The 115,343-nt window shown below is 35.8% G+C and carries 97 protein-coding genes and 1 tRNA gene (1 of these 98 running past the window's edge); 61 read left to right on the top strand and 37 right to left on the bottom strand.

Annotated features, from left to right (window positions below):
- The 3 genes from addB to trxA form a co-directional block, all read left to right on the top strand.
- Window positions 1-2,558 carry the 3' portion of a double-strand break repair protein AddB gene (addB, locus tag V4P56_RS06040; RefSeq protein WP_455482000.1) on the top strand. The gene continues 544 nt to the left of window position 1, outside the view, so 2,558 of the gene's 3,102 nt are visible here — the last part of the coding sequence; the start codon falls outside the window, past its left edge; the stop codon is at window positions 2,556-2,558.
- Window positions 2,559-2,570: 12 nt separating this feature from the next.
- Complete coding sequence (gene addA, locus V4P56_RS06035) at window positions 2,571-6,053, top strand: double-strand break repair helicase AddA (protein ID WP_455481999.1); 3,483 nt, start codon at window positions 2,571-2,573, stop codon at window positions 6,051-6,053.
- Between the two features lie 106 nt (window positions 6,054-6,159).
- Window positions 6,160-6,483 (top strand): thioredoxin, encoded by a 324-nt coding sequence (trxA, locus tag V4P56_RS06030; RefSeq protein ID WP_455481998.1) that lies wholly within the window; start codon window positions 6,160-6,162, stop codon window positions 6,481-6,483.
- A 91-nt stretch (window positions 6,484-6,574) separates the two neighbouring features.
- Here the strand turns inward: trxA and V4P56_RS06025 are convergent, their stop codons facing one another.
- The 3 genes from V4P56_RS06025 to V4P56_RS06015 form a co-directional block, all read right to left on the bottom strand.
- Window positions 6,575-8,152 (bottom strand): peptide chain release factor 3, encoded by a 1,578-nt coding sequence (locus tag V4P56_RS06025; protein ID WP_455482679.1) that lies wholly within the window; start codon window positions 8,150-8,152, stop codon window positions 6,575-6,577.
- Complete coding sequence (locus V4P56_RS06020) at window positions 8,152-9,819, bottom strand: lysine--tRNA ligase (RefSeq protein WP_455482678.1); 1,668 nt, start codon at window positions 9,817-9,819, stop codon at window positions 8,152-8,154. Before V4P56_RS06020 ends, V4P56_RS06025 begins: the two co-directional genes overlap by 1 nt.
- 359 nt (window positions 9,820-10,178) lie before the next feature.
- The gene (locus V4P56_RS06015) at window positions 10,179-11,402 is read right to left on the bottom strand and encodes an argininosuccinate synthase (protein ID WP_455481997.1); all 1,224 of its coding nucleotides are present in this window, start codon (window positions 11,400-11,402) and stop codon (window positions 10,179-10,181) included.
- A gap of 179 nt (window positions 11,403-11,581) precedes the next feature.
- On the opposite strand from V4P56_RS06015, the gene V4P56_RS06010 reads away from it, so the two are divergent.
- Entirely contained in the window at window positions 11,582-12,220 is a 639-nt protein-coding gene (locus tag V4P56_RS06010; protein WP_455481996.1) for a LysE family translocator, read from the top strand.
- Here V4P56_RS06010 and rlmN read toward each other — a convergent pair whose 3' ends face one another.
- The 6 genes from rlmN to V4P56_RS05980 form a co-directional block, all read right to left on the bottom strand.
- Window positions 12,221-13,450, bottom strand: a complete 1,230-nt coding sequence (gene rlmN, locus V4P56_RS06005) for a 23S rRNA (adenine(2503)-C(2))-methyltransferase RlmN (protein WP_455481995.1) — start codon at window positions 13,448-13,450, stop codon at window positions 12,221-12,223.
- A 40-nt stretch (window positions 13,451-13,490) separates the two neighbouring features.
- Window positions 13,491-14,000 (bottom strand): invasion associated locus B family protein, encoded by a 510-nt coding sequence (locus tag V4P56_RS06000; RefSeq protein ID WP_455481994.1) that lies wholly within the window; start codon window positions 13,998-14,000, stop codon window positions 13,491-13,493.
- Window positions 14,001-15,329: 1,329 nt separating this feature from the next.
- Window positions 15,330-15,794, bottom strand: a complete 465-nt coding sequence (gene ptsN / locus V4P56_RS05995; protein ID WP_455481993.1) for a PTS IIA-like nitrogen regulatory protein PtsN — start codon at window positions 15,792-15,794, stop codon at window positions 15,330-15,332.
- Window positions 15,795-16,722: 928 nt separating this feature from the next.
- Window positions 16,723-17,517 (bottom strand): LPS export ABC transporter ATP-binding protein, encoded by a 795-nt coding sequence (lptB, locus tag V4P56_RS05990; RefSeq protein ID WP_455481992.1) that lies wholly within the window; start codon window positions 17,515-17,517, stop codon window positions 16,723-16,725.
- Window positions 17,518-17,544: 27 nt separating this feature from the next.
- Entirely contained in the window at window positions 17,545-18,132 is a 588-nt protein-coding gene (locus V4P56_RS05985; protein ID WP_455481991.1) for an LptA/OstA family protein, read from the bottom strand.
- An 83-nt stretch (window positions 18,133-18,215) separates the two neighbouring features.
- Entirely contained in the window at window positions 18,216-18,863 is a 648-nt protein-coding gene (locus V4P56_RS05980) for an LPS export ABC transporter periplasmic protein LptC (protein ID WP_455482677.1), read from the bottom strand.
- Window positions 18,864-19,056: 193 nt separating this feature from the next.
- Between V4P56_RS05980 and ihfB the strand changes: the two genes are divergently transcribed.
- The 7 genes from ihfB (at window position 19,057) to V4P56_RS05945 (ending at window position 24,452) form a co-directional block, all read left to right on the top strand.
- Complete coding sequence (ihfB, locus tag V4P56_RS05975; RefSeq protein WP_035009128.1) at window positions 19,057-19,335, top strand: integration host factor subunit beta; 279 nt, start codon at window positions 19,057-19,059, stop codon at window positions 19,333-19,335.
- 8 nt (window positions 19,336-19,343) lie between these two features.
- A complete protein-coding gene (locus V4P56_RS05970; RefSeq protein ID WP_455481990.1) occupies window positions 19,344-19,637 on the top strand; it encodes a LapA family protein in 294 nt (97 codons plus the stop codon).
- Window positions 19,638-19,799: 162 nt separating this feature from the next.
- Complete coding sequence (locus V4P56_RS05965; protein ID WP_455481989.1) at window positions 19,800-20,732, top strand: class I SAM-dependent methyltransferase; 933 nt, start codon at window positions 19,800-19,802, stop codon at window positions 20,730-20,732.
- A gap of 3 nt (window positions 20,733-20,735) precedes the next feature.
- On the top strand, window positions 20,736-21,584 hold the full coding sequence (locus V4P56_RS05960) for a TrmH family RNA methyltransferase (protein ID WP_455481988.1): 849 nt from the start codon (window positions 20,736-20,738) through the stop codon (window positions 21,582-21,584).
- Complete coding sequence (gene lspA, locus V4P56_RS05955) at window positions 21,581-22,081, top strand: signal peptidase II (RefSeq protein WP_455481987.1); 501 nt, start codon at window positions 21,581-21,583, stop codon at window positions 22,079-22,081. The genes V4P56_RS05960 and lspA overlap by 4 nt, the downstream gene beginning before the upstream one ends.
- A gap of 605 nt (window positions 22,082-22,686) precedes the next feature.
- Window positions 22,687-23,460 carry a Bax inhibitor-1/YccA family protein gene (locus V4P56_RS05950; RefSeq protein ID WP_455481986.1) on the top strand — a complete coding sequence of 258 codons (774 nt, stop codon included), beginning with the start codon at window positions 22,687-22,689 and terminating at the stop codon, window positions 23,458-23,460.
- Window positions 23,461-23,573: 113 nt separating this feature from the next.
- Window positions 23,574-24,452: an endonuclease/exonuclease/phosphatase family protein gene (locus tag V4P56_RS05945; protein ID WP_455481985.1), complete on the top strand. Its 879-nt coding sequence runs from the start codon at window positions 23,574-23,576 to the stop codon at window positions 24,450-24,452.
- Here the strand turns inward: V4P56_RS05945 and polA are convergent.
- The 6 genes from polA to V4P56_RS05915 form a co-directional block, all read right to left on the bottom strand.
- Window positions 24,449-27,355: a DNA polymerase I gene (gene polA, locus V4P56_RS05940; protein WP_455481984.1), complete on the bottom strand. Its 2,907-nt coding sequence runs from the start codon at window positions 27,353-27,355 to the stop codon at window positions 24,449-24,451. The two genes, V4P56_RS05945 and polA, sit on opposite strands and share 4 nt — an antisense overlap.
- A 325-nt stretch (window positions 27,356-27,680) precedes the next feature.
- Window positions 27,681-28,388, bottom strand: a complete 708-nt coding sequence (dnaQ, locus tag V4P56_RS05935; RefSeq protein WP_455481983.1) for a DNA polymerase III subunit epsilon — start codon at window positions 28,386-28,388, stop codon at window positions 27,681-27,683.
- Window positions 28,389-28,392: 4 nt separating this feature from the next.
- Entirely contained in the window at window positions 28,393-28,980 is a 588-nt protein-coding gene (coaE, locus tag V4P56_RS05930; RefSeq protein WP_455481982.1) for a dephospho-CoA kinase, read from the bottom strand.
- Window positions 28,977-29,858 carry a shikimate dehydrogenase gene (locus V4P56_RS05925; RefSeq protein ID WP_455481981.1) on the bottom strand — a complete coding sequence of 294 codons (882 nt, stop codon included), beginning with the start codon at window positions 29,856-29,858 and terminating at the stop codon, window positions 28,977-28,979. Before V4P56_RS05925 ends, coaE begins: the two co-directional genes overlap by 4 nt.
- Window positions 29,851-30,447: a Maf family nucleotide pyrophosphatase gene (locus V4P56_RS05920; protein ID WP_455481980.1), complete on the bottom strand. Its 597-nt coding sequence runs from the start codon at window positions 30,445-30,447 to the stop codon at window positions 29,851-29,853. Before V4P56_RS05920 ends, V4P56_RS05925 begins: the two co-directional genes overlap by 8 nt.
- 13 nt (window positions 30,448-30,460) lie before the next feature.
- Window positions 30,461-31,285, bottom strand: coding sequence for a pyruvate, water dikinase regulatory protein (locus V4P56_RS05915; RefSeq protein WP_455481979.1), 825 nt, complete (start codon window positions 31,283-31,285; stop codon window positions 30,461-30,463).
- 592 nt (window positions 31,286-31,877) lie between these two features.
- On the opposite strand from V4P56_RS05915, the gene rho reads away from it, so the two are divergent.
- The 6 genes from rho to V4P56_RS05885 all read left to right on the top strand — a co-directional run bounded on the left by rho (window position 31,878) and on the right by V4P56_RS05885 (window position 38,864).
- Entirely contained in the window at window positions 31,878-33,143 is a 1,266-nt protein-coding gene (rho, locus tag V4P56_RS05910; protein ID WP_455481978.1) for a transcription termination factor Rho, read from the top strand.
- Window positions 33,144-33,175: 32 nt separating this feature from the next.
- Window positions 33,176-34,483: a tRNA uridine-5-carboxymethylaminomethyl(34) synthesis GTPase MnmE gene (gene mnmE / locus V4P56_RS05905; RefSeq protein WP_455481977.1), complete on the top strand. Its 1,308-nt coding sequence runs from the start codon at window positions 33,176-33,178 to the stop codon at window positions 34,481-34,483.
- A gap of 108 nt (window positions 34,484-34,591) precedes the next feature.
- The gene (gene mnmG / locus V4P56_RS05900; protein ID WP_455482676.1) at window positions 34,592-36,460 is read left to right on the top strand and encodes a tRNA uridine-5-carboxymethylaminomethyl(34) synthesis enzyme MnmG; all 1,869 of its coding nucleotides are present in this window, start codon (window positions 34,592-34,594) and stop codon (window positions 36,458-36,460) included.
- Window positions 36,460-37,107 (top strand): 16S rRNA (guanine(527)-N(7))-methyltransferase RsmG, encoded by a 648-nt coding sequence (rsmG, locus tag V4P56_RS05895; RefSeq protein WP_455481976.1) that lies wholly within the window; start codon window positions 36,460-36,462, stop codon window positions 37,105-37,107. The genes mnmG and rsmG overlap by 1 nt, the downstream gene beginning before the upstream one ends.
- Window positions 37,108-37,113: 6 nt before the next feature.
- Complete coding sequence (locus V4P56_RS05890; RefSeq protein ID WP_455481975.1) at window positions 37,114-37,911, top strand: ParA family protein; 798 nt, start codon at window positions 37,114-37,116, stop codon at window positions 37,909-37,911.
- Between the two features lie 47 nt (window positions 37,912-37,958).
- Window positions 37,959-38,864, top strand: coding sequence for a ParB/RepB/Spo0J family partition protein (locus V4P56_RS05885; protein ID WP_455481974.1), 906 nt, complete (start codon window positions 37,959-37,961; stop codon window positions 38,862-38,864).
- On the opposite strand, the gene V4P56_RS05880 is transcribed toward V4P56_RS05885, so the two are convergent.
- From V4P56_RS05880 to dapF, 6 genes are all read right to left on the bottom strand, one after another.
- Window positions 38,865-39,341 (bottom strand): hypothetical protein, encoded by a 477-nt coding sequence (locus tag V4P56_RS05880; RefSeq protein WP_455481973.1) that lies wholly within the window; start codon window positions 39,339-39,341, stop codon window positions 38,865-38,867.
- Between the two features lie 2 nt (window positions 39,342-39,343).
- The gene (gene gloB, locus V4P56_RS05875) at window positions 39,344-40,105 is read right to left on the bottom strand and encodes a hydroxyacylglutathione hydrolase (protein WP_455481972.1); all 762 of its coding nucleotides are present in this window, start codon (window positions 40,103-40,105) and stop codon (window positions 39,344-39,346) included.
- 69 nt (window positions 40,106-40,174) lie between these two features.
- Window positions 40,175-40,864: a septation protein A gene (locus V4P56_RS05870; protein WP_455481971.1), complete on the bottom strand. Its 690-nt coding sequence runs from the start codon at window positions 40,862-40,864 to the stop codon at window positions 40,175-40,177.
- Complete coding sequence (gene ftsY / locus V4P56_RS05865) at window positions 40,861-42,093, bottom strand: signal recognition particle-docking protein FtsY (protein WP_455481970.1); 1,233 nt, start codon at window positions 42,091-42,093, stop codon at window positions 40,861-40,863. The genes V4P56_RS05870 and ftsY overlap by 4 nt, the downstream gene beginning before the upstream one ends.
- A 25-nt stretch (window positions 42,094-42,118) precedes the next feature.
- On the bottom strand, window positions 42,119-43,390 hold the full coding sequence (mtaB, locus tag V4P56_RS05860; RefSeq protein WP_455481969.1) for a tRNA (N(6)-L-threonylcarbamoyladenosine(37)-C(2))-methylthiotransferase MtaB: 1,272 nt from the start codon (window positions 43,388-43,390) through the stop codon (window positions 42,119-42,121).
- Entirely contained in the window at window positions 43,390-44,241 is an 852-nt protein-coding gene (dapF, locus tag V4P56_RS05855; protein WP_455481968.1) for a diaminopimelate epimerase, read from the bottom strand. Before dapF ends, mtaB begins: the two co-directional genes overlap by 1 nt.
- A gap of 231 nt (window positions 44,242-44,472) precedes the next feature.
- Here dapF and V4P56_RS05850 point away from each other — a divergent pair, with 231 nt between their 5' ends.
- The 8 genes from V4P56_RS05850 (at window position 44,473) to lpdA (ending at window position 55,650) form a co-directional block, all read left to right on the top strand.
- The gene (locus V4P56_RS05850; RefSeq protein WP_455481967.1) at window positions 44,473-45,012 is read left to right on the top strand and encodes an AprI/Inh family metalloprotease inhibitor; all 540 of its coding nucleotides are present in this window, start codon (window positions 44,473-44,475) and stop codon (window positions 45,010-45,012) included.
- Window positions 45,013-45,107: 95 nt separating this feature from the next.
- Entirely contained in the window at window positions 45,108-46,274 is a 1,167-nt protein-coding gene (zapE, locus tag V4P56_RS05845) for a cell division protein ZapE (protein ID WP_455481966.1), read from the top strand.
- Between the two features lie 307 nt (window positions 46,275-46,581).
- Window positions 46,582-47,544: a malate dehydrogenase gene (gene mdh, locus V4P56_RS05840; protein WP_455481965.1), complete on the top strand. Its 963-nt coding sequence runs from the start codon at window positions 46,582-46,584 to the stop codon at window positions 47,542-47,544.
- Between the two features lie 91 nt (window positions 47,545-47,635).
- A complete protein-coding gene (sucC, locus tag V4P56_RS05835) occupies window positions 47,636-48,832 on the top strand; it encodes an ADP-forming succinate--CoA ligase subunit beta (RefSeq protein WP_455481964.1) in 1,197 nt (398 codons plus the stop codon).
- A gap of 3 nt (window positions 48,833-48,835) precedes the next feature.
- Window positions 48,836-49,738 (top strand): succinate--CoA ligase subunit alpha, encoded by a 903-nt coding sequence (sucD, locus tag V4P56_RS05830; protein WP_455481963.1) that lies wholly within the window; start codon window positions 48,836-48,838, stop codon window positions 49,736-49,738.
- A 160-nt stretch (window positions 49,739-49,898) separates the two neighbouring features.
- Window positions 49,899-52,898, top strand: coding sequence for a 2-oxoglutarate dehydrogenase E1 component (locus V4P56_RS05825; RefSeq protein ID WP_455481962.1), 3,000 nt, complete (start codon window positions 49,899-49,901; stop codon window positions 52,896-52,898).
- Window positions 52,899-52,930: 32 nt separating this feature from the next.
- Complete coding sequence (gene odhB, locus V4P56_RS05820) at window positions 52,931-54,211, top strand: 2-oxoglutarate dehydrogenase complex dihydrolipoyllysine-residue succinyltransferase (RefSeq protein WP_455481961.1); 1,281 nt, start codon at window positions 52,931-52,933, stop codon at window positions 54,209-54,211.
- Between the two features lie 32 nt (window positions 54,212-54,243).
- Window positions 54,244-55,650: a dihydrolipoyl dehydrogenase gene (gene lpdA, locus V4P56_RS05815; protein WP_455481960.1), complete on the top strand. Its 1,407-nt coding sequence runs from the start codon at window positions 54,244-54,246 to the stop codon at window positions 55,648-55,650.
- 159 nt (window positions 55,651-55,809) lie between these two features.
- Here the strand turns inward: lpdA and V4P56_RS05810 are convergent, their stop codons facing one another.
- Window positions 55,810-57,048, bottom strand: a complete 1,239-nt coding sequence (locus V4P56_RS05810) for a saccharopine dehydrogenase NADP-binding domain-containing protein (RefSeq protein WP_455481959.1) — start codon at window positions 57,046-57,048, stop codon at window positions 55,810-55,812.
- A gap of 60 nt (window positions 57,049-57,108) precedes the next feature.
- Window positions 57,109-58,206, bottom strand: a complete 1,098-nt coding sequence (locus tag V4P56_RS05805; protein ID WP_455481958.1) for a carboxynorspermidine decarboxylase — start codon at window positions 58,204-58,206, stop codon at window positions 57,109-57,111.
- Between the two features lie 168 nt (window positions 58,207-58,374).
- On the opposite strand from V4P56_RS05805, the gene V4P56_RS05800 reads away from it, so the two are divergent.
- The 7 genes from V4P56_RS05800 to mnhG all read left to right on the top strand — a co-directional run bounded on the left by V4P56_RS05800 (window position 58,375) and on the right by mnhG (window position 65,109).
- A complete protein-coding gene (locus V4P56_RS05800) occupies window positions 58,375-58,878 on the top strand; it encodes a BA14K family protein (protein WP_455481957.1) in 504 nt (167 codons plus the stop codon).
- A gap of 197 nt (window positions 58,879-59,075) precedes the next feature.
- Window positions 59,076-61,997 (top strand): monovalent cation/H+ antiporter subunit A, encoded by a 2,922-nt coding sequence (locus V4P56_RS05795; protein WP_455481956.1) that lies wholly within the window; start codon window positions 59,076-59,078, stop codon window positions 61,995-61,997.
- On the top strand, window positions 61,997-62,338 hold the full coding sequence (locus V4P56_RS05790) for a Na+/H+ antiporter subunit C (protein ID WP_455481955.1): 342 nt from the start codon (window positions 61,997-61,999) through the stop codon (window positions 62,336-62,338). Before V4P56_RS05795 ends, V4P56_RS05790 begins: the two co-directional genes overlap by 1 nt.
- Window positions 62,338-63,960: a monovalent cation/H+ antiporter subunit D gene (locus tag V4P56_RS05785; RefSeq protein ID WP_455482675.1), complete on the top strand. Its 1,623-nt coding sequence runs from the start codon at window positions 62,338-62,340 to the stop codon at window positions 63,958-63,960. Before V4P56_RS05790 ends, V4P56_RS05785 begins: the two co-directional genes overlap by 1 nt.
- Complete coding sequence (locus V4P56_RS05780; protein WP_455481954.1) at window positions 63,957-64,439, top strand: Na+/H+ antiporter subunit E; 483 nt, start codon at window positions 63,957-63,959, stop codon at window positions 64,437-64,439. Before V4P56_RS05785 ends, V4P56_RS05780 begins: the two co-directional genes overlap by 4 nt.
- On the top strand, window positions 64,439-64,720 hold the full coding sequence (locus tag V4P56_RS05775) for a K+/H+ antiporter subunit F (RefSeq protein ID WP_455481953.1): 282 nt from the start codon (window positions 64,439-64,441) through the stop codon (window positions 64,718-64,720). The genes V4P56_RS05780 and V4P56_RS05775 overlap by 1 nt, the downstream gene beginning before the upstream one ends.
- Window positions 64,717-65,109: a monovalent cation/H(+) antiporter subunit G gene (gene mnhG, locus V4P56_RS05770; protein WP_455481952.1), complete on the top strand. Its 393-nt coding sequence runs from the start codon at window positions 64,717-64,719 to the stop codon at window positions 65,107-65,109. The genes V4P56_RS05775 and mnhG overlap by 4 nt, the downstream gene beginning before the upstream one ends.
- Window positions 65,110-65,142: 33 nt before the next feature.
- On the opposite strand, the gene V4P56_RS05765 is transcribed toward mnhG, so the two are convergent.
- The 5 genes from V4P56_RS05765 to V4P56_RS05745 all read right to left on the bottom strand — a co-directional run bounded on the left by V4P56_RS05765 (window position 65,143) and on the right by V4P56_RS05745 (window position 68,086).
- Window positions 65,143-65,535, bottom strand: coding sequence for an MliC family protein (locus tag V4P56_RS05765; RefSeq protein WP_455481951.1), 393 nt, complete (start codon window positions 65,533-65,535; stop codon window positions 65,143-65,145).
- 19 nt (window positions 65,536-65,554) lie between these two features.
- Window positions 65,555-65,950 (bottom strand): MliC family protein, encoded by a 396-nt coding sequence (locus V4P56_RS05760; protein ID WP_455481950.1) that lies wholly within the window; start codon window positions 65,948-65,950, stop codon window positions 65,555-65,557.
- Window positions 65,947-66,096: a hypothetical protein gene (locus V4P56_RS05755; protein WP_455481949.1), complete on the bottom strand. Its 150-nt coding sequence runs from the start codon at window positions 66,094-66,096 to the stop codon at window positions 65,947-65,949. The genes V4P56_RS05760 and V4P56_RS05755 overlap by 4 nt, the downstream gene beginning before the upstream one ends.
- Window positions 66,097-66,345: 249 nt before the next feature.
- Complete coding sequence (aroB, locus tag V4P56_RS05750; RefSeq protein WP_455481948.1) at window positions 66,346-67,479, bottom strand: 3-dehydroquinate synthase; 1,134 nt, start codon at window positions 67,477-67,479, stop codon at window positions 66,346-66,348.
- A complete protein-coding gene (locus tag V4P56_RS05745) occupies window positions 67,469-68,086 on the bottom strand; it encodes a shikimate kinase (protein WP_455481947.1) in 618 nt (205 codons plus the stop codon). The genes aroB and V4P56_RS05745 overlap by 11 nt, the downstream gene beginning before the upstream one ends.
- Window positions 68,087-68,342: 256 nt before the next feature.
- On the opposite strand from V4P56_RS05745, the gene V4P56_RS05740 reads away from it, so the two are divergent.
- Genes V4P56_RS05740 through V4P56_RS05730 form a run of 3 tightly spaced genes read left to right on the top strand, consistent with a single transcriptional unit; the run spans window position 68,343 to window position 71,104 of the window.
- Window positions 68,343-69,314 (top strand): site-specific tyrosine recombinase XerD, encoded by a 972-nt coding sequence (locus V4P56_RS05740; RefSeq protein ID WP_455481946.1) that lies wholly within the window; start codon window positions 68,343-68,345, stop codon window positions 69,312-69,314.
- 44 nt (window positions 69,315-69,358) lie between these two features.
- Entirely contained in the window at window positions 69,359-70,315 is a 957-nt protein-coding gene (locus tag V4P56_RS05735) for an acetyl-CoA carboxylase carboxyltransferase subunit alpha (RefSeq protein WP_455481945.1), read from the top strand.
- Between the two features lie 39 nt (window positions 70,316-70,354).
- Window positions 70,355-71,104 carry a L,D-transpeptidase family protein gene (locus V4P56_RS05730; protein ID WP_455481944.1) on the top strand — a complete coding sequence of 250 codons (750 nt, stop codon included), beginning with the start codon at window positions 70,355-70,357 and terminating at the stop codon, window positions 71,102-71,104.
- Window positions 71,105-71,581: 477 nt separating this feature from the next.
- On the opposite strand, the gene V4P56_RS05725 is transcribed toward V4P56_RS05730, so the two are convergent.
- The gene (locus V4P56_RS05725) at window positions 71,582-72,673 is read right to left on the bottom strand and encodes a D-alanyl-D-alanine carboxypeptidase family protein (protein ID WP_455481943.1); all 1,092 of its coding nucleotides are present in this window, start codon (window positions 72,671-72,673) and stop codon (window positions 71,582-71,584) included.
- A gap of 109 nt (window positions 72,674-72,782) precedes the next feature.
- Entirely contained in the window at window positions 72,783-73,583 is an 801-nt protein-coding gene (locus V4P56_RS05720; RefSeq protein WP_455481942.1) for a lysophospholipid acyltransferase family protein, read from the bottom strand.
- A 446-nt stretch (window positions 73,584-74,029) separates the two neighbouring features.
- Here V4P56_RS05720 and V4P56_RS05715 point away from each other — a divergent pair, with 446 nt between their 5' ends.
- Window positions 74,030-74,155, top strand: a complete 126-nt coding sequence (locus tag V4P56_RS05715; protein ID WP_455481941.1) for a hypothetical protein — start codon at window positions 74,030-74,032, stop codon at window positions 74,153-74,155.
- Window positions 74,156-74,770: 615 nt separating this feature from the next.
- Window positions 74,771-75,004 (top strand): hypothetical protein, encoded by a 234-nt coding sequence (locus V4P56_RS05710; protein WP_455481940.1) that lies wholly within the window; start codon window positions 74,771-74,773, stop codon window positions 75,002-75,004.
- Between the two features lie 39 nt (window positions 75,005-75,043).
- On the opposite strand, the gene V4P56_RS05705 is transcribed toward V4P56_RS05710, so the two are convergent.
- Window positions 75,044-75,118, bottom strand: a tRNA-Gly gene (locus tag V4P56_RS05705).
- A 204-nt stretch (window positions 75,119-75,322) separates the two neighbouring features.
- On the opposite strand from V4P56_RS05705, the gene V4P56_RS05700 reads away from it, so the two are divergent.
- The 6 genes from V4P56_RS05700 (at window position 75,323) to V4P56_RS05675 (ending at window position 82,452) form a co-directional block, all read left to right on the top strand.
- Window positions 75,323-76,291, top strand: coding sequence for an ABC transporter substrate-binding protein (locus V4P56_RS05700; RefSeq protein WP_455481939.1), 969 nt, complete (start codon window positions 75,323-75,325; stop codon window positions 76,289-76,291).
- 54 nt (window positions 76,292-76,345) lie between these two features.
- Window positions 76,346-77,242 carry an ABC transporter permease gene (locus V4P56_RS05695; protein ID WP_455481938.1) on the top strand — a complete coding sequence of 299 codons (897 nt, stop codon included), beginning with the start codon at window positions 76,346-76,348 and terminating at the stop codon, window positions 77,240-77,242.
- Window positions 77,235-78,029: an ABC transporter ATP-binding protein gene (locus V4P56_RS05690; RefSeq protein ID WP_455481937.1), complete on the top strand. Its 795-nt coding sequence runs from the start codon at window positions 77,235-77,237 to the stop codon at window positions 78,027-78,029. The genes V4P56_RS05695 and V4P56_RS05690 overlap by 8 nt, the downstream gene beginning before the upstream one ends.
- 4 nt (window positions 78,030-78,033) lie before the next feature.
- Entirely contained in the window at window positions 78,034-79,077 is a 1,044-nt protein-coding gene (gene holA / locus V4P56_RS05685; protein ID WP_455481936.1) for a DNA polymerase III subunit delta, read from the top strand.
- Window positions 79,078-79,651: 574 nt separating this feature from the next.
- The gene (locus V4P56_RS05680; protein ID WP_455481935.1) at window positions 79,652-80,581 is read left to right on the top strand and encodes a prephenate/arogenate dehydrogenase family protein; all 930 of its coding nucleotides are present in this window, start codon (window positions 79,652-79,654) and stop codon (window positions 80,579-80,581) included.
- Window positions 80,582-81,597: 1,016 nt separating this feature from the next.
- On the top strand, window positions 81,598-82,452 hold the full coding sequence (locus tag V4P56_RS05675) for a YihY/virulence factor BrkB family protein (RefSeq protein WP_455481934.1): 855 nt from the start codon (window positions 81,598-81,600) through the stop codon (window positions 82,450-82,452).
- Between the two features lie 433 nt (window positions 82,453-82,885).
- Here the strand turns inward: V4P56_RS05675 and V4P56_RS05670 are convergent, their stop codons facing one another.
- Window positions 82,886-83,584 carry a TlpA family protein disulfide reductase gene (locus tag V4P56_RS05670; RefSeq protein ID WP_455481933.1) on the bottom strand — a complete coding sequence of 233 codons (699 nt, stop codon included), beginning with the start codon at window positions 83,582-83,584 and terminating at the stop codon, window positions 82,886-82,888.
- Between the two features lie 31 nt (window positions 83,585-83,615).
- Here V4P56_RS05670 and argH point away from each other — a divergent pair, with 31 nt between their 5' ends.
- From argH to V4P56_RS05645, 5 genes are all read left to right on the top strand, one after another.
- Complete coding sequence (argH, locus tag V4P56_RS05665; RefSeq protein ID WP_455481932.1) at window positions 83,616-85,016, top strand: argininosuccinate lyase; 1,401 nt, start codon at window positions 83,616-83,618, stop codon at window positions 85,014-85,016.
- A gap of 59 nt (window positions 85,017-85,075) precedes the next feature.
- Window positions 85,076-85,255: a hypothetical protein gene (locus V4P56_RS05660; RefSeq protein ID WP_455481931.1), complete on the top strand. Its 180-nt coding sequence runs from the start codon at window positions 85,076-85,078 to the stop codon at window positions 85,253-85,255.
- A gap of 8 nt (window positions 85,256-85,263) precedes the next feature.
- Window positions 85,264-86,538: a diaminopimelate decarboxylase gene (gene lysA, locus V4P56_RS05655; protein ID WP_455481930.1), complete on the top strand. Its 1,275-nt coding sequence runs from the start codon at window positions 85,264-85,266 to the stop codon at window positions 86,536-86,538.
- A gap of 116 nt (window positions 86,539-86,654) precedes the next feature.
- Complete coding sequence (locus tag V4P56_RS05650; protein ID WP_455482674.1) at window positions 86,655-89,078, top strand: TIGR02302 family protein; 2,424 nt, start codon at window positions 86,655-86,657, stop codon at window positions 89,076-89,078.
- A 257-nt stretch (window positions 89,079-89,335) separates the two neighbouring features.
- A complete protein-coding gene (locus V4P56_RS05645; protein ID WP_455481929.1) occupies window positions 89,336-90,097 on the top strand; it encodes a class I SAM-dependent methyltransferase in 762 nt (253 codons plus the stop codon).
- Between the two features lie 1,291 nt (window positions 90,098-91,388).
- On the opposite strand, the gene V4P56_RS05640 is transcribed toward V4P56_RS05645, so the two are convergent.
- Together V4P56_RS05640 and tsaD are read right to left on the bottom strand one after the other, a co-directional pair.
- Complete coding sequence (locus V4P56_RS05640; protein ID WP_455481928.1) at window positions 91,389-91,823, bottom strand: EVE domain-containing protein; 435 nt, start codon at window positions 91,821-91,823, stop codon at window positions 91,389-91,391.
- Window positions 91,824-92,176: 353 nt separating this feature from the next.
- Window positions 92,177-93,271, bottom strand: a complete 1,095-nt coding sequence (gene tsaD, locus V4P56_RS05635) for a tRNA (adenosine(37)-N6)-threonylcarbamoyltransferase complex transferase subunit TsaD (RefSeq protein WP_455481927.1) — start codon at window positions 93,269-93,271, stop codon at window positions 92,177-92,179.
- A 394-nt stretch (window positions 93,272-93,665) separates the two neighbouring features.
- On the opposite strand from tsaD, the gene V4P56_RS05630 reads away from it, so the two are divergent.
- From V4P56_RS05630 to V4P56_RS05620, 3 genes are all read left to right on the top strand, one after another.
- Window positions 93,666-94,859: a COG4223 family protein gene (locus V4P56_RS05630; protein WP_455481926.1), complete on the top strand. Its 1,194-nt coding sequence runs from the start codon at window positions 93,666-93,668 to the stop codon at window positions 94,857-94,859.
- A gap of 11 nt (window positions 94,860-94,870) precedes the next feature.
- Window positions 94,871-96,427, top strand: coding sequence for a heme biosynthesis HemY N-terminal domain-containing protein (locus tag V4P56_RS05625; RefSeq protein WP_455481925.1), 1,557 nt, complete (start codon window positions 94,871-94,873; stop codon window positions 96,425-96,427).
- A gap of 97 nt (window positions 96,428-96,524) precedes the next feature.
- Entirely contained in the window at window positions 96,525-97,271 is a 747-nt protein-coding gene (locus tag V4P56_RS05620) for a glutamine amidotransferase (protein ID WP_455481924.1), read from the top strand.
- Between the two features lie 1,203 nt (window positions 97,272-98,474).
- Here the strand turns inward: V4P56_RS05620 and V4P56_RS05615 are convergent.
- On the bottom strand, window positions 98,475-103,184 hold the full coding sequence (locus V4P56_RS05615; RefSeq protein WP_455481923.1) for an NAD-glutamate dehydrogenase: 4,710 nt from the start codon (window positions 103,182-103,184) through the stop codon (window positions 98,475-98,477).
- A 238-nt stretch (window positions 103,185-103,422) separates the two neighbouring features.
- On the opposite strand from V4P56_RS05615, the gene V4P56_RS05610 reads away from it, so the two are divergent.
- The 4 genes from V4P56_RS05610 (at window position 103,423) to rpsP (ending at window position 106,623) form a co-directional block, all read left to right on the top strand.
- The gene (locus V4P56_RS05610) at window positions 103,423-104,064 is read left to right on the top strand and encodes a carbonic anhydrase (RefSeq protein WP_455482673.1); all 642 of its coding nucleotides are present in this window, start codon (window positions 103,423-103,425) and stop codon (window positions 104,062-104,064) included.
- Window positions 104,065-104,327: 263 nt separating this feature from the next.
- Window positions 104,328-105,887 carry a signal recognition particle protein gene (gene ffh, locus V4P56_RS05605; RefSeq protein WP_455481922.1) on the top strand — a complete coding sequence of 520 codons (1,560 nt, stop codon included), beginning with the start codon at window positions 104,328-104,330 and terminating at the stop codon, window positions 105,885-105,887.
- 21 nt (window positions 105,888-105,908) lie between these two features.
- Window positions 105,909-106,235 (top strand): chorismate mutase, encoded by a 327-nt coding sequence (locus V4P56_RS05600; protein WP_455481921.1) that lies wholly within the window; start codon window positions 105,909-105,911, stop codon window positions 106,233-106,235.
- Between the two features lie 22 nt (window positions 106,236-106,257).
- Window positions 106,258-106,623 (top strand): 30S ribosomal protein S16, encoded by a 366-nt coding sequence (gene rpsP / locus V4P56_RS05595; protein WP_455481920.1) that lies wholly within the window; start codon window positions 106,258-106,260, stop codon window positions 106,621-106,623.
- Window positions 106,624-106,754: 131 nt separating this feature from the next.
- Here rpsP and V4P56_RS05590 read toward each other — a convergent pair whose 3' ends face one another.
- Window positions 106,755-106,970: a DUF1674 domain-containing protein gene (locus V4P56_RS05590; RefSeq protein ID WP_455481919.1), complete on the bottom strand. Its 216-nt coding sequence runs from the start codon at window positions 106,968-106,970 to the stop codon at window positions 106,755-106,757.
- An 85-nt stretch (window positions 106,971-107,055) separates the two neighbouring features.
- Here V4P56_RS05590 and htpX point away from each other — a divergent pair, with 85 nt between their 5' ends.
- The 5 genes from htpX to V4P56_RS05565 all read left to right on the top strand — a co-directional run bounded on the left by htpX (window position 107,056) and on the right by V4P56_RS05565 (window position 113,391).
- Window positions 107,056-108,099 carry a zinc metalloprotease HtpX gene (htpX, locus tag V4P56_RS05585; protein WP_455481918.1) on the top strand — a complete coding sequence of 348 codons (1,044 nt, stop codon included), beginning with the start codon at window positions 107,056-107,058 and terminating at the stop codon, window positions 108,097-108,099.
- Window positions 108,100-108,140: 41 nt separating this feature from the next.
- The gene (locus tag V4P56_RS05580) at window positions 108,141-109,508 is read left to right on the top strand and encodes an RsmB/NOP family class I SAM-dependent RNA methyltransferase (RefSeq protein WP_455481917.1); all 1,368 of its coding nucleotides are present in this window, start codon (window positions 108,141-108,143) and stop codon (window positions 109,506-109,508) included.
- A gap of 46 nt (window positions 109,509-109,554) precedes the next feature.
- Window positions 109,555-111,282, top strand: a complete 1,728-nt coding sequence (locus tag V4P56_RS05575) for a heparinase II/III family protein (RefSeq protein WP_455481916.1) — start codon at window positions 109,555-109,557, stop codon at window positions 111,280-111,282.
- Window positions 111,283-111,460: 178 nt separating this feature from the next.
- Complete coding sequence (gene purH / locus V4P56_RS05570) at window positions 111,461-113,077, top strand: bifunctional phosphoribosylaminoimidazolecarboxamide formyltransferase/IMP cyclohydrolase (protein ID WP_455481915.1); 1,617 nt, start codon at window positions 111,461-111,463, stop codon at window positions 113,075-113,077.
- Between the two features lie 164 nt (window positions 113,078-113,241).
- Window positions 113,242-113,391, top strand: a complete 150-nt coding sequence (locus tag V4P56_RS05565; protein ID WP_455482672.1) for a DUF1127 domain-containing protein — start codon at window positions 113,242-113,244, stop codon at window positions 113,389-113,391.
- Between the two features lie 275 nt (window positions 113,392-113,666).
- Here the strand turns inward: V4P56_RS05565 and V4P56_RS05560 are convergent, their stop codons facing one another.
- Window positions 113,667-114,431: an SURF1 family protein gene (locus V4P56_RS05560; RefSeq protein ID WP_455481914.1), complete on the bottom strand. Its 765-nt coding sequence runs from the start codon at window positions 114,429-114,431 to the stop codon at window positions 113,667-113,669.
- Window positions 114,432-114,730: 299 nt separating this feature from the next.
- Here V4P56_RS05560 and rpmB point away from each other — a divergent pair, with 299 nt between their 5' ends.
- Complete coding sequence (gene rpmB / locus V4P56_RS05555) at window positions 114,731-115,024, top strand: 50S ribosomal protein L28 (protein ID WP_455481913.1); 294 nt, start codon at window positions 114,731-114,733, stop codon at window positions 115,022-115,024.
- Window positions 115,025-115,343: the final 319 nt, after the last annotated feature.

The raw sequence follows: 115,343 nt of genomic DNA, 5'->3' as shown, positions 1-115,343 counted from the left end.
TAACGCTCAATTTCCTTACCATTGTTACACAAAGCTGGCCACAAATCTTACAAGAAAGACAAAAAAGCAATCCAACTGAATGGCGCAATCAAGTACTCAAAATGCACGCAGATACTTTACACCATATACAACCCACTAAATCTATTATTGCTGCCGGTGCAACAGGTTCCATGCCTGCAATTGCACATCTTTTAAAGGTAATCTCCTGCCTGCCAAAAGGAGCTGTCGTTCTTCCAGGTCTCGATCTTCATATGGACGAAAAACAATGGAAAGCGTTAGGTACGATAAAAGAAGAAAAAACAACTTTTAATTTTTTTGATCATACAGCTAATGCTTTTAGCCATCCTCAATACCATTTTAAAAAACTTTTATCTCTTATGCAATGCCAACGCAGCCATGTTCGTGAAATTGGTCCCAAAAATGTAATAAAAGAAAAACGTGCAGCTCTTTTATCAGAAGCTCTCCGACCAGCTTCAACAACAGATCTATGGACACAAATTGTACGTGATGATTATGAAAACCTTTGTGCAGATTGGTCATTAATTGAAGCCATAAATGAGCGCGAAGAAGCTCTCGCTATTGCCGTTGCATTACGTAATGCCATTGAGGAACCTCAAAAAACTACCGCTCTTATTACAAATGATCGTAATTTAGCACGTCGTGTCGTAGCTGAATTACATCGATTTGGTATTGAGGCTAATGATTCAGGAGAAATACCACTTGCACAAACGTTGCCTGCAACTCTATTACGATTACTTTTAGAAAATATTTTTCATCCTGGTGACCCCATTGCTTTGCTTTCTCTTCTCAAACACCCACTGACAATGTTAGAACAAAATCGTCATCGCTTGCGTGAAATGGCAGAAAATTTTGAATTATTAGTTCTTCGAGGCAGCAGTAAATGTATCAATCTTTGTGAATGTAATCAATTTCTTGAAGAGTGGATCAAAACACAGTCCCATAATGCTAACTATACCCTTAATCCGCAAAAAAACGAAGAAATACGTCTACTTTGTCATCTTTTAGCCAAAGCTGTAGAACCTTTAGCATCTCTCATGAAACAGGAAAAGGAATACACCATTAATGAAGTAGCAATAGCAACTGTTGAAGTTTTTGAGAATTTTGGACGTGATGAAAATCATTTTCTTACACATCTTTATCAAGATGAAGCAGGACAAGCCTTATCAATTTTTTTGCGTGAATTAATAAGTGATCAATCAGAATTAAAATTTCGTCTTTACGAATGGCCTGCCATGTTTGCAGCCCTAATGGCAACCCGTTCTGTGACTCCTTCCCCCGGAGGACATCCACGCTTATTCATCTGGGGGACTTTGGAATCACGTTTACAAACAGTTGATACAGTGGTCATTGGTGGTCTTAATGAAAAATCATGGCCTATAACAGCTCATAATGATGCTTTTTTATCACGACCCATGAAAATGATATTAACTCTTGAGCCACCAGAAAAGCGTATTGGACTTTCAGCACATGATTTTCAATGGGCTATGGGAATGAACAAAGTAGTAATGAGCCGAGCTATAAGGGTTAATCATACTCCTTCTATTCCTTCACGATGGCTACAACGCCTAGAAACAGTTGTAGGAAAACAGATTTGGAAACAAATTCGTGAACGAGGCGAAATATTACTTCATTGGGCAAAAATGCTTGACAATACAAACACAACTACCTGTATAGAGCGTCCTTGCCCTGTACCACCCCTTGATATGCGTCCACGTCATTTTTCAATCACTGAAATAGAAACATTACGATATGATCCTTATGCAATTTATGCAAAAAAAATCTTACGTCTAAAACCACTTAAGGCACTCATCCATAATCCTTGCGCAAATGAACGTGGCATACTTTATCATGCTATTCTTGCTGCTTTTTGTAAACAAATAAATAATCCAAACGCTGCCAATGCATTAGATGTACTCCTAACTATCGGGCGTAAAGAATTTAATAAATTGAATTTACCTCCCGATATTGCAATGATTTGGTGGACTATTTTTGAAAATTTTGCTCCGTTTTTTGTTAAATGGGAACAAAGTCTTGGATCTCGAGAACGGCATGCTGAAGTCATATCTCAAAAAATACCTATCGGTACAACAGGTGTAACGCTTTCAGGACGTGCTGATCGTATTGATGTTTTGCCAGGAAAAATGGTTGAAATTCTTGATTTTAAGACCAGCACACCCCCTTCATCAAAACAAGTTCGCGATTTATTATTTCCACAATTAGCATTGGAAACTGCCTTGTTAATGCAAGGTGCCTTTACAGATTTTCAAGATCTTACTCCTACCAATTTATTTTATATCCCCCTCAATGGAAAAGGTGAAATCATCCCTCAATCAATTTTTGTAAGTAAAAAAACAATAAATCAAGAAAATGCAATTACTCTCGGTAAAAAAGCATGGGAACAACTTATCGTATTAATGAACTATTATCAAAATCCACAACAAGGCTATCTTTCACATGCTATCCCCTCAAAAAAACAATATGAAGGTGACTATGATCATCTGGCACGATTCTTAGAATGGTCAAATAGTCTTTATTAAAGTAGGTCAATCATGACACTCTTCTCTATTCCTGAAGCAGCTCTTGCTGCACAAGCAACAGCAACACACCCTAAAACAAATGTATGGGTTTCTGCAAATGCAGGATCTGGAAAGACCCATGTTTTAAGTGAACGCGTTATTCGTTTACTTTTAAATGGCACCCCTCCAGCACGCATTTTATGTCTCACTTACACAAATGCAGCTGCTGCCGTTATGCAATCTCGTATTTTTCGTACACTTTCTAACTGGAATGAACTCGATGATGCACAGCTCCAAACAATCTTATCACGGCTTGAAAACAAACCTGCCAATGTGCAAAAATTAACCTATGCACGCCAACTCTTTGCTCATGCCCTTGAAACACCCGGAGGATTAAAAATTCAAACTATTCATGCATTTTGCGAGTCTTTATTGCATCAATTTATGTTAGAAGCCAATATTTCTAAAAATTTCGAACTACTTGATGATATCAATCGAAAAAAATTATTACTAGAAGCTCGCCGCCAACTTTTAACACACAGCGATGCACAATTAGCTTTGAAACAGCTACTTAAAGTTATTAGCGAAAGCACTTTTAATCAATTGCTATATGAAGCAACCGAAAAACAACATAAACTGTCTGATTTTTTATCTTCTATGATATCTGAAAACGGAGAAAAACAGTTACGTATGCTCTTTAACTTAGCGCCTGATGAAACAGGCCAATTGCTGTTGGAAAAAATTCAACAGACCGCTTTACTGCCTCCTCATATCTTCAAACATCTACAAACCTACGGCAACAAAAATGCCCAAGATATGATTGCAAAAGTTTCTCAATTAACAGTCACTTCTGATGAACAAGATATTATTAACATTATTTCACAGATTTATTTTACAACGAGAGAGCATACACCCCGCAAGCTTTCACGTTTATCTTCTAAAAAATCAGATAAAATTTGGCCCTTTATTCAAAAAGAGCTTGAAGATAAACAAAATCAGCTTTCTATTCTTTTAGATAAATATCAGTGCACAAGAATTGTCAAACTCAATATGGTTGCCTTTCGGATTTGTGCTATTTATCTAAAAATCTATGAAGATTTAAAAAAGGTCAATGGTTTTTTAGATTTTAATGACCTCATTGAGCGCACTCTCCATTTGTTGCAGCGTCAAGGTGCAAGTCAATGGGTACAATATAAACTTGACCGTGGTCTTGATCACATTTTGCTTGATGAAGCACAAGATACCAATCCTGAACAATGGCAAATTATTCAACTTTTAGCACAAGAATTTTTCACAGGTCATAGTCAACGCACAGATACACGCACTCTTTTTGCAGTTGGAGATGAAAAGCAATCAATTTATTCTTTTCAAGGTGCTGTACCAGAAAATTTTTCCGCAAATGGGCAAATTATTCAAAAAAAAGCAAAACAAGCAAAACAAAAATTTGAAAAAGTACAGCTGAACTATTCTTTTCGCTCTACAGCTGATGTTCTTAAAAGCGTTGATCTTGTCTTTGCAGCACCAGAAAATTACAAAGGACTTTCAGCAGAAAATACTAAAACAGTGCATGAAGCTATTCGTATTAATAGTCCAGGTGATGTTATTTTATGGGATACTATTTCCAGAGAAACGAATGAATTTCCTGATGATTGGCATTTAACTGTTGATCATTTAGACACTCCTGAAATACGTTTAGCAGAACAAATTGCTGAAACAATTGCTAAATGGTTACATCAAGGAGAAATGCTTGCAGCAAAAGGGCGTTTATTGCGTGCCAGTGATATTATCATTTTGGTTCGTAAACGGCATGATCAATTTATTTCTGCACTTTCCCGTAAACTTAAACTACGCAATATTCCTGTCGCTGGTACTGATCGTTTACAATTAACTAATCACATTAGCGTACGTGATTTAATGGCACTTGCGCATTTTGTTCTACAGCCAAAAGATGATCTTTCTCTTGCTTGTATTTTAAAAAGTCCACTTTTTGCACTTACCGAAAATGAACTTTACCAGCTTGCAGCTCAACGAACAGGATCACTTTGGCAAAGCCTTTGTATACAGGCGCTATCTCATACATCTTTTAAAGACGCCTTCGAAAAGCTGAATAAATATCGCTCTTTAGTAGATAAAATACCAGTTTTTGAATTTTACAGCCATATTCTCAACAACGATAAAGGACGGCAAAAAATTCTAGCTCGCTTAGGATCTGAAGCAAACGACGTGCTTGACGCTTTCATGAATTATACACTTACTATCCAAAAAACTGGCTTACCAGGATTACAAGCTTTTTTGGAAATATTAAGCACCAGTCAACCAGAAATTAAACGTGAATTTGACCAAAATCATGAAGAAGTTCGTATAATGACTGTTCATGCAGCTAAAGGACTGGAAGCTGCTGTTGTTTTTTTGGTTGATCCTGGTAGTGCAATTTGGGACTCGCAAAAGCATGCACCTCATTTACTTAAAGTCCCGTACAATACACAATTAAGTGATCAACAAGCTTTTATCTGGTGCCCCAGCAAAGAATTCAACACAAAACTTTCTGAAAAAGCACTATTAAATTTAAAAGAACGTGCAGAAGAGGAATATAAACGTCTTCTTTATGTAGGCATGACGCGCGCTGAAGATCGATTATTTATTTGTGGGTATAGCGGTAAACAAACCTCCCCTCATACATGGCTATCGTTGGTTAAGAAAGCACTAAAACCATACGCAGTTCCTATAAAAGGTCCTGCAAAAGATATTGCGGCTTGGCGCTATTGCATTACACCTTCTTCTTTTTCTTCAATAAACCAAGAAGTATCCTGCACAAATAGCCAAATATTCCCATCTTTACCCAATTTTTTCTACCATAAAGTACCAGCAGAACCGGTCTTACCAAAACCGCTAAAGCCTTCTGTTGCCAGTCTTTCCATTGAGCCTGATACTACATTTTTCTCTAATCTAAAACAGATTAAAATTTCACCCGTTTTAGGAAAAACAAATACCAACAGAGCCCTTGCCATTGAATATGGTCATCTAGTTCACCAGTTATTGCAATATCTATCAAATTACCCTCCTAAAAAACGTCAAAATTACGCCCGACATTATCTAAATACTAAAGCCTCTCACTGGCATGAAAATCAAAGAGAAGATGCAATTAATCATGTTTGGCAAATTTTAGACAATTCATATCTCAAACCGCTTTTCTCTGATCTTTCACGTGCTGAAGTTTCTTTGATGGGTATTGTAAAAATTCATGGAAAAGAACAGGTAGTTTCTGGTCAAATTGACCGCCTATACATTGCAAAAAACAGTATCATATTTGCTGATTTTAAAACTGGAATCATGCCTGAAGACGAAACCGCTATAGCACAACATTATTTGCTGCAAATGGCTCTTTATCGAAAATTACTTCAATCTATTCATCCTGATAAAGATGTACAAGCTCTTCTCATTTATAGTAAAGGAGCAAAAATTTTTAAACTTACCCCTGAAAAACTCGATACACTTATTGATAAAATTGCCTTATAAGCTAAGAAAATCTCTCTTCAAAAGCTTCTTTTAATTTATTTTTGTAATAACTTGATATGAATTACCATCATACTAATGTATAAAAATAAATATAAAGGATAAATCAATGACATGCATAAAAGTTAATAACAGTAATTTTGCAAATGAAGTTCTCTCGTCTTCCACCCCCGTTGTGGTTGATTTTTGGGCAGAATGGTGTGGTCCTTGTAAAATGATTGCACCCATCCTTGATGAAATTGCAACAGAGATGAAAAATTTGATTAAAATTGCTAAAATCAATATTGATGAAAATCCAGAATTGGCTACCCAATATGGAATACGTTCAATTCCCACTTTATTGATGTTTAAAAACGGAAACGTTTCATCCAATATAGTTGGTGCAACTTCTAAAAAACATCTTTCTGAATGGATTAAAAACAATCTTAATTAGAAAACTTTTTGTATCAATAAAGAAGGGGAACTCAAATACCCCTTTTTTGCTTTAATTTTTGAAAAATAGCTTCCTTTACTACAGTAACTATTTATCCAACACAAATCTGATAGTCTTTAAAGGTTACAAATTTTATTTTTGAAGACCGCTCTATTTCATAATTTAACGAGAAATGATCTTCTGCCAAAAAAACCGGATCACCATCTAAATCATAAGCAATAGAAGATCGATGATTTGTTACAAATTTTCGTAACTCATCTTTATCTTCTGCAGAAATCCAACGGCATACACTAAAGCGTGCTGATTCAAAACTTACTGGTAAGGAATATTCTACCTTAAGTCGCTCCATTAAAACATCAATTTGTAAAGCACCAATCACCCCAATAAGAGAAGATGATCCATCATCAGGAATAAATAATTGCACAACACCCTCTTCCGCCATTTGTTGCAGAGCTTCTTTAAGCTTTTTTGCTTTCATCGGATCACTCAAACAAACACGACGAAAAATTTCCGGTGCAAAATTGGGCACTCCCTTAAAAAAAATATCTTCACCTTCAGTCAGTGTATCACCAATACGCAAAGTTCCATGATTGGGAATACCAACTATATCACCAGCATAAGCTTGATTAACAAGTTGGCGTGAACGTGCAAAGAAAAACTGTGGTGCTGACAATGTCATTGTCTTTCCAGTTCGCACTAGCTTTGTTTTCATACCACGCTCAAGCGTCCCTGAACATATCCGCAAAAATGCAATGCGATCACGATGATTAGGATCCATATTAGCTTGAATTTTAAAAATAAATCCTGTCATTTTGGATTCAGTTGCTATGATATTTCGTTGATCTGCAATTTGATCACGAGGACTTGTATCAAAATCGACTAACGCATTGATTAAATCACGAACACCAAAATTTCGTAAAGCTGAACCAAAATAAACTGGTGTCATATGTCCTTCATAAAAAGCCTGCAAATCAAAATTCTTGTAAGCACTACGGGCAAGTTCAACTCCTTCTAAAAAGAGTGCACGCTGATTTTCAGGAAGTGAATGTGTAACCTCATCAAGTTTTGAAACTGTATATGGAGCGGCTTCATCATCTTTTTTACGAAAAGAATTTTGATGAAGATTAAAGGTACCAATAAAATCTTTCCCCATACCAATGGGCCAAGTAATTGGTGAAGTATCAAGTGCAAGTTTTTCTTCAATTTCATCTAAAATTTCTAAAGGATCACGTACCTCACGATCCATTTTATTAACAAAAGTAACAATAGGGATATCACGCATACGACACACTTCAAATAATTTCAGTGTTCTAGGCTCAATCCCACGTGCACCATCCAAAACCATAATGGCGCTATCAACTGCTGTGAGAGTACGATAAGTATCATCTGCAAAATCTTCATGACCTGGAGTATCTAACAAGTTAAAGATATGATCTTTATATTCAAATGTCATAACTGACGTCACAACTGAAATACCGCGATCACGCTCAATATTCATCCAATCGGAACGAGTTTTAATATTATTCTTTTTTGCTTTTACCTCACCAGCAAGTTGAATAGCTCCACCAAATAACAACAGTTTTTCTGTCAGTGTTGTTTTTCCTGCATCAGGATGGGCAATAATTGCAAATGTGCGGCGTCGCTTTACCTCTTGCACTCTCTTTTCCATCATTCCTCCACAGACCTTGCAAGTGCTTCAGCGATCAGTGCACGCATTTCCTCAATCCCATAAAGCGCGATGAATGATCCTAACCGTGGCCCTCGTTCTTGCCCTAAGAGTACTTCATACAACATTTGAAAAAAAACATTTGAAACACCTGGGCCCCCTTCAGGACTCTTTTTGCTATGATCTTGATAACGTTCTACTAAACGTGCAACATCAAGAAGTGTATTTTGAATAGTGTTTCCATCGACATTCTCAGGTAAATTGGCTAATTTTGTATCTATATTAACCAATGTTAAGCGCTCACTCTCATCAGGGATCCGAAATTTTTTATTTGGTTTGACAAAAGTATCAAAATATTTAATGGCAAATTGTACCAACTGATCAAGTGCTGGACAGGTTTGCGCATTTACTCCTTTAGAATAGCGAGAAATAAAACCCCAAAGAACCTCTTTATTTTCTGCATTTGAGGCACTTACTAAATTTAATAGCATAGCAAAGGGTACAGGCAAATCAACTTGTGGAGGGCAACCATTATGGATATGCCATACGGGATTATTAAGCCGCTCTTGCCAATTCTGACGACCATAAGCTGAAAGATATGTATAATATTCATCAACAGTTTTTGGAATAACATCAAAATAAAGCCGTTTTGCTGTTTTGGGCTTTAAAAACATGTAAAGCCCTAAACTTTCTGTTGGAGCATAAGTTAACCACTCATCAATTGTTAAGCCATTTCCCTTGGATTTAGAAATTTTTTGCCCCTGATCATCCAAAAACAGCTCATAATTAAATCCTTCTGGTGGATTTCCACCAAGTACTTTGCAAATTTTAGAAGAGAGATTTGTGGAATCTATAAGATCTTTTCCTGCCATCTCATAATCAACCTCCAGCGCCTTCCAACGCATTGCCCAATCCACTTTCCACTGGCACTTGACTTTTCCCCCCGTAACCTCTGTTTCAATAGTTTCTCCTGTTTCAGGTTCAATGTACGTAATAGTGCCTTTTGCAGCATTATGGGCAACTATTGGTACCTGTAATACTTTTCCAGAAAAAGGAGAAATAGGTAAAAAGAGTGAATAAGTAGCTCGCCGTTCTTCACCTAATGTCGGTAAGATAATTTCCATTACCTTGTCATAACAGGCAAGTATTTTTAAAAGTGTTTCATCAAAATGACCAGATTTATAATAATCAGTTGCACTTGCAAATTCATAATCAAAACCAAAACGATCAAGAAAAATACACAAGCGTGCATTATTCGCTGCTCCAAAAGAAGGATAAACATCTTCAAAAGGATCTGGTATAAAGCTAAGCGGTTGACCAAGATAATTTTCCATTTTTTTACGGTCAGGCACATTGTCAGGAATCTTGCGTAAACCATCCATATCATCAGAAAAACAAAGAAGTTTTGTTTTAACTTTATTCTCAGTTAAAACATGAAATGCATGACGAACCATAGTCGTACGAGCCACTTCACCAAAAGTACCAATATGTGGCAAACCAGAAGGTCCATAACCTGTTTCAAACAAAATGCTTTCTGGATAACCGGTTTTTTCATACCGTTTGATAATCTTGCGTGCTTCTTCAAATGGCCAAGTTTTTGATTGAGTAGCCGCATCTCTTATTTCAGACATAAGGCTAAGGTCATCACACTGATACTGATCACGCATAATTATTTCTATCCTAAAATTAAATTTTTTAATGACACGATGTATGATTATTGAACTTATTCGTCAATAATAGCAGGCTAAAAGCTACTGAAAATATTATTATGACCAATATCTGCTCGATTCTTTTCGTTATAATCTCTCTTATTTTTATATCAATGAAATAAAAATATCATGAACTGTGATTTACTCATTCTGATTATTGTTATTTTAATGGCTGCTATTCTAGGATTTTCCTATTACACACCTATTATCAAGAAAAAAATCTTCTCACATCGAACTAAAAATCAGAAAAATATAATTGTTTATCAACACCAGTAAGCCTAGAAAAAACACAAACTTAAACGTTTTATATGATCGTTCATTTATAATTCTGATAAACGTGCTGCTAACGTACGCAAGCGTAATGCATTTAATTTAATGAATCCAGCAGCATCCTTTTGATCATAAGCGCCTTTATCATCTTCAAAAGTTACCAATTTACTAGAATAAAGTGATTTTTTACTTTGTCGCCCTTCAACAATTACATTCCCTTTATAAAGCTTTAGTGTAACTTCACCTTCAACATTTTCTTGAGATAGATCAATAGCAGCTTGCAACATTTTGCGCTCAGGTGAAAACCAAAAGCCATAATAAATAAGCTCTGCATAACGTGGCATTAATTCATCTTTTAAGTGAGCAGCTCCACGATCTAATGTTAAAGACTCTATTGCTCGATGAGCAGTTAAGAGAATGGTTCCTCCTGGTGTTTCGTAAATACCACGCGATTTCATACCGACAAAACGATTTTCTACCAAATCTAACCGACCAATACCATTATCACATCCATAGCTATTCAATTGAGCGAGTAAAGTAGCAGGAGATAATATTTCTCCATTAATAGAAATGGCATCACCTTTTTTAAAGCCAATAGTGATTATGGTTGCTTGATCTGGAGCAGCTTCTGGTGAAAGAGTCCGCATATGTACATATTCAGGAGCAGGGATAGCAGGATCTTCCAAAATTTTCCCTTCTGATGATGAATGTAACAAATTTGCATCAACCGAAAAAGGTGCTTCACCTTGCTTATCCTTCCCTACTGGAATTTGATGTACATGTGCAAAATTAATCAAATCTGTCCGACTTTTAAAAGACCAATCACGCCATGGAGCAATAATTTTTATATCAGGATTAAGAGCATAAGCAGAAAGCTCAAAACGTACTTGATCATTACCTTTCCCTGTTGCTCCATGGGCAATTGCATCTGCATTGGTTTCTTTAGCAATTTCAATCAAACGCTTTGAAATAAGTGGACGAGCAATTGACGTGCCTAAAAGGTAAGTTCCTTCATAAACTGTATTGGCACGAAACATTGGGAATACAAAATCACGCACAAATTCTTCGCGCAAATCTTCAATATAAATTTCTTTAACACCTAGCATTTCAGCTTTACGACGTGCAGATGTCAATTCTTCTCCCTGACCTAAATCAGCAGTAAAAGTTACAACTTCAGCATCTAGCTCACTTTGTAACCATTTAAGAATAATTGACGTATCCAACCCTCCTGAATAAGCCAAAACAACTTTTTTAACATTTTTCCATTTTTTCATCTTAAAGTTCTATATTATTTACTTTCTTTTCTTTCTACTCAGAAACAAAAACTATGCAAGCAATGAAAATAAATTCTTTTTAAATATTGTTAGAAAGATGTAAAAAAATGTAAAGAAAAAATATTCATATGAGAGGTGTTAGATTGTAAACATCTCTTTTAAAAAATAAGGAGATTTACATGTCATTTTTCCCTGAATGGTCTGTTATTATGCAATTTTCCTTAGCATCATTGGTGCTAACACTCATTCCAGGGCCTGATCTTATGCTATCAGTGGGACGTGCTATTGCACAAAGCAAAAAAGCTGGGATTATATGCACTTTAGGAAGTGCAACGGGCTTTACCATTCAGGTTATTGCTGTAGCTCTTGGCTTATCTGCACTTATTGTTACTTCACCGCGTGCTTTTTTTCTGCTTAAAATTGTTAGTGCTTTTTATCTTTTATGGCTTGCTTTTCAAACATTACGTAAAAATTCTATGTCTTCTCTTCAAGAGGTATCCTTAGAATATCAAAGCCTCAAACGTAATTATTTTACTGCTATTGGGATTAATCTCTTAAATCCCAAGGTCATTCTTTTTAACATGACTTTCTTGCCACAATTTATTAATGTAAATGACTCTATGGTCACACAAAAATTGCTCATTTTAGGTCTTTTGTATATCCCTATTTCTTTGCCCATTAATATTTCTATAGTTTTTATGGCAAATCAATTCTCTAAAGGGCTTAAGCAAAACCCTTCTTATATCCGCTTTCTTGATTGGCTTATCGCAGGCATTTTTACCAGCTTTGCTCTACGTATTCTTATAGATGAAAATTAATTACTCGTTATTAATTGCATTTTCAAATTGCAAACGTTCAGATTTCCGTAAACGCTCTGAGAGAGATTTAAGCTGTCCGCATGCAGCTAAAATATCACGTCCACGAGGTATCCGAATAGGTGAAGCATAACCTGCTTGATTAACTATATCGGCAAAGCGCTCAATCTGCTCCCAATCAGAACACTGATAATTAGTTCCTGGCCATGGATTAAAAGGAATTAAATTTATCTTAGCAGGAATACCTTTAAGTAATTGAATTAACCTTTTAGCATCATCCATGCTATCATTTATGTCTCTTAGCATAACATATTCGAATGTAATTCTTTTAGCATTCGAAAGACCAGGATACTTACGACAAGCATCCATTAACATAGCAATCGGGTATTTTTTATTGATTGGAACAAGAATATCTCGTAGCGTATCGTGTACTGCATGGAGTGAAATTGCCAACATAACTCCAATTTCTTCTCCTGTTCTTATAATTTTTGGAACCACTCCACTGGTTGAAAGGGTAATTCGACGTTTTGACAAAGAAAGTCCATCTCCATCAGAGGCAATTAACAAAGCTTTTTTGACTTCTTCAAAATTATATAACGGTTCCCCCATCCCCATCATAACGATATTGGTAATTTTTCGTCCTTCAACTGGGACAATTGCACCATCAGGAATATTTTTATTTGGAAAATCACCCAAACGATCACGTGCAATCAGTAATTGTGCTAAAATTTCTTCTGCTGTCAAATTGCGAACAAGCACCTGCGTTCCCGTATGGCAAAAAGAACAAGTTAACGTACATCCCACCTGAGATGAAAGACATAAGGTACCACGCCCTTCTTCAGGGATATAAACCGTTTCAATTTCAACAGGTTTTCCAGCCCCACGTGCTGGAAAGCGCAAGAGCCATTTACGTGTACCATCTTTTGATATTTGTTCCTTAACAATTTCTGGACGCGCAATAGAAAAATGACTTTTAAGTATTTCTTGCATTGGCTTAGAAATATTTAGCATCTCATCAAAATTTGAAACACCTCGTATATAAAGCCAATGCCAAAGTTGACGTACACGCATACGTACTTGATTTTCTGGAACACCAACGGCCTTTAAGGCTTCCACCATTTCATCACGAAATAAGCCAATTAAAGGTGACTTAGATTTATTTTTTACTATAACATTATCTGATTGTGATGCTAAACATGCACCAACCGGCTTGAAATTAGATGAAATGACCATTGCTTTCTGATTTATATCACTGCTTGAGAGTACAGGTATTTTAACGGCATTTTTGTACCATATTTAATGCGGCAGTCACCCCTTTTAAAGAATAAGTATAGGTTGTATGGGTTCCTCGTTTTGAAGTGGCTTTTACTATCATATTTTTTCCAGCACGCATAGCAGAAATAAGCTGCTTTTCCAACGCTGATGATGCTAACCATGCTGATGAATCCTTTGTAAAAAAATCAAAATCCCTATTTCCAACGGTTACGGTAACTTTTGATCCTTCTTTAAGTGGATAACCAGCCATGAATTGTGGTTCAAATAAAACAGGTGAATGAGAACGCTTGGTAACTAAAAAGAAATTATCACCATGATTAACCGTTGTTGGAAGTGCCTCTAAAGGTAATGACAAAACGTAGCAAATCGTATTTTCTGACGATTTATAAGAATAAGCTCCCCAATCCTCAAATTGATCCAAACGATTTGGTGCTTGTGCCCACACCGTTCCGGTAATAATTAGAATCATTACAAATACAGCAATAAAAGTCTTTTTAAACATCTTCATTTAGCTCACTTCTTTATTTTTTAACAAGATTTTCTTTACTAAAAAAGCCTAACAAAAGCTCAGTTGATGCTTAGTGCAGTTATCCTGCCCCCTCAACAAGCGAAATATTTTCGTTCCAACCAAAAAAGTCTTCATATCTAATTTTGACCTTGTAGTTGTTACTAAAATATGAATTTTTATCCAATAATAAGATTTTTTTTAAAAAACAATATCTTGACTTTATTATAATAATCTCGTCTCTCACATAAGAATTTTCTTCTTTAAGAAATTGAATTTCAAACTAGAACAAAGTGTAAACAAACCATTAATATATTGAGAAGTAAACCATACTATTATAACACAAGTATCCCACAAACAACTCATTAAAAAATCTTGAAAATATATCCTCTGAAGAATACTTCAAACCTCACAGCTTATTAAATATCATCAGTTAATTTAATGAATTCCATTGTATCAGTAAAAATTATGAAACATCCTATCTTTTTGTTATCCTAGAGTTACTGTAAAAAATTACCAGGTATTATCAGTATGTTAACTTTAAAACATGTAATAGATAACCTCTATTCTAATTACTGCATATAACTTTTTCCAACTTTGATATCATTCATTCTTACTGTATGCTTACCATCTCAAATTATCAATTTTTAAAGCGATACCAGAAATTTAAATTGGCGCATAACCACCACTTGTTTTAATAGAATGGTATTCGTTTTCTCCCATCAAAATCTTTTTCTAAGGAATTTATTTATAAATATGATCGTCATTTACCAAAAAAATATTACACCTTTTTTCTAAAATAGTGCCCACCATTGGATCCGCGCTATTGGCAAACCCATAGCTTTCCAAAGCACTTCTCAATAGATTAAATCATGATTTAAAATAACTTTACATACACAAAAAACCCCTTACTCAATTAAAGTTCATAGTTCTTCTTATTTTTCATCATCCAAATTTGTTTTTTAAGCATTAGCTCTTTACAGAAGCTGATACTTAAAAAGAAATCTATCCTTTAAAAGCTAATCTCTCTCATCATCCTATACAAAAATTATAAATATTTATCTGTGTTGATACTTGAATACCGACATTATCAAAAAATGCTCAAATTACCATAATTGAGAAAAAATCTGAGTTCATGGATAAACAACCAAAATCAATAGCACTAAATTCATAATAATTAACAATTTATATACGAAAAAATGATTAAAAATCAGTTATTTAATCTTATTTTCAGCTGTCTGTTTTTGTAGCTAATATTCTCTCTAAGTGTGTATCATATCATTTTTATTCTGCTCTAAGCTCAGCTACCATAACACACACCTACCCTATTTTTTAGGCTACGTTTGATGTTGAATTCTGAATTAACACAGTGTACAGTGCTCTAGCGTCATGCGTATTGCGTAATTTTTGGACAACATCAGAATGACGCAAGACACGTGCAATCTGTGACAAAGCTTTCAGGTGATCTGCACCGGCGTTTTCAGGTGCTAATAATAGAAAAATAAGATCAATTGGTTCATCATCAAGAGCTTCGAAATCAATAGGACTTTCAAGACGAGCAAATATGCCGATGATTCGATTAATATCGGGCAGTTTTCCATGAGGAATCGCAATACCACCGCCTAGGCCTGTTGATCCTAATTTTTCACGTTGCAAAATTACATCAAAAACTATACGCTCATTAAGACCTGTAAGCTCAGCTGCTTTTTCGGCTAAAATTTGCAAAACTTGTTTCTTTGAATTAGCCCTAAGAGCTGGAATAATTGCTTCCGGTGCTATTAACTCACTCAAATTCATACTTTATATTTTCCTTTTGCATGTTCAAATGCTTGCTCACAAACCAATAAACAATATTGATATTTAAAAGCTTCTATCGCTTGCACCATCGCATGTATATCTACTTTTCAATTTATAATAGGTGATGGCTTAACCCATCTCATATCATTATAAGCTCAATGATAAATAGTATTCAGCTTCTAATTAACAGTATGAGAGAAAAAGAATGGGATTGTTCTCAAAATTAAGATTAATCCCTTTATGACACCTGTAACAGCCACTGTTCACAAATTTATCGACTTTTTAATCACAATAGCTTAGCGTACAATCTTTAGTGATATCGTCCTCTTCCTTTCAAGAAGTGTTGCCCATAAGACAATAATATATCAAAATAAAATGACTATTTATTTTAGCGATGGCTGTACAGCCAAAAATACTCCGGATCACAACAGTTTGAACAGGATTTAATATTTTCATAGATATCCTAAAAACGGTTCACGAGTATAGTATGACATTACAATAGTGCATCAACTTTTAAATGTATAATATGACCAAAGCAATACCACGAATCATCTTTCATAATTGTAACATGGCCTATGGTGCCACCATTAAAATACCTGAAATAGCATATTGATATATTGTTTGATTCTATGAAAAAAATCATTATCAATATCCATATACCCTTCAAAAATACACAAATTTACTCATAGCCTCATTTATCATTCATCATAAAATTAATCTAGTGATATATGATGCAATCAAAAGAAAACTAAATGAAAAAAAACAGTAAAATCATCCTATTTTAATTAAATATTTTTTAAAATCATTTAGAAAAATTCAGTTTTAAATTTTAACTATCAAAGAAGTTTTGGTCTAAATTAGAAGTGGAACCTGCGCTTATAATATCAATCTGTTTAAATTTAAACACAGTCTTATAGAAGCCTCACAATCAGAGAGAAAACTGATTTCCTAAATAAATCCTGCGCACATCTGTGTTATTGATAATATCATTAGGGCAGCCATGAACTAACACTTGTCCTGCATGAATAATATAAGCACAGTCGACAAGACATAATGTTTCACGCACATTATGATCAGTTATTAAAACACCAATACCGCGCTGAGTTAAATAACGAATAAGCTGTTGAATATCAAAAATAGCGATAGGATCAATTCCTGCAAATGGCTCATCAAGTAACATAAAACTAGGTCGAGCAGCTAAAGCACGTGCAATTTCAAGTCGCCGACGTTCACCTCCCGATAAGGAAATAGCGGGCATTTTGCGTAAATGATCAATTTTAAATTCATGCAAAAGCATATCTAATTCTTCACATCGCCTAAGACGATCTTTTTCGACTATCTCTAAAACAGCTTTAATATTATTTTCTACTGAAAGACCACGAAAAATAGATGCTTCCTGTGGAAGATATCCAATACCCAAACGAGCACGCCTATACATTGGCAGATTGGTGATATCAAATCCATCAATTCTAATTGATCCTCCATCAGATTTAATCAGACCTGTCACCATATAAAAACAAGTTGTTTTACCAGCACCATTTGGACCTAAAATACCAACAGCCTCTCCAGTACGAATACTGAAAGAAACATCGTTAACAATCTGTTTTCCTCGGTACACTTTAATCAAATGATTAGCAGTTAAGGTTCCTTTAAAAGGATTTTTTAAAGCTTCACTTGCAAGATCATTATCAGCTGTCAGTTTTTTTTTCTTGATTCTAAACATAAAACTTTAAGAACCATTCTTCTGACTTTATTTTAAGACGATGGAGATACGATTCTTTTTTTTAGATGTCTCACAACCTTCTAGTAAAGCCTTTCCAGTTTTTATATTTGCTGTTAATTTACACCCTGTCACCACATTATCACCATCGGTTAATACAACATTATTCCCCGTCAAGACTACCATATCTGACATTTTATCAAAAACACCTTTATCACCAGTAGCAATTTGTGTAGCTATTTTTATATAAACCTTCCCTAAAACTTCTATTTTCTTAATGCTCATTGAGTCAAATCCTGTAAATGACATTAGTTGCGTATTTATCTGATCTTTATCAATGACTTTATGCCCCTTATCATAATAAATAACTAATTTTGATGTTTTCAAAAGATGTTTACCCTGAACTACAGAAACATTACCATTAAAGAGTGCTATTCCCTCTTTATCACGTATTTCTAGAGAATCTGCATAAAGTTCTACGGGCTCTTTATTGTCTGATAGATTAATCCCAAAATAATCCATTTCAGCATATGCATTAGCTATTCCTAATCCTAATATCCCTATGCTCAAAGCCAAATATATACCTATCCATTTTTTGTATAATTTCCTTGGCTTCATATTTATCGCTCTTAATTCTTTTGTTCACACATAGATATATTTTTCTTTCATAAAGACTACCTAAGATCCATACTGATCCTACCTCATTGCTTGCCAATTACTAAATGCACCCCACCTTGAAAATACAAAATTTGTCTTTTTTCTCGAATTTGCAAAGTATCTGCTGTAAGATTCAGACCTGCACGCTGAATATTGACACATTTGTTTGCATTTAACTGACCCTCAGATAAATCAATATCTGCCGACATAAATCGTGCTACCATTCCATCTTTTGTTGTAATCGTGAACGGCTTATCCAACTGCAAACGATCATTAATATTATTATAAATTCCTTCTTGTGCATTAAGAAAAACATGTTCTTGTTTTCCTATAACTGCTTCAGCTGTAATATTTTTTAGCCTGATCATTCCAGAATTTGTATGATCTTGAAATACCTTATCCGCTTTTATCCAATAAGGTTCATGAGAGTGTGCATAGCCTTCTAATTTTGGATTAAGCATAGCCAACTTCATTATTCCGCCCTCTTCATTGTTCTTAAAAATCACAAGATCAGGAGCGGCAGGAATAAAAAAAAATATAAGCCAGCAAAAAACTAATGCTGTAACCAATGCAGAGAGAGGTAAAAAAAATTTTAATATGCTAATGCGACGTGAATGACGATATGCTTCTTCAAAAACATCATCAAAAGATGTTTTTCTTAAAAAAAAATTATAACGATTATGGATGGCCATACTATCTAAATCTTTCCAAATATTCCATATTTTTTGATCTGTATAGCCTCTTACAAGACGTCTTTCCAAATTTTGCCGGTTGCAATTTGTTTTTTCTCTGTTTTATTTTACTTTCATTTGTTTATATATGTAATGTGTATGTGTAAAATGCACAATTATAAAAAAATCTTTTTTGTATGAAAGAGAGGCTATTTTGGTTAAATCAGAACTTGTGCAGATTATTGCCCGTCAGAACCCACATCTTTTTCAACGTGATGTAGAAAATATTGTGAATGCTATTTTTGAAGAAATTTCAACAGCACTTGCTAATGGTAATCGCGTTGAACTTCGTGGCTTTGGAGCTTTTTCTGTTAAAAGCCGCTCAGCTCGTAATGGTCGTAATCCACGGACAGGTGAAGCCGTTGTGGTTGAAGAAAAATGGATTCCTTTTTTTAAAACTGGTAAAGATTTACGTGATAGACTTAATCAGTGAGTAAATTTATGACAACTAAACGTATCCTTTTAGCAATTATTTTGATACCCCCTACAGTTCTCTTAGTTGCTTTTATTTTAGCAAACCGCCAAATGGTTACATTGACGCTTGATCCTTTTCAAACAAGTTTTGAAAGCTTTACTTATAAAGCTCCTTTATTTATATGGCTCTTTATTTTTTTCGGTCTTGGCGTTTTATTAGGTAGCATAATCAACTGGTTTGCATACCATAGATGTAAAAAGAAACTTAAAGAAAGCAGAGCTGAACTTGAAAAATTAAAAATGTCTATTACCAATATATGACATAAGGTACTTTAGCAAAAGTTTTCTCTTATTGTATTTAATACAGCATAAAAAGTGCTATTTTTTACACGTATTTTAATAAAATTTGGACCTTTGCATTATTACGGAAATTCAATAACTCTTTAATATAAATTTTTTAATATCTATATCGTAAAACAAAACATGCCTGCACAATGCTTTCAATCACATCACAACAATATGCACCCGCAGGAGAAATTGCCTCTTATTTTAGAGACAGGTGTCAGTGCAGATTACGCTTTAATTGACTCTGGTAATGGGAAAAAATTAGAGCGTTATGGAGCTTATCATATTATTCGTCCAGAAGGTCAAGCATTATGGAAACCAGCTTTATCACAAAAATATTGGGCTAATGTTGATGCCATTTTCACAGGTAGCCTAGATGAAGAAGGTGTTGGTCGTTGGTATTTTCCAAAACGTCCACTTGGTGAAACTTGGCCACTTTCTTGGAATGGACTGTCTTTTCTAGGTCGTTTCACTTCTTTTCGTCATGTAGGTATTTTTCCTGAACAAAATGCTCATTGGCAAACGATGGAAGAACAAATTGTTAAAGCTGCGCGCCCAATTAAATTATTAAATCTTTTTGGCTATACAGGTATTGCTTCTTTAATTGGTGCACGCGCAGGTGCAAATGTTACCCATGTTGATGCTTCTAAAAAAGCCATAGCTTGGGCAAAAGCTAATCAAAAAAAAGCAGGATTATCAGATTATCCTATTCGTTGGATCTGTGATGATGCCGTAAAATTTGTCGAACGAGAACTGCGCCGCCAAAAAACCTATGATATGATTCTTCTTGATCCCCCTGCATATGGACGTGGACCTCATGGTGAAATTTGGCAACTGTTCGATCACTTACCAGCAATGGTTGCGAACTGTCGTAAACTTTTATCCGAAAAACCTCTCTCTGTTGTACTCACAGCCTATTCTATTCGTGCTTCCTTCTATGCACTTCATACTCTAATGTGTGATGAATTCAGAAATCTTGGTGGTAGAATCGAATCAGGAGAACTGATTTTGCGTGAAGAAATTGCCGCACGCGCCCTTTCTACTTCTCTTTTTAGCCGTTGGATTGCCTAAATAATGTGTATACCCAAAATCGGTAAGGTTAAAGAAATTACCTCCCTTAATAACCCCATCATTAAAAACCTTAAAGCTCTCAACCAAAAGAAAAATCGTAATCGAGAAGGCTTTTTCATGGCAGAAGGACTTAAATTAGCAATTGATGCTTTAAATCTTAGATGGACAATACACACACTCATTTTTTCCAAGAGTAAAACTAGTAATGCTGCTATCGAAAATATCGCTGCACGCACTGTAGCCAATGGTGGTTTTGTCGTTAAAACCTCACAAAAGGTTATGGAATCTATCACTCACCGTGATAATCCACAAACAGTTATTGGTATTTTTAAACAAAAATGGCATCCAATTGAAATAATAAAAAACCGAACCAAAGATGTTTATATTGCACTTGATCGGGTACGTGATCCAGGAAATCTTGGCACCATTATCCGTACTGCTGATGCAGTAGGAGCTAAAGGAGTTATTTTAATTGGTGAAACAACAGATCCTTTCTCACCTGAAACTGTGCGTGCAACAATGGGATCAATTTTTTCGATACCGCTTTATCGTTGTGATGAAAGTACTTTTCTAAACTGGTCTGTACACTTTAAAGGCACAATTGTTGGTACACATCTTAAGGGATCTACCGATTATCGTACAATTGATTTCAAAAAAGGGCCTATCATACTTTTAATGGGAAATGAAAAACAAGGTTTACCAGATGTTCTTGCAAATCGTTGTGATCAACTCGCGCGTATTCCACAAAGTGGGCGCGCTGACTCACTTAATTTAGCAATAGCAACAGCTATCATGCTTTATGAAATCCGCCGTCCTTATTTAACACTGGAACCACACGAAACTGGAATATGAAACACAAATCTTTCTCTTTTTTTCTTCTTAGTTTGATTTTAATAGGGCTTGATCAAGCTGTTAAATACTGGGTTATGCACAATATGCTCTTAGGAACAGCAATCCCACTTCTTCCTTTTCTTTCCCTCTACCATGTGCGCAATTCTGGTATTGCGTTTTCGTTTTTTTCTTCTTTTCCCCATTGGTGGCTCATTTTCCTCACACTAACCATTATTGTTTTTGTTTTATGGGTATATAAAAACACCGAATATAATAAATCTTTATCACGCTTTGGTCTTATTCTTATCATTGGTGGAGCAATCGGTAATTTTATTGATCGTATTCGTTTTCACTATGTTATTGATTATATACTCTTTCATATTGATGATATCTTTTATTTTGCTGTTTTTAATCTCGCTGATGCTTTTATTACAATGGGTGTTATTGCTATTCTTATTGAAGAATTTTATACCTGGATTAAAGAAAGACGCCATTCAAATCGTACATTTTATAAATAATTATCAAATGATTTGCCTATAGTATTAATATAATTTTCTAGATCTACACATCCTTTTTTAATTTCTGTTTTAAAATTCATTTTGTGTTAAATACTTTAGTTTTTTTATTTTTTCACATGCTATTTTAGAATACCATGCAAAATTTATTTATTTAGCAAACAGTATTTTCTCACTTTTCTATTTTAGATATCGCTTTATCGGTAGCTTAAGTTGTTATGCTAGAATATTTTTTTACTAATCTTTGTCTTCAATCTCATTTTTACCTTATTTTGTGTATTTTTTCACTCACACGTTATAGAGAAAATTATGTATCTTAATTTTCTGCTTAGTACAAAGTATGATTGAAAAGATTTAAACATTTTTAATAATTTAATAAGAATAAGACTTTTTGTTACAAATTTGTAAATCTTCCCTCTTAACAAAAGTCTCTTGTAATTTTTAAATAAATCTCCATAATAAAGATGAGGTATGCTGGAACTTTACCAGCGGCGCCTAGAATCGTTTATATTTGCTAAGTAAGGGGCTATACAGATCTGCTGTCCTCAAGACATAAATTTCTCTTAACCCCAATAGCTGACGGAACATATGCTAAAGGACTTTTTATTATGGCTGATTTCAAAAATTTACGTTCGGCGCCTGTTGTTCACGCCGATGCATCAATTGATCAAGGATTGCGCAGCTATATGCTGGGTGTCTACAATACGATGGCTATTGGTTTGCTTATTACAGCTGCTGCCGCTTATACAATTGCATCATTAGCAACAACAACTGAAATGAGTCAGGCAGCTGCTCAAATCAGCAGTAGTGTTTACTTAACTCCATTTGGAGTAACATTTTACACATCACCATTCTCTTATATTGTTATGTTTGCACCACTCGCAGCAGTATTATTTCTTAGTTTCAAAATTAATACACTAAGTACAAGTGCAGCACGCAGCCTCTTTTTCGGTTATGCTACCCTTGTTGGACTCTCGCTATCCTCAATTACTCTGCGTTACACAACAGAAAGCATCGTACAAACATTTGTTATTACCGCTGGGGCTTTTGGTGCTCTTTCTCTTTATGGTTACACAACGAAGCGTGATCTTACTGCGATGAGCTCATTCTTTTTTATAGGTTTAATCGGTTTAATGCTTGCCATGATTGTTAATATCTTTCTTGGATCAAGCGCTCTACAATTTGCTATCTCCGTGATTGGTGTTTTTATCTTTGCTGGTCTAACAGCTTACGATACACAAAATATCAAATTAATGTATTATGAAGGAGATACAGATGACACTCAAGGTCGTAAAATTATTATGGGCGCATTAAGCCTTTATCTTGATTTCATCAATGTATTTATCTTCTTGCTGCAATTTCTTGGCTCGAAGCGTGATTAATTTTAACAATTATTATTTAATTAAAAAGCCTTGTTTCTTTTAAGAAACAAGGCTTTTTATTTTTTAGTAAAAGTTATTTACCTTTTATCCTTTTAGCGCACTATATTCAAAAAATGACACAGAAACTTTATAAGCAAAAATTTCCATGGTTCACCACATTGATTGAAAAAAAGCTTCGAAGCCCGTTTTTAAATGCTATTCGCAGATATTCTTGTCATCGACCAGATACAGTTAATTGGAGTGATAATTACGATCTCACCATTGCTTCTTACAATGTTCATAAATGCGTAGGTATTGATAAAGTTTTTAATCCCACTCGTATTGTACATGTTATTGCTGAACTGCAAGTTGATATTATTGCTCTTCAAGAAACAGATAAGCGTTTTGGTGAACGTGTTGGCTTGATTGATCTTCAACTATTAAAAGCCAAAACAGGTTTAGTTCCAATACCCTTAAATACCACATCACCTAGTAGTCATGGCTGGCATGGTAATGCTCTTTTTTTACGACAAGGACATATACTTGATATTTTACAAATTACTCTTCCTGGTATTGAACCACGTGGTGCTGTAATTGTAGAATTGGAAATGGAAACAGGTCTTATTCGTATTATTGCCTCTCACTTTAGCTTATTACGCCATTCTCGTAATAAACAAACAAAAATGCTTCTCACGCTTCTACAAAAACGCCCTATTATGCCTACGTTACTCATTGGGGATTTTAATGAATGGCGGATAGGAAAAGGTTCATCCTTAAATAATTTTTCCCCCTATTTTGATAGTACACTTGGAACTGTAGCAAGCTTCCCCTCTCGCTTTCCATTCTTAGCTCTTGATAGAATCCTTGCTTTTCCTCATAAATTAGTGACAAATATTGAGAATCATAACTCACCACTAGCACGTGTTGCATCAGATCATTTACCCATCAAAGCTTATCTTGATCTTGCCAATGCTATGACTATTATAAAAAATAAAATAAATGAAAAAAGCTAATGTGCCTCATCCCAATTTTTAGCTACCATAACTTTTACTTCAAGCGGAACAGATAAAGATAGTACTGGCATTGTGGCATTTTCCATAACTGTTTTTACAAGAGCTATAGTTTTTTCGCTTTCGTCTTCTGGTACTTCAAAAATAAGTTCATCATGCACTTGTAACAGCATTTTTGCTGATAGTTTTTCTTTTTCCAAAGCATTTTCCATTTGAATCATGGCACGGCGAATAATATCTGCTGCTGACCCTTGAATCGATGCATTGATAGCAGCTCGTTCATTAAAAGCACGAATCTGCAGATTTGTTGATTTTATTTCTGGATAATGAATACGACGTCCAAAAATGGTTTCTACATAACCATTTTTGCGTGCAAATATTTTAGTCATTTCTATATAGTCTTTAATTCCTGGAAATCTTTCAAAATAAAGTTGAATATAACGGCTTGCTTCTTGCCGCGAAAGACCTAATTGATTTGCTAGTCCAAAAGCTGAAATACCATAAATAATACCAAAATTGATTGCTTTTGCGCGTCGTCTTATATCAGAATGCATCTCTTCTATTGCAACTCCAAACATTTGTGATGCAGTGATAGCATGAATATCCTGATCTTGTGCAAAAGCTTCTTTTAATGCTGTAATATTAGCAATATGTGCAAGAATGCGCAATTCAATCTGGCTATAATCAGCTGATAACAAAACATATCCTTTTGGAGCAATAAAAGCTGTTCGAATTTTACGCCCTTCAGCAGTCCGCACTGGAATATTTTGTAAATTTGGCTCTGATGATGATAATCGCCCTGTTGATGTTGTTGCTAAAGAATAATTTGTATGAATGCGTCCTGTTTTTGGCAAAATATAAGAAGGCAAAGCGTCTACATAGGTGGATTTTAGTTTTGCAAGTTGACGCCAATCAATAATCTTACGTGGTAAAATATGACCATCAGCAGCTAATTCTTTCAAAGTCTGTGCAGAAGTTGACCACTGTCCACTTTTAGTCTTAGAATCTCCAGGCAACCCCATTTTACTAAAAAGGATATCACCTAATTGCCTTGGTGAAGCAAGATTAAATTTTTCACCAGCTATCTGATAAATTTCTTCTTCCAGAATAAAAGCAGCCTGCGCTAATTCTCCTGAAAGACGTGATAAAATCTGTCGATCAACAAGAACTCCACGTTCCTCCATTTTTGCAAGAACTTTTATCAATGGTCGATCAAGACGCTCATAAATTTTTGCCATTCCCTGAGCTACAAGCTGTGGTTTTAAAACTTGCCATAAACGTAGCGTTATATCTGCATCCTCTGCAGCATAAAGAGTTGCTTGTTGCAAATCTATTTGCGCAAAAGAAGTAATCTTTTTTCCGTTATGTGTTAAATCCTTATAAGCAATCGGCTTATATCCAAGCCAACGTTCGGACAAAACATCCATACCATGACTTAAAGTTCCAGCATCTAAAGCATATGACAAAAGCATTGTATCATCAAAAGAATTTATCATGATGTCGTATTGCTTCATCACCAACAAATCGTATTTTATATTCTGACCAATTTTTAATACTGCTTGATTCTCCAATATTGGTTTTAAAAGTGCTAAAGCCTTTTGTGTTTCAATCTGTTTAGCGATACGTCCACCCCCTAAAAGATCATCTCCTCCCTCAATATGTTCAAGTGGTACATAGGCTGCCTTTTCCGGCTTTAATGCCAACGAAAAACCAACAAGCTTTGCCTGCATAGGATTAAGTGAAGTTGTTTCAGTATCAAAAGCAAAAAAGCCTTGTTCTTGCGCTTCTGATAACCACTCTTTTAAAATTCTTTCATCAAAAATAATTATATAATTATTTCGTGTAATTTTTTGGATCAGAGCTTGATTTTTACGTTTTTGTGCTAAAGCTTGAGGAGAATTTTCAGAAAAATTACGAGAAGATAATACATCAACTTTCTTAAGTTCAGGATTAGACTCAGATACAGGCTTTTCCCACTCAATATTCACATCAAGTGCATCAATAGCTGCTGCATCACATGCTGTTGCTTCTGCTACACGACGTATTAGAGCTGTAAATTCCATAGCTTTAAGAAAAGAAATTAAGCGTGGACCATCTTGTGGCTCTAAAACAAAATCATCTAAATCATTATCAATAGGCACATCTGTCCTAAGCTGAACTAATTCACGAGAAATTTTCACCTGATCACTATAAGCTTGAATATTTTCACGCCGTTTTTCTTGCTTAACTTCTGTTACGCGCTGCAATAAAAGATCAAGAGAGCCAAACTGTTCCAGTAATTGAGCTGCAATTTTAGGGCCAATGCCTGGAATACCTGGTACATTATCTGTTGAATCTCCAGTTAAAGCCTGTAAATCAACCATTTTTTCAGGTGTAACGCCCCATTTTTGTATAACTTCGGCAACACCTATATGCTTGTCTTTCATTCCATCATATAAAGACACATTCTCATTTACCAATTGCATCAAATCCTTATCAGATGAGATAATTGTTGTTTTTGCTCCAACCTGTGTTGCTAATCGTGCATAAGTAGCAATTAAATCATCCGCTTCAAATCCTTCTCTTTCAATACAAGGTAGATTAAAAGCTCTTGTCGCTTGGCGTATCAAAGAAAATTGAGGAATGAGATCTTCAGGAGGAGCCATTCGATTAGCTTTATACTGAGGATAAATTTTCTTACGAAATGTATCAGATGAATAATCAAAAATAACAGCAAAATGCGTTGGTACAACACCAGCAGCTGTATTGCGAGCATCACAAAGCAATTTCCATAGCATATTACAAAAACCAGCTACGGCTCCTACAGGAAGACCATCCTTTTTGCGCTTTAAAGACGGTAAAGCATAGTAAGCACGAAAAACATAACCTGATCCATCAACCAAAAAAAGATGATCTTTTGTTTTCATGACAATTTCATTTCTCCATTTCAGCTAAAAAACTTACTCTTATATATTTGTTACTCTTATTTTAAAATTTATTGAGCTGCCTCTAAAAAGCCATTTTTCTGTTTTTATAAAGCACTATGTCGTTGCGCTTTATAGATAGTACCGAGAGCTTTTCTTTGCTGTTACAGGATATAATAGCTTTCATTTTGCTCCTCCTATGATAGCTGAGGTACAATGTAGCGACAGAGGTCGTTGTGGTGTTCCCCTCCCCACAACGACCATTTTTTTAGAGATTTTACTATTCTTAGATTTTTTAATAGTCTTCTTAAAGAAAAAAATGATACCCTTATTGAAAAATTTTGAATTGCTTCCATAAAGCTTTATCGCCCATTTTTTTGATAAAATCAGCATGCATACTTTTTTCTTGTGCACTTAACCTTGAAGGTAAAATCTTTGGGCGAGTCTTAACCGCATAGAGAGCATTTTTATAATTTTGGGTATCTACATCAATATGACTGTTGTCATTAAAACCCAATACACCCTGCTTCCCACCAATTAACTCAATATAAACATCAGCAAGAATCTCCGCATCAAGTAAAGCACCATGAAGAACACGATGGCTATTATCAATTCCAAAACGTTTGCACAAAACATCAAGAGAATTAGGACCCATGGGAAATTTTCGTCGTGCCATAGCCAATGTATCAAGAATATTATCAACACTAATAAGTGGCTTATTAGCTCGAGCTAATTCTGCATTAAGAAAACCAATATCAAAACTTGCATTATGTGCAATCATCGTTGCACCATTGATAAATTCCAAAAATTCATCAGCAATATCACTAAAGTTTTTTTCATTTTTTAAACGTTCATTGGTTAACCCGTGAATTGCCACAACTTCGTCAGGAATAATAATCTCTTGTGGATTCAAATAGACATGAAATTGACGCCCTGTAAGATAACGATTAACCATTTCTACACAGCCAATTTCAATTATACGATCTCTCTCTTTGTCTAAGCCTGTTGTTTCTGTATCAAAAATAATTTCACGCATTATTTCAATTCTTTAGCAAACTTTTTATTACATAAAAAACTTGTTGACGTGTGTTTTCTAAATCTTTTCCTGTATCAATAATAAAATCAGCACGCCCTCGTTTTTTTTCATCAGATATTTGTTTGGCATTTATAAATGCAAATTTTTTTTCACTCATATTAGGACGAATCATTGCGCGTTCTTTTTGTATTTCTGCTGGAGCAGATACAACAACCACACTATCTACACGATTTTCACTATTTGTTTCAAAAAGAAGCGGAATATCAAGAACAACTAATTTTTTTTTCTGTTGGCGCGCCTTATCAATAAATTCTTTTTCTTTTTCTTGCACTAAAGGATGAATTATTTCCTCTAATGTTTGTAATTTTTCCTTATCATTGATTAAAATCTCAGAAAGCTTTAAACGATCAACTTTACCATTTACAATAACATTAGGAAAAGTACGTTCTATAAGCGATAAAATTGGTTCACTATCATAAAGTTGGTGTACTGCCTCATCAGCACTAAAAACAGAAATACCTGCTTGCTTAAAAAAATCAGAAACAGTTGATTTTCCCATAGCAATTGATCCGGTCAGGCCTATAACTTTCATTCTTTGTCTTCACCCATATCCTTCAAAATTTCTGCTCGTAAAGCTTTTGTTACCTGTGGTCTTATTCCAAACCATCGTTCAAAACCAGGAACAGCTTGATGTAAAAGCATGCCAAGCCCATCAACTATCCTTAAACCGCAAGCTCTTGCTTGTTGTAAAAAAGGAGTTATCAATGGAGTATAAACAATGTCTGTAACTAAAGCTGTTTGCTTTATTTTATGAAAATCTCCAAAAAAAGAAACATTTTTATTCTCATATGAATTTTTCATACCTACAGAAGTTGTATTCACAATTAAATCAGCTTGATAAAATATTTCATGAGCATTATGAAAATCATGAACTTCTATAGGTTTTCCAAAATACTCAGCTAAATTAATTGCACGTTGTTTTGTACGATTAAGTAGAAAAATACGTTCAAATCTACGTTTTTTTAAGGCATATAAGATAGCACGTGCTGCCCCCCCTGCACCAAAAACAAGCGCTGTCCCCCCAGCCCAATTAGGAAAAAAATCATCAAGGTTAGCACTAAAACCATAAGCATCACTATTTGTAGCACAAAGTTTGTCTCCTTCATACCACAGAGTATTGGCAGCACCAATATTTGTTGCTATCTCATCTTTGTAAGTTGCTAAACGAAATGCTTCTTGCTTATAGGGCAAAGTAACATTACCACCACAAAAACCTCTTTTTTTTATAGATGTAAAAAAATTATTAAATTTTTCTGATGTCACTTCTTGTGCCAAATATTCGCCTTGTATATCATACTGTTTGAGCCAGAAATTATGAATTTTTGGTGATTTTGAATGATAAATAGGATAACCAACAACAAAAGCACGTGGATAAATTTCTTTTCTGTATTTTATTGTTAAATCAGCCATCAATTTTTCCTAACTGGCGCAGTTTAACTAATAAAGGCAATAAAGGTAATCCAACAATGGTAAAAAAATCTCCATCAATTTTTTCAAAAAGCTGGATTCCTTTCCCCTCAATTTGATATACTCCCACACTGTTTAGAACATCTTCTCCTACATATGCCAAATAATTCTCAATGAACTCTGATGAAAGAGGACGCACAGACATGCGAGCACTAAAAACTTCAACCCATATTTTCTGACCATTCTGAAATAAAGCTACCGCACTATGAAGAGAATGTGTTTTACCTGATAAAGTACATAAACGTTGATGTGCTTCTCTATTATTTGTAACTTTATGAAAAATCCTTCCTTCTAAATCAAGTACTTGATCACAACCAATAACCAGAAAATTAGGAAAACGATTAGAAACATCTTTTGCTTTTTCACTTGCAAGAAAGCAACTAAGTTCTTCAGGAGTTTTTGTTTCTGCTGTTTTTTCTGCTTCTCTTTCATCAAAAGAAGCCCCTTCAATGAAAAAGCTTAAACCTGCTTTCTTTAATAATTGTGCACGATAAGAACTAAGAGATGCTAATATTAACATATTCGCTTCCATGATAATTTTTTTCTTATTTTCCTTCACGAAACCGTGATAAAAGTTCGAATATTGCTGCAGCTGTTTCTTCAATAGAGCGTCTTGTAACATCAATAATAGGCCAACCAAAACGTTCACAAATGCGTTTTGCATAAGTCAATTCTTCAGATATACTTATACGATTACTATAACTTTTAATAGAAAAACCATTGCCAAAATCTCGGTTTTGGCGAATATGTGAGATTCTTTCAGCTGAAGCAATTAAACCGATGATCAAAGTATTTTTTGCTTCCAAAAGAGCTTCTGGTAAATCAATTCCTGGAATAAGAGGTACATTAGCAGTTTTTATTCCACGATTTGCTAAATAAATACTAGTTGGTGTTTTAGAGGTTCTTGAGATCCCTACAAGAATCACATCTGCATCTGATAAATCATCTGAAGATTGCCCATCATCGTGCTCTATTGTAAAATCCAATGCCTCAATACGGCGAAAATAATCTGCATTGAGATCATGTTGTGCACTAGCACGTAAATTTATTGGTGTTCCAAGATAAGATTGAAAAGCATCCAAAACAGGATGCAGTATATCAATACAAGAAACTTTTATTTTTTCACATCTTCTTCTTAGAAGTAATTTAATTTCTTTATCAATAATTGTGTAAAGAACAATACCTGGATCTTGCTGAATTTCATCAAGAGCCCTCTGTAGCTGTATTTTATTACGAATCATCGGATAGATATGTTCTACTGCCTGACATGTCGTATATTGGGCTGCTACAGCTCTTCCAACAGAGATTAATGTTTCCCCTGTTGCATCAGAAAGCATGTGTAAATGAAAAGATTTTTTTTCTTTTACCACAAAAATTTTAACTCCTTGTTAATAAATGTGTATATACCTTCGTAACCTTTTATAGAATAAAAATTTATGAAAAATTCTTTATTATTATTCACAGATTGAATAATTTTGATAACTAAATCCCTCTTGTTTGGAAAAATGAGGACAATACCTATAAAATGTATCTACACCTCATTTTTTTTCTCAAACCCTTGTGGATAAAATTGAGGATAAGTGAAATATAAATAATAATCCACATTAAACACAGACTTTAATAATAAGAATCCATTTTTAAAAAATTCATTAATATAAAAAAAATTGGAAATGATATTCATTTAAAATATGATTTTTTTACAGAAAAAACAAAATAAATTCTATATTTCAAATTATTAAAGAATGATAATAGTGTAATATTTTTTTTAAAAAATATTTTGATTTATATAACCTGTTCTTTTTATATAATTATTAAATTATACTCTAAGATAAATCATATGAATAATGCTTGCAGTTTAAGAAAGTTAAGTATACAATAATTCTGTCTTATAGGGATGATCCATTCTTTAATTTCCCTTCTTAATCTCAAGAACAGTTCTCTACCTATCAAAGAGCATATTTCATGCAAGAAATGAAACTACAAGAACTTAAAAGTAAAAATCCAGTTGAGCTTGTCTCTTTTGCTGAAACATTAGAAGTTGAAAATGCTTCCTTAATGCGCAAACAAGAATTAATGTTCGCTATTTTGAAAAAACTCGCTTTGCAAGATGTAGAAATTATCGGAGAAGGAGTTGTTGAAGTTTTACAAGATGGGTTTGGTTTTTTGCGATCTGCTAATGCTAATTATCTTCCTGGACCTGATGATATTTATCTATCTCCTGCGCAAATCCAGTCTTTTTCTTTAAAAACGGGAGATACAGTTGAGGGGCCTATACGTAGTCCAAAAGAAGGAGAACGTTATTTTGCCTTGCTAAAAATTAATACAATTAATTTCGAAGATCCTGAAAAAATTCGCTATAAAATTCATTTTGATAATCTAACCCCTCTTTATTCAAACGAACGTTTCCTAATGGAAATACAGGATCCTATAGATAAAGATATGTCGTCACGGGTAATTGACTTGATATCTCCATTAGGAAAAGGGCAGCGAGGGTTAATTGTAGCACCTCCTCGAACGGGGAAAACAGTTTTGCTTCAAAATATTGCTCATTCTATCACCACTAATCATCCTGAGTGTTACCTTATTGTCCTTTTAATTGATGAGCGACCAGAAGAAGTCACTGATATGCAGCGTTCTGTAAAAGGGGAGGTGGTCTCTTCCACTTTTGATGAACCAGCTATACGTCATGTGCAAGTAGCTGAGATGGTTATTGAAAAAGCTAAACGCCTAGTTGAATATGGACGCGATGTTGTTATCCTTCTTGATTCTATTACACGTCTTGGGCGTGCGTATAATACGGTTGTTCCCTCATCAGGTAAAGTTTTGACAGGTGGTGTGGATGCAAATGCTTTACAACGTCCAAAACGTTTTTTTGGTGCTGCACGTAATATTGAAGAAGGTGGATCTTTAACCATTATTGCAACGGCTTTGATTGATACCGGTAGCCGTATGGATGAGGTCATTTTCGAAGAATTTAAAGGAACAGGCAATTCAGAAATTGTTCTTGATCGTAAAGTAGCAGATAAGCGTATCTTCCCAGCTATGGATATTTTGAAATCAGGAACGCGTAAAGAAGAACTTTTGGTCGCTCGACAAGATTTACATAAGATTTTTGTACTTCGTCGTATTTTAGCGCCTATGAATGTAATAGATGCAATTGAATTTTTAATTGATAAACTAAAGCAAACAAAGAACAATAGTGAATTCTTTGATTCGATGAATACATAAAATAATTAGAATTTTTAATTAGGATTAATCCTGTGGATACAATCTTTGCTGTTTCAAGTGGATTGTTGCCTTCAGGGGTTGCAGTCATCCGGCTTTCTGGTCCTCGCGTTATACATGTTGTTAAATCGCTTTGTGGTCATTTACCTAAGGCGCGGTTTATGCATTACGGAGATCTTACTGCTCGTGATGGTGGCTTTTTAGATTCTGCTCTAACTGTTTTTTTTCCTGCTCCTCATAGTTTTACGGGAGAAGATTGTGCAGAATTTCATTTACATGGAGGAAAAGCGGTTGTTAATCGCTTTCTTGATGAATTGTCTACATTTGAAGGATGCCGCATTGCGGAAGCAGGTGAATTTTCACGTCGTGCATTTATTGAGGGAAAATTAGATCTTGTTCAAGCGGAAGGTCTTGCTGATTTAATAGAAGCAGAAACAGAAAGTCAGAGACGCTTGGCAGTTATGGGTGCAAGTGGGCATTTAACAAAGCTTTATCGTGATTGGCGCCATAAACTTATGAAGGCTCGTGCTTTTATTGAAGCAGAACTTGATTTTTCTGATGAATCTGACATTCCTGATTTAGTATCTGAAAAAATTTGGAAAGATGTAGAAGAACTTGGTCATTCTCTTCGAAAACACATTGCTGAAGGGGAGCGTGCAGGTATTTTACGTGATGGATTAAAAATTGTTATTGCAGGTGCTCCAAATTCTGGAAAATCAAGCATCATGAATCGTTTAGCTGGAAGACCTGTTTCTATTGTCACAGAGGAAGCAGGGACAACCCGTGATGCTTTGGAAATTAAACTGGTTTTCAGTGGTTTACCAGTTTTTTTAACAGATACTGCTGGTTTTAGGGAAACAGATAATAAAATTGAACAATTGGGAATAGAAATGGCAAAACAGCATGTTATGGATGCTGATTTGGTTATTTTAGTTTATGATATAGGAGATCCTCAGAAGATTTATTTACCAGAAACATCAGCTGAAATATGGCATGTTGGTAATAAGCTTGATCTTTATGAAGTGGATGAAACTCATTGGTTTATAAAATTTTCTGCATTAACTGGTTTAAACTTTGAACATCTTGTTAAGGAACTTGAATCGTTTTGTTTGCATCGTATTTCTGAAATTGGAAATCTTGTTCCAGCGCGTAAAAGACAACTTCAGTTATTAAAAGAAGCTGCTAAAGAGATTGAAGCTTCTATAGATTATAGTTCTCTTGATTTAAGTTTACGCGCAGAATATCTTCGTCGTGCTAGTGATTTTCTTGGAAAAATTACGGGAGATATAGATGTTGAAGATTTGCTTGATATTATTTTTTCAGAGTTTTGTATTGGTAAATAATGATTCACGTGAAACATTGATTATTTCATGGACAGATTAAGAAGATCATGTATTTTATACATCTTGTTTTACATAAAGTTCAAAAATATTTTACATATGATGAGTTTAATGAAATTATACGACGTTATCATTATCGGGGGAGGTCATGCTGGCTGTGAAGCTGCTTCAGCTTCAGCACGCACTGGAGCACAGACAGTGCTCATTACACATAAAATATCAGCATTGGGAACAATGTCGTGTAATCCTGCCATTGGTGGACTTGGAAAGGGACATTTAGTTCGTGAAATCGATGCTTTGGATGGACTTATGGGGCGAGCAGCAGATGCTGCTGGGATTCAATTTAGGCTTCTTAATCGACGCAAAGGACCAGCAGTAAGAGGACCACGTACACAAGCTGATAGGCAATTATATAAGGAAGCAATTCAAAGACTTTTGCAAGAACAGGATAATCTCTTTCTTATTGAAGATGAAGCTATTGATTTAATTGTTAAAAATAATTGTATTTCAGGAGTTCTTTTAAAAAAACAGGGCGCTATTTTTTCTGGGGCTGTTGTTTTAACGACAGGTACATTTTTAAATGGTCTTATTCATATTGGTGATAAAAAATGGAATGCTGGACGTATGGGAGAGCAGTCAAGTGTACAACTTGCTGAACGCTTGAAAAGTTATGGTATAAATCTTGGTCGATTAAAAACAGGAACTCCTGCTCGTCTTAGTAAAAAAACAATTCATTGGGATATACTCTCAAAACAGAAAGCTGATGAAGATCCAGTTCCATTTTCTTTCTTAACAGAAAAAATTAAGCAACCTCAAATTGAATGTGCAATAACACGTACAAATACGCAGACACATAAAATTATTCGTGAAAATATTCATAGATCTGCTTTATATTCTGGAAATATTGAAGGATTAGGGCCACGTTATTGTCCTTCAATTGAAGATAAAATTATAAAATTTGGGGAGCGTGATGGTCACCAGATTTTCTTAGAGCCAGAAGGATTAAATGATGATACTATTTATCCAAATGGTCTTTCTACTTCTCTTCCAGAAGATGTACAAATTTCTTTATTAAAAACTATAGAAGGTCTTGAAAATGTAACAGTTTTACAACCTGGTTATGCTATTGAATATGATTTTGTTAATCCACAACAATTAACAAAAACCTTAGAATTACGCTCTTTACCAGGTTTATTTTTAGCAGGTCAAATTAATGGTACAACGGGATATGAGGAAGCTGCAGCACAAGGTCTTTTAGCTGGATTAAATGCTGCATGTAAGGTAGGTAAATTAGATAAAGTTATTATAAGCCGTTCTACAGCTTATATTGGTGTTATGATAGATGATTTAGTTTCACGTGGAGTTTATGAACCTTATAGGATGTTTACATCACGTGCTGAATTTCGTTTATCTCTTCGCTCTGATAATGCTGATGCTCGTTTAACACCTTTAGCACAAAAATTGGGTATTATTAGTAAGATTCGTTGGAATTGTTATCAACAAAAGAAGAAACGTCTTGATCAAGCACGATCAATGTGTCAGGAACTTTTTCTAACTCCTAATGAAGCGTCTATTCATGGGTTACATGTAAATCATGATGGAGTTCGGCGTTCAGCTTATGATTTTCTTTCTTATCCTCACATGAATATAGAACGTCTTTCAAATTTTTGGCCACAATTACAATCAATTGATTCTAAAACAGTTGAGTCTTTAGAAATTGAAGCACAATATGCAGTTTATTTAGAAAAACAAGCACAAGACATAGCTTCTCTTCAAAGAGAGGAGCGTTTGGAAATTCCTTCTTCTCTTGATATTCAGTCAATTTCTGGTCTTTCCAATGAATTAAAAACAAAAATTCAAGAAATATCACCGCGTTCAATTGCTGATGCACAAAAAATTGATGGTATGACACCAGCAGCATTATCACTTATTATCACTTATATTCAACGTCATCGACGTGAAAAGGCTAAATCAATTTAATGGATATTTCCATAGAACAAAAATATCAATTGCTCTTAAATATAGTTCCTTCTGTTTCACGTGAAACATTAGAGGATCTAATGTGTTTTGAATCTTTAATAATGCAATGGAATATGCATATCAATTTGGTATCTGCTTCAACAATACCAGTTCTATGGACACGTCATATTTTGGATTCAGCACAAATTTATCCTTTACACAGTCACTTTTTACACTGGTGTGATCTTGGATCAGGAGGAGGATTTCCTGCAATTGTTATTGCTATTTTTTTGAAAGAAAAAAAAGGGGGTCATATTGATTTAGTTGAAAGTAATGGAAGAAAAATAGCTTTTTTACGAACAGTCATTGCTAAGCTTAATCTTCCAGCAACAGTCCACCACTGTAGAATTGAGGATGTATATAAAAAAATATCATCTCCAGACGTGATAACAGCACGAGGATTAGCTTCATTGGATGTCCTCCTACAACTGATTTTTCCTTTATTAACACAAAAAACAATAGCTCTTTTGCAAAAAGGTCGGGATTACGCTACAGAAATAACAAATGCCTCTGCCAATTGGCACTTTGATCTGCTAAAATATAAAAGTAAAATTGATGAAAATTCTGTTATTTTAGAAATTTCTCATGTTCGACCATGTAGAGGGTAAAGCAAAATGAGCGAAACACGAATTATCGCTATTGCAAATCAAAAAGGTGGAGTTGGTAAAACAACCACAGCAATTAATCTTGCAACTGCTTTAGCAGCTATTGGTGAAAATGTTCTTATCATGGATGTTGATCCACAGGGTAATGCAAGTACAGGATTGGGAATTGACCGTAATAGCCGTCCTTTATCATCTTATGATGTTTTGATTTCAGGAATTTCAGTTACAAAAGCAGCTTTAAAAACAGCTGTGCCCAATCTTTATATTGTACCTTCTACACTTGATCTTTTGGGTGTAGAAATGGAAATTGCTTCATATCAAGATCGCATTCAACGGTTGCGTAAAGCTTTCTGTGATGATCCAAAAATGGCTAAAAGATTCAATTATATTTTAATTGATTGTCCTCCGTCACTCAATCTTTTAACTCTTAACGCTATGGGTGCTGCAGATTCTGTTTTGGTACCTATGCAATGTGAATTTCTAGCACTTGAAGGTTTAAGCCAATTGCTTGAAACAGTAAATCAAGTACGATCTATTCTTAACCCATCTTTAGAAATTCAAGGTATAGTTCTAACGATGTATGATGGACGTAATAATCTTTCAAATCAGGTTGTTGAAGATGTACGTTCCTTTATGGGAGATAAAGTTTATCGTACTGTTATTCCAAGAAATGTGCGCGTATCTGAGGCTCCTTCTTTTGGTAAACCAGTATTGCTTTATGATCTCAAGTGTGCTGGCAGCCAAGCTTATTTACGTTTAGCGTCAGAAATAATTCAACGAGAAAAACAATCACAAGCTGCTGCTTAGCAATATAAGAAAAATTATTTTGTAAAACAAATCCAAAGAGAAAAATCATGAGTGATGATCAATCAAAAAAAAGATTAGGGCGTGGATTAGCGGCATTGATTGGAGATATCAATTTGAATAATAATCTTGCATATCCACTAAATTCTGATAAATCGACAAAATTTAATACAATTCCTTTTGTTTCTGAGAGATTTGTACCTGTTGATTCTATTTCGTGTAATCCTCACAACCCACGACGCCATTTTACTGATTCAGAACTTGATAATTTAGCTCAATCAATTCGTCAACATGGTATTGTTCAACCTGTTGTTGTAAGGCCTTCACATAAGAATCCTAATCATTTTGAATTAATTGCTGGTGAACGGCGTTGGCGTGCTGCACAACGGGCTAATTTAAGTCAATTACCGGTTATTATTCGCGATGTAGATGATAAGACAGCCCTAGAATTGGCAATTATTGAAAATGTTCAACGTACTGACCTTAATCCTATCGAGGAAGGAATAGGATATGAAATTTTACTCAATGAGCATGGATATACTCAAGCAGATTTAGCACAAGTTATCGGAAAAAGTAGAAGTTATGTTGCAAATACACTTCGTTTACTAAAACTTCCACAAAAAGTACAACAATTCCTAATCGATGGTCAGATTTCAGCTGGTCATGCGCGTTGTCTTATTACCGTTGATAATCCACAAGATTTAGCTGAAGAGATTATTCGTAAAGGACTTTCTGTACGTCAAACAGAAATACTTGTGTCTGAGAAAACAGATACAAAAGTGAAAAAAAGAACTTCTATAGAGAAGGATGCAGAAACAAAATCCTTAGAAAAATTACTCGGAGATGTAATCGGAATGAGAGTAATTATTCGGCATGGTAAAAAAGGTGGTGATTTAAAAATACACTATTCATCATTAGAACAATTAGATGATATTTGCCGGCGTTTACAAAGTTAATCAATAGTACAAAACAATATAAATTCTATCAATATATTTTTGGCCAAATTCTAAATTACTCAAAGATACAGTATTATTTTTGTGAAGAGAATATTTTTTGATTTTAAGAGACATTACCGCATAGAGTACTTCTTGAAATGCCATAAGACCAAGAACATAATCTCTGGGTGTGATATTATGTTTTTTCAAAATATTGCTTAGCTGCGGAAAATCAGAAACAGAAGCAATACGCTCTTCAATGCTTTTATTATCATCTCTAATATTTCTTGCTCTTTGTTTTGGAGGTAATTTTACAATTTCCTGTTCAATTTGTTCCATTTTTAAAAGGAAACTTTCTGTTAAAGGATAATGTCCAACAATCTTTGGATTAATGATGGATGATGGGAAAAAATGGTTATCTGTTTTCTCTGCTACTGCTATTTTAACATATGTCACCAAAGAGGAAACGAGAAGCCCACGTAATATAAATTTAAACATGATTAAAAATTATCCTTTCTTTTTCGGATTTCAGCAAAGACTTCTTCATCTGTTTTTTCTTTCATCGCAAGGTTTTCTCGTAAAGTGTTATTATCCCAGCGAAGAAAAGGATTGGTAGCTTTTTCTTGCCCTAAAGATACGGGTAAAGTCATGGCGTTTTTTGCACGCAACAAAAAAACATCCTCTACCCTCTGATGAAGTTTTCTATTGTGTGGATCAATAGTTAATGCAAAAAGAGCATTATTTTTTGTATATTCATGACCGCAATAAAGAAGTGTTTCATCAGGAAGATTACGAATCTTTTTTAAAGAATTTAGCATTTGTACTGGTGTTCCTTCAAAGAGACGTCCACAGCCGAGTGAAAAAAGTGTATCTCCGGCAAAGAGTAAATTTTCTTCAGGAAAATAATAAGACAATGCCCCTAGTGTATGGCCAGGTGTTGAAAGAGCTAAAAGCGTATATGTACCAAAGAGTAAATTTTCATCAGGTTGAAGTGTTTTATCAAGGTGATTAATCTTTTTTTTCTCTGCTTCTGGTCCAATAACTGTAGCTTTATAAATTTGTTTTAATTCCATCAATGCTTCTACATGGTCATGATGATGATGAGTTACAAAAATAGCTTGAAGTGTCCAATTACGACGTTTTAAAGCACTATGTATTGCTTTGCTTTCAGGTGCATCAATTGCAGCTGTATAACCGCTTTTTTCATCATGAATGAGCACGCCAAAATTATCTTCTCTACAGATAAACTGCTCAATCAACATGTGTTTTCTCCGTAAATAGTATGCGGCGATAGATTCATAAAAAAACTTATAGCGATAAATGTGTTATGTTTAAGAATCAGGTTTATCTTCTTTTGTAAAAAGATTTTTTGAATGTTTAATAATAATAGGTAATTGCAAAAACATGAATAAAACTGTTATAGGCATGACACCAAATACTTTAAAACTAGCCCAAAAATCATCGCTAAAATTGCGCCAAACTACTTCATTTAAAAAAGCGAGAAAAACGAAAAAAAATGCCCATCGATAGGTAAGTTTTTTCCATCCTAAATCATCAAGTTTAAAAGTGGAATCAAAAACATAACGTAAAAGTGATTTTTTAAAGAAAATACCAGCAAAAAGAATAAAGGCAAATAAGATATTAATAATTGTTGGTTTCATTTTGATAAAAGTGTCATTGTGGAGCCAAAGAGTTAAAAAACCAAAAAAAATAACAAATATCCCTGATATTAAAGGCATGATGGGAATTTTTCGTGTAAGGATCCAAGATAGACTTAGAGCAACAATAATAGCCACCATGAAAATAGCTGTTGCAGGAAAAATAGGTTTACTAAAACTTTTAAAAAGTCTAATGTTGTTTATCAGCCATTCACCTTTATAATTAGCTAGAAAAAAGACAACCAATGGCCCCATTTCTAAGAAAAATTTAAGTTTTTGTGAAGGGGGTAATTTTTGATTATCATGGATATTTTTCAAATTAGGGTTATTGTATAAATTGGGTTTAGGGAAATGTTTCTTCATGAGTATTTTCCTGCAATGGTTGTGGCAAAATCAGAAGAAGAAAAGGGTTGAAGATCCTCAATATTCTCTCCTATACCAATAAAATAAACAGGTAATTTATATTTTTCTGCAATGGCAACAAGAATTCCTCCCCGTGCAGTACCATCGAGTTTTGTCATAATTAAACCATTAACGCCAGCGACATTACGAAAAATATCTACCTGATTGAGCGCATTTTGCCCTGTGGTTGCATCAATCGTTTGAAGTATTGTATGAGGTGCTTGGGGAGTGTGTTTTCCTAAAACACGAATAATTTTTGCTAATTCGTCCATTAATTCAGTTTTATTTTGTAATCGTCCTGCTGTATCAATAATTAGTACATCGCTGTTTTCTTTTTTAGCTTTTTTATAAGCATCAAATGCTAAGCTAGCAGCATCTGCACCTAGTTTGGTTGAAATAACAGGGGATCCTGTGCGCTTCCCCCAAATATGTAGTTGCTCAATAGCTGCAGCACGAAATGTGTCACCAGCGGCTAGCATAACTTTTAATCCTCCTGTAGTTAGTTTTGCTGCAAGTTTTCCAATAGTTGTTGTTTTTCCAGTACCATTTACACCTACCATCAAAATAACATGAGGTTTATGATTAAGATCAAGTTCTAATGGAATTGCAATAGGTTCAAGCACTTTTTTTATTTCATGAGCTACGATAGTGTGAATATCATTTGGAGATAGATTTTTACTATAGCGACTGGAAGATATTGTATTGATAATACGCATAGTTGTTTCTAAACCAAAATCAGCTTGAATAAGGATATCTTCTAATTTTTGCAATGTATCTTCATCAAGTTTTCCTTTAACAAAGAGATCGCTAATAGATTCACTTAAACGTTGTGAAGAAAGGGTTAATCCTTTTTTAAGGTGCTTAAACCATGCTGTTTTTTTCTGTTCAACAGAGGAAACAGGCAAAAGTTCTTCAATTTTTTTTTCACAGATTGTATTCGTAATAGTTATTTTACCAGAGTGCAGTTCAAAAGGTTGAATTTTTTCATTGTTATTTTCAGATGTTATACTTTGTATCTCTGCTGGCTCTTCTTTCTTGAGCTCTACAGAAGGTAAATCATTTTTTATAATTTCACTTTTGTATTTATTTTTTTCTGCCATATTGGCTTCACAAGGAGGGGGAACTTGCTGTATTTTTTGTTTCTTAGACTTGTTAAAAGAGAATACTTTTTTAATAAAAGATTTTGTCATAAGGATTTTCCTGCTCAGGCTACATTCAATTCAAGGGGACAGCAATCAATTTATGACCATCGTGGTCAATGATAAGAGCTTGAACAATTGTTCCAGCTTTTGCACCTTTAATTTGCGCAAGAGTGTAATCTTCTGTTCGTCCAATTTCATCTTTTTCAACAAGAATTGTTTGTTGACTATTTTGTAAGTGAGAGAGATGTTTTTGGTAGGCTTCCTCACCTACCTGTCGTAGCTTTTCTGCACGCATCTTAATTATCTTACGGTTAATTTGTGGCATACGTGCGGCAGGTGTTCCTTCTCTTGGACTAAAAGGAAAGACATGAAGATGCGTTAAGTTACAGTCATTGATCAAAGCCAGACTATTTTGGAACATTTCTTCTGTTTCAGTCGGAAAACCAGCAATTAAGTCAGCTCCATAAATCATTGTAGGACGTTTGGCACGCAAATCCTGGCAAAATTGGATTGCATGTTCACGCAAATGCCGACGTTTCATTCGTTTTAGAATCATATTATCGCCTGCTTGCAAGGATAAATGCAAATATGGCATTATTCTTTTTTCATAAGCTAAAAGATCTATGAGTTCTTGATCTGCTTCGATGGAATCAATTGATGAAAGGCGTAATCGAGATAAATCAGGAACATGATGCAAAATAGTTGAAGTTAATTTTCCTAAAGTAGCTTTTCCAGGTAAATCATGTCCATAGCTTGTGAGATCAACACCTGTTAAGACAACTTCTTGAATACCATTGCTTGTTAACCGTTTAATTTGTTCAATGACGGCGCCCATAGGAACTGATCGTGATGGTCCACGGCCATAGGGGATAATGCAAAATGTGCAGCGATGATCGCATCCATTTTGTACTTGTACAAAGGCGCGTGTGCGTTCTTCCATTGCATCAACCATATGTGGAGCAATTTTTTGTACTTCCATGATGTTATTGATGCGTAGTTTTTCATCATGGTTGATGCCGAAATCGGGGAATTGACGATAGGAATGGGCGTGGAGTTTTTCTTCATTCCCTAGAACAAGATCCACTTCTTTCATTAGGGCAAAATTTTTTGCTTCTATTTGTGCAGCACACCCTGTTACAATAATGCGAGCACGGGGATTTTTACGTTTTGCTTTTCGAATAGCCTGTTTTGCTTGTCGCACGGCTTCAGCAGTGACAGCACAGGTATTAAATATAATGGAATCATCTTTGAGTTGATCTAATCCAGAAGAAGCACTTTCTTTACGTATAATTTCCGATTCGTAGCTATTAAGCCGACAACCAAAAGTTATAATTTCTATTGCCATTAAAAGTGATCCTTTTTATATATTCCTGTTAAAGGGTTTAAAAAACCACTAAATTCATATTGGATTGAACCTGTCATGACAATACTATTGTTTTTTTGATAAAAAATATTAAGTGTCCCTCCTGGTAAATTTACATCGATATGGCGTTCTGTTAGTCCTCGTCGGTAGGCAGCTACTGCGCTGGCACAAGCAGCACTGCCGCACGCTTTCGTTAATCCAACTCCTCGCTCCCACGTTCGTAGATTTAGACTTTTCCGCGATGTTACATGAGCAATGGAAATATTGCACCGTTCTGGAAAAAGGGGGTTATGTTCAAGTTTTGGTCCATATTTTTCTAATGGAATGTATTGAATATTGCTATCAACAAAAAAAATAGCGTGAAGATTTCCAACAGATACAAGGCAAGCATCCTTTAAGGGCCCTTCTGTAATTTCTACATGATTTGTATCAATTATTTCACGTGAAACAGGCATATCTTTTGCATTAAATTGTGGGCATCCCATGTTCACAGCAATCAACCCGTTAGTTTGACGTTTACCTTCAATAATTCCAGCAGGTGTTTCTAATCGAAAGTTTTCACCGAGATTGTGGTCTATAAGCCATGCAATTACGCAGCGGGTACCATTGCCACAAGCCTTTGCCATTGAACCATCGGCATTCCATATTTCAATGCTAAAGTCAGCCTCACTTTTAGTTGGTGGATAGATAGCCATTATTTGATCAAAACGTGTTTGGGAGTCTGCTGCTAAAGCAAAGATTGCTTGTTGTGTGATAGCATGTACACTTTTACGCATATCAGCAACAATGATTTGATTTCCAAGACCGTTCATTTTACTGAATGGTATTTTCATAAAATTTCTCTATTTTTAGTGATTGTTCATAAAATATATGATTGAAAATCTTATAAATTTCTAGTGTTTTATAAATATAAAATTAACAATAAAAGTTATTATTTTTCAAAATTAACAATTTTCATTTTATTTTTTTAAGTTTGTTAATTTATCTTTGTAAAATACTGTATATGAATTCTCATTTATTAATTTAAAGTGGGCTTATTTATCGTTGTGGGAAAGAGTATAGATATGGCATTTTCAAAAATTTTATTTTTCGTTGCAGTATCATCTATAATTATTTTAGGTGGTTGTTCAATATCGCAGTTTGAAACTAATGGTAGAAGCAATACATCAGGAGTTTCTTATCCTATTCAACAAATGTCAACACCTGAAATAATGACCGATTTATCAACATCTAAAACAGTAGATACTTCAGCGTATGAAAAAGAGGATTCTCGCAGTAATGAACAAATGGCTAATCTTGAATTGCCAAATGGGTCTGGGTCTGCCAATTTGTTTCCTGCAAGTATTGCTGGAGTATGGAATCTTTCCATAGGTAATAAAATTTGTAGAATTGCAACACCACAAACAAAATTTGGTCAAGGATATCGTGCTGGTCCTTTAAATTGTCCAGGAATTATTTCACAGATAAATTCGTGGGCTATTAAAGGAAAAAGATTATATTTCTATGATAATTCAGGACGTGCTGTTGTTACTCTTTATTCCTCCAACGTTGATCATTTTAAGGGGCGTACACTTGATGGTCATCCGGTTATTTTAAGCCGTTAGATTGTTTTGAATTGTCTATGAAAAAAAATATATGCATAGATCTGTGAAGAGAAGTTGAACTTCATTAAGAACGGTTTTTAAAAGGGGGAATTTGGATGATTTTAGTTTCAATGAGCTATGAAAAATTAGTATCCAAAGGAGAACTCAGTTTTGATCCAGCTCAATTAACTTTAGCTAAGCATTTGGATGATTTATTACAAAATATTATAAAACAAAATGTTACTCGATCTTGGATATTTCGGCATCTTTTTACGAAAAAAAAACAAACTTATACTCGTAATTTAAAACAAAATGATGCCGAAGATTCTCTTCAAGGGTTGTATATCTATGGTGAAGTAGGACGAGGTAAAACCATGCTTATGGATTTATTCTTTTCTTGTTTACCACAAGGTCATAAAAAACGCGCTCATTTTAATGATTTTATGGCCAATGTGCATGAGCGTATTAATATTTATCGCCAAACCTCAAAGTATGTAAAAGCTGGAAAAAATGATCCTATTTTAGCAATTGCAAGAGATCTTGCGCAAGAAGCGCAAGTACTTTGTTTTGATGAATTTAGTGTTACAGATATTGCTGATGCTATGGTACTTGGGCGCCTTGTATCTGCTTTATTTAATCAAGGGATTTTTTTTGTTGCTACTTCAAATGTTGCTCCTGATAACCTTTATTATAATGGTTTAAACCGAGAGCTCTTTTTGCCTTTTATCCAAGTTTTGAAGACAAATGTTCGTGTTATCAATCTTGATGCAAAAACAGATTATCGCCTTGAGAAATCAAATTTGCAACACGTGTATATAACACCGTTGGGGTTAGAAGCAAATGAACGTATGGATCAAATATGGGCACTAGTATTGCAGGATCAGAAAGAGACATCTGATGAACTCTTTATAAAAGGGCGTGTTATTCATATTCCACGTTCTGGGGCAGGCTGTGCGCGCTTTGATTATCAAGATTTATGTGGTAAGCCCTTAGCTGCAGCTGAATATTTAGCGTTAGGAGAATGTTACCATACAATTTTTGTTGATAATGTCCCAGTGATGGATGATATGTGTCGTAATGAAACAAAGCGATTTATTTTATTCATTGATATTCTTTATGAGCGCCATATAAGATTGTTTATATCAGCAGCGGCAAAACTTGAAGATCTTTATAAGGGATATGCAAAAACAACAGAAACATTTGAGTTTCAAAGAACGCAATCACGTCTTTTTGAAATGCAAAGCCAGGATTACTTAAGTATTTGGGCAGAGCGATTTTTTTGAAGAAAAAAACGCGATTATCACTTTGTTTTTATGAAAATTATGAAAACAATAACTTTTTGAATTTAAATACAGTGTAATAATTTTTATTGTATTTTTGAATAATTCATTTTATCGATGTTTCATGGCAAGTTTCTAATAACTATTTTCGTAGAGGATTTTTGCCTCTATGAGGAAAAGGGTTTGATGAATTTTATGCCTTCCTCATTTTAATAATACTGTTAAAAATAGAGCTAAAGTCAAAGGAAGTATTCAGTATACAGGTACCGATGGTTATACGCTGAATTGTCTAATGTTAGGAAGAAATAAGATGGCACGAAAAAAAATAGCTCTCGTTGGTTCGGGTATGATTGGTGGTACTTTAGCCCATATAATTGGGCTTAAAGAACTTGGTGATGTTGTTTTGTTTGATATTGCAGAAGGCATACCACAGGGTAAAGCTCTTGATATTGCTGAATCTTCACCAATTGATGGTTTTGATATCAGCTTAAAAGGTGTTAACGCTTATGAAGCAATTGAAGATGCTGATGTTGTTATTGTAACAGCAGGAGTTGCACGAAAGCCTGGTATGAGTCGTGATGATCTTTTAGAGATTAATTTAAAGGTGATGGAGCAAGTTGGTGCTGGGATTGAAAAATATGCCCCTTCAGCATTCGTTATTTGTATTACTAATCCTCTTGATGCAATGGTGTGGGCATTACAAAAGTTTTCAGGTCTTCCAACGCAAAAAGTGGTTGGTATGGCTGGTGTTCTTGATTCGGCACGGTTTCGTTATTTTTTATCTGAAGAGTTTAAGGTTTCTGTTAAAGATGTAACAGCATTTGTTTTAGGAGGGCACGGTGATTCAATGGTGCCTTTAGTACGTTATTCAACAGTTGGTGGCATCTCTTTGCCCGATCTTGTGAAAATGGGCTGGACAACACAGGAAAAGATTGATCAAATTATCCAGCGGACTCGCGATGGTGGTGCGGAAATTGTCAGTTTATTAAAAACAGGTTCTGCTTTTTATGCACCAGCAGCTTCTGCTGTTTCTATGGCTGAAGCTTATTTAAAGGACACTAAACGTGTTATTCCTGTTGCAGCCTATCTTTCAGGTGAATATGGGGTTAAGGATATGTATGTTGGTGTTCCTGTTGTTATTGGTGCGAGCGGTGTTGAACGTGTAATCGAGATTGATCTTAATCAAGAGGAAAAGAGCGCTTTTGAAAAATCAGTGCATGCAGTAAAAAAGCTTTGTGAAGCTTGTGTTGCTATTGCATCTGGTCTCAAATAAATTGAATAAGATTCTGTTCATTAAAGTAAAAATTTAAAATATTAAAAATTTAAGGATCGATTAGTGATCCATAAAAGAAAAGGACAAGTGAATGAATATCCATGAATATCAGGCAAAACGTCTGCTTCATGAATATGGAGCACCAATTGCAAATGGTGTTGCTGTTTATTCTGCAGAGCAAGCTGAAAAATGGGCAAAAAAATTGCCTGGTCCGCTCTATGTAGTTAAAAGTCAGATCCACGCTGGTGGTCGTGGTAAAGGGAAGTTTAAAGAACTTGATCCTGATTCAAAGGGTGGTGTTCGTCTTGCAAAGTCAGTTGAAGAAGTTGTTTCTTATGTTAAGGAAATGCTTGGTAAAACTTTGGTGACCAAACAAACTGGTTCAGAAGGTAAGCAAGTTAATCGCCTTTATATTGAGGATGGTGCTGATATCGAGCGAGAGCTTTATCTTTCACTTTTGGTTGATCGTACAGTTAGTCGGGTTGCTTTTATTGTTTCAACGGAAGGAGGAATGGATATTGAAACGGTTGCTGAAAAGACGCCAGAAAAAATATTAACTCTCCCCATTGATTCTATACAAGGTGTTACTTCTACTGATTGTATAAAGCTTTGTGATGCGTTGGAATTACATGATAAGGCGCGGGAGGATGGTGAAAAGCTTTTTCCAATTCTTTATAAAGCGTTCTGTGAAAAAGATATGAGCCTTCTTGAAATCAACCCACTTATTGTAATGAAAGATGGTCATTTGCGTGTTCTTGATGCAAAAGTTTCTTTTGACAATAATGCTTTATTTCGTCATCCAGATATTTTGGAATTACGTGACATTTCAGAAGAAGATCCAAAAGAGATTGAAGCATCAAAGCATGATCTTGCTTATGTTGCTCTTGAGGGTACGATTGGTTGCATGGTAAATGGCGCAGGTCTTGCTATGGCAACTATGGATATTATCAAACTCTATGGAGCTGAGCCCGCAAATTTTCTTGATGTTGGTGGTGGTGCTTCAAAAGAAAAAGTAACTGCTGCTTTTAAAATTATCACTGCTGATCCGAATGTTAAAGGCATTTTGGTCAATATTTTTGGTGGCATTATGCGTTGTGATATCATTGCTGAAGGGGTTGTTGCTGCTGTTAAAGAAGTTGGTTTACAAGTTCCTTTGGTTGTTCGCCTTGAAGGTACGAATGTTGAGCAAGGTAAAGCAATTATCAGTGAGAGTGGTTTGAATGTTATTTCTGCTGACGATTTAGATGATGCTGCTCAGAAAATTATTTCTGCAGTGAAAGGAGCTTAAGCCATGTCGATTCTTATTCATCAGGATACAAAAGTTCTGGTTCAAGGACTTACTGGGAAGACCGGAACTTTTCATACAGAACAGGCATTGGCTTATCATAACACAAAAATGGTTGGTGGCATTAACCCCAAAAAAGGAGGTGAAGTGTGGAAGGGATCAAAAGGTGAAACTCTTCCTATTTTTGCTAGTGTTGCAGAAGGTAAAGAAAAAACAGGGGCTGATGCTTCTGTTATTTATGTTCCTCCTGCAGGAGCTGCAGATGCGATAATTGAAGCCATTGAAGCTGAGATCGGTTTAATTGTCTGTATTACAGAAGGTATACCGGTTATGGATATGATTAAAGTTAAAGTTAAATTAGAGCAATCGAAATCACGTTTAATTGGTCCTAACTGTCCAGGTATTCTCACTCCTCATGAATGTAAAATTGGTATCATGCCAGGTTCTATTTTTAGAAAAGGGTCTGTTGGAGTTGTTTCGCGGTCAGGAACTTTAACTTATGAAGCTGTGTTTCAGACGAGTCAAGAAGGTCTTGGACAGACAACTGCTATTGGTATTGGTGGTGATCCTGTTAAGGGTACGGAATTTATTGATGTGTTGGAAATGTTTTTGGCTGATGATGAAACCAAGTCTATTGTCATGATTGGTGAGATTGGTGGTTCTGCTGAAGAAGAAGCAGCACAATTTCTTAAGGATGAAGCAAAAAAAGGTCGTAAAAAGCCAATGGCTGGTTTTATTGCTGGTCGTACAGCTCCTCCAGGACGTACGATGGGTCATGCTGGTGCTGTTATTTCTGGTGGTAAGGGTGGAGCAGAAAATAAAATCTCTGCAATGGAATCGGCGGGGATTCGTGTTTCACCTTCACCATCACAAATAGGGAAGACTTTAATGTCGGTTTTGAAGGGGTAAAAGAAAATTTTATCTGGGTAAAGATTCATCTTTATCCAGATAAAATCTCAGATATAAGAAAGTAAAAAGTTTTTGCAATTTTTTAGCCCTTATTTGCTTTGCAGGCACTTAAAGGTTAAGAGGATATTAAGGAGACGGAATAGATGTTCCGGAGAAGGATATGGCAAAGCAAGACGAGATAAATAGTCTTTTTGCACAAACGTCGTTTCTATATGGTGGAAATGCAGATTATATAGATCAACTTTATGCTGAATATGAAAATGATCCTACGAGTGTAAATCCACAGTGGCGTGCTTTTTTTGAGACTCTTCAAGATAACAAAGAAGATGTTCTCAAAAATGCTAAAGGAGCCACTTGGCAACATGATCATTGGCCATTAAAGGTAAATGGAGAACTGGTTTCTGCACTTGATGGCGATTGGTCTGTTCTGGAAAAAAATCTTAGTGATAAATTAAGAGAAAAAGCAGCAACTGGCACTGCACAAAAGGAAAAAAAATTCAACGAACAGGACATTATCCAAGCAACACGTGATTCTGTTCATGCACTCATGATGATTCGTGCTTTTCGAGCACGTGGACATCTTCGCGCGCGACTTGATCCTCTTGAATTAGCTGAAAAATTAGAAGATTATAAAGAATTATCTCCGGAGGCTTACGGTTTCACACCTGCTGATTATGAGCGTCCAATTTTTATTGATAATGTTTTGGGTTTGGAATATGCAACTATTCCACAAATGCTTGAGATTCTTAATCGTACCTATTGTTCAACAATTGGCGTGGAATATATGCATGTGTCTGATCCTACTCAAAAGGCGTGGCTTCAAGAACGTATTGAAAAATCAGATAAAAGAATTGCTTTTACACATGAAGATAAGAAAGCTATCTTTAATAAGCTTATTGAGGCAGAAGGTTTCGAACAATTTTTAGATATAAAATATAAAGGAACAAAACGTTTTGGTCTCGATGGTGGTGAGGCACTTATTCCTGCTCTTGAGCAGATTATTAAATGTAGCAGTGCTTTAGGTGTGCAAGAAGTTGTTTTAGGAATGGCGCATCGTGGTCGTTTGAATGTTCTTTCACAAGTTCTCGCTAAGCCACATCGAGCTATTTTTCATGAATTCCAAGGAGGATCTTATAAACCCGATGATGTAGAAGGATCTGGTGATGTAAAATATCATTTGGGAACTTCAGCTGATCTTGAGTTTAATGGTAAAAAGGTTCACCTATCACTTGTACCCAATCCATCTCACCTCGAAATTGTTGATCCAGTTGTTATTGGAAAGACACGTGCTAAACAAGACCAACTTGTGGGTCCTACACGTACTGACGTTATTCCATTAAGCGAGCGTTCAAAAGTTTTACCATTGCTTATTCATGGTGATGCTGCTTTTGCAGGGCAAGGTGTTATCCAAGAAACGTTTGGTCTTTCAGGTCTAAAAGGTTACCGTGTTGCGGGTTCTGTTCATGTGATTATCAATAATCAGATTGGATTTACAACTGATCCACGCTTTTTACGCTCTTCTCCTTACCCATCAGATGTAGCAAAAATGATCGATGCACCAATTTTTCATGTGAATGGTGATGATCCTGAAGCTGTTGTTTTTGTTGCAAAGGTAGCAACAGAATTTCGTCAAATTTTTCATAAACCAGCTGTGATCGATATGTTCTGTTACCGCCGTTATGGACACAATGAAGGTGATGAACCGTCTTTTACACAACCACTTATGTATAGAGCAATTCGTAATCATAAAACGACTCTTCAGCTTTATAGTGATCAGTTGGTAGCAGAAGGGGTGATTTCTTTAGAAGAGATTGAACAGCGAAAAAAACTGTGGCGTGATAAACTTGAAATTGAATTTAAAGCAAGTACTTCTTACAAACCCAATAAAGCTGATTGGCTTGATGGAAGTTGGACAGGTCTTAAAGCTTCTAGTAATGCTGACGAGCAGCAATATAAAACGACGGGCGTTGAGTTACAGACTTTAAAGGAAATTGGTCAGAAGCTTGTTGAGATTCCACCAAATTTTCATGTTCATAAAACCATTCAGCGCTTTTTGAGTAACCGTGCTAAGATTTTTGAAACTGGTGAAGGAGTTGATTGGGCAACAGCGGAAGCTTTAGCTTTTGGTTCACTTTGTTTGGAGGGCGTACCTGTTCGTCTTTCTGGTGAAGATGTTGAACGTGGAACTTTTTCGCAACGTCATTCAGTTCTTTATGATCAAGAAAATGAAGCACGTTATATCCCTTTAAACAATTTGCGAAAGGGACAGGCAATTTATGAAGTTGTTAATTCCATGCTTTCTGAGGAAGCAGTTCTTGGTTTTGAGTATGGATATTCGTTTGCTGAACCTTGTAGTTTAACACTTTGGGAAGCACAATTTGGTGATTTTTCTAATGGTGCACAGGTTATTTTTGATCAGTTTATTTCATCTGCAGAGCGTAAATGGCTTCGTATGTCTGGTCTTGTATGTTTATTACCTCATGGTTTTGAAGGTCAAGGACCAGAACATTCTTCAGCGCGTTTAGAACGTTATCTGCAATTATGTGCAGAAGATAATATGCAGGTTGCTAATTGTACGACTCCCGCAAATTATTTTCACATTTTGCGTCGGCAAATTAAACGCGATTTTCGTAAGCCATTGATTTTGATGACACCAAAATCACTTTTACGTCATAAGCGAGCTGTTTCTTCTTTAAATGAAATGGGATTGGAAACCAATTTTCATCGTCTGTTACTTGATGATGCAGAGTGTGTTAAAAATTCTGTTATTAAACTGAAAAAAGATAATAAAATTCGTCGTGTTGTTCTTTGTACAGGTAAGGTTTATTATGATCTTTATGAGGAACGTGAAAAGAGGGGGGCTGATGACATTTATTTGCTGCGTGTTGAGCAGCTTTATCCTTTTCCTGCAAAAGTTTTAGTGAATGTGTTGTCACGCTTTTTACAAGCGGAAATTGTTTGGTGCCAAGAAGAGCCAAAAAACATGGGGGCTTGGTCATTTATTGAACCTTATTTAGAGTGGGTTTTGACTCATATTAATGCACAATATTCGCGCGCACGTTATGCTGGGCGTCCTGCGAGTGCATCACCAGCTACTGGATTGATGGCGAAACATCTTGAACAACTTGCCGCGTTTCTTGAAGACGCGTTAGGTTCTTAATTTATTACTACTCTGACGTATGGAAAAATATTATGACTACTGAAATTCGTGTTCCCACTTTGGGTGAATCGGTTACTGAAGCGACAATTGGCAAGTGGTTTAAAAAACCTGGTGAATCTGTTGTTGTAGATGAACCTTTAGTTGAATTAGAAACTGATAAGGTAACAGTTGAGGTTCCTTCGCCTATTACGGGAAAGTTATCTGAGGTCATCGCAAAGGAAGGCGATACGGTTGAAGTTAATGCTCTCTTAGGGATAATTGAAGCCGTAGCTGTTGATACTGCTCAATCATTTTCGCCTTCTGTTTCTGCTACACCTATTTCAGAGGGTGTATCTAGATTGGAGCCATCTTCTACAAGTGATACAATACGTTCTGCATCTGCAGTATTGGAGAAGTCTTCTACGCGTGACACAATACCTCCCACACCCTCAGCAGCAAAATTAATGGCTGAAAATAATATTGCAAAAAGCAATATCACAGGTTCTGGAAAACATGGGCAAATTCTCAAAGAAAATGTTCTTGATGTATTAGCACAAAGAATACAAAATACAAAAGCACCTGATACAAAAGTATCTGTTTCTGCACCTACTGCTCCAGTTACATCGGTTTACGAAATGCGTGAAGAGCGGGTTCGTATGACGAAGTTACGTCAAACAATTGCTCGTCGTCTTAAAGATGCGCAAAATATAGCGGCAATGTTAACTACATTTAATGAAGTTGATATGTCTGCAGTGATGGATTTACGCAAGCGGTATAAGGATATTTTTGAGAAGAAACATGGTGTTAAGCTTGGTTTTATGGGATTTTTTACTAAAGCTGTTTGCCATGCTTTAACAGAACTTCCCGCTGTTAATGCAGAAATTGATGGTACAGACATTGTTTATAAAAACTATGTCAATGCTGGTATTGCTGTTGGAACTGATAAAGGGCTTGTTGTTCCTGTGGTTCGTAATGCAGATCAGATGTCATTCGCAGAGATTGAAAAAGAAATTGGTCGTTTAGGTCGTCTTGCTCGTGACGGAAAATTAGCTGTCTCTGATATGCAAGGTGGAACCTTTACTATTACCAATGGGGGTGTTTATGGATCGTTAATGTCGACACCAATTTTGAATGCACCACAATCTGGTATTTTAGGAATGCATGCAATTAAAGAGCGAGCAGTAGTTGTTGGAGGTCAGATTGTAGTCCGCCCTATGATGTATTTAGCACTTTCTTATGATCATCGTATTGTAGATGGACAAGAAGCTGTGACTTTCCTTGTACGTGTTAAGGAAAGTTTAGAAGATCCGGAACGTCTTGTTCTTGGCTTGTAAGAGTTCAGTTTTCAGAATAAAAGGAAAAACAGATGTCTTATGATGTAGTTGTGATTGGAGCAGGTCCAGGTGGTTATGTAGCAGCAATTAAAGCAGCACAATTAGGGCTAAAAGCAGCAATCATTGAAAAGCGTTCAACGTTAGGTGGTACGTGCCTTAATGTTGGCTGCATTCCTTCTAAAGTGTTATTACATGTTTCAGAGTTATTTGTTGAAACACAACATAATTTTGAAACACTTGGTATTTCTATTGCAAAATCTAAACTTAATCTTGAGCAAATGATGGCGCATAAAAAAGCTGTTATAACAGCAAATACAGGTGGTATTTCTTTTTTAATGAAAAAGAATAAAGTTGATACTTTTTTTGGTACAGCTAAGATTTTAAGTGCAGGTCAAATTGAAGTTGTTGCCAAAGATGGTAGTCAACAAACGATTACAACAAAGAATATTGTTATTGCTACTGGTTCAGAAAGCTCAAGTATTCCAGGTGTAAATGTTACAATTGATGAAAAGGTCATTGTATCTTCTACAGGGGCGCTTTCGCTTGAAAAAGTGCCAGCGCATATGGTTGTTGTTGGTGCTGGTGTTATTGGTTTAGAGCTTGGTTCAGTTTGGAGTCGTTTAGGTGCTAAGGTTACAATTATTGAGTATCTTGATAAAGTTTTAGGATCAATGGATGGTGAAATTTCACGGCAATTTCAGAAATTGATGAAACAGCAAGGGATTGAATGTAAAACTGGTATGAAAGTAACAGATGTTACTCAATCTGGTTCGGCTGCACAGGTGACTTTTGAAGCTATCAAGGATGGTACGTCTGAAATTTTAGAAGCTGATGTTGTATTAATCGCTACGGGACGTTATCCCTACACAGAGGGTCTTGGTTTAGCAGAAGTTGGTATTCAATTAGATGAGCGTGGTTTTATTACAATCGATGCGAATTGGCAAACGAGTATTCCAGGAATTTATGCAATCGGTGATGTTGTCAAAGGACCCATGTTAGCGCATAAAGCTGAGGAAGAGGGTGTGGCAGTGGCTGAAATATTGGCAGGTCAAAAAGGACATGTTAATTTTAATACTATCCCTAGTGTTGTGTATACACAGCCAGAAATTGCTAGTGTGGGAAAGACAGAAGAAGAACTTATAGCTGCTGGAATTGATTACAATGTTGGAAAGTTTCCTTTCATTGCTAATGGTCGTGCACGGGCAATGCAAAAAGGCGATGGGTTTGTTAAAATTCTTGCTGATAAAAATACGGATAGGGTTTTAGGTGGGCATATTCTTGGGTTTGGTGCTGGTGAAATGATTCATGAAATTGTAGTTTTGATGGAATTTAATGGATCATCAGAAGATCTTGGGCGTTGTTGCCATGCACATCCTACTTTATCAGAAGCAGTGCGGGAAGCAGCATTAGCAACATTTGCTAAACCACTTCATGTCTAGAAATGTTTTTTAAGGGAGCTTTATAATACTTCTTCAATAAGTATAATAGGTGCCTTTCATTTGTATGATTTGATAAATCGTATATTTTAGAAAAAACCGCCCTTTTAAAAGGGCGGTTTTTTGTATCTTTCATGAATGTATATATATGAAGGACAAATTTTAAAACTGTAATTTTTTATCTTCTTGTTGTTCTCTTATCCAAGTTGAAAGTCCCATATGATTAAGATATTCGAGGAAGGGGTAAGGTGGTAATTCTTCTACATTGACCATAGTTTTAACATCCCATTTACCGGTAGCAATAAGAATGGCAGCAGCTGCTGCTGGTACACCAGCTGTGTAAGAAATGCCTTGTGCGCCAGTTTCATTAAAAGCTTGTTTATGATCAGCTATATTATAGATAAAAATTTCCCGTGGTTTACCATCTTTTTCGCCTTTAATAAGATCACCAATACAAGTTTTTCCAGTATAATCTGGAGCTAAAGAGGCTGGATCAGGTAAGACAGCTTTTACAACTTTCAAAGGAACAACTTCTTGACCCTCTGCTGTTTTAATAGGTTGTTCAGATAAGAGTCCTAGATTTTTCAAAACAGTAAAAACAGTAATGTAGCGTTCACCAAATCCCATCCAAAAGCGAATATTTTGAACATCAAGATTTTTGGATAGTGAATGAATTTCATCATGTCCCGTCATATAAGCTTTTTGTTTACCAACAACAGGCAAAATCCATTCACGGCTGATTTCAAACATTTTATTGGAAATCCATTTTTTATTTTGCCATGACCATACTTGCCCTGTAAATTCTCGAAAATTAATTTCTGGGTCAAAATTAGTGGCAAACCAACGCCCATGATTGCCTGCATTAATATCAATAATATCAATATCGGTGATTGTGTCGAAGTAGTTGTCACGTGCTAATGCTGCATAAGCATTAACAACACCAGGATCAAAACCGGCTCCTAAAATAGCGGTTATATTGGCTTTTTCGCATTCTTGACGTCGAGGCCATTCATAATTACCGTACCAAGGAGGTGTTTCACAAATTTTTAAAGGATCTTCATGAATTGCGGTATCAATATAAGCACATTTAGTTTCGATACAGGCTGAAAGAATGGACATATTAAGAAATGCAGAGCCAACATTAATAACGATTTCACATTTAGTTTTCTGGATGAGTTGTATAGTTTCTGAAACATTCATTGCATTAAGTGCATGGCTTTTGAGGATACCTTCTGCTTTCAGTGTTTTTTTATCTTTAATGGATGCAAGGATTGCATCACATTTTTTGAGTGTTCGCGAAGCGATATGAATATCACCTAAAATATCGTTATTTTGGGCACATTTATGAGCAACGACTTGTGCAACACCTCCCGCACCAATAATGAGAACATTTTTCTTCATTTTAAAGTCATCTCCTTAATTAATATTACCGCATGATGGTTTTATTGTATGGCATTTTGGTTATGAAAGGCTTTTTTGATAATCATTATAGTTAAATTGACGCTGAATTGTTAAGGTTCCATTGTGTTCTTTAATGACGATGGCAGGCATTGCAATGCCATTAAACCAGTTCTTCTTAACCATCGTATAGCCTGCAGCATCCTGAAAAGACAGTTTATCTCCTATCTTGAGTGGCTCAGGAAAATAAAATGTTCCAAAAATATCACCAGCCAGGCAAGATTTTCCGCAAACTATGATTTCATGAGAGCCCTGATTCGGTTCTAATTTGGCATTTTCACGATAAATTAAAAGATCAAGCATATGAGCTTCGATTGAGCTATCAACGATGGCAATGTTTTTTTCGTTATACAATGTGTCAAGAACACTCACTTCTAATGTAGTGCTTTTAGTGATAGCAGCTTCTCCTGGTTCTAGAAAAATGGTAACATTATAGGTTTGAGAAAAACGTTTTAAGCGTTCTGCAAAAGCCGCTAGAGGATAATTTTCAGCGGTAAAATGAATACCACCGCCAAGGCTAATCCAATCGACTGCAGCAAAGAGTTCAGCGAATTTTTCTTCAATATGATAGAGCATTTGATTGAAAAGATTAAAGTCATCATTTTCACAATTATTGTGGATCATTAAGCCATTGATTAGGGGTAAAACCTCTTTAATAGCGTTTTGGTTAGTTTCACCTAAGCGACTAAAAGGACGAGAGGGATTAGCAAGATCAAAATTTGATGCACTAATCCCTGGGTTTAACCTTAAACCCCGTTGAATGGTTTTTGTAGCGCTAGCAAAGCGCTGAAGCTGTTGAATTGAATTAAAGATAATTTTGTCTGCATAGCCACAAGCTTCATCAATTTCATCATCTGCCCAAGCAACTGAATAGGCATGGGTTTCTTTCCCAAATTTTTCTTTCCCTAAGCGCAGTTCATAAAGAGATGATGATGTCGTTCCATCCATATACTGAGACATAAAATCAAAGAGACTCCATGTTGCAAAGCATTTCAAAGCGAGCAAAATTTTTACTCCTGACATTTCTCGTAAACTAGTAATGATTTCCATATTTTTTATAAGCTTAGATTTATCGATAAGATAATAGGGAGTTCTAATCATTATTTATCCGTTTTCTGCTGAAGGATCTTATTGGTTATACCGACGTTTAGTACATGTAGTAATAGAATGTCTCAAGGAAAAAGAATCACAAAGGAGAATCTGTTTTTTTTTGCAATAGAGAGGCTTTCTGTAATTTAGCTGTAGTTTAGTTGTTGTGAGATTTGTGTCATGCTTTTAGTTAAGAATTTATCTTATGCTTTATTTATTGTATTCATTGGAAGTTTTCTCATGATAATAGCTAATGGTGCAGGTTCAGTGCAAAAAAATGACATTGAAGCACATGTAATTTCTTCATCTTCTTCTCTCCAAGAGAATTCGAATTTTTTAATTATGACAGGGCGTAGAGAACTTAATGGATTCAAAGGTTATCGTAATTATCGGCGTGGTTATCGTAAATATAGTGACAATTGGTGGTATCCTGAAATAGCATTTGCTACATATAAACATTTAGACGCAAAACATGTACCACTAAAAGAAATATCAGCTTTAAAAAGAACACCTCTAATTTATCCTTTAGAGGAAAGAAAACCATGGATGTTGAAGCAACATATCGATTCTTGTATGGCGCGTTACCGTTCTTATAATCAAAGTGATAATAGTTATCAGCCTTTCCATGGGCCTCGTAGGCAATGCTTTTCTCACATTTTTAAAGAATCAAAGATGAAAAAATAAAAAAGCTTTCAGACCGCTTTGTCTTTATGTGTAATTTTTTTCATGAAACATTTGTTTTATAATAATTTTTTATGTTTTTAATTTTATTTAAATTCTATTATTGTAAAATGCGAAATTAAGAGATGGCAATATAGTTTTTTTCTTTTTTTTTTATTGTGTTATCTACAAAATATTTAAGAAAGTTTGGAGTTTAAGGAATGACAGCATGGGAAGCAATGTTAATATTGCTCATTTTGCTTCCCTTTGGTGGTAGCATCATTATTGGTTTTTTTCGTTCAACTGCCAAAAATAATGAAGCGTGGTTTGCTGGATTTATTGCACTTATTAGTTTTCTTTTCACAATAACGCTTTATCCAGCGGTCAGTAAAAATCGCATAGTACGTTTAGATATTTTCTGGCTTCCAGAATGGGGAGTTAATTTGGTTCTCCGTATAGATGGTTTGTCGTGGCTTTTTTGCTTGCTTATTACAGGGATTGGGTTACTTGTTGTTGTCTATGCGCGTTATTACATGGATCCGGCAGATCCTGTGCCGCGGTTTTTTTCCTTTTTTCTAGCTTTTATGGGATCGATGACAGGAATAGTTTTGTCAGGCAATCTCATCTTTTTAGTTATTTTCTGGGAGCTAACCAGTATTTTTTCTTTTTTGTTGATCGGTTATTGGTACCATAATGCAAGTGCGCGTGAAGGTGCACGTATGGCTTTAATAACCACGGGTTTTGGTGGTTTTGCTCTTTTTGTTGGGGTTCTACTAATTGGCCATATTGTTGGTAGTTTTGATTTGGATAAGGTACTGCATTCTGGGGATCTGATCCGATCAAGCTCTCTTTATGATTTTGTTCTTATTTGTATTTTATTGGGAGGTTTAACAAAAAGTGCACAGTTTCCATTTCATTTTTGGTTACCCAATGCAATGGCTGCTCCAACACCTGTATCTTCTTATTTACATTCTGCAACGATGGTGAAAGCAGGATTGTTTTTACTTGTGCGTTTATGGCCAGTTTTATCTGGAACAGAATCTTGGTTTTTGTTGATTGGCTTTTCAGGACTCTCGACATTGCTTCTTGGTGCTTACTTTTCCATGTTTCAGCAAGACTTAAAAGGGCTGCTTGCTTACTCAACTATTAGCCATCTTGGATTGATTACCACGCTTTTAAGTTTTGGCAGCCCACTTGCATGTGTTGCAGCAATTTTTCATATGGCCAATCATGCTACTTTTAAAGCTTCTTTATTTATGGCAGCTGGCATTATTAATCATGAAACGGGAACGCGTGATATGCGGAAGCTGACAGGACTTTTTCGCTTTATGCCTATTACAGCGACTCTAGCTTTAGTGGCGAGTGCAGCGATGGCTGGTGTTCCTTTATTAAATGGTTTTTTATCAAAAGAGATGTTTTTTGCTGAAGCAGTTGAAACACATATGGAATCATGGTTAGATTGGGTTGTACCTTATGTAGCAACGCTGGCTAGTTTGTTTAGTGTGACCTATTCTGTGCGTTTTATTCATGGTGTTTTTTTAGGGCAAAAGCCTGTCAATTTACCAAAAATACCACATGAACCACCACGTTTTATGCGTTTTCCCATGGAACTTTTGGTATTCATTTGTTTGGCCGTTGGTATTTTACCTAATTTAACAATAGGATCTATTTTAGATAATGCAGTTGTATCTGTTTTAGGACCAACAGCGCCTCCCTATAATTTAGCTGTTTGGCATGGATTTGATACTCCATTAATGATGAGTTTTATTGCTTTATTAGGAGGTGTGTTGTTTTATGCTATAGGTCATCGCTATTTTTTATCTTGTGATGATGGAGCTCCTTTTTTTCGTCATTTGAAAGTAACACGTATCTTTGAACGAATTCTCGTGATTATTTCTTGGAAATGGGCGCGTGCAGCGGAGTCTCTTTTGTCAACACGTCGTTTGCAAACGCAATTGCACTGGGTTTTTTCAGTGTGTTTTGTATTTATAGGTTTTTTACTTTGGTGCGATGGTTTAATTTCAGCTGGTCCGTTGCCGCTTTTTCCGCTTGATATTCCTTTTCTCGTTCTTTGGTTGGTGGGTGGATTATGCGCACTTTTAGTTGCTTGGAAAGCAAAGTTTCATCGTTTTGCATCATTAATGTTGTTAGGGGGCGCTGGTTTGATGACTTGTGCGACTTTTTTATGGCTTTCTGCGCCTGATTTGGCAATAACACAATTGGTTGTTGAAGTTGTGACAGCAGTTTTATTGTTGCTTGGTTTGCGGTGGTTGCCTAAACGTTTGCATATTTCTTCTCCAACATCTGTTAATTTTTTAGTGCGCTTGCGTCGTTCTCGTGATTTTGTCATCGCGTTGGTGGGGGGGGCTGGTATAGCGTGGTTATCCTTCGCAGTGATGACACGTCCTCAAGGAAAAACAATAGGTGATTTTTTTCTGACTCATGCTTACTCTGGTGCTGGTGGTCGCAATGTTGTGAATGTGTTGTTGGTTGATTTCCGTGGTTTTGATACAATGGGAGAAATTGTGGTTTTAGGCATTGTATCACTTACTGTTTTTGCCCTTTTACGGCGGTTTCGTCCTGCTCCTGAAAGTATTGATGCGCCTTTTCAACAACAGATACAAATGGCTTTTGATACCGCACAGCCTGATCGAAGTGCAGGGGATACCGTATTAGACTATTTAGCTGTTCCAGCTGTTATTATGTGTTGGCTCTTTCCGGTTATTATTGCTTTTGCTGTTTATTTATTTATGCGGGGGCATAATCTTCCAGGAGGTGGATTTGCTGGTGGTGTGACTTTAGCAATAGGATTTATTTTGCAGTATCTTGCACGTGATATTCGTTGGGTGGAAAACCGGTTGAAGATTTTGCCTTTGCGGTGGATAGGCTTTGGCTTATTATTATCAGTCGCAACAGGGATGGGTTCTTGGTTTTTTGGGTATCCTTTTTTAACGTCCTTTTTTCAATATATTCACTTTCCATTAATTGGAAATATTCCTATAGCATCCACTTTTTTATTTGATTTTGGTGTATTTTCTTTAGTTTTGGGAGCAACAGTTCTTATTTTAATTGCACTTGCGCATCAATCAATTCGTAGTTATCGGATCGGTAAGAAGCCTAGTAAAAAAGAGAGGGAAAATTAATGGAAATTGTTCTTTCTTTAGGTATTGGTGTTCTTGTTGGATCAGGTATTTGGTTGCTTTTGCGTCCACGTACTTTTCAGGTAATTCTTGGTTTATCTTTGATCTCTTATGGCGTTAATCTTTTTATGTTTTCGATGAGTAGACCGCGTAGTAATGCTGCACCGATTATTGATCCTTCTACTGTGATCAATCCAGCTAATTACGTTGACCCTCTACCGCAAACTTTAGTTTTGACAGCGATCGTAATTGGTTTTGCAACAACAGCTTTGTTTTTGGTTATCCTTTTGGTTTCACGTGGTTTAACAGGATCAGATCACGTTGATGGGCGTGAGGTACAATGATGGAAGCATGGGTGCATCATCTCATTGTCTTACCTATCCTTTTACCGCTAAGCACTGGAGCACTTCTTCTTTTTTATGATGAGCGCCGTTCAAAACTTAAATCATTGATTAGTATTTCTTCTGCGGGATTATTGATTGTTGTTTCTATTTTATTGATTATACATACTCTTGAAACAGTACCAGCATCTAATGTTTATCGGCTTGGTAATTGGCCATCTTCCTTTGGTATTATTTTAGTTCTTGATCGTTTAAGCGCTATGATGCTTTTACTTTCTAGTTTGTTGATCACTGCTGCATTGGTTTTTGCACAAGCTCATTGGTATAAAGCTGGTTCTCATTTTCAATCACTTATGCAATTTTTTATGGTGGGGATTAACGGTTCTTTTTTGACAGGTGATTTATTTAATTTATTTGTATTTTTTGAAGTTATGCTAACAGCTTCTTATGGACTTGCTTTGCATGGTTCCGGTCAAGCACGTGCACGTGCAGGATTACATTATGTAGTGGTTAATCTTGTTGCTTCGTCGTTTTTTTTAATTGGTGCAGCGCTCATTTATGGGGTTGTTGGCACTCTTAACATAGCTGATTTGGCTATCAAAATAAAGAAAATAGCTTCTACAGATATTGTTTTATTTGAAATAGGTGCTGTATTTTTGGGTATTGCCTTTTTACTCAAAGCTGGTATGTGGCCACTTAATTTTTGGTTAATGCCGACTTATAGTGCAGCAGCAGCACCTGTTGGGGCTTCTTTTGTTATTTTGAGCAAAGTAGGTATTTATATTATTTTGCGTTTAACACTGCTATGGTTTGGTTCTGAAAGTGGATATTTTAGCTATTTGAGCCATACAGTTTTATTTTATGGTGGGCTTGCCACTATAATTTTTGGTTTTATCGGGGTATTAGCTAGCCAAATTTTGGTACGTTTAGCTGCTTATAGTGTTCTTGTATCTTCTGGAACATTGTTGACAGCAATTGGGATGGGCAATGTAGCACTGATAGTAGGTGCACTCTTTTATATTGTGTCCTCAACTTTAGCACTTGGGGCTTTTTTTCTTTTAGTAGAGTTAGTTGAACGCTGTCAGGATGTTGCTGCCAATGTTCTGGCTGTTACAATGGAAGTGTATGGTGATGATGAAGAGGAAGAAGAAGATGAAATTGGTACTTATTTGCCAGTAACTTTAGCAATTCTTGGAGTTTGTTTTAGTATGTGTGCTATTCTCATTATTGGGTTACCGCCCTTTTCTGGTTTTGTTGCTAAATTTATGATGCTCATGGCAATTTTAAATCATAATAAAGAGAATTTTTCTTCTTCTATTCCTGTTTTACGTGATTGGCTTTTTGTGATTTTTGTTATTACAGCTGGTTTTGCAGCTTTAATTGCAATGACACGAATTGGCATACGGACTTTTTGGATTTCTCTTGAAGGTAAGATTCCACGTGTACAAGTGATTGAGTTTGCACCTATTGCTGTTCTTCTTGCTTTGTGTTTCCTCATGACAATTGCAGCTGATCCTGTTACTCATTATATGTCTGAAACTGTTAGGGTTTTGCATGAACCTCAGAATTATATTGGGAGTGTTTTAACTGATTTTTCTCTCGAAAATACGGAGATCAATCAATGAATTATTTTTGTCCCTATCCCTTTTTCAGTAGTGTAATTATTTTTATGTGGTTGATTTTAAATGGCTTTAGTTTAGGTCAACTGCTTTTAGGGATAATAATTTCTTTGTTTGGTGGCTTAATGATGCAGCTGCTTGAGCCGGAAAAGATCATTATTAAAAATTGGCGTGCAGTTTTTCGTCTAATTTTTCGAGTATTTATAGATTCTATTACTTCAAATATTTCAGTAGCTTGGTTTATTTTAACAAAAAGGTTTCAAAAACATCAGTCTGGTTTTGTTATGGTACCTCTTTTGCTTGAAAGCCGTGCTGCTTTAGCTGTTTTAGCTTGTATCTTATCAGTCACTCCAGGAACTGTTTGGGTTACTTATAATAGCAAAAATAGTGAGCTTTTGATTCATGTATTAAATTTTAAAAATGGGTATGATTATCAGCAGTTGATCAAACAACGATATGAGCAATTACTTTTGGAGATTTTCTAATGAGTATGGTGATCCTTTATTGGGGAATTTTTCTTTCACAGAGTTTTTTAAGTTTAGCGATGGTTTTAGCACTATTTCGGTTAATTTGTGGTCCACGGGCGCAGGATCGGATTATTGGTTTGGATACCCTTTATATAATCACGATCCTTTTGTTTCTTACATTTGATATTCGTTCAGGAACAACCGTTTATTTTGTAGCAGCTCTCATTATTGGACTTTTAGGGTCTATCTCAAGTATTGCTTTGGCAAAATTTTTAATGCGTGGAGAAATTATTGAATGAAGGATGATGTATCGCTTACAGTCGCTATTGTTATTACCATTTTTTTAATATTGGGATCTGGTCTTACATTAATTGGAACAATAGGGTTAGTGCGTTTGTCCAATTTTTATGAGCGGTTGCATATGCCTTCAGTGGGCACGAGTTGGGGTGCGGGTAGCATTCTCATTGCTTCGTTTCTTTATTCAATGTTTGTGGATCATCGTTTTGTTTTTCATGAAGTATTGATGATGCTCTTTTTGCTTGTAACAGCGCCAATAGCTTCCATGCTGTTATCACAGGCAGCGGCTTATCGATATCACTCGGAAGATAAATCAGAAAAACCGTTGGCTCTTTTATCGCATCAGACAAAAGAGAAGTTGTCTGAATCAGAAAGATCAGCATATGATTAGAGCCAATGGAATTTTAACGTGTAAAAGCTTATTTTATTCTTTTCCCTTTTCTTCGACACAACGGATGGGTTTTTCTTCTTTTGGATCATTAATAAGATCATAAAATGTAGCTTCGTTTTTACTTACCCACCAAATATACTGAGCTCCTGCATATTTTTCTCCTGAAGCAGAAATTACATTGGAGCCAATGATGCGTTTACCTTTCCATTTGAAATCAACTAATGCAATGGTTCCGGCACTGAGATAGGTTGCTTCAACGCGTTCTTTACTTTTTTCAACATTGCATTGATAAGTAATGGTTTGAGTTGTTGGTTCTGGATCATCTGGGACTTCAATGATTAATGAACTGGCGAAGGCACTGATTGAACTAAAGAGTGATAAAATTAAAACGGCACAAAATTCTAAAATGGGTAGAGTTTTTCTCATAATATTTCCTTAATTAATTTTAAAATAGTAATGTTGATTCTTCTTTACAGCGGATAGGTTTTATTTGTTCTGGGTCATTGATAAGATCGTAAAGTATAGCTTCAGTTTTTGATTCCCACCAGATATACTGCGCTCCCACATATTTTGTTCCCGAAGCAGCAATTACATTGGTAGCAATGATACGATCACCTTTCCATCTGAAATCAACCAGTGCGATATTATCAGCGTTGAGATAGGTTGCTTCAACGCGCTCTTTACTTGTTCCATTATCGCACTGATAGGCAACAGTTTGGGTTGTTGGTTCTGGGTTATCTGGTACTTCAATGACTAAAGAGCCTGCGAAGGTACTAATTGAGCTAAAGAGTGATAAAATTAAAACGGCACAAAATTCTAAAATGGGTAAAGTTCTTTTCATAATGTTTCCTTATCATACAGAAAAATACATGATTGACACGTAATGGTGTCTACGGCAGGATTCGAACCTGCGGCCCCAGGATTCATACCACTTCGATTTTCATCGCCAGCTTTATAGGCTGTTTGTGGTCTGGACTGTCTCTTCACCTTAAAGCTTGTACTTTTTAGGTGCTGCCCGTTCAGTCTCTACACCTTCCTCTCATTTCAAGAGAGACTTGGCTCGGGATTGGCATATAGTTTCCCGTGAAGCTTTCCCCGAATTTGAGCAGATTCACTTTGAGGATTTCTCCTCAGGTGCCCAATTTCTTTAGGAATCCTGTGCTCTATCCTACTGAGCTACGCAGACATAATCACACCTCTTCCTTTAATAGAAGTATAAAAACGAATCAATTATATTCAATATGAACTAACTAATTTTTGTTTTAGAAAGGTTAAAATTGTGTCTGGTGAGACATTTTTTGCGATAAATGATTGGCCAAGTCCACGTGTTAAGATGAAAGTCAAACTATTTTGAGAGACTTTTTTATCTTGGGCAATAAAATCCATCAGTGTTTCGGCATTTGGTAATTTACCTGGAATATCTTCTAATCGTGTAGGTAATCCTGCGCTTTTAAGGTGTGCTTCGACGCGTTGTATGAGTGTGGGGCTTATTAAATTTAATTGAGCCGAGAGTTGATGGGCTAAAACCATCCCAATTGCTACACCTTCGCCGTGGATTAAACGGTTTGAGTCATAAGCAGTTGCTGTTTCAAGCATGTGTCCAAATGTATGACCAAGGTTTAATAATGCACGTTCTCCTGTTTCGTATTCATCGCGTGCTACAATATCAGCTTTAAATTGGCATGAGCGGACAATAGCTTCCGTTCGTATTGGATCATTAGAAAAAATTTTTTGCCTGTTTTTTTCAAGCCATTCAAAAAAATCAGGCTGATTAATGAGTCCGTATTTGACTATTTCTGCGTAGCCAGCACGAAATTCACGTAATGGAAGTGTATCAAGGACACAAGTATCAGTAATAACACATTGTGGTTGATAAAAAGAACCAATAAGATTTTTACCATAGCGGCTATTGATTCCGGTTTTTCCACCAACAGAGGAGTCAATTTGTGCGAGAAGTGTTGTAGGCATCTGAATAAAATTCATGCCTCGGCGTATGATGCTTGCGGTAAACCCTCCAAGATCACCGATGACACCACCACCAAAAGCAATAACACAATCACCTCTTTCTAGACGAGCAGCAAGAATTTTGTTAATTACAGTTTGCAGGGTTGAAAACGATTTTGATTGTTCTCCTGCTTTTACTATAATTGGAACAGTATGAATTTTATTTTTTGTTAATTCTGTTTGTAATGTTTCTAAATGAAGAGAAGCAACATTTGTATCTGTAACAATAGCCAAGCGTGGCTGATAAAGATCTTTTTGGTTAAGAGAGCGCTTAATCTGTAAGGCAACTTGCGTAATTAGACCTGCTCCAATAATGATATTATAACAGTGTTTATCTAGTTTAACAGTAACAGTTTTAGTCTGCATGTTTGTTATTCCTATCATTTATTTCTGTATATAAGTAGTGCTGTACAGATCGTATGATATTTTGTGCTATAGTACGGTGGCTTTTTTCATAATTGTTAATTGTTAAGTTTGCTTTTGCATAGATAGGATAGCGTTGTTCCATGAGTTTTTGCATGGTTTCTTTAGGGTTTTCTGTTTGAAGCAGTGGTCGTATTGGGCGTTGTAAAATACGTTTCATGAGGACATCAAGATCTGCTTTGAGCCATATGGATATACCATTTTCATGAATGGCTTTTCGGATATCTTCATTTATGTAAGCACCACCTCCGGTTGCTAAAATAAGGGGACTTTTTTTAATGAGGTTTAAAATAATACGTCGTTCAAGATCACGAAATTCTGATTCACCATAAATTTTAAAGAATTCAATAATTGTCATGTGTGAAGCTTTTTCAATTTCTTGGTCAGAATCATAAAAGGGTAAATCGAGTATAGTAGCTACATATCTGCCTATCACTGATTTGCCTGCACCCATAAGACCAACGAATACAAGTGCTCGTTGATTAAGAGACGATAAAAGTTGTTTTTTTATTTGTGTCATTGGAATATGTTTAGGTCGATTATTCTTCATGGTTTTATTTCGGCATTTATTTGCTTTAAAGTCAATTCCTGTTAATCTTTGTAAGGCATGATAAGAAGTAGAGTATTTTTTAGATAGTTTATTGTCCCATGCCAACATTGACCAGATTTTTGATTGTTCTTTCCTTTTTGCTTATTTTTCTTTCCAGTATAATGATATCTCTTGTGATTTGGGTTGAACCGATAACAGCAGATATATATATCGATGTTTCTTTAGATTTATTGAATTTTTCTTCGAAAGTGAATCAATGAAAAGTGATACTGTGATAGATCATTTTCTTGAAATGATGAGTGCTGAGCGAGGTGCTTCTGCCCATACACTTGCAGCTTATCAGCGTGATTTACAGTGGGCACAAGACAAATTATCTTCACACTCTGTTTCACTTTTTTCAGCACAAAAAAAAGATTTAATTGATCTTTTATCACTTATGCATACTATTGGTTTTGCAGCATCTTCGCAAGCACGTCGTTTATCGGTTTTGCGTCAGTTTTATCAGTTTCTTTATGCAGAGGGGTTGAGATTAGATGATCCTTCTAATGATATTGGTTCTCCTCAACAAGGACGGCCTTTGCCGAAGATTATCAATGAGGATGCAGTAATAAAATTACTTGATTTTGCCCAGCTTGAAGTAAATCAAACAGACTACGGAGCCAAAAATCATCTCCGTGCATTGCGTCTTCAAACATTGATTGAAATGCTTTATGCGACAGGGTTACGTATTAGTGAATTGGTGAGTCTTCCAGTGCAGGCTGTTCGAGGGAAGGAATACAGTATTTTTGTTCGCGGTAAGGGTAAAAAAGAACGAATGGTACTCTTATCAAAAAAAGCACGCCAAGTCCTTTCACAGTGGTTGATTTTACGTGATCAGGGAAAAGATGCAGCAAGCCCCTATCTTTTTCCTGCTGATTCAAAGACAGGATATATTGCTCGCCAGTTTGTTGCACGAGAGTTGAAAAATCTTGCTGGAAGAGCAGGAATAAAAAGTGACAACTTTTCTCCTCATGTGTTACGTCATGCTTTTGCTAGTCATCTTTTGCAAAATGGTGCTGATTTGCGTGCAGTTCAACATTTGTTAGGTCATACTGATATTTCTACTACTCAGATTTACACACATGTGTTGGAAGCAGGGCTTTACCGTTTAGTTAACGAGCATCATCCACTTGCTAATGAGAAAAAGGATGGGGAAGGAGAAGATAGTGTTGTGAAAAATACTTTATAAAGCAAATTATAAGTGTATAAATTGCATCAAATAAGTTGGGTACAATGTATAATTATCTTGATTTTGAAAAACCAGTTGCTGATCTCGATGGACAAATTCTTGAATTAAAAAAGATTTCCCAAGAAAAAGACAGTCTTGATATGAGCGATGAGATTGCACGCCTTGAAATGCGTTCTCAAACGGCATTACGCGATATTTATAAAAAATTATCACCATGGCAAAAAACACAAGTGGCTCGCCATCCTGATCGTCCTCATTTTATGGACTATTCTGCACAATTATTGAGTGATGTTACACCTTTGGCAGGTGATCGAAAATTTGCTGAAGATGAGGCTATTCAAGCGGGTTTTGCACGCTTTAAAGGTGAAGCAGTTGCATATATAGGTCAAGAAAAAGGACATGATACGCAAACACGTTTACGCTATAATTTCGGTTCTGCACGTCCAGAGGGGTATCGCAAAGCTGCACGGATCATGGAAATGGCTGACCGTTTTGGTTTGCCATTGCTGACTTTTGTCGATACAGCAGGTGCGTATCCTGGTGTGAGTGCTGAAGAACGTGGACAAGCAGAAGCAATTGCTCAATCAACAGCAGCAACTTTACGCTTAAAAGTTCCAGTTGTCTCGGTCATTATTGGAGAAGGCGGTTCAGGAGGAGCAATAGCAATTGCTGCTGCTAATAAGGTTTACATGTTGGAGCATGCAATTTATTCTGTTATCTCTCCAGAAGGTGCAGCTTCTATTTTATGGCGTGACCCAACTCGTGCAAAAGATGCTGCAATGAATATGCGTATTACTGCTCAAGATCTGTATCAGCTAAAGATTATTGATGGTATTATCCCTGAACCTTTAGGAGGAGCGCATCGTGGCAAAGAGACTGTGATTGATGCTACCGGTGATATTATTACAACTGCTTTAAAATCAATGGCTGGGAAAGATGGTGAAGCTATTAAGCAAGAACGTTGGGAAAAATATCTTCAAATTGGTAGATCCTTGGTATAATCATTTTTTATGGGGAATGATGGATTGGGATTTTAGACGATGACATTAAAGCGATTCCCCGTGGTGTGTATTTTATTTGCAATTGGAGTCCTGATTGGGTGTGAAGGAAGATTACCAGCTTCTATTCAGGCCAAAGTTGAGCAACCGCTACCACAAAAAGTTCAAAATAAAATGGTGTTTCACAATATTGATAAATATGCACCAATTATGATGCGTTTTTTTAAAGAAGAAAATGTTGCTGAAGTTTGGAAGCAGGATCGTAAAGGACTTTTTGTACTTGTGGCTCATTATGATATTTGTAAATGGTCAGGCCAGCTTGGTCCTAAATATAAGGAAGGGGATTTTCAAACACCGGAAGGCTTTTATACTGTTCGCGCAAATCAGATGAATCCCTATTCGAAATATTATCTTTCCTTTAACATAGGTTTTCCTAACCTTTATGATCAGGCGCATGGTCGCACAGGGCGTCATCTTATGGTTCACGGTTCTTGTTTTTCTGCAGGTTGTTATTCTATGAGTGATAAAAATATGGCACAGATTTATGCTTTTGCACGGGACGCTTTTAGAGGTGGACAAAGAGAATTTCAGTTGCAGGCTTTTCCTTTCCGCATGACCGATGCCAATATGAAACGTCATAGTGCTGATCCACATTATCAATTTTGGATGATGCTTAAAGAAGGTTATGATTTTTTTGAGGTAAATCGTAAGCCTCCAAAGGTTGATGTTTATGAAAAACGTTATGTTTTTAATCATAACATTAATAAAATCTCAGCTTCTTTAGTACAGTGAGTGTTATTTTATTGTAAAATATAGATCTCTTTTTTTATTTCCGGATAGTATTTAAGGATGGAAAGTATGCTTGATGTATGACATGTCGTAATAATAGCAATGATGAACCTAATATTTGAGTTAAGGTAAAGCAGCTTAGAAAAGCTTATAAAATCACAGGGTGGTGGGATTGGTTAGTCTATTATCGCGATGATTATAGATTTAGTTGTTTGGGATATTTTGTGTGAATACGATTAATCAAATTAATATATATCGAATAGATTGTTGTGTAAATTATAGTATGAAATAATCATTTGTTTATTTTATGCATATTTTTTAACTAAAAGAGAAACATTATCTCTTTTATTGAATTTGTTAATAATAGCAGAATCATCATCAGAAAGAAAAGATTTATAGCGTATGGTTGACAAAATTATTTTGTCAAAGTCTAGAAAGCTAGTAATTAGAACAACAGGGGTATGTATTGTTTTATATTCATCATCGGCTATTGCTGATTTTTTTGTCATGTGCTTTTTTTGTTTTTCCATATGAAATATGAGATTTTTCTTTAATTTCATGTGTCTGTGATGTGTTAATGGGTTTGACTTGTAAAGGAAGAACGGAAGAAGGTAAAGCAGTGATAAAAGGTGAAGTAAGGATAACATTTCCTTGATTATCATAAGACTTTGCTTGCATTTTAATTGCTTCAGTAGTACATGTTTGTTGTTTCATATCAGTTACTTGTGTTATTTTTGTGCCATAGGGTTCTAGTGTTGCCAATGTAATTTGTGGTGATCCTTGATGTGAAAAACCTGCATCAAGAAGTTGTGCGGCTTTTTCTTCTCTTTCGCTTACATTGTTTGATCCCAAAACGACAGCAATAATTGTGCGTTGATTGCGAGTGGCTGAGGCAACAAGATTGAAGCCAGAAGCACAAATAAATCCTGTTTTCATGCCGTCTATTCCCTCAAAACGACCAATAAGGTTATTCGAATTGAGTTCGATTTTTCGTTTATCACCAAAATCAATAGCTGGGATAGAAAAATAATGGGCATATTGAGGAAATTCCCGACGAATCTGAACTGCTAAAAGAGCTATGTCGCGTGCTGTGGAGTAATTTTGTGGGTTTGGTAATCCACTTGCATTAGCGAAATGTGTTCCAAACATGCCTAAGCGTTGAGCTTCATAATTCATTTGTTGCACAAAAGCTTCCTGTGAACCAGCAACTGCTTCACTCATGGCAATAGCCAAATCATTAGTGGATTTAACTAAGGTAATACTTAAGGCTGTATCAAGCGTAAGAACAGAACCAGCTTTATAGCCTGAACGGTAAGTAGGAGCTTTTGCAGCATATTCGCTGATGATGACGTGTGTGTTTGGTGAGATTTTTCCTGTGCTCATTGCACGAAAAATGACATAGGTTGTCATTAATTTTGTTAATGAAGCAGGATACCAGCGTTCAAAAGCTTGATTATGTTCTAAGATGCGTCCAGTTGTAACATCAACAGAGATAAAGGGCTGAGCAAGAGCAAAGGTGTTTGTCAAACTTAGAAAAAAAGACAAAATTAGATTATAAAATGATTGCCGCATTAAGTAGATCCAGTTGCTTTTTTAGTACTTTAAAACTGCTTCAATGTAATGTAAAAAAATTTTGAGTCCATATGGTAGATAGTTAATAGTTTTAAGTACCAGTTCATTCTCAATGATAACCAAGTATTTGTAATCGTTTAATTGCAGAGGAAGGCATAGGGGGAGGAACAGAATCTTGAGCTGCTAATAAGAGCAATTCATCACAGGCTTTTTCTGTTTTTTGTATGAGTGTATTTAAAAAATCATGTTTATTTAAACCAGCTTCGATAGGAGGAAGAATACGAACACGAATTGTTCCTGGATAGCGACGAAAATCATTACGTGGCCAATATAAACCAGCATTGTGGGCAATGGGAACAACTGGAAGTTTTAATTCATTATAGAGAGCGATAATCCCTGGTTTATAATTGGGTTCATGACCGGGTTGTTGGCGGGTTCCTTCAGGAAAGATTAGGATTTGGCGTCCTTGTTTTACTTTTTGTTTTGCCTTTTGTACTATGGTTTTAAGAGCTTTAATGGGGGTTGTTCGATTGATCGGAATAATTTGTGTTTTTGCCATATACCATCCAAAAAGGGGGATCCATGTTAATTCACGTTTTAAAATAAGAACGGGATCATCGAAATAGGGAATAAGACTAAATGTCTCCCACGCAGATTGGTGTTTAGGCGCAATAATGTAAGCCCCATTTGGTAGATTTTCTATACCTTCAATTTCATAATTGGTGCCAGCAATGTATTTTTGCAAAAACAATGTAACACGTGCCCATATTTTAGGTACGATCCATGCCTTTTTTCGTGGCATTAAAAAATAGAAAGGTGCATAAAGAATCATTTGTACAAAGGTTGCTGTATAAAAAGCGAGTGTAAAAAGAAGAGAACGAAAGATAAGCACTATATTTTTCCGTTTCATATTTGCACAAGAAAATCCATGTATAATGCAATTTATATGAAAATCATACCTTATTTATATGTTTTCAAAAATTTTAAAATATAAAAGATAGATTTAATGATACCATAAATTAGTAGATAAGAATTTTTGATTTTAGAAATTTATCTATTCACTGGTATTGATATTCTTCTGGTATGGCTGAAATACAAGTAGGTTTGGAATTTTTTCGGTAATCAAAACTTATGGTATGAGTGTAGCTATAGTTGTGGTTACACCAAAACACATAAAGTGTGTGTATTTTTTATGTGTTGGATGAATCTTTCATTGTTGATCAAATTAATTTAGTTTTTTAAAATATTTACATTGATGTAATAAAAATTGGTATGATAAAAAATGCCTAATTTGCTTAGGTTATTGCAGAATGTTTAGCTTACCATCAGGCTTATTTTATCGTCTTTGATTCAGTTATGGTGCTAAAAAGTAACAATGCTTTTTTTAAGCCTGTTATAATTGAAATTATTTGTGATATTCTTATATCAGCTTTGATAGCAATAAATCTGCTTGAGGCAGCTATGTTGGGGCATAAAGGATAATGATTATTAAACACTACGTATCAGTATAACGCACTACTTTTCGTGTTGAAACTAGCTGCAATGCGTGGTTTAATTATTTTAAAATAAAAGCACTATTACAGGGCGCTATTAAAATATGTTTACTGCTGTTAGTAGGGATTATCAGTGAACATTTAAATTAATCATACTTTATGGTATGCCATAATCGGTCAAACACCTTATTTCATTTTAATTTACCTTATAAATACACTAAATTAACAGAACCATTTTTTATAAATAATTCCTGCTTAAATTTTGATAAATTATTTAAATGACATTGTATGTAACATGCAGCTTAAGTAAATTTGTTAACTTAAATTAATTTGGTCAATATATTAATAGATAAAAATAATGACTGTAAATAAAGTATCTGAAATTAATTATAATATTATCAAATAGTTAAGTGGTATGATTCATTTTACTTACAGAGCAAATGTCAGTACTACAATGGTCCAATTTTATAAGGAGGGGAAATAAATTACTCCTAAAAGGATAGAGTTCATTTTAGATTATGCCAAAAAACATGATGTTGATTTACATGAAAGTGACTTTTACGATGACACGAAAATAAAGCAGAATTGTTTACCAACAACTCCAGTGCCAACTGAAGAAGATAAACAATGTGTAAGAAAGATTCTTGAGGGGGTTACAAATAGAAAACTGTACCAATCATTTTATGAATTTGGTTGTGCTATTTTTGCAGAAAAAAATAATACCGAAATATCAACCGGATTAAAGCAGCAACTTCAAGATGACGAGATGACAAGTTACATCCGTGAAAAAAATGAATTAGTGCAAAATAAGGTAGCAAACTACAACAGCAAAACCTAGTAGCAAACTACATTGAGATAGATAAGAGTATAAAATTCATGGAGCGGGCGATGGGATTCGAACCCACGACCCCAACCTTGGCAAGGTTGTGCTCTACCCCTGAGCTACACCCGCTCATACATTTGAAGCATGTTCTAATTCAAACGCTATGTGTATGGCGCAGGTTCTTTTGAATTGCAACAAAAAAATAACATTTCGGTATGTATTTATTTTTTCAATGTCAAACAGAGCGGAAATAGAAATAAAGATTGATTTTAATCTTAAAAGTATTTTAAGATGAAATCTTTTTGGTATTCATTATAGAGAGGGAGATTAGTGATGTCAAAAAGAACAGCGATCTTGTATATCGCTGTAGCAGCTATTTTTGCAATGGGTAATTTTGCAACAGCAGCAGATAAAGTTAAAATAGCTATTACGCAGATTATGGCGAATCCTGCTGCAGATGCGGTACGCAAAGGGGTAGAGGATGTACTTATAAGAAATGGTTATAAAGATGGTGAAAATTGCGAGATCACTTTTTTATCAGCACAGGGCAATATTGCTACGGCAATGCAGATTGCGCGTAAATTTGTTGGTGAAAAACCTGATGTAATTGTTGCTATTACCACGCCTTCAGCACAAACAGTTTCTGCAGCAACAAAAACAATACCTATTGTTTTTGGTTCAATTTCTGATCCTATTGGAGCAAAAGTAGTACATTCACTTACGAAGCCAGGTGGCAATGTAACTGGTACCTCTGAACGCATAGATATTGCAGAGAGTATTAGACTTTTGTGGGAAGTGAAACCAAATTTGAAAAAACTTGGTTACCTTTATAATGCTTCTGAGGCTAATTCTGTTTCAACGCTTAAGGTGTTAAAAGATGAAGCGAGCAAAGCTGGAATTGAAATTATTGCTTCATCAGCGACTAAATCCTCTGATGTTCAAGCAGCGGCGCGAGCTTTAACTAGTAAAGTAGATATAATTTTTATTCCCAGTGATAATACAATTATTGCTACTTTAGAAGGAGTAGCAAAAGTTGCACAAGAAACAAACACTCTTTTATTTTCTGTTGATATTGATAGTATTGGACGAGGTCCTTTTATGGCGCAAGGTATAAGTTTCTACAATATAGGGCTTGATACTGGAGAATTAGTTGTGCGCGTTTTGAACGGTGAAAAACCTGGCGATATTGATATAGTGCAGGTGGCTAATCATGATATCGGAATTGATGTGGAAGTAGCTAAAAAAGCTGGCATTGTTATTCCACAGGCAGTACTCGAACGTGCAGTAAAGGTTATTCAATAGGCACTTCTATCTATATAATAGAGTATTTTAAGTTTTTATGAAGAGGGACGCTAGATGAATATATTTGCGTTTTCTGGTGCTGTAGAGTTAGGTCTTATTTATGCATTTGTTACAATAGGGGTTTATCTCTCGTTTCGTGTTTTAGATTTTCCTGATTTAACTGTCGACGGTTCATTTCTTCTTGGATCATGTGTTTGTGGCGTCTTGATTCTTTTGGGATTTAATGCGTGGACTGCTATGACATGTGCCTTTTGTGCTGGTATGGTAGCCGGTTTGTTGACAGCTTTACTGAATTTACATTTTGGTATTTTAAACCTTTTAGCTTCGATTTTAATGATGTCAGCGCTTTATACAATTAATCTTCGTGTTATGGGGGTTATGGGAGGATCTAATGTTAATTTAGCGTATGCTGATACGGTGCTTACTCCTTTTTATCAGCTGTTTGGTTTGCCAGATATATTTGTACGCCCTCTTTTCGTTGGCTCTTTGTTGTTAGTTATAGCGTTTTTTATTTGGCGCTTTTTGGAGAGTGAAATTGGTCTTGCTATGCGAGCAATGGGAGTTAATCCACGTATGGCAACAGCGCAAGGGATTCATACATCAGCATTGATTTATTTTGGTATGGGTCTCTCAAATGCATGTGTTGCACTTGGAGGTTCTCTTTATATTCAAACTGCGATTGCCACGGATATTACAGGTGGAATTGGTACTATCGTTTTTGGTTTGGCTGCAGTTATTATTGGTGAAACTTTATTTCGTACACGCAATATTTTTTGGATTATTGTTAGCTGTATTGTAGGATCTGTGCTTTACCGCGTTGCTGTACAATTTGCGTTTGAAACAAATGGAATTGGTATTGATACGTCGACAGATCTTCAATTAATTACGGCACTTTTGGTTATTGCAATCCTTATTATACCACGCTATTGGGGGAGGCGCAGACATGATTGAGTTTTCCCACGTTGGAGTTACTTTTAAACCTCAAACACCTTTGGAAAAAAAGGCTTTAATTGATATTAACCTTAAAATTGATCAAGGTAGCTTTGTTACCATTATTGGTTCAAATGGAGCTGGTAAATCGACTTTACTAAGTACTTTAGCTGGTACATTGCTTCCTACAGAAGGAAAAGTGATAATTAATGGGCAAGATGTTTCTCGACAATCGATAAGTAAGCGAGCTGGAAAAGTCGCTTGTGTTTTTCAAGATTCATTAATAGGAAGCTGTGGTTCTTTAACAATTGAAGAAAATTTGGCTATCGCAGCTCTCCGTGGAAGCCGCTATGGTTTACGGTCAGCTTTAAACCATGAGAGACGACAATTTTTTCAAGATAAAATTGCTCAGTTAGGTCTTGGTCTTGAGGAGTGTATTCATAATCCAATGGATAGTTTATCAGGTGGGCAACGTCAAGCAGTTTGTCTTATTATGGCTACTTTAGCGCATGCAGATGTTTTATTGCTTGATGAGCATACTTCCGCATTGGATCCAGGAATGGCTAATTTTGTGATGCAGTTGACCGAAAAAATTATTGAAGAGAAAAAATTAACCGCTATTATGGTGACACATTCTATGCGGCAAGCTCTTGATTATGGTGATCGTACGCTGATGTTGCACGGGGGGAGGGTTATTTTAGACGTATGTCAAGAAAAACGTGAAGGGTTGGATGTGAGCGATCTGATAGGTATGTTTCAAAAGATTCGTGGCGAAATTCTTGATGATGATGAACTCTTAATGGATTAATGTTTTGGCTCAGAAAAAAGCGCATGAAGTTGATCAATTTCTAACGTGCTTTTCGCGTGCTTTTCCTATTGTCCTTATTTATGGGCCTGATCGTGGTCTTGTTTATGAGCGTGTACGGCGCTTTATTAAGCTAACAAAAATAGCTGTAGAAGATCCTTTTTCAACTGTTCGTTTGGATGCAGATGAGATTGATAAAGATCCTGCACGCTTGGGAGATGAAGTGAATACTTTATCGCTTTTTGGTAAAGATCGTTTGGTATGGATTTTTAACTGCACTAATCAAAAAAAATTTCTTGCAGCACTTAAACCTTTAATAAAACAACCATCAAAAACAAGTTTTATTTTAATTGAGGCAGGGGATTTAAAAAAAGGTACAGGGCTGCGCAATGCTATTGAGACAGCATCGACAGCAATGGCTTTGCCTTGTTTTGCGGATGATACTCATTCTCTTGATATGTTAATTAATAAAGTCTTGGATCATTTTAGTATGACCATTTCTTTGGATGCGCGCAAATGGTTGCTCCATAATTTGGGAGGGGATCATCTTGTTTCGTATAGTGAATTGGAAAAGCTTTGCCTTTATGTCTTAGAGAAGACACATATTACTCTTGAAGATGTGAAAGCTGTGGTTAGTGATGTCAGTGCGCTTTCTCAAGATGAAGTGATTGATGCTGTTTTACTAGGAAATGTGGTGGAATTTGAAGTGCGTTTTAGCCGGCATGTAGCTGTACAAAGCACACTTTTTTTCATTTTGAATACTGCACAAAGGCAATTTCAGCAATTACAGCTTTTGCGCTATCAGGTAGATGTTGAAGGTAAAAGTGTTTTTACAGCAATCTCTCAAGCGCAGCCACCGATTTTTTTTCAGCGGAAAAAAATAGTTGAACGTGCTTTAAAATATTGGGGAATGGAACAAATTTCTTATGCAATGGAGCGAATCCAAAATGCTGTTTTAGATAGTCGTAAAAATCCACTTTTAGGTGAAGCTATCACCCGTCAAGTTTTACTGGGATTAGCAATTGTTGCACGTCGCCAAATGGCCTCTTAAAATATTTAGCCATGTATACATTTATCGCTTTAGATGAAGATATTTAAAGTATTATTTGTTATCAGTCAAATTGCTGAAAAGAGAGAAATGGTTTTGGAATTATTGTATATTTTTTCATAAAATTATTTAGCTGAATTTTCAAAACTAAAAAAGAACATACTAATTATCACAGACATGAAATATTGATTGGTATAAATTTGTCAGGTTTTGCAAATTAAGACATAGGAGAGTCTCATAAAACTGCAAAGATTTTCTTTTGATGAAATATCGTCTTTTGTATAGATTTACTAGCGTTGCTGATCAGGAATTTATGGTTGAGATAACTGTTTATTATGTACAGTCGAGAGTGTTTAATCAATGAATTGATAGCCTTAGAGCGATATGTTACATTTTCTGTTATCAATTTTGCTAATATATTTTTCAGATAAAAGTGATTTATTGGCAGCTTGTGCAGGTGATTTTAGTATACGCGGAGTTTATTATTTTTCATGGTTTTCAAGATACTTAGCGCGTAATTATCCGATTATTATTATCAAGGACTAACTGTAGTTGCATGTTATTTTAAAGGTAAAAAATGTCTCGTATTCGGTTTGAGAAAATAGCACTGATTGGAATCGGTTTAATTGGTTCTTCTTTAGCAAGGGTTATTAAAAAGAAAGATCTTGCAAATCAAATTGCTATTGCTTCTCGTAGTCGAGAAACACTAAAAAGAGCTAGTGAATTAGAACTTGGGGATTTTTATACAACTGACAATGCAGAAGCTGTTGACGGGGCAGATTTAGTTATTATTGCTGTTCCTGTTGGAGCTAGTGCAGAGGTGGCAAAAACCATTCGTGATCGCTTAAAGCCTGAGGCAATTGTAAGTGATGTTGGTTCTACAAAGGCATTAGTGATTGCGGAAATGGTATCTTTATTGCCAAAATCGGTTCATTTTATTCCAGGTCATCCAATTGCTGGAACTGAATGTTCTGGGCCAGATGCTGGATTTTCTGATTTATTTATGAATCGCTGGTGTATTTTAACCCCTTTTGCTGAAAGTGATGCCACTGCTGTAGAAAAATTGACTGCTTTTTGGGAAGTTTGTGGTGCACGTGTTGAGAAAATGGATCCTAAGCATCATGATCTTGTTTTAGCTGTTGTCTCGCATTTGCCGCATTTGATCGCGTATAATATTGTTGGGACAGCTAGTGATTTAGAAAAAGTAACTAATTCAGAAGTAATTGCTTATTCAGCTTCAGGTTTTCGTGATTTTACTCGTTTGGCATCTTCTGACCCCATTATGTGGCGAGATATTTGTCTGCATAATAAAGATGCTATTTTAGAAATGTTGGGTCGTTTTAATGAAGGTCTTGCATTTTTAGAACAAGCAATTCGTCATGGAGATGGGGAAGCGCTGTTTAATTTTTTTACACATACGCGAGCAATACGGCGCAGCATTATTGCTGCTGGGCAGGAAATTGATGTACCTGATTTTGGACGCCATGCAGTTCTTAAAAAGAATTAAAAATTTTTAACCTTTTCATCTTAGTTGAGTGATGAAGTTTATTTGTGAATGTGTATTATCTTTTTGTGCAAAACTAATTTTTAGAAATAATAAGAGGGTTAGCACAAGGATGAATTTGCTATGTTATATGTACAATGACAGTCGTTGTTTTGTTATGAATAATGGTGACGCTAAAAGCTGCAGTAGACATATATTAATTTTATATATGCTATATTTTTTTATTGATTCTCCGAGGAATATGTTAAAAATTCCCACATGAAAAATTAAATAATAATGTGCATAAATCATAATGCATACCTGATACCTAGTATCTAAACGTTATTACGTCGAGTGCGGTTGATCTATACAATACTTGTGTTGCCAGGGAAAGACAACTGACTTCTACGGCATTTTTTTAATCCTTTGATTTCTATTTTAGTGTTTAAAAACATCTGACGTAACGTAAAGTTTATGATAGAAAAAAGCTAGAGATATAACGCTACGTCTTGATGGTATAATAACAAAAATTATAATAGAGCTCATTGTTCAGCTCATAGAGATAAAAATATCAGCCTTTCGATTAGATTTCAAACGATGGCAAATTGCTCATATATCGTCATGCAGATTGTGATTTCTAGGACATTATCCATGCCATTAATATATGTAATATCCAAACACATCACAATATAGCTAAACAAGTTAATTACGAAAATAAAAGCGACAAATATGCAAAGCAAATATAAGATGAAGCTCTCTCTATGAATAATACCCCAGCTAAACTCTATTTATTTTTAAAATTTATATACACGGCATTATAAAGTGATTATGCTGTGATCTTAAACAGTTAGGACCATTTATGAGATTTATTTATCCATCTTTTGTAGTTTAGTACAAATTGATTTTGCTTAAGCTTCCCATTTTCGTTTTTAAAATGTAGCCACCTTTTATCCAGAAAGTCCTTCATTTATTAAGTATAAATAATCTCTTTATAAATTACAGATAATTTAGAGGAAAATACCATAAGAAAGTATTAAATTTTGATAGGAAATACATTTAGGTATAGTTATCTTATTTTTGTTAATGCAATGAGCCATTATTTTCGTGGTAACGGGAATGTTTTTGCGAGTCATGTTGCCCTTTCGGGACTTTTATCGTTTTTTCCTTTTTTTATTTTTGGAACCTCTCTTGCTGGTTTTCTTGAGGTTTTTACGTATACACCACAAAAGATTAAAGCACTTGTACAACTATTACCGGATGCAATTGCAGAGCCCTTATCTCAAGAAATTGTCAATGTTTTAACTACTCAGCGTGGAGGGGTTTTGACACTTTCTGTCATTGGAGCAGCTTATTTTGCTTCCAATGGGGTAGAGGCTTTGCGGACAGCTCTAAATCAGGCTTATCGTGTTGTTGACCACCGTAGTTTATTTTTCTGTCGTTTTCAAAGTTTGTTTTTCGTAATCATTGGGGCAATAAGTCTTGTTGTGATTAGCTTTTTATTGATTTTGGCACCTTTACTAATAAAAATTATGCAAAATCATTCTTTTTTTTCGACTGAATATATTTTTATGATTCGTTTGTGGCGTTATATGCTTGCTGTGGTTATTTTATTTATAGGGCTTTTTATTGTTCATAAATGGTTGCCAGCAGGACGGCGGAGATTGATAGATATTTTACCAGGAATTGTGGTGACAATATTTATTTGGTTTTTAGCTTCGATTGCTTTTTCTCAATATTTGACAATGTTTAATTATGCTTCCACTTATGCGGGGTTAGCTTCTATTATGGTTGCCATTATTTTTCTTTATATGTTGAGTGCGATTTTTATTTTTGGAGGTGAAATAAATGCAGCGATTATATTTTATCATAATCGTTCGCAATATGTGGATGAATGAAAGCCCTTTTTATTGATGCTAATATCTATTCTGTGAAGTCTATTTTATTACGAGCTATTATTAGCTCACAATTATAGTAATAGATCACTTTATTATCTGTTATAGATTTAGAAAGATTACTTCTTTTTGAGGAACTTAACTGTACGATAATGAAGGTACAAATTATGTACATAAGGCTAATATTATTATCATAAGTGATATCTCTTTGGAGGCATAGCTTGTGAGAGCTGGTGGGGATTGTTTTGCACTGATAGATTATATTTTTGATGTGAGCTTAACCGATGAAGCTTTGACGATACGTAATTTGATAGAGAATTTTTAGGAAGAAAATCATACAAGTGAATCTCGTCCTTTTTTTTACAAAGGCCATTTTATTTTTCTATTGATCCTAAATTTAACCATCCAGTGCCTAAAAAGGTGGTTGGTTATAAAGCTATTTAGTTTCTTTAATGACAGCTTTTATAAGTGCTTTGGCGTCGTCACTGGCCCATGGGGCAGCGCCATTAAAGGAAGCAATGAGATTACCATCTTTATCGATCAAATATGTGGTCGGTAATCCTATAGCCATCCCTTGTTTTCTCATATTTTTAAAAATGCCCATTGTTTTATCGCGATAATAAACCAAATTATCCGCATGGACGTTATGTAAAAATTGCTGAATTTTTTCAATAGAAGCTGTATTATCGATATTAATAGCTATGATATCAAAAGTGTCTCCTCCCATTTCACGCTTTAATTGTGCTAGTTCTGGCATTTCTTCGCGACATGGCGTACACCAAATGGCCCATAAATGGATAAGAATTGGTTTGCCATTAAATTCACTGAGTTTATGTTCTTTTTCTTGAGCATCTTTAAAAGAAAGATGGTTTATATTATAGGGTATATCGGCGAATTGGATATGGGTAAAGAAGCCTTTTGCTGCTTTTTTGATCGCCATTATTTTTTCTGATTTTGGTTTGTTGGTATTTGTTTCTTGTGCTTTTGCAGCTGAAATAACATTAAAAAAGAAAGACTCTTTTTTATTATAGTTGTTTGTTATTGCGTATAAACTTAAGGCAATGATAAAAGACGCAATGAGGAATTGTGCTTTGTTATTATTATTTTTTTGGTTAGTAAAAATTTGAGGTATCATAGTTTTGTCCTTTTAATGGGTATTTTAGCATATGACAGATGAGAAATTAAAGAACCCAATGTGGGGTAGCCGGTTTGCAGCAGGGTCTGCTGCAATTATGGAAGAAATTAATGCCTCAATTGATTTTGATAAAAAACTTTATCGGCAAGATATTGAAGGTTCACTTTCTCATGTAGCGATGTTAGCGCAAACAAAGATTATTTCACAATCAGATTATGAAAAAATTGTTCATGGCTTAAAACTTATTCGTCAAGAAATTGAAGATGGCACATTCACTTTTTCACGAAAACTTGAAGATATTCATATGAATATTGAAGCACGGCTGAGTGAATTGATTGGTTCTGTTGCAGGACGTTTGCATACGGCACGCTCACGCAATGATCAAGTTGCTGTTGATTTTCGTTTGTGGGTGCGGGAAGCAACGCAGAAAATAGCACAAGCTTTAAAAGGATTGATGGAGCAATTACTTATTCAAGCAGAACAACACGTTGATACTTTTATACCAGGCTTTACACATTTGCAAATTGCACAACCGGTTACCTTTGGTCATCATATGATGGCTTATGTTGAGATGTTTGGTCGGGATTTATCTCGGATGCGTGATGCAGTTGAGCGAATGAATGAGTCGCCTTTAGGGGCAGCAGCTTTAGCTGGGACAAGCTTTCCAATTGATCGTTTTATGACAGCAAAAGCGTTAGGTTTTCGTGAACCAACACGTAATTCGATTGATAGTGTTTCAGATCGTGATTTTGCATTAGAATTTTTAAGTGCTGGTGCTATTTGTGCATTGCATCTTTCGCGCTTAGCTGAAGAAATAGTCCTTTGGTCAAGTGCACAATTTCGTTTTATTTATTTATCAGATGCTTTTTCAACGGGTTCATCTATTATGCCACAGAAGAGAAATCCTGATGCTGCGGAACTTGTGCGCGCTAAAATGGGACGGATAAATGGTGCATTGATTGGACTGTTAACCGTGATGAAAGGATTACCCCTTGCCTATTCAAAAGATATGCAAGAGGATAAGGAATATGTGTTTGATGGAGCTTGGAGTTTAGAATTATCACTAACAGCAATGACAGGGATTATTAGTGATCTTAAAGTCAATAAAGAGGCTATGAAACAAGCAGCTGATTCTGATTATGCAACTGCAACGGATTTTGCTGATTGGCTGGTACGTGAATTAGGACTTCCTTTTCGTGAAGCACACCATATTACTGGGCGCGCTGTGGCATTGGCAGAAAGCAAACAATGTGCTTTAAATGATTTATTATTGGATGAACTTCAAACAATATGTCCAGATATTAATGCAACACTTTTTGATGTTTTGACGGTTGAAAAATCAGTTAAAAGCCGTAAAAGTTTTGGGGGCACAGCACCTTCAGAAGTACTTTATCAAATTGCCTATTGGAAGAAACGCCTTATAACCGCTTAAGTGATTTTATTTTAAATTCAGAAAAATAAAGAAAACATCGATAAAAAGGAAAAAGGCGTATGAAGATCATTTTAAAGAATTTAAAATTTGTTCTTTTGGTGAATATCGTTATTGTTGGGTGTGGGCGTAAAGGGGCATTAGAATTGCCTTCTTCAATAGGAGTGAACCCTTCACAGGGAGTATTTATTTCCCAGAATAAAGCAGATAAACCTTTTATTTTAGATTGGTTGATACAGTAGGGGTTTTTATGAGTTTTTTTTCTTATCATCAGGGTGTATTCCACGCTGAAGATCTTTCACTTTTGGAACTTGCACAGAATATTAGGACACCTTTTTACTGTTATTCAGCCAGTGCGATCGTTGCACATTTTAAAAATTATCAGAATGTATTTCGAGATATGCCAAGTTTTATTGCTTATGCGGTTAAGGCTAATTCTAATCAAGCGGTTTTACGGCTTTTAGCGAACAATGGAGCAGGAGCTGATGTGGTTTCAGAGGGTGAATTGCGGCGTACACTTGCTGCTGGTATTCCTGCTCATCGTATTGTTTATTCTGGCGTAGGTAAAATGATTGAAGAGATAGATTTTGCTCTTGCGCACGATATTTATTGTTTTAATGTTGAATCAGAGCCAGAACTCGAACAATTATCGGCGCGTGCTGTTGCGCTTTCGAAAACAGCACGTGTTTCTTTGCGCATTAATCCGGATATAGATGCAAAGACCCATAAGAAAATTACAACAGGTAAATCCGAGAATAAATTTGGTATTCCATTATTGTCAGCATTGGATGTGTATAAAAAAGCGGCTCAATTGCCTGGTATTCATGTTTGTGGTGTTGATATGCATATTGGTAGTCAAATTTGTGATTTAAAACCGTTTGAAGATGCATTTCTTATTATTGCAAATTTTGTACGTCAATTGCAAAGTGATGGTTATGCGATAACCCATACTGATATTGGGGGTGGGCTTGGTATTTCTTATCACCATGAGCAATATCGGGTGCCTTCACTTTTTGATTATGCAGCACTGGTAAAGAAATATATTGAGCCTTTAGGGGTTAATATCATTATAGAGCCTGGACGCAGTATTATTGGTGAAGCCGGCGTATTGGTGACATCTGTTGTGTACTTAAAAAGGGGAAAAGAGCGAAATTTTGTTATTGTTGATGCAGCAATGAATGATTTTATCCGTCCAACACTTTATGATGCGTATCAAAATATCATGCCTGTAAAGAAAATACCGGTAGGTACTCCGCTGATCAAGACAGATATTGTTGGGCCTGTGTGTGAAACTGGTGATTATTTAGGATTGGATCGTTTTCTGCCGGTGTTGGAAGCAGGTGATCTTTTGGCAATTACTGAAGCGGGTGCTTATGGTGCAGTGATGGCGAGCACTTATAATAGTCGGCTTTTGGTGCCAGAAGTTTTGGTTAAAAATGAATGTTATGAGATTATTCGTCCGCGTTCTGATTATGCACGATTGATTGGTTTGGATTGTATTCCAGATTGGATTGATAGTTGTTAAATACCCATTACAATATATTTACTAAAATTTGCTGCAATAAATTTTTTTCTGAAAATTACTTCATATATGTTTTATAATCCTCGTTCACCGCTATAAAGAAGGACGAATGTTTGTCTATGAGAAATGAAAACATAAAAGGTTTTGTAATAATAAAGCTTTTGTGTATGCGCATTCTGGCTTGGTGCATTTTATTTTTTGAACGAATATGGCTGCGGTTATTACTATTTTTTATGATTCTCAATCTTTTCTGTTCGCTCAGTTGGTTTGGTATTTTTGGACTTCTGGATTATTGGTCACATTTATTGTTACTTGGACTTTTTCTTTTTTTTGCTGTAGGGAGTTTATTCTTTCTTTTTGGCTTTCGCTTTCCCACGATTAAAGATATTGATCATCATATTGAACAGGCAAGTGGTCTTAAAAATCAGCCTTTAAGTGTTCAAACGGATCGTTTATGCTGTAAAGATGATGAAGGTTTTTGTGCGGTTATTTGGCATGAACATCAACGTAGGATGGCACAAAAATTGCATCATTTGCAAATTAGATTGGTCTATCCTAATATTGCTGCCTATGATCCTATGGCTTTTAGAGCTTTATTTATTTTGCTTTGTGTGTGTTCTTTTAGTTTTTCTTTTGGCTCTTTGGGGGGGAGATTATCAGATGCGTTTGATCTGCGTCCTATGGTTGATGAGACGTCAATACGAATTGATGCTTGGGTAACACCACCTGCTTATACAGGCGTTGCACCTATTTATTTGACTCAAGGTGAGATAAAATGGCTTGCAGTTCCTGAAGGAAGTAACATAGTGGTACGCGTTGTTAATGGTACTGGCGTTACAGTAAAAGCGATATCTGAAGAAGATACACAAGAAGTTTTATTTTCCAAGAAAAAAGAAAAAACGGTTTCGAATGATTCAATCATCCATTTTGAAACATGCTTAGAACGTTCAATGAATTTGTTTATATCATCGCGCCATAACCAACAACAGTGGCATTTGCAGATGATTAAGGATCAGCCTCCAACAATCCGTTGGCTGGAAAAACCAGGACGAATTTTAGCTGGTGCATTAGAGCTGCAGTATGAAATGGATGATGATTATGGTGTTACAAAGGCTTTTGTTGAAATAGAATCTCTTCTTGATCGGTATAAAAATGCTACTTCTCTTTATAAAGCACCTGAAATACAGCTTCTTTTGGCCCGAAATGGAAAGGGTAAAATGCGGATGGTGCAGGATATATCAAGCCATCCATGGGCTGGTTCGGAAGTAAAAATTACTTTAATAGCAGAAGATGGTGCTGGACAGCAGGGTCGTAGTAAAACTTTTGTCATGACATTACCACAGCGTACTTTTTCGAATTCTGTTGCTCGTGCGGTGAATGAATTACGTCGTTTATTGGCTCTTGATACTTCTGCGAAAGAGCGTGTCCTTAATATGCTTTCTGCTTTACTTGTGCGCCCAGAAGATGGTCTTCAAAATACAATACATTTTCTTGTTTTACAGAGCGCATGGACAAGGCTTTTTATTGCAGAAACAGAGGATCAGTTGCGTGATGTGGTTGATTATTTATGGCAGATTGCTTTGGGTATTGAAGGTGATCAGCTTGAATCTGTTCAAAAAAATTTAAAACAAGCTCAAGCTGCTTTGCGTGATGCACTACGCTATGGCGCTCCAACTTCAGAAATTGAACGACTTATGGCTGATTTACGCCAAGCTATGAATGATTATATTCAGACTTTGACTGAAAAAGCACAAGACAATAGTAATTCTAGCAATCCCACTGTTTCTGAGGATACATTGCAAAAAAAGCTAAATTTAATTGAAGAAATGGCTAAGATGGGTTCTTCTTTTTCAGCTGAACAGTTGTTAGCTGAAGTCGAACAGATTCTTGATCATTTACAGATTCAAAAAGGTCATCAAGGTGAGGACAGAAGCAATGGTCAAACAGGGCAGATGAAAAAAAAGATTGATCAGCTTAGTGATTTAATGCGTCGTCAGCAAGAAATTCTTAATGATACACATCAGTTAGAAATGAGACAACGACAAGGGGAAAATGTGCCAAAAAAGCAAAGCGAATCTTTAAAAAAACGTCAGGCTGAGTTGCAATCTGAGTTATCAGTGTTGGAAAAAGAATTGTCTGCACAAGGGTATGATCAGCATGATATGTTGAAAGAAGCAAAAGAGAAAATGAATTCTGCAGAGGCTTCTCTTGATCATGGAAATCATGAAATGTCTATACAAAATCAATTAGGTGCTTTAGAATCTTTAAAGCATGGAGCACAAAATGTTTTAAAAAAAATGCGTGAAGTGCTTGAAAAAGCAGGAGACAATCAAAATATTGCTCCTAGTCTTGAAGATCCATTAGGACGTCCACTTTCTTCAGAAATTGATAAAGGACAAGGACAAGAAGGTGTGGCTGTGCCACAGGAAAATGATCAAATACGCATGCGGCAAGTTTTAGAAGAAATTCGCAAACGTCTTAGCAGAGAGAATATTCCAGAATTAGAAAAAAACTATCTTGAAAGATTGCTTCACTTTAATTAATTATCGGCTCTTCCTTTTAATCAATATTAGAAAGAGTGCACTGGAAACTTTTATGGGATGTGACGTTAAAGATAAAATGTAATTAAAGTGTTTGTAAAGAGATTCTAGAAATATTCTATACTGCTTCTGGGGTCACTTTTATCTAAAATATAAGATATTAAAGTTTTTATCATTGCGAAGAAAAAACAAAAATCCATATAAGTGGGATATGTGGAAATTTGTGATGTCTAAAATTTGTTTCTATACGGTATGTTGAATTGGATATAGTCACACTTCGAGATTTTTACGCTTCTGCACTTGGTATGCGTGTGCAGGAGACACTGTGTAACCAGTTAAATTTGTGTTGGCCGGATCTTACTGGTAAACGAGTTATGGGTCTTGGTTATACGCTTCCTTATCTTTCTGTATTAAGTACACGTGCACAGCAATGTTTTGCTTTTATGCCTGCTGGTCAAGGTGCTTTGCCTTGGCCTTGTCCAGATAAGGTTGCCACAGCACTTGTTTTTGAAGAAGATTTACCGCTTCCTGATGCTTCGATTGATTGTATTTTATTGGTACATGCACTTGAATATACAGAAAATTCATTCGAAACATTGAATGAAATATGGCGTGTTTTAGTTCCCAATGGTTATTTGGTTGTTATTGTCCCTAATCGTTCCAGTTTTTGGGCACGTAATGGTTGTACACCCTTTGGCTACGGTGAACCTTATAGTCGGCAACAAATCACTCGTTTATTTGCAAAAACAAATTTTATTTCTGGGCCAGTACAGGAAATTATACATTATACACCCTCTTCAGGATATATTTCACGATTATTTTCATTTCTTTATGAGCCATTTGCACGTTATCTTTTGCCTTATTTTGGTGGACTCTTAATGTGCCAAGCTCGGAAACATATTTATCAAGGTTTGCTTGTGCAGCGCCGTCAATCTCGGCGTGTTTTTATTCCTGCACTATCACCACAAGCACGTGAGAGCACTCTTTTATCTTTGTCTAATTTTGCAAAGAAGAAAAATTAATGGGATCAAAATTATTTTTGAAGCAATAATAGTGGACAAAACTTAAAGATTAAAGTGATCCTCATCGTGATTTATAGTGAGAATTTATACTCTAAAAGAGTTTTAATGTATGGGTGAAATATTTTTGATTTTTGTTGTGATTCTAACTGTAGTTCACAATTCACGATTTTATTTCTGGTATGGTTAAAGATATTTAAGAACATCTTCCTTTTTCTGTTAAAAAAACTTTATTGTTGTATTAAGCAATGAGATGTTTTTATTCAAATTTAAAATCCAATGTGAAAAATTTTACCTTCATTTTACTCATACTGATATAATTAAGTATAGGTTTGCATCAACAGTGTCGCAAGCGAAGTTTTATCATATAGTTAGTATTGTTTACTTTAAAGCTTAAAAGAATGCTATTTAATCTGTTTCATAATTTAGGATTATGTAAATGAGAGTATGAAATCCTTAATTGTATAATTTTTAATGATTTTACGGTTATCAAAATTAAGAAATGTAATCTTAACAATATCTAGATAAGTATTTTGGGAGCTATTATAATTCTTGCTTTGATTATTTCACTTAGAAAATTTTAAATTCATGAAGAATTTAAAATTTTCTATTCAGGTTAGAGTACAGATTATCATTATTTTCAATGGTTAAAAGAGTTTAGCTGTTTATTTTTCCATTAGATATATTGATACGATGATTTTAGAGAGTAGTTTCATTAAAAATGAAATTTCATGCTAAGAAAATTAAGAAAAGAGTCTATAAAAAATAAATTTTTGTTACTTCTTTTTATGGTTATATAGCGACAGATAGGTAATTATGTACAGGGTATTTTGCATATTGGTCAGAATCATTTTTTGAGCCCTAGGATAAGCCGGTATTTACACCCAGTATTTCCGCTTTGGGTAAAGGGGATCGTGCACTGCTTCTGGAACATATGCGTTGTTTAGGCGATTTTATAGCAATTCCTATCATCCTTTTTCACGTTCTATATTGTTCTTTCATCGCATTTGAGTGCAAGATGTTTGGTGTAACGCGAGTGGGGATACTGATTATAGTCGCTTGATGTGTCTTCTTACCGTAAGAGTGATAAAGAAATGTACCATAAATATGGTCTTTATATAATTATCTTAGTTTTGGATTGGAACAGTATAGAATAGAAAATGGCAAAAAACAGTGCCATTTTTACGTATTTAGTGTAAAAAATTATACATCAATAGAAAGATGTACAGTGCTTTTTCACTGTGATATGGAACATCTTTCGCTGCACATTAGTTAACAGACAAAAATTATTATTTTAGCTTGAAAGTATTTCTACTTTAAGGGCACCCATTGAGCAAACCTCTTTCCACTCATCTTTTGTAACAGGTTGAACTGATAAGCGACTAGCTTTAACCAGTGCCATATTTTTTAGTTTGGGATTAGCTTTAATCTGTTTTAATGAGACAGGGGTTGGCATATCACAGATAGCACGGATATCTACACATTCCCAGCGTGGATCAGGCGTTGTGGAATCTGGGTGTACTTCAGCGCATACTTCTACAATGCCTACGATTTCTAATCCTTGATTTGAGTGATAAAAGAAGCCTTTATCACCATATTTCATAGCGCGCATATTGTTACGGGCTTGATAGTTACGTACACCATCCCATTGTTCGCCATTAGCACCTTTTTGCTTTTGCATATTCCATGACCATTTATGGGGTTCAGATTTAAAAAGCCAATAAGCCATGAGTTTTCCTCTTCATAGATTGTGTTATATTCACAAACTAAGAGTATTTTTATAGCACTATCAAGAATGATTTTGGATTTAGAATGATGTAAAGAACGTTTATTATTAATCTGTTTGTTTTTTTTCAAAATGATAAAATTGTGGTGGAGTATGAATCATGATTTTTACATGTTGCGTTAAGGTATTTTGATACAGCTTATTGATAGCAGAAAGGGTAGGCAAATTCGTAAAAAAAGGAAGACTAAAGTAAACTACTAAGTATAAGAAACTTAACTGTTTTTTAGCTTTGGTTTGAAATTTGGTCAAAATAGTATAGCTGAGTTGAAAAAAATAGTGCAAGTATCACTCCATTTTTATGCTTTTGTTCCACGGCGTCCTGCTCCAATTAAAGGGGGGGCTTTTTCATCTAATGGCCAGCGTGAGCGAGGGGCAAGATCAAAGGAGCTTGTTTCTCCCCGCATGATTCGTTCTGCACCAGCAAAAGCGATCATTGCAGCATTGTCTGTACACAAAGAGAGTGGGGGAGCTATAAATTCGAAACCGTGTTGATGAGCAAGTTTTTGTAACATAGTTTGAATGGCTTTGTTGGCGGCTACACCACCTGCAACAACTAAAGCAGGAGGACGATGTTTTTGATAGCGAGAGAGAGGATACTGGTGCGTAAAGTGTTGTAAAGCTAAAAAAATACGATCATACACTGTATCGATAACTGCTTCTTGAAAGCTTGCTGCAATGTCAGCAACATCATTTTCTGTAAGAGGAGCCATAGCTGTTGCAGCTTTCCAAACGGCGGTTTTAAGGCCGGAAAAAGAAAAATCTAACCGTTTTTCACCTTTTAAAGGTCGCGGAAGAGGAATACGATTTTTATCACCTAATAAAGCAGCTTTTTCGAGTGCTGGGCCACCAGGGTAAGAAAGGCCTAAAATTTTTGCAGTTTTATCAAAAGCTTCTCCTAATGCGTCATCAATAGTGGTTCCCAAACGTTGATAATTACCCACTCCGTGAACAATGATTATTTGTGTATGGCCACCTGAAACTAACAGCAATAGGTAAGGAAAATTGACATTGTGTGTTAAAACAGCTGTTAAAGCGTGTCCTTCTAGATGATTTACGGCGATAAAAGGTTTTCCAATAGCAAGAGACAGCGCTTTTGCACTCATAACTCCGACTAAAAGTCCTCCTATCAAACCAGGACCACTTGTAGCTGCAATGGCATCAATATCTTTCAAGTTTGTATCAGCTTCTGTAAGTGCTTGTAGGATCAAAGTATCTAAAATTTCAACATGGGCACGAGCAGCAATTTCAGGAACAACACCACCGTAAGGGGCATGATTATCAATTTGGCTCCAAACAATATTGGAAAGAATTCGGCTGTTTCCTTCATTGTTGTGTTCGATGACAGCAGCAGCAGTTTCATCACAACTTGTTTCTATTCCTAAAAGGCGCATTTTATACAAAACCTATATGTTGAAAGATTTTCTTATGTGTGGGTATCACGAACAGGAAAAGATAAAAAGAACTTCTCTTAAAATTGATTTTTGTATAAAAGGATAAATTTTAGCTTTTTTTCTTAATATAATTATCATGTTGATTAAAAATTAAGATATGTTTTTCAGTATAAAATGCTGATATATTTTTAAAAGTTTATTTATCAGTGTTTGCCAAAATGTACAGTTATTAAGTGAATCTGATTAGGATGCAGTGTAAAAAAAATTTTGTGAGTATATATTCTTGGTAAGAATAGTGTAAAACAAGATGTATTGTGTAAGAAATGCTTAATTTTTGAAGTTTTTTTCATTTTATTATTTTCTCATCATGAGAAATGTAAAAAAAGTAATAAAGATGGCAGATTTTTTAAAACAAAAAACTAAATCACATTATACTGGTATTCGCCGTAAGAAACCTGTGATTGAACATGAAGCTTTGAGTCAGAGTGCAGAGCTAGAAATAGAAGATTCAGCAAAATCAGATACGATTGCAATAGAGAAACAGAGTAAAAAAAGCACACAAAGTGTGCAGAATAGACATATGTCTTGGTTTTTTTTACCAATTTCAGGAATTATTGGTGGTTTTATTGCTGTAGGTTTTTGGATAGGGATTCAGAAGGCAGGATTTTTGCCTTCTTTTTTACTGGATAATCGTGCTGTTGGAGAGAAAGCTTTACAGATTGCTGAAATTGCAAAAGATCAAACAGAAAAAACTGTAAGACAGATGGAGCGTGTACTTCAAGAAATTAATACATTGAAAGCAGAGTTTTCTTCTTTTTCATCACAATACGTTGAAATTATTCAAGGTGATGAAATATCTCAAGAAAAAAGCGGAAAAGTCTTTGAAGCTTTAGAAAAAAAGGTAGGTGATCTTGAAAAATATATACAAACTTTAGTTGAAATATCAAAAGATATGAAAACAGCTTTGTTTGTCGGACAAAGCAATGCAAAAGATCTTGCCGCATTAAAACAGCAGTTAGAGATTATGCAAGAAAAGACTATTACTAAGAGTGATGGAACAGAAGAAACAAACACTGCATTGTTTGTTGCAGTCAATTCGTTAAAAAATGCTATAGAGCGTGGAGGTTCTTATGTCAACGAATTGAAAATATTACAGCAGTTATCGCCTTCGATTGATGGGCTTGATTTATTGCAAAAAACAGCTGCTATAGGTCTTCCGAATCCAGCGCAACTTTCTGTTGATTTTGCCAGTGTTGCAGATGCAATTGTTGGTACGCAAAATATTGTTACGGCAGATGCTGGTTTTTTTGAGCGGATGTTGGCATGGCTAAAAGGTTTGATTATTTTACGGCCGGTTGGAAATGTTAAAGGTATGACATTAGGGGCGATTACAGCACGGATGGAAATTGCTATTCAAGTGGGGGATTACGAAAAAGCTTTGGCTGAATGGCAAACATTACCCCAAAGTGCAAAAAATATTTCAGTAAACTTTGTTCATCAACTTGAAACATACATTGCTATTCGTAATCTTCTTCAGCAGTTATTGGTGTCTGCACAACAAAAATCTGTTAAGGCGACAAAGATGTAAATAGGCTAAAGATGGTACGTGTTTTTATTTATATTTTTGTTGTATGTGCGCTCGGATTAGCTTTTGGGTGGATTGCTAATCACAATGGTGTTTTTGTCATAACATTTTTGCATTTTCGGTTTTCTGCTTCATTGTTGACAGTTTTAATTGCAATTATTTTTCTTTGTGGGATGTTGGCATTCTTATGGTGGTTTGTGTATGTAATTTTTTCTATACCCAGTACCATATCCAATTATCTTTATAAACGTCATCAAAAGCATGGTTATGAAGCTCTTTCACAGGGAATTCTTGCTGTTTTCGCTGGTGATAGTGTTTCAGCAAAAAAAATGGAGGAACGTGTTGTAAGATACCTTGTAGGAAATCAAGAGCCATTAGTGAAATTTTTACAAGCTCAAACCCTATCTTTACAAAATAATTCTGCACGTGCCATTGGTCTTTATGAGGAAATGAGGAAAGAAACATCGACAAAGTTGGCTGGACTCTACGGTTTGTTTTGTGAAGCAATGAATGCTAAAGCCTATGAGGCAGCGCAGCAATATGCAGAAGAAGCACTGGTTTTATCGCCGACACTATTATGGGCTAATCAGATTGTGCTTGATCGGCTGAGTGCTAGCGGGCAGTGGGATAAAGCACTTTATGTTTTTGAGCGAGCGCAAAAAGCTTTACCACGTTCTGTTCGTTCAACCGTAGAGCGTCGTCATATGCAGGCTCTGCTGTTAAGTGGACAAGCTCTTCATTTATTTGAGTTGCACCCTGTGAAAGCACGTACAGCCATTTTAAAAGCACATAAATTAGCACTTGATTTTGTACCAATAACGGTTATTGCGGCTGATATTCTTTATAAATTAAATGAAACATATAAAGCTGATAAAATGATTATTGCAGCTTGGCAGAAAAATCCTCATCCTGATTTGGGAGCGCTTTATCTTGAAAGAGAAGAGGGAGCGGTTGGACGGTTGAAAAAGGCTAAGGCACTTGCTTCTTATAATAGAAACACGTTTGAATCAGCTTTTCTAATTGCAAAAGCTGCTTTGGATGCGGGTGAAATATCATTAGCGAGACAACAGGCGAAAAAAGCACTTCAATATCATCCACGAGAAAGTGTTTATTTATTACTGGCAGATATTGAAGAAGCACAGGGAAATAATCAGGGAGAAGTGCTTCAATGGCTTTCTTTAGCCTTGCGTGCTGAACGTGATCCAGTATGGATGTGTGATGACACTATTTTTCCTTTTTGGTCAGCCGTTTCTCCAATAAGTGGACGTTTGGGTTGTTTTGAATGGAAGGTGCCTTCTAGCAGGCCTCCTCTAACATTGGAAGCTGATAATATTGTGTTGAAAAAAGAAGACAAAGGAGACGAAGAAGAGATCGTAGGTAAGAATGCTTTTGTTGAAAACAAGTTGCTTGAAGAATTACCATCTGTAAATGATAATTTTTTGTATAATACTCAGACAAAGAAACAAGATACAAAAGTATCTAACCAAATATACTTAAATGTTGATGATCCAGGGATTCAAACAGAAGAAGAAAATATATCTGATTCAAAAAAGAAATTTCGATTATTTTGAAAAAAGTACTATGGTAAATATTGTTAATAGAAATTATCCTTATATCTTTAAAAATTTAAATTTTCCTTGGTCATAAAAGCGATTGGTTAGAAAAAAAATGTTTTTGATAAAAAGTTGTCTTGGAAAAAAGCAGAAAAACAACAAGCCAAGAATTGCAGTAGTTATTCATCGTCAATCTACATATACTGGTCGTTTGGGAAAATTTTTGCAGAAAAGAGGTTTTGTTCTTGATATTTATCGTCCTATTTTGGGGCAAAAACTTCCCCGTACATTGGAATATTATGCTGGTGTTGTCATTTTAGGGGGGCCGATGAGTGTGAACGATAAGGATGCGTATATTGGTGAAGAAATTGATTGGATTTCTTTATCTTTGAAAGAAAATAAGCCTTTTTTGGGTATTTGTCTTGGAGCACAGATGTTAGCACGAAATCTAGGAGGGCGTGTTGGTGCAAGAAGTGATGGAGTTATTGAGGCTGGCTGGTATCCCTTAGAAGCTACTTCACAAGGCAAAGAGCTTATGAATTGGCCTGAAATGGTTTATCATTTTCATGATGAAGGTATTTATGATTTACCTAAAGAGGCAGTGCTTTTGGCAACAGGGCATACATATCCTACGCAAGCCTTCCGTTATGGCAATAATGCGTGGGGTTTGCAATTTCATGCTGAATTCACACGTGCTATGATGCGGCGTTTAGTAGTGCGTTCAGCACAAAAATTAACTGAAAAAGGTGCTCAGCCTGCTTCTGTGCATTTAAAAGGCCGTTTAATTTATGATCAGGCTTTGAGTCAATGGTTTGAAAGTGCGTTACAACGGATTTTTAGTGCGTCTGTAGCGTTTGTGTGAATGTTAAGAACCGATGATTATGTTGATTGTCATTTTCAAGAAAAGAGAGTTTTAATTTTATCTATATTTTCTTAATTGATATTATTGTGGAAAGATTTTTTCACTATCTCATGTATGAGCTATTTTATCTTTTTTTGATGTTTATCTATAGTTTAATCTGTTTTTTTACATAAAATGTAAAACCATGTTTTTGATATATTTGCAGGCATATCCTCTTATAATATAACAATTGTGTGTGAAGATATCCGTAAGAGTGTTATTTATTACACATTAGTGTTACTTATGATGAATTTTTATTTGTTTTGCTTTTGCATAGTTTTTTCTTATTTATTCAAAATTTGGCGGTTAGTATATCAATTTATGTCTCTCATTGGGGAGAAGTTGATGCTTATTCTCCTGCATCAATTGTTTTAGCTGGAAGAATTCTCATAATATTACAATGGCATAATTTTGTGATTGAAACAGAACTTTATTGGAGGACGAGTTAAAATATTTAAATTTATAGCTGAAGCACTTAAGATTTCTACTGTTATTCCGTCTTGTGAAGATTATACATTTCAGGAAAAATTAAGATCACAGATGACCGATAAAAAGATGATGAAAATAGTATTAGAGATCAAATATTCTTAAACGATATTCATGACACGATTGTGTAATTCATTAGACTAAAAAAATGAAAGCAAAAAATAACAGTAAGATTTGTGGAGTTGAATCTTGAGTATAAGCAGAATAATTTATTGGGGTATGTTACTTTTGATAGCTTTAGTTCTTTAGATCTTTTTTGTATCTTACATTGTTGATTTTTCTAAAATTAATGATAATTCAGCATGAGTTTTTAATGGTGTATTTAATCTATTTGATGCAAGTGATAAAAGCAGTTAGAAGTAATACTTGTATGGGAAAAGTGGTATCTTGAAGCATGTAAATTAATTTTTCATACAGATAGTATATTGCATATAAGTAGATCCTTTTCTTTTTATGATAAAGAATATTTAACAGTAAAATTTGAACTTTCTTTTGCTCAGAATACAGAATTTCTTGCTACTGTGCAGCGCACATTTCCTATACAAATTAGCATCTTCAAGTTTTATTGTTTAATGTCTAGAAATTCAGATAGCAAATGGCCTATTCTGTCCTTGTTGATTGTTCATAACTGGGTAAAACTAAATTTTTAAATCTTAACCGTTTTGCATCGCTTTAGGTTTAAAATGCAGTATTTTGGAGTTGGGCAATCATACTTGCTGCAAAGGTAAAGCGAGAAATGTTGAGATCATTTTCTATAAGGGCACCGATTCGATTTGTTACATTATAAATACGATCTTCTTCTGTTTTGCTCCAAGCTGCAAATGGATTATCTTTTTTTCCATAGTTTTTCAGGATTTTTATGGTAATTTGCCGTAGGCTTTCGGTAATGTTTTCTTTAGTTTGATTTAAGGCTATACTATCATAATAATCAAGTACAGGAATTGTTCGACTTGCTTCATTAATACGATTCATACGAATGATTTGAGCAAGCGAGGAATAGATTTTTGTAGTTTTAATAAGATTGCTATTGCTTTGTTTTGCAATTAAAAAAATATCACAAATTATTGGAGCAACTTCCAAAATAGACAATTGCTTTGCTAAAATTTTTGGTGCTCCTTCTTCACTATAATAGCGCGATTTTTCTTTAATTTTTTGGTAAATATCCTTACCATCTGGATGCATAAGCTGTTCTTCGATAACGGTACGAGCTTGTTTAATTGTTTTAACGAGCTCTTCTAATGGAACAGAGAGATCCATATTGCGTAAACCCCAATTAGTTGTTTCAAAAAGCATTGAGGTAATTGCTGCGTAGAATTTATTTTGGATAAGGCCAGGTATTTTATTATCAAGGTTATCAATATGATGAGATAATTGAGGAATTTCAAAACCATCACGGAGTGCAATAAAAACACGAATAATATTTTCAATTTTTTGTTCTGTTGCATCTTGTAGGTGGTTAACAAAGGTAGGCCCTCCGCGATTCACAATATCGTTGGCAATGAGCGTTGCGATAATATCGCGGCGTAATTGGTGGTTGATAATTTCTTTTTCAAAACTTTTCTGAATTTGAGTCGGAAAATAATTCAATAAAACTGTATTGAAATAGCTATCATCAACAATAGAACTGTGAGCAACTTCTTCTTGTAGAGTTAATTTAGCATAAGCCAAAATAACAGCAAGTTCTGGACGTACAAGTCCCTGTCCTTGGGTTATTCTTTGACGTAAAATTTGCTCATCAGGGAGAATTTCAACTTTACGATCCAGAAGATTCTTCTGTTCCAGATCATGTATAAAGCGTATTTGGTAAGGTAAATCGACAACGTTTCGGCTTTCAGCTAAGGAAAGAGCGAGTGTTTGCAAGTAATTGTTGCGTAGGACTAATTGCTCAACTTGAGGGGTCATTTTTTTCAAAAGTTCATTACGCGCCTCACGAGTAAGTGTTTTTGCGCGAAGTGCTGATGCAAGAACAATTTTGATATTGACTTCAACATCAGAGCAATTAACTCCTGCTGAATTATCAATAGCATCAGTATTGCATCGTCCACCGTTTAAAATATATTCAATGCGACCACGTTGTGTAAGGCCAAGGTTTGCTCCCTCACCAATAACTTTTGCACGTACTTGTTTACCGGTAATGCGTAGTGCATCATTTGCACGATCGCCTACTTGGGTGTCAGTTTCTGTTGTGGCTCGTATATAAGTACCAATTCCGCCGAACCATAAAAGATCGACAGGTGCTTTAAGAATAGCAGAAATGATTTCAAAAGGTGTTCCTGTTTGTTTTTCGAAGCCAATAGCTTGTGCAGCCTCATATGAGAGAGTAATAGTTTTCGCTGTGCGTGAAAAAATACCACCGCCCTTTGATAATTTTTTTTGGTTATAATCTTGCCAGCTTGAGCGAGGGAGTTGAAAGAGGCGCATACGCTCTACATAACTTTCAGTTATATCTGGATCTGGATCAATAAAGATATCTCGGTGGTCAAAGGCGGCAATAAGCTTTGTCTGTTTAGAAAGCAGCATTCCATTTCCAAAGACATCTCCAGACATATCGCCAACACCAATACATGTGAAGGGAGTTGTTTGGATATTATGATTAAAAGATTCTCGAAAGTGTCTTTTTACAGCTTCCCATGCGCCTTTAGCGGTAATTCCAATGGCTTTATGATCATAGCCTGCGGATCCTCCGGAGGCAAAAGCATCATCGAGCCAGAATTGATTTGCTTGGCTGATAGCGTTTGCGGTATCAGAAAAGGTTGCAGTACCTTTATCCGCGGCAACGACAAAATAAGGGTCATTACCATCATGGCAAATAACATTGTCGGGTGTGCTTATTTTGTCATTGATTAGATTATCGGTAATGGAAAGCAAAGCTGTGATGAAGTCAATATAAGCTTGTCGTGCGGCTTCTGTTATTTCGGCACGGTCATTGGTTTGGGGAAGGCGATGAGGATAGAATCCACCTTTTGCACCTACAGGGACAATAACTGCGTTTTTAACTTGTTGAGCTTTAACTAAATCAAGTATTTCGGTACGATAATCTAGTGCACGATCCGACCAACGAATTCCACCGCGAGCGATAGAACCAAAGCGTAAATGAACTCCTTCAACTTCTGGTCCATAAACAAAAATTTCTCGATAAGGACGTGGTTCAGGCAAGCCTTCAATTTGGCGTGGATCCATTTTTGTTGCTAAAATACGTCGTGGGCTGCCATCTTGCAGAGGGGTAAAGGCATTGGTTCGTAAACTTGCTTCAATAAGATTACGATAACGTCGTAAGATAAGATCATCATCTAAACCTGGTACCTTCTGCAATTTTTCTTCAATACGTTGTTGAAGAATTTGTTCATTGTTTTCCCGTTCTTTTCTTGTATAGCTTTGATGAAATTTTAAATGAAATAAAGCATAAAGATCTTGGGTAATATCAGGATAGGTGTTTAGAGTCTGGGCGACACGTTTTTGTGAATAAGGAATTCCAGCTTGTTGGAGATAGCGTCCATAATGGCGCAAGATAACAATTTCGCGCCAATCAAGTTGAGCAGTTTGGGTTAAGGTGTTAAAGGCATCATTATCAGCATTTTTTGCCCAAATAGCTTCAAATGTTTCGGCATGTTTTTGTCCGTTTTTATCAAGATCGATAAAAGATTGGAAAGCACTTTCTAGTTGCATATCATGAAGATATACAGAATGCCCATTACCATCTGGTAATTCAAATGTTCGTTCAGCAATGACTCGAAATCCCATATTTTCGAGGAGTGGAACGCGTTTTGAAAGAGCAAGTGCTTTATAACGGTGAAAAAGCTTGAGAGAAATTTTTTGCTTTTCTTTATTATGATTGTTTGGATGATAAAAGGCAACGAAAAGTGGTTTTTTATCATTAAGACTTAAAATATGTCCTGCATCTTCAATTGCATTTTCAGCTGAAAATAAGTCGCGGTAGCTATTGGGGAATTGGATAGCTAAACATATTTGTTGATCTGTTGCTTTATGAGCGGGCGCTACGGCTTGAACACTGCCTTCCCAGCTTCGTGTTATGGAATGAACATTTTGTTCAAGCACGGTACGCTCGATAGTAGGAGCACTCTCACTCCCTTTGCGATGGATAATATAATAAACACGGATGAGCGTACTTTCTAAGAATAGTGGATAGGATTCAAAAAAATCACCTTTGTAGAGGTCAACAAAATATTCACCAATTTTTTCACGAATATTGCTGCTATATTGATCACGTGGTACATAAACAAGTATAGAAACAAAGCGCCCAAAAGAGTCGGTGTGGGCGAGCACCCGCAAACGTGGACGTTCGCCTAATTGCATGATGAGTTTGGCATTTTCTGTTAGTGTATTAATGTCAGATCGAAACATTTCATCTCTTGGATAAGTTTCTAAAACATTGATGAGTGCCTTTCCAGAATAGTCAGCAAGATTGTAGCCAAGGCGTTGAATAATGGTTGAGGCTTTTTCTTTTAAGAAAGGGATTTGCAGAATAGAGCGTGTATAAGCTGAAGAAGTAAATAACCCTACAATGCGCAATTCTCCACACAGCTGCCCTTTTTTATCAAAAATTTTAAGACCAATATAATCAAGCCAAACTGGACGGTGAATTCTTGAACGACTGTTGGCTTTTGTTACAATCAGTAGGTTATCGCTTTCCATAAAAGATAAAATTTCTTGTGGAGGTTCTTCCACGCGGGCATCCCCAATAATACGAATAGAAGCATCAGTAAGAATACCAAGTTTAATGCCACTAGCTATAAAAGATTTTGTTGGTTCTTGGTCTTTGATAAAATTATAAGTGCGCATACCAAGGAAGATAAAATTATTGTCTATCAGCCAGTTAAGAAATTCGATAGCTTTTTCTCTTTCTTGTTTATAGCGTGATGAGAGGCTTATTTGATAGGTATGGATATGCTTTTTAACTTCTTCAAGCATAGGTTTCCAGTCTTGTACAGCTGCATTGACTTGTTCAAGAACCAAGGAAAGCTCTTCTTTGAGCTTTTTTATTTGTTGTTCGTTTAATGATTCAATGTGAATTTGCATCAGGCTGATGCGTTGTCCAGAAGTGCAATCAAGAATGGGATGTGCAATCAAATAAATATGATTTGCATGTTGATTGAATACATTCAAAATAGAATCAAGGAGGAAGGGCTTGTTGTCATTGACGAGCGTAATAACAGTTATAGGTTTGTTATTGCGGGTCAGATTTTGTTCAAAGTGGATGGTACTTTTTCCTGCTTTATGTAGATTAAAGGCTTCTATGGCAGCGGTTATTGCTTTTTGAAGTTCTTTATTTTCATAGCAAGCAATGTCTTCTTTATCGGTATGAGCAAAAAGAATTTTTTTTATTTGATCTCGATAACTTTCTGTTTCTAATGTTTTTTGTTTTAACACAATGATTTTCCCTTTTTTGCTCTTAATGATCCCTTCTTGATTATAAGATCAGGTTTTTACACCATTCTTTACAATGTAGCACCTTCTTTTTACAGGTAATAGTTATTTATTGGTTTAGTGATGCAAAATTACTTCTCCCATTTAAGAAAATATCTTGTGTTGGGGAAAGGGCATTTTTAGTATCTTTATAGGCTAATAGATTGTTTTTAAAATATATGAAATGAAAGTAGATAGATTAATGATGTGTTTACCAGAAAGGCTTTTAAGCGGTTACCAGTCTTTTATAAAAAATAATTTTTCATATAAAACAACACATTATCAACAATTAGCGGAAGAGGGACAAAAACCTGAAGTTTTAGTAATCGCTTGTTGCGATTCGCGCGCGATACCAGAAGCGATTTTTAATGCTAAACCAGGTGAAATTTTTGTATTACGCAATGTGGCAAATTTAGTGCCTCCTTTTTGTCCTGATAAACAATATCATGCAACATCAGCGGCTATTGAATTCGCAGTACAGTTACTTGAAGTTAAGCATATCGTCATTTTGGGACATGCTCACTGTGGGGGAATAAGCACTGTTCTTAAGGGAACATGCAAATCCTTAACATCGGATGATTTTATTGGTCAATGGATGAGCCTTTTGGCGCCGGCAGCGGAAACGATTGTTAATAATAAATTACTGACTGTCCTAGAGCAACATATAGCATTAGAGCAGCTTTCTATTCGTTATTCGCTAAAAAATCTAGATACATTTCCCTGGATAAAGGCGCGTAAAGATCAGGGTATTTTGATATTGCACGGTGCTTGGTTTGATATATCAAGTGGTGGATTGTGGATTCTGGAACAGGAAACAGGTAATTTTGTGCGTATTGAAGGTTGAAATTTTAAGCAGCCATAAAACATGGAACAAGTATTTGCTGCTTTGATTCTCTCATGTAAAAAGGTACTATATGATAAATCTTGACAAAGTGGGGGTTTTGTTGTTTGAAGAAGTAAGTATTCAGTAATTTAAGAATTAACTTAGAGCCACTGACTGGGGCCCCGCTTGTTGGTATAAAGAGATCCCAGAGGTCAACATCTGACGACGCGATGCGTTCTCGGGTGCGATTTTGATTTGTTTATTATGTGGCCATGAGGTAGATTATGTTTGAATCTTTGCAAGAACGGCTTGGTTCTATCTTGTCTAATTTGACAGGGCGTGGTGTTTTGTCGGATCAGGATGTAGCAGCGGCGCTACGCGAGATTCGTCGTGCTTTATTGGAAGCTGATGTTGCACTTGATGTTGTTCGTTCTTTTGTCGATCGAGTTCGTGAAGAAGCTGTTGGGTCTGCGATTGTTAAATCAATTAAACCTGGCCAGATGGTTGTTAAGATTGTTCATGACGAGCTAGTTAATATACTCGGAAGTGAAAGCGTGTTAAGTGATTTAAACGCTCCAGCACCCGTTGTTATCATGATGATTGGTTTGCAAGGCTCTGGAAAAACAACGACGACAGCAAAGCTTGCGAAGCGTTTAAATGACAAACACAATAAAAAAGTTTTAATGGCGTCATTAGATACATGCCGTCCTGCTGCACAGGAACAACTGCGTCAATTAGGAGAACAAGCAAAACTTGCAAGTTTACCCATTATCGAAAATCAATTCCCCATCGATATTGCATCACGTGCAGTACAAGCAGCTAAATTGGGTGGTTATGATGTACTCCTTCTTGATACAGCAGGGCGCAATCATATTGATGAAGCTTTAATGCTTGAATTAGCTGAAATCAAAGCTTCTTCTCTTCCTCATGAAATTATGTTGGTTGCTGATAGTCTTACTGGTCAAGATGCTGTTCATCTCGCACGTTCTTTTGATGAGCGTATAGGGATTACAGGAATTATTTTGACACGCATGGATAGTGATGGTCGTGGTGGTGCGGCTCTTTCAATGCGGGCTGTTACAGGTAAGCCGATTAAAGCAATCGGAATTGGTGAAAAAATAGATGCTCTGGAAGAGTTTCATCCTCGTCGTATTGCAGATCGTATTCTTGGAATGGGTGATATTGTTTCTTTGGTTGAAAAAGCTGCTGAAACATTAGATCATGAGAGAGCTGCAGCTTTTGCAAAAAAGATGCAGGCTGGAAAATTTGATCTTAATGACCTTGCAGAGCAATTACAGAAAATGAAAAAACTCGGAGGTATAGGAGGTATTATGGGTATGCTGCCAGGTTTGGGTAAGGCAAAAGATCAAATTGCAGCTGCAGGTCTTGATGACCGTTTATTTAATCGTCAGTTAGCTATTATTTCATCGATGACACCTCTAGAACGTACCAATCCTGAACTTTTGAAACATAGTCGTAAACAGCGAATTGCTAAGGGGTCTGGTACAAGTGCTGCCGATATTAATAAACTTTTGAAAATACATCGTCAAATGGCCGATATGGTAAAGGCTATGGGAGGCAAGGGAAAAAGCAGTTTAATGGGAAAAATGTTGGGGGGGATGGGCTCAAAAATGGGGCTTGGTGGTGTGGGCGTTTTTGGTAAAGATTCTGGTACTATGCCGGATTTATCAGGGTTTGATCCAAACCAATTATCAGCACTGAAAAAACAGGTTGGAAATGGTAGCTTAAGAGGAAAATTGCCGGGTCTTCCTGGGCATGGAGTTATGCTTCCTGATTTTTCTGAGAATGAGAAAAAATTTCCTCAATATCCTAAGAAAAAATAAAATGAAAAGTGGAAAGGAAGTATGACGCAGAAAAAAATATTAGATGAATTAACGCGTTTACGAATATCTATTGATAATTTTGATGCAGCGTTGATTCATATTTTAGCAGAGCGGTTTCGTTGTACAAAGGAAATTGGGCGCTTAAAGGCGCGTTATGATTTGCCTACAGTGGATCCTCTGCGTGAGAAATATCAGGCGGCACGTTTGCGGCAATTGGCTATAGATAGTCATCTTGATTCCGATTTTGCTGAGAGATTTTTGAAGTTTATTATTAAAGAAGTTGTGCGTAATCATGAAATTATTGCTGAAGAGCAAAAAACAGAGCAAGTAAATTTAAACGAAAGCTAAAGCTGACAATAGGAGATAAAATATGGCATTAAAAATTCGTTTGTCCCGTGGAGGTTCAAAAAAACGTCCCTACTATCATATTGTTGTTGCAGATGCTCGTAGTCCGCGCGATGGTCGGTTTCTTGAAAGGGTTGGTACATGGGATCCAATGTTACCTAAAGAGGGATCACGTGTAAGGCTTAATGAAGAACGTATCCAATATTGGCTTGGTCAAGGTGCTCAGCCAACAGATCGTGTTTTGAGGTTTTTGGATGCTGCTGGTTTGAAAAAGCGTCCTGTGCGCAATAATCCACACAAAGGTGAACCTGGAAAAAAAGCACAAGAACGTATAGCTGCAGCGAAGCAGGCTGCTGAAGATGCAAATACTTCAGTGTTAGAAGAGGCATAATATTCTCAATTATAATTAAGTATGTCTTTAAAAGCTTTTACTTAAAACAAGCAAGTATTATCCATCTTTACTTGGAAAAATGGATCTTCTTTAAAGGGAGGGATGATTTTTTAGAGATCTACCTGAACTTTTTAAAAGTCAATGGCGCGGCCTTTAATTTCCCAATCCCCATAGCGTGAAGGGTCTTTACCGCCGCGTCCGCCATTTTCTAAGGGTTTATTTTCATTTGTTTCATGTTTTCGCCTTTCTGCAGCTTCGTTTAGAGCACGGTATGCTTCTGGAGAGAAAGGCTGTTGTTTATCGGCAGTTGCATGTTGTTTGCTTGTTTTCTCATTTTTTTTATTCATTTTATATCTCTATTCCATTGAAGAAGTAGTAAGAAAATCCCATCATATAGTATTAATTATATTTTATCATGGAGTTTTTTTAGTAATGAACATAATGCGTACAGCGATACTTTTAGCTTTTATGACTGCTCTTTTTATGGTGGTTGGTTATTGCGTCGGAGGCAGCAATGGTATGGTTGTGGCATTTTTGATGGCAGGGGGAATAAACTTTTTTTCTTATTGGAATTCGGATAAAATTGTTTTACGCATGTATGGTGCTCGTGAAGTTGATCAGTATTCATCACCAGTTTATTATAAAATTGTAAGAGAATTAGCTCAAAAAGCTTCTCTTCCTCAGCCAAAAGTTTATGTTATTGATAGTGCACAGCCGAATGCTTTTGCTACAGGTCGTAATCCCCAGAACGCTGCTGTTGCCGCAAGTACTGGGTTATTAGAGCAGTTGAGTGTAGAAGAAATTTCTGGTGTTATGGCTCATGAGCTGGCTCATATTGAGCATCGCGATACGTTAACAATGACTCTGACTGCAACAATTGCAGGAGCAATTTCAATGCTTGGCAATTTTGCTTTTTTTATGGGAGGACAACGCCATTCCTCAGAAAATTCTCATGGTGCTGGAATGCTTGGAAGTGTTATTGCTTTGTTTGTAGCACCTTTTGCAGCTATGTTGGTGCAAATGGCTATTAGTCGTACGCGTGAATATGCTGCTGATCGGCGGGGTGCTGAAATATGTGGTAATCCTTTATGGTTGGCTTCGGCGTTGAGTAAAATTGCTAGCGGTGGACGTACGGTATATAATGAAGAGGCAGAGCATAATCCGGCAACAGCGCATATGTTTATTATCAATCCTTTAAGTGGTGAAGGAGCTGATAGCCTTTTTTCTACTCATCCAGCGACTGCGAATCGTATTGCAGCTCTTCGCCGGCAAGCAGAAGAGATGAAAGGATCGATGGTCAAAAGTATGGTGTGGAACGAAAAAGGCAAGTTTCATGAGGAAAATAGTAATCTAGGCTATAGAGATTCAAATTATAATGTTCAAGCTAGTATATTAAGCGATCAAGAAAAAAGTAATTTTCAGCGAATTACAAAACGTCCTGCTTGGCTTCGTTATGAAGATTCAAAGAAGTCTTGACCATAAAGCTCTTATAGAAATAAAGGCATAAAGGTATTATTGTGAAACACGAGAAAGCGGGGGGTGTGTCCGAAAAGAATATTCCGGGATTAGGTGTTAGACAGGTGTGTGTTCGTCTTTTAGGGGCGGTAGTTGATAAGCATACGCCTCTTTCTGGTTTAACAGATAATGAACATGGACACCCACAGTATTTAGGGCTTTCGCCTCGAGATCGTTTGTTGTGTCGGGCTATTTTGGGAGCATCGTTGCGTCATCGGGGACAAATTACAGCTGTTTTATTGCGCTTTTTGACACGGCCTTTGCCTTCAAAAGCATTGTCACTTCAGCATCTTTTACATATCAGTGTAGCACAAATTCTTTATCTTGATATCCCTGATCATGCTACGATTGATTTGGCAGTGCATGTGGCTAAAATTGATCCTCGTATATATCGTTTCGCAGGTATGGTAAATGCACTTTTACGTAATGTTGCACGTGAGGTAGTATTTTTACGCCAGCAAATTCCTACTTTTGAAAATGTTCCGGCGTGGTTTGAAAAGCTTTTAATGTCAGCTTATGGAACAGAAAAAGCTCATCAGATTTTAGCAATTCAAAGTATTGAGCCTCCCCTCGATTTAACTGTAAAATCCGATAATATTGGGTGGGCAGAACGGCTTGGTGGTGTTGTTTTGCCTAATGGTTCAGTTCGGTTAAGTAATTTGAATTGTTCTATTTCTGATTTACCAGGGTATACAGAAGGGGCTTGGTGGGTTCAGGATTTTGCAGCATCATTGCCTGCTTGTTTACTCGGAGATATTTGTGGAAAACAAGTTGCTGATCTTTGTGCGAGTCCTGGAGGAAAAACAGCACAATTGGCTTTACAAGGAGCTGATGTGACAGCAATTGATATATCTACTAATCGGTTAAAGCGTTTAAAAGCCAATATGGATCGTCTCCATTTTTCAGTTCGCTATTGGCAGGGGGATGTGAAAAATTTTCATCCCAATCAGCTTTTTGATGCAGTTCTCCTTGATGCTCCTTGTTCTTCTACAGGAACAATACGTCGCCATCCAGATATTTTGTGGACTAAATCAATGGACGATATCGTTAAACTAGCAGCGTTACAATATGATTTACTTTTGTCAGCAGTTGCTTTGGTAAAAAAAGATGGGCGTATTGTTTTTTCCAACTGTTCACTAGCAAAAGAAGAAGGTGAAGATCTGATTGAAAGAATTTTATCGACGTGCAATGATATTGTTTTAGAGCCTATTTGTAAAGAAGAGATGGGTATGATGGCACATTTACTCTCTATTGAGGGGATTTTGCGCACAACACCTGCTGATTTTTGTGATGAAAATTTTGATGCTGAAAAGAAAGTATTATTAGGAATGGATGGTTTTTTTGCAGCGCGATTTCGGAAAGTGGCCTAATTAACTGTTCATTTACTCAAATAGTTGAAATTGTGCCAGATCAACTATGTACGGAGATGAGATTGTGGCGGTTGCAGTAAAAATTCCTCAAATAAGAGCATCTGCCTTTATGTATATGGCACACAAATTGCTGCGGCGTTTATGGATGGGGCCACTATTTTGTTGGCGGTTTTCAGGGTTTCATCCCCATAAAATTTTAGCACATCCTGTTGATTTGTATTTAGCCGATCCAGTTAAAGCCCATGAATTTTATCATGGTCGTTTCGCTTTTGCTGGTCATATTGTTCACTCTGGTGCTGTTTCTCCTTTCTCATTAATTTCACCAACACCAGAATGGGAGGCTGCTCTTCATAATTTTCATTGGTTGCGACATATGACAGCAGCGGGTAGTGATTTAGCTGCAGCGCATGCACGCTCTTTAATAGAGGATTGGATTGACCATAGTGGTAAGAAGGTAAAAGGGCTTCCTTGGAGTGAGCCAGTTGTGGCACGGCGCTTAATTTCGTGGATTGGCCATTCGCAAATGTTGTTGAAAGGGGCAAGTAAGCGATTCGAAAAGCGTTTTTTACGCGCGCTTGGTTTTCAATTTCGTTATTTGCGCATAACGATTTGCAGTATGGAAAACGATGATCAACGTTTACAAGCAGCAGCAGCTTTGACATTTGCATCGCTTGCTTTGCCTGTTTCCGCAGAAATAAAGAAAAAAGTGCAAACTTATCTCATAGAAGAGCTTTCACGCCAGATCTTGGTTGATGGTGGTCATATTTCGCGTAGTCCTGCCATTTTGCTTGATCTATTATCAGATTTATTGTCTCTACGTCATCTTTTTATGCATAGCAATGAAAAAGCACCACGTATTTTAATTGATTCTGTTGAGCGAATGTTACCAGCTTTGCGGTTTTTTATCCATGAAGATCAAACATTAGCTCATTTTAATGGAGTTGGTCCTATTGTATCCGAACGTTTATCGGCACTTTTAGAGCTTGATGAAACAGTGGGGAATCCTTTTAGTTACGCACGTTACTCAGGGTTTCAACGGTTACAAGCTAATCAAACAACAGTGCTTGCGGATACAGGAAAATTTCCACCGCACTTTGCTGCAGAGCATGCTTGTTCGGGGTGTTTATCTTTTGAAATGTCTTCACAAGGAAGCCGCTTTATTATTAATGCGGGTGTTAATCCTTATGGGCGTGAAGAGTATCGACATTTGGGGCGGATCACTGCAGCACATTCAACAGCGACGGTTAATAATCATTCAGTAGGTATTTTTCGTCAAAAAAAGGGTGGTGGTGGTACTTCTTTACTTGAGGGACCGACGGATGTTAAGGTACAGCGTATAGAAGATTCAGAGAGGATTGGCTTTATTGCTAGCCATGATGGTTATATGCGACCTTTTAATCTTGTTTATGAACGTGGTCTTATTTTAGCGACAAATGGAGCGATGATCGAAGGTTTTGATCGCTTTTTTACTCCATACAACAGGCAGTCAAATAGACATAAAATAGTTCAAAATGAAAAGAATAGCGTTGCTATACGATTTCATCTTCATCCACGTGTTGAGGTTAGCTATAATGGTAATTCTGTACGTTTAGCTGTAGAAGGGGGGCAAGCATGGTATTTTATATCACCTGACGCTGATATTTACCTTGAAGATTCGATTGATTTTGCTGAATTAACAGGTCCACAACGTACACAACAGATTGTTTTGTATTTTCACCCTGCAGTCCAAGAAAAAGTTCGTTGGCGTTTTGTTCGTCGCCAGTTAGAACAGTAATTCGATTTAGTATGGATAAAGGTAGATAATATGGATAAAGATGGCGCTATTTTTTATGTGATGTGTTAAAAGAATATTGTTCTATTTTTGCTGTATATTTTGATAAAGGCGTGTGCTACCAATACATTAAATTCATTTTGTATGAATGTTAGGCACTTTAATTTTTGGGATTCCTTTTATGGGTGTTGTTACAAAAAATTTTTCCATACCTGATCTTCATCAAGTTCGTCGTGCTCTTCTTTCTGTGTTTGATAAAACGGGTTTGGTTGAGTTTGCAAAAGTGCTTCATGTTTACGGCATTGAATTGATTTCAACAGGGGGAACAGCCAAAGTATTAATGGCTGCGGGTTTACCTGTAAAAGATGTTGCTGAAGTTACAGGCTTTCCAGAAATAATGGATGGGCGTGTAAAAACACTTCATCCTTTGATTCATGGTGCTTTATTAGGAGTAAGACAGAATCCTGATCATTCAGCTGCAATGGAGCGGCACGGTATCAATGGAATTGATCTTTTGGTTATAAATCTTTATCCTTTTGAAGAGACTTCTCAATCTGAGGTTGATAAACAAATAATTCTTGAAAATATTGATATCGGTGGACCGGCAATGATTCGTGCTGCAGCGAAGAATCATGCTTATACTGGTGTTGTAACAGCAGTTAGTGATTATGATTCAGTTTTAGCTGAATTAAAGCAGCATAATGGGTGTTTAAGCTTTTTCATGCGGCGTCAGTTAGCGATGCGTGCTTATGCACGTACGGCTGCTTATGATGCGGCGATAGCAGAATGGTTTGCAAAAGATTTAAAAATTAAAACACCATCTTGGCAAAGTTTTTCTGGTAATCTTGAAAATGTTATGCGCTATGGAGAAAATCCACATCAACACGCGGCGTTTTATCGTAGTCGTGATAAACATTTTGGTGTTGCAACAGCAAAACTTTTGCAAGGTAAAGCACTTTCTTATAACAATATGAATGACACAGATGCAGCATTTGAACTTGTGGCAGAATTTGATCCCCAAAAAACTGCTGCTGTTGCTTTTGTTAAACATGCCAATCCTTGTGGTGTTGCAGAAGGGCGGAGTTTAAAGGAAGCTTATTTAAAGGCTCTTATGTGTGATAATGTGTCGGCATTTGGTGGAATTATTGCTTTCAATCAGTCTCTTGATGAAGAATGTGCTGAAGAAATTGTCAAGATTTTCACAGAAGTGGTCATTGCTCCTGATGCAACAAGGGATGCATGTAAAATTTTAGCTCAGAAAAAAAATCTTCGTTTGCTGATTACAGGTGGTTTACCTGATCCACGTTGTGGGGGAATGATTGCCAAAACAATTGCAGGGGGAATCTTAGTGCAGTCGCGTGATAACGTGGTTGTTGATGATCTAAAACTGAAAGTGGTGACAAAGCGGGTTCCAAGTCAAGATGAGATGCGCGATCTCCAATTTGCTTTTCGTGTGGTGAAACATATCAAATCAAATGCTATTGTTTATGCAAAAAATAGTGCAACAGTTGGAATTGGTGCGGGTCAGATGAGCCGTATCGATTCAGCTAAAATTGCTGCACGTAAAGCTGAAGAGAGTGCACAAAGAGCAGGCTTAACAGAATCTCCTACGAAGGGATCAGTGGTTGCATCAGATGCATTTTTTCCTTTTGCGGATGGTCTATTGATAGCTGCTGAAGCTGGTGCAACGGCGGTTATTCAACCAGGAGGATCAATGCGTGATGAAGAAGTTATTGCTGCAGCTGATGCGCATGGTTTAGCCATGGTTTTTACAGGTGTGCGGCATTTCCGCCATTAACAGCTTTATTTTTGGTGATTAATTTTTTACGCAAGATAAGTTTTAAACAAGCTTTTTATGCTGCAAATATATCAAATATGCGTTTATAGTATGACTCTTTTTTATAATTTGCTCTATCTTTTATCCTAAAATAGCTTGATATAAGATTTGGATGAAAGATATGAATATTCTGCATATTTTATATTAATTGGCGTCGTTATCGTCGAACAGTTAATGTATTGAGTCATCTTTCAACACGTGAGCTTAATGATGTTGGTATTAATCGTTGTGATATTGATTCGATTGCGCGAAATTATTTGCATAAATCTTTTTGATTTTTGATAAATGCTTTGTCGTATGTTTGATTATGGATCATTATTTTATATTTGATTGCGGGAAGGTTTTGTTCCAAGCTTGCAAAGTCTAGCTATGAGATAGAAAATGTTCGTATATCTTGATAATGGTTATTACTATTATTTTTGAAAATTAAGCTAAAAATATATAATATTTTCAATGTAATAATTTAATAAAATTTTATTATAAAATGCACGTTTTTAAAATAAAAATATTCGAGAAATTTATTTATGGTGGGATATTCTTTTGCGTCTTTTTAGTTTTTTTGTCGTAACAAAAAAAGAGAGGCACTCAGAACGCCAGCAGCTAAGATAAACCAGGTAATAGCATAGATAAGATGATTGTTTTGAAAGTGTATAACAGTTAGACCAGCAATAGGAAGGGGATCCTGTTTAGCTGTTTTTTTCCCGGCATCAATAAAATAAGGAGCAACAGTAGATAAGCCAAGTTTTTGTGCCATAGCGGGGAGATCTCGTGTATACCACAAATTGTTGTCAGGATTATTCTTGCGCGGAAAAAAACTATTTTTCTCACTCATTCGTAAAAGGCCTATGATTGTAGTTTGCTCTGTACTCGTAGCAAAATTTTGATTAGTTGCGTTGTTTATATGCAATTGTTCAGAGTCTTGAAAGTGATGGCGTGTATCCATAGGAATAAAACCACGATTCACAAAGATCAATGTATTATCTTCTGTTTGTAAAGGAGTCAAGACCCAATAACCACTAGTATTTTGAGCAATAGCATTGACGAGAATATTTTTACCTTGTAGAAATTTTCCCGTTATGATGACAGGGCGATACTCATCTTTATCGAAAGTAACATGTGCCCATTGATTTTTGGATGGTGCTTTAACAGGAGGTAAATGAACACGCTGGTTAGCGCTAGTAATCAGATTTGTTTTCCAGTTTAATCGCTGTATTTGCCACACACCTAACGCACTGAAGAGAAAGAAAAAACACAAGCATAAAATACTAAAAAGAAGCGAAGAAAAACTGATATGTTTGTATTTAGGTTCTTTCATAGGGTAATCTGCGACATGGAGTTATTTATTCTCCTTATGATTTAAAAGTTCTTTCTAACATAGTAGGTGTTAAAAATAAACATTTTGTATATTTTTGACCAAAAAAGAGAAGAGAATTAACTGGTCAAGGGCACAAAAGCTCTACAAAAGAAAAGACTTGACCTTTTGTTGTTGACATCTTATTAGAAATACAACTTCCCAATGGGGTTTGTTCAAAACGATGTTGTGTATCCTTTACGTTCATTCTGTTTTGCTGGGATTGGGGTTTAAGAATTTCTTAAAGTTTAAAGGTGAAGTTTATGTCTCGTGCCTGCGAATTGACAGGGAAAACAGTTCAGTATGGCAATAATGTTAGCCATGCAAACAATAAAACCCGTCGTCGTTTTTTACCAAATCTTTGTAATGTGACATTGATTTCGGAAGTATTGCAGCAAAGTTATCGTTTGCGTGTTTCAGCAAATGCTTTACGTTCTGTTGAGCACCGTGGTGGTCTTGATAGTTTTTTAGTCAAAGCTGATAACAAAGAATTGTCACAACGTGCGCGTTTATTAAAACGCCAAATTGTTAAAAAAAAGGCTGAACAAGCATCGTAATAACCAAAGATAAATTACGATGTTTGATCGTTTATTCTCATTTCAGAGAGTATCTTTTTTGCTTTGTTATTGTATTTCATTGATTCCATTACCAAAGTTTAAGAAGCATTTTCAGTGTATGGTCTTTTGTTAGCATAGCAAAAGGGAAAAGGTGTTTTTCTAGATTTGCTATGTATTTTTCTGTGACCATTTTTAATATTTTGGCTCAGTATTCTGTGTTGCTGATTTAAATGAATTTCTGATTACCTATCTGATTGCTTTTTTACACGATGATTTGATCGCTTGCTTTGATTCAGCGGCAGAATAGTATATTGTTTAC

The sequence above is a fragment of the Bartonella sp. B35(2025) genome (assembly GCF_053794465.1).
Note: the sequence above shows the minus strand (reverse complement) of the source record. Positions and strands in the feature narration are given on the sequence as shown.

What these genes read in the sequence shown, in the direction of transcription:
- addA (WP_455481999.1), top strand. Translation starts at nt 2,571, where the DNA reads ATGACACTCTTCTCTATTCCTGAAGCAGCTCTTGCTGCACAAGCAACA.
- trxA (WP_455481998.1), top strand. Translation starts at nt 6,160, where the DNA reads ATGACATGCATAAAAGTTAATAACAGTAATTTTGCAAATGAAGTTCTC.
- V4P56_RS06025 (WP_455482679.1), bottom strand. Translation starts at nt 8,152, where the DNA reads ATGGAAAAGAGAGTGCAAGAGGTAAAGCGACGCCGCACATTTGCAATT.
- V4P56_RS06015 (WP_455481997.1), bottom strand. Translation starts at nt 11,402, where the DNA reads ATGAAAAAATGGAAAAATGTTAAAAAAGTTGTTTTGGCTTATTCAGGA.
- V4P56_RS06010 (WP_455481996.1), top strand. Translation starts at nt 11,582, where the DNA reads ATGTCATTTTTCCCTGAATGGTCTGTTATTATGCAATTTTCCTTAGCA.
- rlmN (WP_455481995.1), bottom strand. Translation starts at nt 13,450, where the DNA reads ATGGTCATTTCATCTAATTTCAAGCCGGTTGGTGCATGTTTAGCATCA.
- V4P56_RS06000 (WP_455481994.1), bottom strand. Translation starts at nt 14,000, where the DNA reads ATGAAGATGTTTAAAAAGACTTTTATTGCTGTATTTGTAATGATTCTA.
- ptsN (WP_455481993.1), bottom strand. Translation starts at nt 15,794, where the DNA reads ATGAATTTGAGTGAGTTAATAGCACCGGAAGCAATTATTCCAGCTCTT.
- lptB (WP_455481992.1), bottom strand. Translation starts at nt 17,517, where the DNA reads ATGTTTAGAATCAAGAAAAAAAAACTGACAGCTGATAATGATCTTGCA.
- V4P56_RS05985 (WP_455481991.1), bottom strand. Translation starts at nt 18,132, where the DNA reads ATGAAGCCAAGGAAATTATACAAAAAATGGATAGGTATATATTTGGCT.
- V4P56_RS05980 (WP_455482677.1), bottom strand. Translation starts at nt 18,863, where the DNA reads ATGGCCATCCATAATCGTTATAATTTTTTTTTAAGAAAAACATCTTTT.
- V4P56_RS05970 (WP_455481990.1), top strand. Translation starts at nt 19,344, where the DNA reads ATGACAACTAAACGTATCCTTTTAGCAATTATTTTGATACCCCCTACA.
- V4P56_RS05965 (WP_455481989.1), top strand. Translation starts at nt 19,800, where the DNA reads ATGCCTGCACAATGCTTTCAATCACATCACAACAATATGCACCCGCAG.
- V4P56_RS05960 (WP_455481988.1), top strand. Translation starts at nt 20,736, where the DNA reads ATGTGTATACCCAAAATCGGTAAGGTTAAAGAAATTACCTCCCTTAAT.
- lspA (WP_455481987.1), top strand. Translation starts at nt 21,581, where the DNA reads ATGAAACACAAATCTTTCTCTTTTTTTCTTCTTAGTTTGATTTTAATA.
- V4P56_RS05950 (WP_455481986.1), top strand. Translation starts at nt 22,687, where the DNA reads ATGGCTGATTTCAAAAATTTACGTTCGGCGCCTGTTGTTCACGCCGAT.
- V4P56_RS05945 (WP_455481985.1), top strand. Translation starts at nt 23,574, where the DNA reads ATGACACAGAAACTTTATAAGCAAAAATTTCCATGGTTCACCACATTG.
- polA (WP_455481984.1), bottom strand. Translation starts at nt 27,355, where the DNA reads ATGAAAACAAAAGATCATCTTTTTTTGGTTGATGGATCAGGTTATGTT.
- dnaQ (WP_455481983.1), bottom strand. Translation starts at nt 28,388, where the DNA reads ATGCGTGAAATTATTTTTGATACAGAAACAACAGGCTTAGACAAAGAG.
- coaE (WP_455481982.1), bottom strand. Translation starts at nt 28,980, where the DNA reads ATGAAAGTTATAGGCCTGACCGGATCAATTGCTATGGGAAAATCAACT.
- V4P56_RS05925 (WP_455481981.1), bottom strand. Translation starts at nt 29,858, where the DNA reads ATGGCTGATTTAACAATAAAATACAGAAAAGAAATTTATCCACGTGCT.
- V4P56_RS05920 (WP_455481980.1), bottom strand. Translation starts at nt 30,447, where the DNA reads ATGGAAGCGAATATGTTAATATTAGCATCTCTTAGTTCTTATCGTGCA.
- rho (WP_455481978.1), top strand. Translation starts at nt 31,878, where the DNA reads ATGCAAGAAATGAAACTACAAGAACTTAAAAGTAAAAATCCAGTTGAG.
- mnmG (WP_455482676.1), top strand. Translation starts at nt 34,592, where the DNA reads ATGAAATTATACGACGTTATCATTATCGGGGGAGGTCATGCTGGCTGT.
- rsmG (WP_455481976.1), top strand. Translation starts at nt 36,460, where the DNA reads ATGGATATTTCCATAGAACAAAAATATCAATTGCTCTTAAATATAGTT.
- V4P56_RS05890 (WP_455481975.1), top strand. Translation starts at nt 37,114, where the DNA reads ATGAGCGAAACACGAATTATCGCTATTGCAAATCAAAAAGGTGGAGTT.
- V4P56_RS05885 (WP_455481974.1), top strand. Translation starts at nt 37,959, where the DNA reads ATGAGTGATGATCAATCAAAAAAAAGATTAGGGCGTGGATTAGCGGCA.
- V4P56_RS05880 (WP_455481973.1), bottom strand. Translation starts at nt 39,341, where the DNA reads ATGTTTAAATTTATATTACGTGGGCTTCTCGTTTCCTCTTTGGTGACA.
- gloB (WP_455481972.1), bottom strand. Translation starts at nt 40,105, where the DNA reads ATGTTGATTGAGCAGTTTATCTGTAGAGAAGATAATTTTGGCGTGCTC.
- V4P56_RS05870 (WP_455481971.1), bottom strand. Translation starts at nt 40,864, where the DNA reads ATGAAGAAACATTTCCCTAAACCCAATTTATACAATAACCCTAATTTG.
- ftsY (WP_455481970.1), bottom strand. Translation starts at nt 42,093, where the DNA reads ATGACAAAATCTTTTATTAAAAAAGTATTCTCTTTTAACAAGTCTAAG.
- mtaB (WP_455481969.1), bottom strand. Translation starts at nt 43,390, where the DNA reads ATGGCAATAGAAATTATAACTTTTGGTTGTCGGCTTAATAGCTACGAA.
- dapF (WP_455481968.1), bottom strand. Translation starts at nt 44,241, where the DNA reads ATGAAAATACCATTCAGTAAAATGAACGGTCTTGGAAATCAAATCATT.
- V4P56_RS05850 (WP_455481967.1), top strand. Translation starts at nt 44,473, where the DNA reads ATGGCATTTTCAAAAATTTTATTTTTCGTTGCAGTATCATCTATAATT.
- zapE (WP_455481966.1), top strand. Translation starts at nt 45,108, where the DNA reads ATGATTTTAGTTTCAATGAGCTATGAAAAATTAGTATCCAAAGGAGAA.
- mdh (WP_455481965.1), top strand. Translation starts at nt 46,582, where the DNA reads ATGGCACGAAAAAAAATAGCTCTCGTTGGTTCGGGTATGATTGGTGGT.
- sucC (WP_455481964.1), top strand. Translation starts at nt 47,636, where the DNA reads ATGAATATCCATGAATATCAGGCAAAACGTCTGCTTCATGAATATGGA.
- sucD (WP_455481963.1), top strand. Translation starts at nt 48,836, where the DNA reads ATGTCGATTCTTATTCATCAGGATACAAAAGTTCTGGTTCAAGGACTT.
- V4P56_RS05825 (WP_455481962.1), top strand. Translation starts at nt 49,899, where the DNA reads ATGGCAAAGCAAGACGAGATAAATAGTCTTTTTGCACAAACGTCGTTT.
- odhB (WP_455481961.1), top strand. Translation starts at nt 52,931, where the DNA reads ATGACTACTGAAATTCGTGTTCCCACTTTGGGTGAATCGGTTACTGAA.
- lpdA (WP_455481960.1), top strand. Translation starts at nt 54,244, where the DNA reads ATGTCTTATGATGTAGTTGTGATTGGAGCAGGTCCAGGTGGTTATGTA.
- V4P56_RS05810 (WP_455481959.1), bottom strand. Translation starts at nt 57,048, where the DNA reads ATGAAGAAAAATGTTCTCATTATTGGTGCGGGAGGTGTTGCACAAGTC.
- V4P56_RS05805 (WP_455481958.1), bottom strand. Translation starts at nt 58,206, where the DNA reads ATGATTAGAACTCCCTATTATCTTATCGATAAATCTAAGCTTATAAAA.
- V4P56_RS05800 (WP_455481957.1), top strand. Translation starts at nt 58,375, where the DNA reads ATGCTTTTAGTTAAGAATTTATCTTATGCTTTATTTATTGTATTCATT.
- V4P56_RS05795 (WP_455481956.1), top strand. Translation starts at nt 59,076, where the DNA reads ATGACAGCATGGGAAGCAATGTTAATATTGCTCATTTTGCTTCCCTTT.
- V4P56_RS05790 (WP_455481955.1), top strand. Translation starts at nt 61,997, where the DNA reads ATGGAAATTGTTCTTTCTTTAGGTATTGGTGTTCTTGTTGGATCAGGT.
- V4P56_RS05785 (WP_455482675.1), top strand. Translation starts at nt 62,338, where the DNA reads ATGGAAGCATGGGTGCATCATCTCATTGTCTTACCTATCCTTTTACCG.
- V4P56_RS05780 (WP_455481954.1), top strand. Translation starts at nt 63,957, where the DNA reads ATGAATTATTTTTGTCCCTATCCCTTTTTCAGTAGTGTAATTATTTTT.
- V4P56_RS05775 (WP_455481953.1), top strand. Translation starts at nt 64,439, where the DNA reads ATGAGTATGGTGATCCTTTATTGGGGAATTTTTCTTTCACAGAGTTTT.
- mnhG (WP_455481952.1), top strand. Translation starts at nt 64,717, where the DNA reads ATGAAGGATGATGTATCGCTTACAGTCGCTATTGTTATTACCATTTTT.
- V4P56_RS05765 (WP_455481951.1), bottom strand. Translation starts at nt 65,535, where the DNA reads ATGAGAAAAACTCTACCCATTTTAGAATTTTGTGCCGTTTTAATTTTA.
- V4P56_RS05760 (WP_455481950.1), bottom strand. Translation starts at nt 65,950, where the DNA reads ATGAAAAGAACTTTACCCATTTTAGAATTTTGTGCCGTTTTAATTTTA.
- aroB (WP_455481948.1), bottom strand. Translation starts at nt 67,479, where the DNA reads ATGCAGACTAAAACTGTTACTGTTAAACTAGATAAACACTGTTATAAT.
- V4P56_RS05745 (WP_455481947.1), bottom strand. Translation starts at nt 68,086, where the DNA reads ATGAAGAATAATCGACCTAAACATATTCCAATGACACAAATAAAAAAA.
- V4P56_RS05740 (WP_455481946.1), top strand. Translation starts at nt 68,343, where the DNA reads ATGAAAAGTGATACTGTGATAGATCATTTTCTTGAAATGATGAGTGCT.
- V4P56_RS05735 (WP_455481945.1), top strand. Translation starts at nt 69,359, where the DNA reads ATGTATAATTATCTTGATTTTGAAAAACCAGTTGCTGATCTCGATGGA.
- V4P56_RS05730 (WP_455481944.1), top strand. Translation starts at nt 70,355, where the DNA reads ATGACATTAAAGCGATTCCCCGTGGTGTGTATTTTATTTGCAATTGGA.
- V4P56_RS05725 (WP_455481943.1), bottom strand. Translation starts at nt 72,673, where the DNA reads ATGCGGCAATCATTTTATAATCTAATTTTGTCTTTTTTTCTAAGTTTG.
- V4P56_RS05720 (WP_455481942.1), bottom strand. Translation starts at nt 73,583, where the DNA reads ATGAAACGGAAAAATATAGTGCTTATCTTTCGTTCTCTTCTTTTTACA.
- V4P56_RS05715 (WP_455481941.1), top strand. Translation starts at nt 74,030, where the DNA reads ATGGTGCTAAAAAGTAACAATGCTTTTTTTAAGCCTGTTATAATTGAA.
- V4P56_RS05700 (WP_455481939.1), top strand. Translation starts at nt 75,323, where the DNA reads ATGTCAAAAAGAACAGCGATCTTGTATATCGCTGTAGCAGCTATTTTT.
- V4P56_RS05695 (WP_455481938.1), top strand. Translation starts at nt 76,346, where the DNA reads ATGAATATATTTGCGTTTTCTGGTGCTGTAGAGTTAGGTCTTATTTAT.
- V4P56_RS05690 (WP_455481937.1), top strand. Translation starts at nt 77,235, where the DNA reads ATGATTGAGTTTTCCCACGTTGGAGTTACTTTTAAACCTCAAACACCT.
- V4P56_RS05680 (WP_455481935.1), top strand. Translation starts at nt 79,652, where the DNA reads ATGTCTCGTATTCGGTTTGAGAAAATAGCACTGATTGGAATCGGTTTA.
- V4P56_RS05670 (WP_455481933.1), bottom strand. Translation starts at nt 83,584, where the DNA reads ATGATACCTCAAATTTTTACTAACCAAAAAAATAATAATAACAAAGCA.
- argH (WP_455481932.1), top strand. Translation starts at nt 83,616, where the DNA reads ATGACAGATGAGAAATTAAAGAACCCAATGTGGGGTAGCCGGTTTGCA.
- V4P56_RS05660 (WP_455481931.1), top strand. Translation starts at nt 85,076, where the DNA reads ATGAAGATCATTTTAAAGAATTTAAAATTTGTTCTTTTGGTGAATATC.
- lysA (WP_455481930.1), top strand. Translation starts at nt 85,264, where the DNA reads ATGAGTTTTTTTTCTTATCATCAGGGTGTATTCCACGCTGAAGATCTT.
- V4P56_RS05650 (WP_455482674.1), top strand. Translation starts at nt 86,655, where the DNA reads ATGAGAAATGAAAACATAAAAGGTTTTGTAATAATAAAGCTTTTGTGT.
- V4P56_RS05640 (WP_455481928.1), bottom strand. Translation starts at nt 91,823, where the DNA reads ATGGCTTATTGGCTTTTTAAATCTGAACCCCATAAATGGTCATGGAAT.
- tsaD (WP_455481927.1), bottom strand. Translation starts at nt 93,271, where the DNA reads ATGCGCCTTTTAGGAATAGAAACAAGTTGTGATGAAACTGCTGCTGCT.
- V4P56_RS05630 (WP_455481926.1), top strand. Translation starts at nt 93,666, where the DNA reads ATGGCAGATTTTTTAAAACAAAAAACTAAATCACATTATACTGGTATT.
- V4P56_RS05625 (WP_455481925.1), top strand. Translation starts at nt 94,871, where the DNA reads ATGGTACGTGTTTTTATTTATATTTTTGTTGTATGTGCGCTCGGATTA.
- V4P56_RS05620 (WP_455481924.1), top strand. Translation starts at nt 96,525, where the DNA reads ATGTTTTTGATAAAAAGTTGTCTTGGAAAAAAGCAGAAAAACAACAAG.
- V4P56_RS05610 (WP_455482673.1), top strand. Translation starts at nt 103,423, where the DNA reads ATGATGTGTTTACCAGAAAGGCTTTTAAGCGGTTACCAGTCTTTTATA.
- ffh (WP_455481922.1), top strand. Translation starts at nt 104,328, where the DNA reads ATGTTTGAATCTTTGCAAGAACGGCTTGGTTCTATCTTGTCTAATTTG.
- V4P56_RS05600 (WP_455481921.1), top strand. Translation starts at nt 105,909, where the DNA reads ATGACGCAGAAAAAAATATTAGATGAATTAACGCGTTTACGAATATCT.
- rpsP (WP_455481920.1), top strand. Translation starts at nt 106,258, where the DNA reads ATGGCATTAAAAATTCGTTTGTCCCGTGGAGGTTCAAAAAAACGTCCC.
- V4P56_RS05590 (WP_455481919.1), bottom strand. Translation starts at nt 106,970, where the DNA reads ATGAATAAAAAAAATGAGAAAACAAGCAAACAACATGCAACTGCCGAT.
- htpX (WP_455481918.1), top strand. Translation starts at nt 107,056, where the DNA reads ATGAACATAATGCGTACAGCGATACTTTTAGCTTTTATGACTGCTCTT.
- V4P56_RS05575 (WP_455481916.1), top strand. Translation starts at nt 109,555, where the DNA reads ATGTACGGAGATGAGATTGTGGCGGTTGCAGTAAAAATTCCTCAAATA.
- purH (WP_455481915.1), top strand. Translation starts at nt 111,461, where the DNA reads ATGGGTGTTGTTACAAAAAATTTTTCCATACCTGATCTTCATCAAGTT.
- V4P56_RS05560 (WP_455481914.1), bottom strand. Translation starts at nt 114,431, where the DNA reads ATGAAAGAACCTAAATACAAACATATCAGTTTTTCTTCGCTTCTTTTT.
- rpmB (WP_455481913.1), top strand. Translation starts at nt 114,731, where the DNA reads ATGTCTCGTGCCTGCGAATTGACAGGGAAAACAGTTCAGTATGGCAAT.